General features: G+C 69.8%; 110 protein-coding genes and 3 pseudogenes (1 of these 113 only partly in view). 70 read left to right on the forward strand and 43 right to left on the reverse strand.

Annotated features, from left to right (window positions below):
- The coding region (locus ASC64_RS03145; RefSeq protein WP_235563496.1) for a FlgD immunoglobulin-like domain containing protein at positions 1-837 on the reverse strand (837 nt) is incomplete at its 3' end.
- 219 nt (positions 838-1,056) lie between these two features.
- Between ASC64_RS03145 and ASC64_RS03150 the strand changes: the two genes are divergently transcribed.
- The gene (locus tag ASC64_RS03150) at positions 1,057-1,683 is read left to right on the forward strand and encodes a hypothetical protein (RefSeq protein ID WP_056906027.1); all 627 of its coding nucleotides are present in this window, start codon (positions 1,057-1,059) and stop codon (positions 1,681-1,683) included.
- 6 nt (positions 1,684-1,689) lie between these two features.
- Here ASC64_RS03150 and ASC64_RS03155 read toward each other — a convergent pair whose 3' ends face one another.
- The 3 genes from ASC64_RS03155 to ASC64_RS03165 all read right to left on the reverse strand — a co-directional run bounded on the left by ASC64_RS03155 (position 1,690) and on the right by ASC64_RS03165 (position 4,893).
- Positions 1,690-2,787 (reverse strand): acyltransferase family protein, encoded by a 1,098-nt coding sequence (locus tag ASC64_RS03155; protein ID WP_056906028.1) that lies wholly within the window; start codon positions 2,785-2,787, stop codon positions 1,690-1,692.
- Positions 2,788-2,895: 108 nt separating this feature from the next.
- Positions 2,896-3,123 carry a hypothetical protein gene (locus ASC64_RS03160; protein ID WP_056906029.1) on the reverse strand — a complete coding sequence of 76 codons (228 nt, stop codon included), beginning with the start codon at positions 3,121-3,123 and terminating at the stop codon, positions 2,896-2,898.
- Positions 3,124-3,309: 186 nt separating this feature from the next.
- The gene (locus ASC64_RS03165; protein ID WP_056906030.1) at positions 3,310-4,893 is read right to left on the reverse strand and encodes a dolichyl-phosphate-mannose--protein mannosyltransferase; all 1,584 of its coding nucleotides are present in this window, start codon (positions 4,891-4,893) and stop codon (positions 3,310-3,312) included.
- Positions 4,894-4,947: 54 nt separating this feature from the next.
- On the opposite strand from ASC64_RS03165, the gene rsmI reads away from it, so the two are divergent.
- From rsmI to ASC64_RS03205, 8 genes are all read left to right on the forward strand, one after another.
- On the forward strand, positions 4,948-5,778 hold the full coding sequence (gene rsmI / locus ASC64_RS03170; protein WP_056906031.1) for a 16S rRNA (cytidine(1402)-2'-O)-methyltransferase: 831 nt from the start codon (positions 4,948-4,950) through the stop codon (positions 5,776-5,778).
- Positions 5,765-6,685, forward strand: a complete 921-nt coding sequence (locus ASC64_RS03175; protein ID WP_056906032.1) for a TatD family hydrolase — start codon at positions 5,765-5,767, stop codon at positions 6,683-6,685. Before rsmI ends, ASC64_RS03175 begins: the two co-directional genes overlap by 14 nt.
- A gap of 242 nt (positions 6,686-6,927) precedes the next feature.
- Positions 6,928-8,070 (forward strand): transglycosylase family protein, encoded by a 1,143-nt coding sequence (locus ASC64_RS23065; protein WP_308195186.1) that lies wholly within the window; start codon positions 6,928-6,930, stop codon positions 8,068-8,070.
- 149 nt (positions 8,071-8,219) lie between these two features.
- The gene (rsmA, locus tag ASC64_RS03185) at positions 8,220-9,089 is read left to right on the forward strand and encodes a 16S rRNA (adenine(1518)-N(6)/adenine(1519)-N(6))-dimethyltransferase RsmA (protein ID WP_056906034.1); all 870 of its coding nucleotides are present in this window, start codon (positions 8,220-8,222) and stop codon (positions 9,087-9,089) included.
- A complete protein-coding gene (locus ASC64_RS03190; RefSeq protein ID WP_056906035.1) occupies positions 9,086-9,970 on the forward strand; it encodes a 4-(cytidine 5'-diphospho)-2-C-methyl-D-erythritol kinase in 885 nt (294 codons plus the stop codon). The genes rsmA and ASC64_RS03190 overlap by 4 nt, the downstream gene beginning before the upstream one ends.
- Positions 9,971-10,076: 106 nt before the next feature.
- Entirely contained in the window at positions 10,077-10,574 is a 498-nt protein-coding gene (locus tag ASC64_RS03195; protein ID WP_056906036.1) for a hypothetical protein, read from the forward strand.
- A 53-nt stretch (positions 10,575-10,627) separates the two neighbouring features.
- Positions 10,628-12,178: a flotillin family protein gene (locus tag ASC64_RS03200; RefSeq protein WP_200937443.1), complete on the forward strand. Its 1,551-nt coding sequence runs from the start codon at positions 10,628-10,630 to the stop codon at positions 12,176-12,178.
- A gap of 64 nt (positions 12,179-12,242) precedes the next feature.
- Positions 12,243-14,051, forward strand: a complete 1,809-nt coding sequence (locus ASC64_RS03205; RefSeq protein ID WP_056906037.1) for an ABC-F family ATP-binding cassette domain-containing protein — start codon at positions 12,243-12,245, stop codon at positions 14,049-14,051.
- Positions 14,052-14,158: 107 nt separating this feature from the next.
- Here the strand turns inward: ASC64_RS03205 and ASC64_RS03210 are convergent, their stop codons facing one another.
- Positions 14,159-14,689: a MarR family winged helix-turn-helix transcriptional regulator gene (locus ASC64_RS03210; protein ID WP_283099888.1), complete on the reverse strand. Its 531-nt coding sequence runs from the start codon at positions 14,687-14,689 to the stop codon at positions 14,159-14,161.
- A gap of 164 nt (positions 14,690-14,853) precedes the next feature.
- On the opposite strand from ASC64_RS03210, the gene ASC64_RS03215 reads away from it, so the two are divergent.
- The 7 genes from ASC64_RS03215 to ASC64_RS03245 all read left to right on the forward strand — a co-directional run bounded on the left by ASC64_RS03215 (position 14,854) and on the right by ASC64_RS03245 (position 19,396).
- The gene (locus ASC64_RS03215; RefSeq protein ID WP_056906039.1) at positions 14,854-15,660 is read left to right on the forward strand and encodes a trans-aconitate 2-methyltransferase; all 807 of its coding nucleotides are present in this window, start codon (positions 14,854-14,856) and stop codon (positions 15,658-15,660) included.
- Positions 15,660-16,061: a VOC family protein gene (locus ASC64_RS03220; protein ID WP_056906040.1), complete on the forward strand. Its 402-nt coding sequence runs from the start codon at positions 15,660-15,662 to the stop codon at positions 16,059-16,061. Before ASC64_RS03215 ends, ASC64_RS03220 begins: the two co-directional genes overlap by 1 nt.
- 41 nt (positions 16,062-16,102) lie before the next feature.
- Positions 16,103-17,404, forward strand: a complete 1,302-nt coding sequence (sqr, locus tag ASC64_RS03225; protein WP_056906041.1) for a type III sulfide quinone reductase, selenoprotein subtype — start codon at positions 16,103-16,105, stop codon at positions 17,402-17,404.
- A 2-nt stretch (positions 17,405-17,406) separates the two neighbouring features.
- Positions 17,407-17,721 carry a TusE/DsrC/DsvC family sulfur relay protein gene (locus ASC64_RS03230; protein WP_056906042.1) on the forward strand — a complete coding sequence of 105 codons (315 nt, stop codon included), beginning with the start codon at positions 17,407-17,409 and terminating at the stop codon, positions 17,719-17,721.
- Position 17,722: 1 nt separating this feature from the next.
- Positions 17,723-18,277, forward strand: coding sequence for a DsrE/DsrF/DrsH-like family protein (locus ASC64_RS03235; RefSeq protein WP_056906043.1), 555 nt, complete (start codon positions 17,723-17,725; stop codon positions 18,275-18,277).
- 63 nt (positions 18,278-18,340) lie between these two features.
- Positions 18,341-18,916: an AAA family ATPase gene (locus tag ASC64_RS03240; protein ID WP_056906044.1), complete on the forward strand. Its 576-nt coding sequence runs from the start codon at positions 18,341-18,343 to the stop codon at positions 18,914-18,916.
- A gap of 9 nt (positions 18,917-18,925) precedes the next feature.
- Complete coding sequence (locus tag ASC64_RS03245) at positions 18,926-19,396, forward strand: hotdog fold domain-containing protein (protein WP_056906045.1); 471 nt, start codon at positions 18,926-18,928, stop codon at positions 19,394-19,396.
- Between the two features lie 71 nt (positions 19,397-19,467).
- Here the strand turns inward: ASC64_RS03245 and ASC64_RS03250 are convergent, their stop codons facing one another.
- From ASC64_RS03250 to ASC64_RS03275, 6 genes are all read right to left on the reverse strand, one after another.
- Positions 19,468-20,322 carry an amino acid ABC transporter permease gene (locus tag ASC64_RS03250; protein ID WP_056906046.1) on the reverse strand — a complete coding sequence of 285 codons (855 nt, stop codon included), beginning with the start codon at positions 20,320-20,322 and terminating at the stop codon, positions 19,468-19,470.
- Positions 20,319-21,008: an amino acid ABC transporter permease gene (locus ASC64_RS03255; protein WP_056906047.1), complete on the reverse strand. Its 690-nt coding sequence runs from the start codon at positions 21,006-21,008 to the stop codon at positions 20,319-20,321. The genes ASC64_RS03250 and ASC64_RS03255 overlap by 4 nt, the downstream gene beginning before the upstream one ends.
- Before the next feature lie 80 nt (positions 21,009-21,088).
- Positions 21,089-21,979, reverse strand: a complete 891-nt coding sequence (locus ASC64_RS03260; protein WP_056906048.1) for a glutamate ABC transporter substrate-binding protein — start codon at positions 21,977-21,979, stop codon at positions 21,089-21,091.
- Positions 21,980-22,061: 82 nt separating this feature from the next.
- Positions 22,062-22,838 carry an amino acid ABC transporter ATP-binding protein gene (locus tag ASC64_RS03265; RefSeq protein ID WP_056906049.1) on the reverse strand — a complete coding sequence of 259 codons (777 nt, stop codon included), beginning with the start codon at positions 22,836-22,838 and terminating at the stop codon, positions 22,062-22,064.
- A 100-nt stretch (positions 22,839-22,938) separates the two neighbouring features.
- A complete protein-coding gene (locus ASC64_RS03270) occupies positions 22,939-23,463 on the reverse strand; it encodes a 2'-5' RNA ligase family protein (RefSeq protein ID WP_056906050.1) in 525 nt (174 codons plus the stop codon).
- Positions 23,464-23,503: 40 nt separating this feature from the next.
- Complete coding sequence (locus ASC64_RS03275) at positions 23,504-24,754, reverse strand: glycoside hydrolase family 16 protein (protein WP_056906051.1); 1,251 nt, start codon at positions 24,752-24,754, stop codon at positions 23,504-23,506.
- Positions 24,755-25,034: 280 nt separating this feature from the next.
- Here ASC64_RS03275 and miaB point away from each other — a divergent pair, with 280 nt between their 5' ends.
- Positions 25,035-26,537: a tRNA (N6-isopentenyl adenosine(37)-C2)-methylthiotransferase MiaB gene (gene miaB / locus ASC64_RS03280; protein ID WP_056906052.1), complete on the forward strand. Its 1,503-nt coding sequence runs from the start codon at positions 25,035-25,037 to the stop codon at positions 26,535-26,537.
- Positions 26,538-26,612: 75 nt separating this feature from the next.
- Here miaB and ASC64_RS03285 read toward each other — a convergent pair whose 3' ends face one another.
- From ASC64_RS03285 to ASC64_RS03300, 4 genes are all read right to left on the reverse strand, one after another.
- Positions 26,613-27,575: a type IV toxin-antitoxin system AbiEi family antitoxin domain-containing protein gene (locus ASC64_RS03285; protein WP_056906053.1), complete on the reverse strand. Its 963-nt coding sequence runs from the start codon at positions 27,573-27,575 to the stop codon at positions 26,613-26,615.
- Positions 27,576-27,729: 154 nt separating this feature from the next.
- Entirely contained in the window at positions 27,730-28,020 is a 291-nt protein-coding gene (locus ASC64_RS03290; protein ID WP_056906054.1) for a hypothetical protein, read from the reverse strand.
- A 55-nt stretch (positions 28,021-28,075) separates the two neighbouring features.
- Positions 28,076-28,546, reverse strand: coding sequence for an NUDIX domain-containing protein (locus ASC64_RS03295; RefSeq protein ID WP_056906055.1), 471 nt, complete (start codon positions 28,544-28,546; stop codon positions 28,076-28,078).
- The gene (locus tag ASC64_RS03300; protein ID WP_056906056.1) at positions 28,543-28,773 is read right to left on the reverse strand and encodes an antitoxin; all 231 of its coding nucleotides are present in this window, start codon (positions 28,771-28,773) and stop codon (positions 28,543-28,545) included. Before ASC64_RS03300 ends, ASC64_RS03295 begins: the two co-directional genes overlap by 4 nt.
- An 86-nt stretch (positions 28,774-28,859) precedes the next feature.
- Between ASC64_RS03300 and miaA the strand changes: the two genes are divergently transcribed.
- The 11 genes from miaA (at position 28,860) to ASC64_RS03350 (ending at position 42,493) form a co-directional block, all read left to right on the forward strand.
- Positions 28,860-29,810 (forward strand): tRNA (adenosine(37)-N6)-dimethylallyltransferase MiaA, encoded by a 951-nt coding sequence (miaA, locus tag ASC64_RS03305; protein WP_056906057.1) that lies wholly within the window; start codon positions 28,860-28,862, stop codon positions 29,808-29,810.
- Positions 29,811-29,829: 19 nt separating this feature from the next.
- Entirely contained in the window at positions 29,830-30,345 is a 516-nt protein-coding gene (locus ASC64_RS03310; protein ID WP_056906058.1) for a dihydrofolate reductase family protein, read from the forward strand.
- 103 nt (positions 30,346-30,448) lie between these two features.
- Complete coding sequence (ggt, locus tag ASC64_RS03315) at positions 30,449-32,308, forward strand: gamma-glutamyltransferase (RefSeq protein ID WP_056906059.1); 1,860 nt, start codon at positions 30,449-30,451, stop codon at positions 32,306-32,308.
- 300 nt (positions 32,309-32,608) lie between these two features.
- Positions 32,609-33,394 carry a diaminopimelate epimerase gene (dapF, locus tag ASC64_RS03320; protein ID WP_056906060.1) on the forward strand — a complete coding sequence of 262 codons (786 nt, stop codon included), beginning with the start codon at positions 32,609-32,611 and terminating at the stop codon, positions 33,392-33,394.
- Between the two features lie 126 nt (positions 33,395-33,520).
- Positions 33,521-34,297, forward strand: coding sequence for an SDR family oxidoreductase (locus ASC64_RS03325; RefSeq protein ID WP_056906061.1), 777 nt, complete (start codon positions 33,521-33,523; stop codon positions 34,295-34,297).
- A gap of 140 nt (positions 34,298-34,437) precedes the next feature.
- Positions 34,438-35,304, forward strand: coding sequence for an NYN domain-containing protein (locus ASC64_RS03330; protein WP_056906062.1), 867 nt, complete (start codon positions 34,438-34,440; stop codon positions 35,302-35,304).
- Positions 35,305-35,356: 52 nt separating this feature from the next.
- Positions 35,357-36,130: a thrombospondin type 3 repeat-containing protein gene (locus tag ASC64_RS23125; protein ID WP_082550152.1), complete on the forward strand. Its 774-nt coding sequence runs from the start codon at positions 35,357-35,359 to the stop codon at positions 36,128-36,130.
- Positions 36,131-36,194: 64 nt separating this feature from the next.
- Entirely contained in the window at positions 36,195-37,760 is a 1,566-nt protein-coding gene (gene hflX / locus ASC64_RS03340) for a GTPase HflX (RefSeq protein WP_056906064.1), read from the forward strand.
- A 121-nt stretch (positions 37,761-37,881) separates the two neighbouring features.
- A complete protein-coding gene (gene secD / locus ASC64_RS03345) occupies positions 37,882-40,170 on the forward strand; it encodes a protein translocase subunit SecD (protein WP_056906065.1) in 2,289 nt (762 codons plus the stop codon).
- Between the two features lie 137 nt (positions 40,171-40,307).
- Positions 40,308-40,439 (forward strand): hypothetical protein, encoded by a 132-nt coding sequence (locus ASC64_RS22955; protein WP_268788221.1) that lies wholly within the window; start codon positions 40,308-40,310, stop codon positions 40,437-40,439.
- Positions 40,440-40,495: 56 nt separating this feature from the next.
- Positions 40,496-42,493, forward strand: a complete 1,998-nt coding sequence (locus ASC64_RS03350; RefSeq protein WP_439956788.1) for an ATP-dependent DNA helicase — start codon at positions 40,496-40,498, stop codon at positions 42,491-42,493.
- 15 nt (positions 42,494-42,508) lie between these two features.
- On the opposite strand, the gene ASC64_RS03355 is transcribed toward ASC64_RS03350, so the two are convergent.
- The 4 genes from ASC64_RS03355 to lexA all read right to left on the reverse strand — a co-directional run bounded on the left by ASC64_RS03355 (position 42,509) and on the right by lexA (position 45,805).
- Positions 42,509-42,943, reverse strand: a complete 435-nt coding sequence (locus tag ASC64_RS03355) for a DivIVA domain-containing protein (protein WP_056906067.1) — start codon at positions 42,941-42,943, stop codon at positions 42,509-42,511.
- Complete coding sequence (locus ASC64_RS03360; RefSeq protein WP_056906068.1) at positions 42,943-43,674, reverse strand: sulfotransferase family protein; 732 nt, start codon at positions 43,672-43,674, stop codon at positions 42,943-42,945. Before ASC64_RS03360 ends, ASC64_RS03355 begins: the two co-directional genes overlap by 1 nt.
- Positions 43,675-43,757: 83 nt before the next feature.
- The gene (locus tag ASC64_RS03365) at positions 43,758-44,975 is read right to left on the reverse strand and encodes an NAD(P)/FAD-dependent oxidoreductase (RefSeq protein ID WP_056906069.1); all 1,218 of its coding nucleotides are present in this window, start codon (positions 44,973-44,975) and stop codon (positions 43,758-43,760) included.
- A gap of 107 nt (positions 44,976-45,082) precedes the next feature.
- Complete coding sequence (lexA, locus tag ASC64_RS03370; RefSeq protein ID WP_056906070.1) at positions 45,083-45,805, reverse strand: transcriptional repressor LexA; 723 nt, start codon at positions 45,803-45,805, stop codon at positions 45,083-45,085.
- A 171-nt stretch (positions 45,806-45,976) separates the two neighbouring features.
- Here lexA and ASC64_RS03375 point away from each other — a divergent pair, with 171 nt between their 5' ends.
- The 4 genes from ASC64_RS03375 to ASC64_RS03390 all read left to right on the forward strand — a co-directional run bounded on the left by ASC64_RS03375 (position 45,977) and on the right by ASC64_RS03390 (position 48,961).
- Positions 45,977-46,759, forward strand: a complete 783-nt coding sequence (locus ASC64_RS03375; RefSeq protein ID WP_056906071.1) for an SDR family oxidoreductase — start codon at positions 45,977-45,979, stop codon at positions 46,757-46,759.
- Positions 46,760-46,983: 224 nt separating this feature from the next.
- Positions 46,984-47,337: a LysM peptidoglycan-binding domain-containing protein gene (locus ASC64_RS03380; RefSeq protein WP_056906072.1), complete on the forward strand. Its 354-nt coding sequence runs from the start codon at positions 46,984-46,986 to the stop codon at positions 47,335-47,337.
- Positions 47,338-47,648: 311 nt separating this feature from the next.
- Positions 47,649-48,197: a hypothetical protein gene (locus ASC64_RS03385; RefSeq protein WP_156384984.1), complete on the forward strand. Its 549-nt coding sequence runs from the start codon at positions 47,649-47,651 to the stop codon at positions 48,195-48,197.
- 251 nt (positions 48,198-48,448) lie between these two features.
- Positions 48,449-48,961 carry a PKD domain-containing protein gene (locus ASC64_RS03390; RefSeq protein ID WP_056906074.1) on the forward strand — a complete coding sequence of 171 codons (513 nt, stop codon included), beginning with the start codon at positions 48,449-48,451 and terminating at the stop codon, positions 48,959-48,961.
- A 104-nt stretch (positions 48,962-49,065) separates the two neighbouring features.
- On the opposite strand, the gene ASC64_RS03395 is transcribed toward ASC64_RS03390, so the two are convergent.
- Positions 49,066-49,407, reverse strand: coding sequence for a hypothetical protein (locus tag ASC64_RS03395; RefSeq protein ID WP_156384986.1), 342 nt, complete (start codon positions 49,405-49,407; stop codon positions 49,066-49,068).
- A gap of 347 nt (positions 49,408-49,754) precedes the next feature.
- On the opposite strand from ASC64_RS03395, the gene nrdR reads away from it, so the two are divergent.
- Together nrdR and ASC64_RS03405 are read left to right on the forward strand one after the other, a co-directional pair.
- Positions 49,755-50,219, forward strand: coding sequence for a transcriptional regulator NrdR (gene nrdR, locus ASC64_RS03400; protein WP_056906076.1), 465 nt, complete (start codon positions 49,755-49,757; stop codon positions 50,217-50,219).
- A gap of 111 nt (positions 50,220-50,330) precedes the next feature.
- Complete coding sequence (locus ASC64_RS03405; protein ID WP_056906077.1) at positions 50,331-53,225, forward strand: vitamin B12-dependent ribonucleotide reductase; 2,895 nt, start codon at positions 50,331-50,333, stop codon at positions 53,223-53,225.
- Between the two features lie 57 nt (positions 53,226-53,282).
- Here the strand turns inward: ASC64_RS03405 and ASC64_RS03410 are convergent, their stop codons facing one another.
- Positions 53,283-54,182, reverse strand: coding sequence for an HNH endonuclease (locus tag ASC64_RS03410; protein WP_056906078.1), 900 nt, complete (start codon positions 54,180-54,182; stop codon positions 53,283-53,285).
- Between the two features lie 120 nt (positions 54,183-54,302).
- On the opposite strand from ASC64_RS03410, the gene ASC64_RS03415 reads away from it, so the two are divergent.
- The 7 genes from ASC64_RS03415 to ASC64_RS03445 are packed head-to-tail and all read left to right on the forward strand — an operon-like array spanning position 54,303 to position 72,414.
- Positions 54,303-57,572 carry a helicase-related protein gene (locus ASC64_RS03415; RefSeq protein WP_056906079.1) on the forward strand — a complete coding sequence of 1,090 codons (3,270 nt, stop codon included), beginning with the start codon at positions 54,303-54,305 and terminating at the stop codon, positions 57,570-57,572.
- Positions 57,569-58,267 (forward strand): DUF4391 domain-containing protein, encoded by a 699-nt coding sequence (locus ASC64_RS03420; protein WP_056906080.1) that lies wholly within the window; start codon positions 57,569-57,571, stop codon positions 58,265-58,267. The genes ASC64_RS03415 and ASC64_RS03420 overlap by 4 nt, the downstream gene beginning before the upstream one ends.
- 7 nt (positions 58,268-58,274) lie before the next feature.
- Positions 58,275-60,161 carry a site-specific DNA-methyltransferase gene (locus ASC64_RS03425; protein ID WP_056906081.1) on the forward strand — a complete coding sequence of 629 codons (1,887 nt, stop codon included), beginning with the start codon at positions 58,275-58,277 and terminating at the stop codon, positions 60,159-60,161.
- Positions 60,162-60,165: 4 nt separating this feature from the next.
- Entirely contained in the window at positions 60,166-63,243 is a 3,078-nt protein-coding gene (locus tag ASC64_RS03430) for a type III restriction-modification system endonuclease (protein ID WP_056906082.1), read from the forward strand.
- Positions 63,244-63,256: 13 nt separating this feature from the next.
- Complete coding sequence (locus tag ASC64_RS03435) at positions 63,257-67,009, forward strand: AAA family ATPase (RefSeq protein WP_056906083.1); 3,753 nt, start codon at positions 63,257-63,259, stop codon at positions 67,007-67,009.
- Positions 67,006-70,353, forward strand: a complete 3,348-nt coding sequence (locus tag ASC64_RS03440; RefSeq protein WP_156384987.1) for a DEAD/DEAH box helicase — start codon at positions 67,006-67,008, stop codon at positions 70,351-70,353. Before ASC64_RS03435 ends, ASC64_RS03440 begins: the two co-directional genes overlap by 4 nt.
- A complete protein-coding gene (locus tag ASC64_RS03445) occupies positions 70,354-72,414 on the forward strand; it encodes a UvrD-helicase domain-containing protein (RefSeq protein WP_056906085.1) in 2,061 nt (686 codons plus the stop codon).
- 54 nt (positions 72,415-72,468) lie between these two features.
- Here the strand turns inward: ASC64_RS03445 and ASC64_RS22650 are convergent, their stop codons facing one another.
- The 5 genes and pseudogenes from ASC64_RS22650 to ASC64_RS23075 form a co-directional block, all read right to left on the reverse strand.
- Entirely contained in the window at positions 72,469-74,010 is a 1,542-nt protein-coding gene (locus ASC64_RS22650) for a hypothetical protein (protein ID WP_235563519.1), read from the reverse strand.
- Between the two features lie 766 nt (positions 74,011-74,776).
- Positions 74,777-75,274, reverse strand: a pseudogene (locus ASC64_RS22655) (DEAD/DEAH box helicase); the annotation flags it as partial.
- 125 nt (positions 75,275-75,399) lie between these two features.
- Complete coding sequence (locus ASC64_RS03455; RefSeq protein WP_056906086.1) at positions 75,400-75,648, reverse strand: hypothetical protein; 249 nt, start codon at positions 75,646-75,648, stop codon at positions 75,400-75,402.
- A gap of 150 nt (positions 75,649-75,798) precedes the next feature.
- Positions 75,799-76,056, reverse strand: a pseudogene (locus tag ASC64_RS23070) (DUF2249 domain-containing protein); the annotation flags it as partial.
- Between the two features lie 132 nt (positions 76,057-76,188).
- Positions 76,189-76,590: pseudogene (locus tag ASC64_RS23075) on the reverse strand (hemerythrin domain-containing protein); the annotation flags it as partial.
- A 52-nt stretch (positions 76,591-76,642) separates the two neighbouring features.
- On the opposite strand from ASC64_RS23075, the gene ASC64_RS21910 reads away from it, so the two are divergent.
- From ASC64_RS21910 to ASC64_RS03475, 3 genes are read left to right on the forward strand one after another with little or no spacing between them, the layout of a single operon-like run.
- On the forward strand, positions 76,643-77,275 hold the full coding sequence (locus tag ASC64_RS21910; RefSeq protein ID WP_162245766.1) for a helix-turn-helix transcriptional regulator: 633 nt from the start codon (positions 76,643-76,645) through the stop codon (positions 77,273-77,275).
- A complete protein-coding gene (locus ASC64_RS03470) occupies positions 77,272-78,396 on the forward strand; it encodes a hypothetical protein (RefSeq protein ID WP_056906089.1) in 1,125 nt (374 codons plus the stop codon). Before ASC64_RS21910 ends, ASC64_RS03470 begins: the two co-directional genes overlap by 4 nt.
- Positions 78,393-81,029: a multicopper oxidase domain-containing protein gene (locus ASC64_RS03475; protein WP_056906090.1), complete on the forward strand. Its 2,637-nt coding sequence runs from the start codon at positions 78,393-78,395 to the stop codon at positions 81,027-81,029. Before ASC64_RS03470 ends, ASC64_RS03475 begins: the two co-directional genes overlap by 4 nt.
- A gap of 22 nt (positions 81,030-81,051) precedes the next feature.
- Here the strand turns inward: ASC64_RS03475 and ASC64_RS03480 are convergent, their stop codons facing one another.
- A complete protein-coding gene (locus ASC64_RS03480; RefSeq protein ID WP_235563497.1) occupies positions 81,052-81,591 on the reverse strand; it encodes a Uma2 family endonuclease in 540 nt (179 codons plus the stop codon).
- A gap of 25 nt (positions 81,592-81,616) precedes the next feature.
- Positions 81,617-82,084, reverse strand: coding sequence for a hypothetical protein (locus ASC64_RS03485; protein WP_056906092.1), 468 nt, complete (start codon positions 82,082-82,084; stop codon positions 81,617-81,619).
- A gap of 128 nt (positions 82,085-82,212) precedes the next feature.
- On the opposite strand from ASC64_RS03485, the gene ASC64_RS03490 reads away from it, so the two are divergent.
- From ASC64_RS03490 to ASC64_RS03510, 5 genes are all read left to right on the forward strand, one after another.
- Positions 82,213-82,803 carry a hypothetical protein gene (locus ASC64_RS03490; RefSeq protein ID WP_056906093.1) on the forward strand — a complete coding sequence of 197 codons (591 nt, stop codon included), beginning with the start codon at positions 82,213-82,215 and terminating at the stop codon, positions 82,801-82,803.
- 139 nt (positions 82,804-82,942) lie between these two features.
- Positions 82,943-84,091 (forward strand): DUF2786 domain-containing protein, encoded by a 1,149-nt coding sequence (locus ASC64_RS03495; protein ID WP_156384989.1) that lies wholly within the window; start codon positions 82,943-82,945, stop codon positions 84,089-84,091.
- Positions 84,092-84,139: 48 nt separating this feature from the next.
- Positions 84,140-84,730 (forward strand): TetR/AcrR family transcriptional regulator, encoded by a 591-nt coding sequence (locus ASC64_RS03500; protein WP_056906095.1) that lies wholly within the window; start codon positions 84,140-84,142, stop codon positions 84,728-84,730.
- Complete coding sequence (locus ASC64_RS03505) at positions 84,727-85,356, forward strand: VC0807 family protein (protein ID WP_056906096.1); 630 nt, start codon at positions 84,727-84,729, stop codon at positions 85,354-85,356. The genes ASC64_RS03500 and ASC64_RS03505 overlap by 4 nt, the downstream gene beginning before the upstream one ends.
- Positions 85,357-85,473: 117 nt before the next feature.
- Positions 85,474-87,006 (forward strand): outer membrane protein assembly factor BamB family protein, encoded by a 1,533-nt coding sequence (locus ASC64_RS03510; RefSeq protein WP_156384990.1) that lies wholly within the window; start codon positions 85,474-85,476, stop codon positions 87,004-87,006.
- 14 nt (positions 87,007-87,020) lie between these two features.
- On the opposite strand, the gene ASC64_RS03515 is transcribed toward ASC64_RS03510, so the two are convergent.
- The gene (locus ASC64_RS03515) at positions 87,021-87,200 is read right to left on the reverse strand and encodes a hypothetical protein (protein WP_056906098.1); all 180 of its coding nucleotides are present in this window, start codon (positions 87,198-87,200) and stop codon (positions 87,021-87,023) included.
- A gap of 201 nt (positions 87,201-87,401) precedes the next feature.
- On the opposite strand from ASC64_RS03515, the gene ASC64_RS03520 reads away from it, so the two are divergent.
- The 5 genes from ASC64_RS03520 to ASC64_RS03540 all read left to right on the forward strand — a co-directional run bounded on the left by ASC64_RS03520 (position 87,402) and on the right by ASC64_RS03540 (position 90,782).
- Positions 87,402-88,379 carry an SPFH domain-containing protein gene (locus tag ASC64_RS03520; RefSeq protein WP_056906099.1) on the forward strand — a complete coding sequence of 326 codons (978 nt, stop codon included), beginning with the start codon at positions 87,402-87,404 and terminating at the stop codon, positions 88,377-88,379.
- 56 nt (positions 88,380-88,435) lie between these two features.
- Positions 88,436-88,621, forward strand: a complete 186-nt coding sequence (locus ASC64_RS03525; RefSeq protein ID WP_235563498.1) for a hypothetical protein — start codon at positions 88,436-88,438, stop codon at positions 88,619-88,621.
- Between the two features lie 32 nt (positions 88,622-88,653).
- Entirely contained in the window at positions 88,654-89,664 is a 1,011-nt protein-coding gene (locus ASC64_RS03530) for a DUF2804 domain-containing protein (protein WP_056906100.1), read from the forward strand.
- Positions 89,665-89,838: 174 nt separating this feature from the next.
- Positions 89,839-90,303, forward strand: coding sequence for an Ltp family lipoprotein (locus ASC64_RS03535; RefSeq protein WP_200937444.1), 465 nt, complete (start codon positions 89,839-89,841; stop codon positions 90,301-90,303).
- Between the two features lie 131 nt (positions 90,304-90,434).
- Positions 90,435-90,782 carry a DUF4234 domain-containing protein gene (locus ASC64_RS03540; protein WP_056906102.1) on the forward strand — a complete coding sequence of 116 codons (348 nt, stop codon included), beginning with the start codon at positions 90,435-90,437 and terminating at the stop codon, positions 90,780-90,782.
- Between the two features lie 210 nt (positions 90,783-90,992).
- Here ASC64_RS03540 and ASC64_RS03545 read toward each other — a convergent pair whose 3' ends face one another.
- Both ASC64_RS03545 and ASC64_RS03550 read right to left on the reverse strand, forming a co-directional pair.
- Positions 90,993-91,628 carry a nucleoside/nucleotide kinase family protein gene (locus ASC64_RS03545; protein WP_056906103.1) on the reverse strand — a complete coding sequence of 212 codons (636 nt, stop codon included), beginning with the start codon at positions 91,626-91,628 and terminating at the stop codon, positions 90,993-90,995.
- A 32-nt stretch (positions 91,629-91,660) separates the two neighbouring features.
- The gene (locus ASC64_RS03550) at positions 91,661-92,254 is read right to left on the reverse strand and encodes a hypothetical protein (protein ID WP_056906104.1); all 594 of its coding nucleotides are present in this window, start codon (positions 92,252-92,254) and stop codon (positions 91,661-91,663) included.
- A 128-nt stretch (positions 92,255-92,382) separates the two neighbouring features.
- On the opposite strand from ASC64_RS03550, the gene ASC64_RS03555 reads away from it, so the two are divergent.
- Together ASC64_RS03555 and ASC64_RS03560 are read left to right on the forward strand one after the other, a co-directional pair.
- On the forward strand, positions 92,383-92,925 hold the full coding sequence (locus ASC64_RS03555) for a DUF488 domain-containing protein (protein ID WP_056906105.1): 543 nt from the start codon (positions 92,383-92,385) through the stop codon (positions 92,923-92,925).
- 5 nt (positions 92,926-92,930) lie between these two features.
- Positions 92,931-93,215: an MGMT family protein gene (locus tag ASC64_RS03560; RefSeq protein WP_235563499.1), complete on the forward strand. Its 285-nt coding sequence runs from the start codon at positions 92,931-92,933 to the stop codon at positions 93,213-93,215.
- 2 nt (positions 93,216-93,217) lie between these two features.
- On the opposite strand, the gene ASC64_RS03565 is transcribed toward ASC64_RS03560, so the two are convergent.
- The gene (locus ASC64_RS03565) at positions 93,218-94,405 is read right to left on the reverse strand and encodes a zinc-dependent alcohol dehydrogenase (protein ID WP_056906106.1); all 1,188 of its coding nucleotides are present in this window, start codon (positions 94,403-94,405) and stop codon (positions 93,218-93,220) included.
- A 244-nt stretch (positions 94,406-94,649) separates the two neighbouring features.
- Here ASC64_RS03565 and ASC64_RS21530 point away from each other — a divergent pair, with 244 nt between their 5' ends.
- The 6 genes from ASC64_RS21530 to ASC64_RS03595 all read left to right on the forward strand — a co-directional run bounded on the left by ASC64_RS21530 (position 94,650) and on the right by ASC64_RS03595 (position 99,098).
- A complete protein-coding gene (locus ASC64_RS21530; protein WP_235563500.1) occupies positions 94,650-94,895 on the forward strand; it encodes a type II toxin-antitoxin system Phd/YefM family antitoxin in 246 nt (81 codons plus the stop codon).
- Positions 94,892-95,281: a type II toxin-antitoxin system VapC family toxin gene (locus ASC64_RS03575; protein ID WP_056906107.1), complete on the forward strand. Its 390-nt coding sequence runs from the start codon at positions 94,892-94,894 to the stop codon at positions 95,279-95,281. The genes ASC64_RS21530 and ASC64_RS03575 overlap by 4 nt, the downstream gene beginning before the upstream one ends.
- A gap of 190 nt (positions 95,282-95,471) precedes the next feature.
- Positions 95,472-96,410, forward strand: coding sequence for an ABC transporter ATP-binding protein (locus tag ASC64_RS03580; protein ID WP_056906108.1), 939 nt, complete (start codon positions 95,472-95,474; stop codon positions 96,408-96,410).
- A 9-nt stretch (positions 96,411-96,419) separates the two neighbouring features.
- Positions 96,420-97,595, forward strand: coding sequence for an ABC transporter permease (locus ASC64_RS03585; RefSeq protein ID WP_056906109.1), 1,176 nt, complete (start codon positions 96,420-96,422; stop codon positions 97,593-97,595).
- Entirely contained in the window at positions 97,592-98,755 is a 1,164-nt protein-coding gene (locus ASC64_RS03590; protein ID WP_056906110.1) for an ABC transporter permease, read from the forward strand. The genes ASC64_RS03585 and ASC64_RS03590 overlap by 4 nt, the downstream gene beginning before the upstream one ends.
- Before the next feature lie 103 nt (positions 98,756-98,858).
- Positions 98,859-99,098: a hypothetical protein gene (locus ASC64_RS03595; protein ID WP_056906111.1), complete on the forward strand. Its 240-nt coding sequence runs from the start codon at positions 98,859-98,861 to the stop codon at positions 99,096-99,098.
- Positions 99,099-99,127: 29 nt separating this feature from the next.
- On the opposite strand, the gene ASC64_RS03600 is transcribed toward ASC64_RS03595, so the two are convergent.
- A complete protein-coding gene (locus tag ASC64_RS03600) occupies positions 99,128-99,721 on the reverse strand; it encodes a TetR/AcrR family transcriptional regulator (RefSeq protein ID WP_056906112.1) in 594 nt (197 codons plus the stop codon).
- Positions 99,722-99,807: 86 nt separating this feature from the next.
- Between ASC64_RS03600 and ASC64_RS03605 the strand changes: the two genes are divergently transcribed.
- On the forward strand, positions 99,808-101,079 hold the full coding sequence (locus tag ASC64_RS03605) for a glycosyltransferase (RefSeq protein ID WP_056906113.1): 1,272 nt from the start codon (positions 99,808-99,810) through the stop codon (positions 101,077-101,079).
- A gap of 5 nt (positions 101,080-101,084) precedes the next feature.
- Here the strand turns inward: ASC64_RS03605 and ASC64_RS03610 are convergent, their stop codons facing one another.
- Together ASC64_RS03610 and ASC64_RS03615 are read right to left on the reverse strand one after the other, a co-directional pair.
- Complete coding sequence (locus ASC64_RS03610) at positions 101,085-101,801, reverse strand: phosphatase PAP2 family protein (protein ID WP_056906114.1); 717 nt, start codon at positions 101,799-101,801, stop codon at positions 101,085-101,087.
- Complete coding sequence (locus ASC64_RS03615; protein WP_156384992.1) at positions 101,798-102,685, reverse strand: 2-oxo acid dehydrogenase subunit E2; 888 nt, start codon at positions 102,683-102,685, stop codon at positions 101,798-101,800. Before ASC64_RS03615 ends, ASC64_RS03610 begins: the two co-directional genes overlap by 4 nt.
- Before the next feature lie 128 nt (positions 102,686-102,813).
- On the opposite strand from ASC64_RS03615, the gene ASC64_RS03620 reads away from it, so the two are divergent.
- From ASC64_RS03620 to ASC64_RS03635, 4 genes are all read left to right on the forward strand, one after another.
- Positions 102,814-103,311, forward strand: a complete 498-nt coding sequence (locus ASC64_RS03620) for a mycothiol transferase (protein ID WP_056906116.1) — start codon at positions 102,814-102,816, stop codon at positions 103,309-103,311.
- Between the two features lie 105 nt (positions 103,312-103,416).
- Positions 103,417-104,145, forward strand: a complete 729-nt coding sequence (locus tag ASC64_RS03625; RefSeq protein ID WP_056906117.1) for an MOSC domain-containing protein — start codon at positions 103,417-103,419, stop codon at positions 104,143-104,145.
- A gap of 42 nt (positions 104,146-104,187) precedes the next feature.
- On the forward strand, positions 104,188-104,433 hold the full coding sequence (locus tag ASC64_RS22305; protein WP_056906281.1) for a hypothetical protein: 246 nt from the start codon (positions 104,188-104,190) through the stop codon (positions 104,431-104,433).
- A gap of 61 nt (positions 104,434-104,494) precedes the next feature.
- On the forward strand, positions 104,495-104,716 hold the full coding sequence (locus ASC64_RS03635; protein ID WP_056906118.1) for a hypothetical protein: 222 nt from the start codon (positions 104,495-104,497) through the stop codon (positions 104,714-104,716).
- A 14-nt stretch (positions 104,717-104,730) separates the two neighbouring features.
- Here ASC64_RS03635 and ASC64_RS03640 read toward each other — a convergent pair whose 3' ends face one another.
- Both ASC64_RS03640 and ASC64_RS03645 read right to left on the reverse strand, forming a co-directional pair.
- Positions 104,731-105,120, reverse strand: coding sequence for a DUF2237 family protein (locus ASC64_RS03640; protein ID WP_056906119.1), 390 nt, complete (start codon positions 105,118-105,120; stop codon positions 104,731-104,733).
- A 17-nt stretch (positions 105,121-105,137) separates the two neighbouring features.
- Positions 105,138-106,067 (reverse strand): acyl-ACP desaturase, encoded by a 930-nt coding sequence (locus ASC64_RS03645; protein WP_056906120.1) that lies wholly within the window; start codon positions 106,065-106,067, stop codon positions 105,138-105,140.
- Positions 106,068-106,270: 203 nt separating this feature from the next.
- Between ASC64_RS03645 and ASC64_RS03650 the strand changes: the two genes are divergently transcribed.
- The 3 genes from ASC64_RS03650 (at position 106,271) to ASC64_RS03660 (ending at position 109,603) form a co-directional block, all read left to right on the forward strand.
- Positions 106,271-107,872, forward strand: coding sequence for a beta-1,3-glucanase family protein (locus tag ASC64_RS03650; RefSeq protein ID WP_056906121.1), 1,602 nt, complete (start codon positions 106,271-106,273; stop codon positions 107,870-107,872).
- Positions 107,873-107,935: 63 nt separating this feature from the next.
- A complete protein-coding gene (locus ASC64_RS03655) occupies positions 107,936-109,054 on the forward strand; it encodes a serine hydrolase domain-containing protein (protein ID WP_056906122.1) in 1,119 nt (372 codons plus the stop codon).
- A gap of 75 nt (positions 109,055-109,129) precedes the next feature.
- Entirely contained in the window at positions 109,130-109,603 is a 474-nt protein-coding gene (locus ASC64_RS03660; RefSeq protein ID WP_056906123.1) for a hypothetical protein, read from the forward strand.
- A 3-nt stretch (positions 109,604-109,606) separates the two neighbouring features.
- Here the strand turns inward: ASC64_RS03660 and ASC64_RS03665 are convergent, their stop codons facing one another.
- The 6 genes from ASC64_RS03665 to ASC64_RS03690 form a co-directional block, all read right to left on the reverse strand.
- Positions 109,607-109,936 (reverse strand): hypothetical protein, encoded by a 330-nt coding sequence (locus ASC64_RS03665; protein WP_056906124.1) that lies wholly within the window; start codon positions 109,934-109,936, stop codon positions 109,607-109,609.
- On the reverse strand, positions 109,933-110,268 hold the full coding sequence (locus ASC64_RS03670; protein WP_056906125.1) for a hypothetical protein: 336 nt from the start codon (positions 110,266-110,268) through the stop codon (positions 109,933-109,935). Before ASC64_RS03670 ends, ASC64_RS03665 begins: the two co-directional genes overlap by 4 nt.
- Positions 110,265-111,563, reverse strand: coding sequence for a hypothetical protein (locus ASC64_RS03675; RefSeq protein ID WP_056906126.1), 1,299 nt, complete (start codon positions 111,561-111,563; stop codon positions 110,265-110,267). Before ASC64_RS03675 ends, ASC64_RS03670 begins: the two co-directional genes overlap by 4 nt.
- Entirely contained in the window at positions 111,560-111,859 is a 300-nt protein-coding gene (locus ASC64_RS03680) for a WXG100 family type VII secretion target (RefSeq protein WP_056906127.1), read from the reverse strand. The genes ASC64_RS03675 and ASC64_RS03680 overlap by 4 nt, the downstream gene beginning before the upstream one ends.
- A complete protein-coding gene (locus ASC64_RS03685) occupies positions 111,856-112,173 on the reverse strand; it encodes a hypothetical protein (protein ID WP_056906128.1) in 318 nt (105 codons plus the stop codon). Before ASC64_RS03685 ends, ASC64_RS03680 begins: the two co-directional genes overlap by 4 nt.
- A 115-nt stretch (positions 112,174-112,288) precedes the next feature.
- Positions 112,289-112,682, reverse strand: the 3' portion of a protein-coding gene (locus ASC64_RS03690; RefSeq protein ID WP_056906129.1) for a TetR/AcrR family transcriptional regulator. It continues 260 nt past the right edge of the window; the window shows 394 of its 654 coding nt (coding positions 261-654); its start codon lies off the right edge, out of view; the stop codon is at positions 112,289-112,291.

Raw genomic sequence — 112,682 nt, forward strand, 5'->3', positions numbered from 1 at the left:
GTATGACGATGCCCAGGTGTCCGGGCTGGTCCGGTAGGACGTGATCGGCTCCGGCGCGGTCACTGCCGGCGCCACCGCATCCACCACTGTCACCGGCACTGCGCGGGTGGTCCCGACCTGTGGAGACCCGAGGGGATCGTTCCAGGACAGCTGTGCCCAGACCCTTCGCGGCCCTGCTCCGCACTCATCGATCAGCAGGTCCGCTCGGAAGATCCCGTCCGCGCCGGCGGACGCGGGACCGCTGTCCACGCAGTAGTCGTACGGAGCCGTTGCGCCGGCGCGGAAGCTCACGCCTGCGACGGGCAGGTTCCGTGGCGGGTCGATGGCGAGCGACACGGTTCCCGACAGCTCGGCGTCATCACCCACGCCGATGATGTCCGGCTTGCCGCGACGGTCGATTCCGGACGACAAGGTGACGACGGAGCTACTCGCATCGCTCGCAGTGGCGGCGATGTCGATGGTGTAGGCGCCGTCATCCACCGGTTGACCAGCCGAGTCGCGGAAATCCCATGCGTGGTGGCGATATCCGGGCGGCATCGAGACGCTCGAGAGCATCGTGCGCACCGCCTCACCGGTCGCATCTCGAACGGTGACGGTCACGTTCGCGGCACGGTTGAGGTAGAAGTCGTAGCCGATTGACTCATCAGTATCGGAGAGGACCGGATACACGTAGCGCGATGGAGTGGTGAGGCTGACCTGCATCGGCGGTTCTGCCGCGGAGCTGACGGTGAGGGTGCCCACCATCACCAAGAGGGCCGTGAGAACGACGTGAAGCGACCGCGTCCTCCGCACGAGTGAAAGGTGTCCGCGCGCCAAGGACTGCTGTCGTTCCCCCATGGCGAGGGATGCTAGGGCTGGCCTTCACGGTGGATGTGAGTTTTGACATCATCTGCGAGAAGACTTGAGACCCGCGCCGCCGCGCCCGTCTCGGGCGTCGAGCGCCCGTCGATCCCCCGTCTGGTATGCCGGGCGGCCTCAAGATGGCACGTGTCCTCGTGAAGCCGGTCCTGTCGTGCTGACGGTAGCCGCACGGCGCATGCCGCTACCGTCAGCGACGTGAGCGACCTCCAGCGCATCTTCGTCATCACGGAGCAGGCGGGCGGCGCCGAGCTCGCCGCGCTCCGCGCCCGGCTGGGGCGCAGCGTGGTCGTGCTGACGGCGCCGACGGCCGAGGCCAGGCGCGTGGTCGAGGGCCTGGGCGCGGGCCCGGGTGGGCACGAGACCGTCCCGGAGGTCCTGCTCGCGCCGGTGCGCTTCCCAGGCGTCGACCGCGGGCACCGCCTCGACGACCTCGTCCGCCGGCACGCCGTGGCGGACCGCTGGCGCGACATCGTGGTGGTGGCCGACCCGGCCACGGTGACGCTGCTCCTGCGCGTGCTCGCCCCCGACCAGCTGCCGACCGCCGGCCCGGTCACCGAGGTGGGACTGCCGCGCGGCACCCGTCCGGTGCCGCTCGCTCGCGCCCTGGTCGGAGGTGCCGCCCTCGCCCTGGTGGCGGGCCTGCTGGGCGCCGTCGTACCGGTGTGGGTGCTGCCGCTGCTCGTCGTCGTCGCCGGCCTGGCCCTCCTCGTCGTGCCAGGCAACCGGCACCACGGGCAGACGCTGCTCATCGCCGCCGGCGTGGCCGTCCTGCTGGGCGCCCTGGCGGTCGCCGGGTCGTCCCGGTTCCCCGGCGCCTGGTGAGGGCCGTCAGCCGACGGGTAGCGGTCGGCGACGCAGCAGGGCACGGGCTGCGCGCTGGCTCGGCTGCTCGACGAGCCGGTACGACACGTGGGCCGCGGCGAGTGAGGTGACGATCGCGAGCAGGGTGGCCGCCGAGCTCGGCACGTCGAGGCGGTGCAGGACGCCGAGGGTGGCGAAGCCGACCGGCATGTGGAGCAGGTAGAGCGAGTAGCTGATGTCGCCCAGGCGCGCGAAGGGGCGGGCCGCCCGGGACGGCGACCACCACAGCATGCCGACGAAGACGACCAGGGCCGTCAGGTAGGCGTAGACCGGCTCGCCCGCCGTGCCGGCCTTGCCCAGCAGGAAGCCCGGCGAGTAGACCTCCTGGAAGACCGCGACGAGGACTCCGACCACGGCCGCGAGGCCGATGCCGGGTGCGGGTGCGGTGAGTCGGGCGTGGACCAGGTAGATGCAGCGACCGACCAGCAGCACCCCGACGAGCATGAGGATGCCCGCTGCCTCGCGGGTCGGCGGAAGGCCGAAGGCCGACTCCACGACGAGCCAGCAGGCGAGGGCCCAGGCCACGGCCATCGTGCCCGTCGAGGCGAGCGGGCGGGTGCGCTGGACGGCGATCGCGGCGAGCACCATGGCGTAGAACAGCATCTCGCTCGCCAGGGTCCAGGTCACCGAGAGGACGTGGGTGCCCGGGGTCAGGAAGTCGACCAGCAGCAGCGACTGCACCCACCGGCTCGGCGTTCCTCCGGGGAAGACCGGCATGGGGACGCCCAGGGCCGGCATCAGGTGCATGAGCGACCACAGGACGGCGAGCGCGAGGGCGAGCGGCGGGAAGATCCGCAGCACCCGCTTGGTGACGAAGCTCGTGCCCGTCTCCGACAGGGAGGCATGGGTCACGATGTAGCCGCTGATCAGGAAGAACAGCACGACGCCGAGGTAGCCGCCGTCCTGGTGCACGTGCAACGGCTCGGCGACCGCCGTGCGCCAGAGGTCCTGGATGGCCGAGGTCTCGCCGACGGTGAACAGCCAGTACGCACTCAGGTGGGCCCACACGACGAGCAGCGCTGCCACTCCGCGCAGGACGTGGATGAAGGAGATCTGGCCGCGCACGCGGGTCAGGGTAGTGGCGTGGTCCAGGTCCGGCCCGATCGCCGAGAGACCCCGCCCGGGCTGGATCGGGCGGGGTCACGTGGTGGGGTGGCGCTCAGGCCACGGGGGTCAGCCCTTGCGCGGGCCGAAGAGGAGGGTGCCGACCGGGCCGCGCGGCTTGGGCAGCGGCGGGGCGACGAACCAGGACGGCGTGTAGCCGCCACCGCGGTTGAAGCCCTCGTGGAACACGTAGTTGAGACCGCACTCGCAGACCCAGCGGGTTCCGACCTCGAAGTCGGCTCCGGCATCCGGAGCACCCTCGGTCTCCCTGCAGATGTGCAGCAACGTCGAGCTCATCGCGACCCTCCCCAGGGGTTCGTGTCAGTGCCACCGGCGGCGGCTGGTGACCATCGTGGGGCCCGCCTGGCCCGAATGCACTAGGCGACGCGGAATTTCGGGTCATCTTGACGGAATCTGTGACATCCGGACCGGCTGGCCGCTACGTGGTCTGGGCCGGCGCCGCGGACCTCGGGTGACCGCGGGTCAGATCCAGCGACGGAACCAGATCCGCGCGTCCCACTCCGACTTGGTGAGCAGGGCGTCGGTCCAGATCGGCCAGAACCACGCGAAGGCGATCACGGCCAGCACGGTGTAGCTCCCCGCCACGACCACCCCGAACGTGCGCCGGGGACCGGGCAGGTCGGAGGTGCCGATCAGGTGACCCATGGCGAGGACGACCGAGAGCACGAGGAAGGGCAGGCTGGCGATCGCGTAGAAGAAGAAGATCGGCCGGTCGTCGTAGAGGAACCACGGCAGCCACGTGGTCGCCAGGCCGACGACCGCGACGCCGTGCCGCCAGTCGCGCGCACCGATCCACAGCAGCAGCGAGGCGACCATCGCCAGGCACCCGCCCCACCACACGACGGGGTTGCCGAGCAGCAGGATCTGGCGGATGCAGGTCGACCCGGTGGGGGCGCCGCACCCCTGCGCGCCGGGCTGGATGTCGGTCTGCGCGTCGACGCCCACCGGCCGCCCCATCACCAGCCAGGTCGACGGCTTGGAGGCGTAGACGTGCGTCGAGTCGTTGAGGAAGTGGCTGTGGAACGTGTAGACGTCGTGGTGGTAGTACCAGAGCGAGCGGAGCGACTGGGTGACCTCGCCGAGGCCCTCCGCGTCCGGCTCGCTCGCCGTCGGCCACGGCTTTCCGCCGTCGTACGTCGTGTACTGGGTGTTGCTGAAGGCCTGCTCGTAGGCGTCGGCGTGCATCAGCCAGCCGGTCCACGACGCGACGTAGGTGACCAGCGCGACGCCGACGAGCGCGAGGAACGCCGGCACGCCGTCCAGGACGATCGAGCGCAGCAGCGGCCGGCGCTGGCCGAACGCGCGACGCGCCCCGGCGCTCCACAGCCAGGCAAGCACGCCGAAGGCGGCCAGCGCGTAGACGGCCGACCACTTGGTGCCGCAGGCCAGGCCGAAGCTCAGCCCGCCGAGGAGCAACCACGGGCGCCACAGGCCGAACAGGCGGGGACGACGTGCTCCGGCGGCCAGGCGGTCGCGCAGCCACTGCCGGTCGGCGACGACGCAGTGCACGCCGCAGAGGATGAAGAAGGCCAGGAAGATGTCGAGCAGCGCCAGCCGCGAGAGCACGAGCTGGAGGCCGTCGATCGACAGCAGCAGGCCCGCCACGAGCCCGAGCACGGTGGAGCCCGTGACGCGCCGGACGAAGCGGCACATCAGGAGCACCATCACGGACCCGACGACGGCGGAGGCCATCCGCCAGCCGGCGGGATCCATCCCGAAGACCTTGATGCCGGCGGCGATCAGCCACTTGCCGACCTCCGGGTGCACGATCATCGACGGACCGTCCTGCCAGAGGTCCATGACGTTGCCGTTGAGGATCGTCTTGTCGGCGTCCTCGACGTAGGCCCGCACGTAGCCGAAGTTCAGCAGGGACCAGGCGTCCTTGGCGTAGTAGGTCTCGTCGAAGGAGAACTGGTGGGGCGTGCCCAGGTGCCAACGGCGCAGGAAGAAGGCCAGGCTCGCCAGGCAGATCGCGCCCACCCAGCCCAGGAGCGGGTCCTCCGACTTCCAGCGCGGGCGATTCCGCTCGGCGGCAGTCTGGGTCACGCGGGCACTCTAGCCAGACCGCGGGGCCGGACACGGGCCTGACATGATCGGGCCATGGCAGGCGTCCTGGTCCTCGCGGGCACCCCGATCGGTCAGGCGGGCGACGCCCCGCCGCGCCTGGCCGCCGAGCTCTCCGGCGCCGACGTGGTCGCCGCCGAGGACACCCGGCGGCTCAAGCGGCTGTGCGCCGACCTCGGGATCACCCTGTCGGGACGGGTCGTCTCCTACTTCGAGGGCAACGAGCAGGCCCGCACGCCGGTGCTCCTGGAGGCCCTGCTCGCCGGCGAGCGCGTCGTCCTGGTCACCGACGCGGGGATGCCCAGCGTGTCCGACCCCGGCTACCGGCTCGTCGCCGCGGCCGTGGAGAACGACGTCCGCGTGACCGCGGTGCCGGGCCCGAGTGCGGTGCTGACCGCGCTGGCGGTGAGTGGGCTCCCGGTCGACCGCTTCTGCTTCGAGGGCTTCCTACCGCGCAAGGCCGGTGAGCGGGGCCGTCGCCTGGCCGCGCTGGCCACCGAGGAGCGCACGATGGTCTTCTTCGAGGCGCCGCACCGGACCCAGGCGGCGCTGGCCGCGATGGCCGACGCGCTCGGCGAGGACCGTCCTGCCGCGGTGTGCCGCGAGCTGACCAAGACGCACGAGGAGGTACGCCGCGGTCCGCTGGGGTCGCTGGTGGCCTGGGCCGAGGACGGCGTGCGTGGCGAGGTGACGATCGTCGTCGAGGGGTCGAGCGGTGCGCCCGCCGTGGCCACCGACCCCGGCTCGCTGCGTGCCGCGGTCGCCGAGCTCGAGGCCTCGGGCTCGACGAAGAAGGAGGCGATCGTCGAGGTCGCCAGGCGCGCCGGGCTGCCCAAGCGGGAGGTGTACGACGTTGTCCACCGCTGAGCCGGGGGAGGGGCCGACCCGCTCGCGGGCGGCCACCGAGGAGGTCTCGGGTGCCCGCCGCGACCGGGCACGGCCGCCCGCACCGGAACCGCTCCCGCACCCGGTCGTGGACAACCACTGCCACCTCGACATCGCGGACGGCGACTGGACGACGACCGAGGACGCCCTCGCGGCCGCGGCCGCTGTCGGGGTGCCGCGGATCGTCCAGATCGGCTGCGACCTGCCGGGTGCGCGATGGGCCGTCACGGCCGCGGCAGAGCACGACGCGCTCGTGGCCGGGGTCGCCCTGCACCCCAACGAGGCGCCCCGGCTCGCGGCCACCGGCGACCTCGACCAGGCGATCGAGGAGATCGAGCGGCTCGCCGCCGCCCACGACAAGGTGCGCGCCGTCGGCGAGACCGGGCTCGACCGCTTCCGGCACGCCCAGAGCGGGACCGGCGACGAGGGCTGGGCGGCGCAGGAGGAGAGCTTCCGCCGCCACATCGACCTCGCCAAGCGGCTCGACAAGACGCTCGTCATCCACGACCGCGACGCCCACGACGACGTGCTGCGCATCCTCGACGACGAGGGCGCGCCGCAGCGCTGGGTGATGCACTGCTTCTCCGGCGACGACGCCTTCGCCCGCCGCTGCCTCGACCGTGGGGCGTACCTCAGCTTCGCCGGCACGGTGACCTTCAAGAACGCCGCGCCCCTGCGCGACGCGCTGGCGATCACGCCGCTCGACCGGGTCCTGGTGGAGACCGACGCGCCCTACCTGACTCCGACCCCCTACCGCGGCCGGCCCAACGCGTCCTACCTCGTCCCGCTCACCATGAGGGCGATGGCCGAGGTGCGGCAGGCCGACCTGGAGGAGCTCTGCCGGGCCGTCGACGCCACCACCGAGACCGCCTTCGGAGGCACCTGGTAGCCCGTCCCGTGACCGGAGTCTCGGGCAATTTTCGGCGTTCGAGTTTGCGTCAGGGGTCGGTTTCGTTATCGTCTTGTGATTGTTGGCCGGGATCGGGAGCGATATCCGGCAGCACCTGGAGCCGGATCGGGCCGGCTCTGCGAGACCCCCGCTCGCAACTCGTACGCCCTCACTGGGTGCTGCGCGCCGCACGTGGGGTGTGCTGCCGCCCGAGGCCCGGGTAGTACGACGTTCGGAGAATCGTGCGCTCTCGTCTCGCGCAGCTCAGCAGGTCCGCCCTCCACTCACGAGCAGTCCTGGCGACCCTCGTGGGTGTCATCGCAGCGGCCGTCGCAGGCACGACGGTCGGCTACGCAGCACTCAGCAAGGACGTGACCCTCAGCCTCGACGGCAGGACCACGCACGTGAGCGCCATCGGCGACACGGTCGGCGACGTCCTCTCGGCGGAGGGCATCGAGGTCACCGACAAGGACCTCGTGGCCCCCGCGATGGACGAGACCGTCTCCGACGGCACCGCGATCGCCGTGCAGTTCGGCCGCCCGCTCGAGCTGTCCGTCGACGGCGACTCGAAGACCTACTGGGTGAACTCGACCAACGTCGCGAGCGCGCTCGGCGAGATCGGCCGCCGCTTCGACGGCGCCGACCTGTCCGCCAGCCGCAGCTCCTCGATCGGGCGCAGCGGCCTCGCGCTCAAGGTCGTCACGCCCAAGGTCGTGCGCATCAAGCTCGGCGCGAAGGACCTGCGCACCCGCAAGGTGACCGCCCTGACCGTCGCCGACGTGCTCAAGACGATGGGCTTCGAGGTCGACCGGCACGACAAGGTCACCCCGTCCCTCGGCACCGAGATCACCGACGGCGACAAGGTCGTCGTCACGGACATCCGCCTGGCGACGAAGAAGGTCGCCCGCGAGGTCGTCGACGCGCCGGTCATCCAGCGCGAGGACGCCAGCATGACCAAGGGCGACGAGGAGGTCGTCCAGGCCGGCAAGGACGGCGTCCGTAGGGTCACCTACCGGCTGCGCTTCGTCAACGGCGAGCTCGTGACGCGCAAGATCGTCCGGGCCTCCTCGCTGGTCAAGGCCGTCCCGACGATCGTCAAGGTCGGCACCAAGGAGGAGCCCACCTCCAACTTCGCCGGCGGCAACACCGTGTGGGACGCGCTGGCGCAGTGCGAGTCCGGCGGCAACTGGGCGATCAACACCGGCAACGGCTACTACGGCGGCCTCCAGTTCAACGTCGGCACCTGGCGCGCCTACGGCGGCACCGGCCTGCCGAGCCAGGCCTCCCGCGAGACCCAGATCGCCATCGCGACCAAGCTCCGCGACGCCTCCGGCGGCTACGGCGCCTGGCCCGGGTGCGCCGCCAAGCTCGGCCTGCCCCGCTGACCCCTCCGCGGTAGTCCCCTACGTTCTGGCACACCGCCTCGCGGTAGTCCCCTACGTTCTGGCACACCACCGCCAGGTAGTCCCCTACGTTCTGCACCGCCGCACCGTCCAGAACGTAGGGGACTACCCCGGCACTAGGCTTGCCGACCATGACCACGAACCCGGCCGGCCCGAGGCTCCTCGGGCCGGCCGAGGTGCGTCGGCTCGCCGCCGAGCTCGACCTGCGCCCGACCAAGCAGCGCGGCCAGAACTTCGTCATCGACGCCAACACCGTGCGCCGGATCGTCCGCGAGTCCGGCATCGGGCCGGACGACGTCGTCGTCGAGGTCGGCCCCGGCCTCGGCTCACTGACGCTGGCCCTGCTCGAGGTCGCCCGGCGCGTCATCGCCATCGAGGTCGACCCGCTGCTCGCCGAGCGGCTGCCGGCCACCATCGCGTCGTACGCCCCCGACCAGGCCGACCGCTTCGAGGTGGTGCTCGCCGACGCGATGCGCGTCGAGGAGCTGCCCGGCCCGGCGCCGACCGCGCTCGTGGCCAACCTCCCCTACAACGTCTCGGTGCCGGTGCTGATCCACCTGCTCACGCTGCTGCCCTCGCTGGAGCGGGGGCTGGTGATGGTGCAGGCCGAGGTCGCCGACCGGCTGGCGGCCGGCCCCGGCTCGAAGACCTACGGAGTGCCGAGCGTGAAGGCCGCCTGGTTCGCCGACGTACGTCGTGCCGGTGCGATCGGGCGCAACGTGTTCTGGCCGGCGCCCAACGTCGACTCCGGCCTGGTGGCGTGGACCCGACGCGACCCGCCGCAGACGACCGCCACCCGCCAGGAGGTGTTCGCCGTCGTCGACGCCGCCTTCGCCCAGCGCCGCAAGCAGGTGCGGGCCGCGCTGCGCGGGCTCGCCGGCTCGGCCGAGGCCGCCTCCGCTGCCCTGGAGATCGCCGGTGTCGACCCGACCGCGCGTGGCGAGGTGCTCACCGTCGAGGACTTCGCCCGGATCGCCGAGGGACTGGCGGCGCAGGCATGAGCATCACGGTCCGGGCGGCCGCGAAGATCAACCTGCACCTCGGTGTCGGCCGGGTGCGCGACGACGGCTTCCACCCGCTCGACACGGTCTACCAGGCGATCTCGCTGCACGACGACGTCACGGTGGCCGAGGCCGACGAGGACGAGCTGTCGGTGGCCGGGGCCTCGCACCTCGACCTGGCCGGCGTCCCCACGGACGCCTCCAACATCGCCATGCGCGCCCTGGCTGAGGTGTCCTGCGGGCGCAGGCACCACGTGCGGATCGCCAAGGAGATCCCCGTCGCAGGCGGCATGGCGGGCGGCTCGGCCGACGGCGCCGCCGCCCTCTTGGCGCACGACCGGCTGCACGACCTCGTCCAGCCCGACGACGTGCTGCTCGCGCAGGCGGCCAGGCTCGGCAGCGATGTCCCGTTCTCCCTCGTCGGGGGTACGGCGCGGGGCCGGGGCCGCGGCGAGGTCGTCGAGCCGATCGAGGACCACGGCACGTGGTGGTGGGTCGCCGTCCCCTCCGCCGTCGGCCTGTCCACGCCCGAGGTCTACCGGCACTTCGACCGGCTGCGTCCCGACGCACCGGAGCGGCCTGCCGAGCCGACCGACCTGCTGGTGGCGCTGGCGAGCGGTGAGCCCGTACGCCTGGCCCGCGCCCTCCACAACGACCTCCAGGAGCCGGCGATCGATCTGCGCCCGGAGCTCGGCACGTTGATCGAGCGCGGCGAGGCCGAGGGTGCGCTGCGCGGCCTCGTGTCCGGCTCCGGCCCGACCTGCGTCTTCCTGTGCGACTCCCGCGACGGCGCGATGGCCGTCGTGGCCGGCCTGGCGGCGACGTACGACGTCGTGCTGCCCGCCGTGGGACCGGTGGCGGGGGCGCACGTCCTGGCCTGACCTCCCGCCGGGGCAGACCGGGAGGCATGAACGCACGCGGACGGGGAAGCATGCCGCTATGTTGTGCGCGGCAGTCACGCCGCGAGCAGGACCTGGGGGAGGCATCGTGACCGTGTTCTTGGTGGTGGGCGGCATCGGTGTCGTCCTGCTCCTCGTCGCACTGGTCGTCGGCGACGTCCTCGACGGCGCGTTCGAGGGCCTCAGCGCCGGCTTCTTCTCGACCGAGGCGCTCGCCGGCTTCCTCGGCGCCCTCGGCTTCGGCGGCGCCATCGCCCTGGCCGTGACCGGCTCGACCACGGCGGCGGTCGTCATCGGGCTCGTGCTCGGCGTGCTGCTCGGGTGGCTCGCCGCCCGGGCGTCACGGTTCCTCCACGACGACGGTGGCACCGGCACGGTCCGCACCTCCGACATGGTCGAGAAGATCGGCTCGGTCGTCAGCGCGATCCCCGAGGGCGGGTTCGGCGTCGTGTCGATCAGCGTGGGCGGGCACATCACCCGCCTCAACGCCCGCTCGAGCGTCCCGGTGCCGCCCGGCACGCAGGTCAGCGTCACCCAGGTCATTTCGCCCACGGCCGTCCAGGTCGAACCGCTCTTCCTCCCCTGAACTCCCTGAACTTCCCGAACTCTCTCGAACCCGTCACCTCGCTAGGAGCCCGCATGTTCGGTCTGTCCCCGGTCGTCACGTCAGTGATCGGCCTCGTCGTCCTCCTGGTGCTGCTCGCGCTGCTGGTCACCACGCGCTACAAGGTGGCCGGTCCCAACGAGTCGTTCATCATCACCGGGCGCAAGGGCAAGGGCGAGGTACGCAACCCGGAGACGGGCGAGATCTCCACCGACCTGTCCGGCCAGAAGGTCGTCATGGGCGGCGGCGTGTTCGTCATCCCGTTCGTGCAGCGGCTCGCGACGCTCGACCTGTCCTCGCGCCGCATCTCGGTGCAGATCCGGGGCGCGGTGTCCGGCCAGGGCATCAAGCTCAACCTCGACGGCGTCGCGCTCGTGAAGGTCGGCGGCAACGAGGACTCCATCCGGGCGGCCGGCCAGCGCTTCCTCAGCCAGCAGCAGGAGATCGAGACCTTCACCCAGGAGGTGCTCGCCGGTGCGCTGCGCTCCATCGTCGGCTCGATGTCGGTCGAGCAGATCATCCGTGACCGCGCCGCCTTCGCCCAGCGCGTCGCCGAGGAGTCGGAGTCCTCGCTGACCGGCCAGGGCCTGGTGCTCGACACCTTCCAGATCCAGGACATCACCGATGACGGCTCCTACCTCGCCGACCTCGGGCGTCCCGAGGCCGCCAAGCTCAACCAGCTCGCGTCGATCGCCGAGGCCAACGCCCGCCAGGCGGCCGAGCAGGCACGCATCGCCGCCGAGCAGGAGATCGCGATCACCCAGCGTGCCCTCGCCCTCAAGAGCGCGGAGATCAAGGCCGAGACCGACGCCGCCAACGCCCAGGCGTCGGCCGCCGGCCCGCTGGCGCAGGCCGACCGCGACCAGGCGATCCTGCTCGAGCAGGAGAAGGTCGCCGTGCGGCAGGCCGCGCTCAAGGAGCGCCAGCTCGACACCGAGGTCCGCAAGCCCGCCGACGCCGAGCGCTACCGCGTCGAGACCGAGGCCCAGGGTCGCCGCAACTCCCAGATCCTCGAGGCGGAGGCCCGCAAGGCGGCCTCGATCGCCAACGCCGAGGCCGAGGCCGAGAAGGCCCGCCTCACCGGTGAGGGCGAGAAGTCCCGTCGTTCGGCGCTCGCCGAGGCCGAGGCCATCGAGGGCGCCAAGCGCGGTGAGGCCGAGAAGGCCCGCCGTGTCGCCGAGGCCGACGCGACCCGGGCCGAGGGTGAGGCGTCGGCCGCCGCCATCCTGGCCGCCGGCCAGGCCGAGGCGGAGGCGATGGACAAGAAGGCCGCCGCGTTCGCGGGCTACAACGAGGCCGCGGTCCTGCAGATGCTCATCGAGGTGATGCCCAAGGTGGCCGCCGAGCTCGCGCGCCCGATGGCCGGGATCGACAAGCTGACGGTCATCTCGGCCGACGGCGCCGGCGAGCTGCCCCGCCAGGTCACCAACAACTTCGTCCAGACGATGGAGCTGCTGAAGTCCACCACCGGCCTCGACGTGGAGCAGCTGATCCAGAAGTACGCCGGCACCAACGGCTCCACGCCCACCCGCGCGGAGGTCGTTCCTGCCGCGTCGACGGACGCCGACCCGCAGCCGACCGCCTGACCGCACCCGCACGGCGTACGCCGCCACGGCCGGGCTGGGGCGCACCTGAGAGGATCGCCCGGTCATGGCGAACCTCATCAACCTCGAGCGTGTCTCGAAGTCCTACGGTGTCCGACCGCTGCTCGACAACGTCTCCCTCGGCATCTCGTTGGGGGAGCGGGTCGGCGTCGTCGGACGCAACGGCGACGGCAAGACCACGCTGCTCGAGGTGATGACCGGCATCGAGGAGCCCGACACCGGTCGCGTGTCGCGCACCCGCGGCGTCGAGATCGGCTACCTCCACCAGGGGGACGAGCTCGTCGACAGCCACACCGTGCGCGAGGCGGTGCTCGCCGGCCGGGCCGACCACGAGTGGGCCGCCGACCCCACCACCCGCCAGGTCGTCGAGGAGCTGCTCGCAGGCGTGGCGCTCGACCGTGCCGTCATCGGGCTCTCCGGCGGGGAGCGCCGACGGTGCGCCCTGGCCGCGCTGCTGCTGTCGCGCCACGACCTGGTCGTCCTCGACGAGCCGACCAACCACCTCGACGTCGAGGCGGTCGCCTGGCTCGCCTCGCACCTGGTCACCCTGCCCAGCGCGCTGATCGTGGTGACCCACGACCGCTGGTTCCTCGACGCGGTCTGCCAGACCACCTGGGAGGTCCACGACGGCGCGGTCGACTCCTACGAGGGCGGCTACGCGGCCTTCGTGCTGGCCAAGGCCGAGCGGACGCGCCAGGCGGCCGCGACCGAGACCCGGCGGCAGAACCTCGCCCGCAAGGAGCTCGCGTGGCTGCGGCGCGGCGCCCCCGCGCGTACGTCGAAGCCGAAGTTCCGCATCGACGCCGCCAACGCGCTGATCGACGACGTCCCGCCGCCGCGCGACCGGATGGAGCTCCAGCGCTTCGCCAGCCAGCGGCTCGGCAAGGACGTCATCGACATCGAGGACGTCGACCTCTCCCGCGGCGAGCGCAAGCTGCTCGACCACGCGACCTGGCGGATCGGCCCGGGCGACCGCGTCGGCATCGTCGGCGTCAACGGAGCCGGCAAGACCTCGCTGCTCTCGCTGGTCTCCGGGGCGCTGCTGCCCGACGTGGGTCGCGTCAAGCGGGGTCGGACGGTCGAGATGCAGCACCTCACCCAGGCCCTCGACGAGATCGACCCGCTGGCACGGGTGCTGCCGACCGTCGAGTCGATCCGTCGGGTGACCCGCACGCTCGACGGGCAGGAGATCTCGGCGACGTCGATGCTGGAGCGGTTCGGCTTCACGGGCGACCGCCTGACCGCGCGGCTCGGCGACCTGTCCGGTGGCGAGCGGCGCCGCTTCCAGCTGCTCAAGCTGCTGCTCAGCGAGCCCAACGTGCTGCTGCTCGACGAGCCGACCAACGACCTCGACATCGACACCCTCAACGTCCTCGAGGACTTCCTCGACTCCTGGCCCGGCACGCTGATCGTGGTCTCGCACGACCGCTACTTCCTCGAGCGCGTCACCGACTCGGTCTGGGCGCTGCTCGGCGACGGCCAGGTCTCGATGCTTCCCCGGGGCGTCGACGAGTACCTCGAGCGTCGGGCAGCCGACCACGCCCTCGAGCAGGCCGCCCTCGCGTCGGCCACCGCGGAGCCCGCCGCAGTCGTCCCCGACGCACCGGCCGGCGCCGCGGCGCCCAAGGCGCGAGCCGGCTCGGCCGAGGACCGCGCCGCCCGCAAGGTGCTGGCCCGGGTCGAGAAGCAGCTCGAGCGCATCGCCGTACGCGAGGCGGAGCTGCACGCGGAGATGGAGGCCGACCTCACCGACTACGACCTCCTCGCCCGCGTCGGCGCCCAGCTCGGCGAGCTCGCGGCCGAGAAGGAGGAGCTGGAGCTGGAGTGGCTCGAGGCCTCCGAGGTCGTCGAGTAGGTCCTCGGTGTACGGCTGGTCCGCGCCGATGTCCGGGGACCGCAGCGAGACCGTGGAGCCTGTGAGCCTCCCAGTGACTCGGGGACTCCGCGATGTGGTGCGAGCCGTCAGCTGAAGGGCGCGAGCAGCGAGCGCAGCAGCCCGGCGAGCTGGGTGCGCTGCTTGTCGTTGAGGTCGGCGAGGATGTCCGCCTCCGCGGCGAGCAGCGCCTCGAAGGCGCCGTCGACGGAGGCCTTGCCCTCGGCGGTGAGGCGCACCAGGACGCCGCGCCGGTCGCGCGGGTCGGGCAGCCGCTCCACCAGGCCACGGGCGGTGAGCCGGTCGACACGGTTGGTCATGGTCCCGCTGGTCACGAGGGTCTCGCGCAGCAGGCGGCCGGGCGAGAGCTCGTACGGCGCCCCGGCCCGGCGGAGCGCGGCGAGCACGTCGAACTCCCACGACTCGATGCCGTGCGCGGTGAACGCGTCGCGGCGGGCCAGGTCGAGGTGGCGCGCGAGCCGGCTGATCCGCGAGAACACCTCGACAGGAGCCAGGTCCAGGTCGCCGCGCTCGCGGCCCCAGGCCTCGACCAGGTCGTCCACCTCGTCACGCATGCCGACATCCTGCCAGACGGCCGATCCGGTCGAGAATCTTGACATCGAGATGGTTGCGGGACAGGGTAGGTATCTCGACATCAAGATACTTGCCGAGGTGGTCCCCTACGTTCTGCACCACCTCAGCGTGCAGAACGTAGGGGACTACCCACAATGGTGTTCAGAACGTAGGGGACCACCCCGAGCAGGAGCACCGGAGGAGGACGACCATGACCCACAGCTGGGACCCCGACCGCTACCTCGCGTACGCCGACGAGCGGGGCAGGCCGTTCGTCGACCTGCTCGCGCGCGTGCACGCCGAGACGCCGCGGACCGTGGTCGACCTCGGCTGCGGACCGGGCAACCTCACCGCCCTCCTCGCCGACCGGTGGCCCGGCGCGCAGGTCACCGGGATCGACAGCAGCCCGGAGATGATCGCCGCGGCGCAAGAGGTCGACGGGATCGCTTGGGAGGTCGCCGACCTGCGTGACTGGGCGCGCGCCGACCCGCTCGCGCTGCGCGTGCCCGTCGACGTGCTGGTCAGCAACGCCACGCTGCAGTGGCTGCCCGATCACCTCGAGCTGCTGCCCGCGCTGGTCGACCGGGTGGCACCGGGTGGCTGGTTCGCCTTCCAGGTCCCCGGCAACTTCGGCGAGCCCAGTCACACGATCCGCACCGACATCGCCGAGCGCGAGCCCTACGCCGAGCACGTCAGGGGGGTCGCGGTGCCGGCCAGCCACGAGCCGGACGACTACCTCCGCGTGCTGCTCGACCTCGGCTGCGAGGTCGACGCGTGGGAGACGACGTACCTCCACGTCCTGGCCGGGCCCGACCCGGTCTTCGACTGGGTCTCGGGCACCGGCGCGCGCCCAACGCTGCAGGCGCTGCCCGATGACCTCCGCCCGCTCTTCGAGGAGGAGTTCCGCGACCTGCTGCGCGAGGCGTACCCCGCCGACCCGTCGGGCCGCGTGGTGATGCCGTTCCGCCGGATCTTCGTCGTCGCGCGCAAGCCCGAGCTCGACCGGGTGACCGCGTGATGCGCCTCCACCACGTGCAGGTCGCCTGCCCGCCCGGCGGCGAGGGCGTCGCCCGGCGCTTCTACGCCGACGGGCTCGGGATGACGGAGGTCGACAAGCCGGCCGACCTGGTCGCGCGCGGCGGCGCCTGGTTCCGGGCGTACGACGACGCGGGTGCCGTGACGGCCGAGCTGCACGTCGGCGTCGAGGAGCCGTTCGCGCCCGCGCGCAAGGCGCACCCGGCCTTCGTCGGCGGCGACCTCGACGAGGTCGCGACCCGGCTGCGCGGCCTCGGCTTCGAGGTCGACGAGAGCCAGCGCGACACCTTCCCGGGGCACGTCCGGTTCCACGCCTCCGACGGGCACGGCAACCGCGTCGAGGTGCTCGCGCGGAAGCCGGATCCCGGCCGGGACGGGACCTAAGGCCCTGCCTCCACGCACACCCCCGGGGGTATATGTGGAGCATGACCACGAACACCTCGCCTCCCAGGCTCCTCGTGCTCGGCGGCGGCACCGCCGGCACGATGGTCGCCAACAAGGTCCACAAGGTCCTGCCCGACTGGGACGTGACGCTCGTCGATCGCGACGACGTCCACGACTACCAGCCCGGCTACCTCTTCATGCCGTTCGGGATGAACACGCCGGCCCAGGTCCGCCGCTCGAAGCGCCAGTTCATCGACCCCGCGACGCGGATCGTCACGGGCGAGGTGGACCGTGTCGACGCGGACGGTCGCCGGGTGGTGCTCGAGGACGGCACCGTCCTCGACTACGACTACCTCGTCATCGCGTCGGGCACCACGCCCCGCCCGGACCAGACGCCGGGCATGCTGGGCGAGGAGTGGCACCGGAGCGTGAACGAGTTCTACACGTTCGAGGGCTCGCTCGCGCTGCGCGACAACCTCGTCGCCTTCGAGGGCGGTCGCCTGGTCGTGCACATCACCGAGCTGCCCTTCAAGTGCCCCGTGGCGCCCCTGGAGTTCACCTTCCTCGCTGACGACTGGCTGCGCCAGCACGGGCTGCGCGAGCGCACCGAGCTCGTCTTCGTGACCCCGCTGGACGGAGCGTTCACCAAGCCCGTCGCCAGCCGCGAGCTGGGGCACGCGTTGGAGGAGCGGGACGTGACCGTCGAGACCGACTTCATGGTCGAGTCGGTCGACCAGGAGGCCAGGGTGCTGCGGTCCTACGACGAGCGCGAGGTGCCGTACGACCTGCTCGTGACCGTGCCGCTCAACATGGGCGCCGACTTCGTCGAGCGATCCGGGCTGGGCGACGAGCTCAACTACGTCACCGTCGACAAGCACACCTGCCAGTACCTCCCGCAGGGCGATCGTCACCCGCACCCGGAGATCTTCGCGCTGGGCGACGCCGCCAACCTGCCCACGTCCAAGGCCGGCTCGGTGGCCCACTTCTCGGTGGAGGTCTTCATCGACAACCTGGTCGAGCTCGCGCACGGACGCCCGATGACGCACTCCTTCGACGGCCACGCCAACTGCTTCGTGGAGTCCGGGCACGGCAAGGCCCTGCTGCTCGACTTCAACTACGAGACCGAGCCGCTCACCGGCACCTTCCCGGTCCCGGGTGTGGGCCCGCTGCGGCTGCTCAAGGAGAGCCGCTTCAACCACCTGTCCAAGCTGGCCTTTCGGCACATCTACTGGAACGCCCTGCTCCCCGGCCGCCCCCTGGGGCTCAAGCCGCAGATGTCCATGGCCGGCAAGCACCCCGAAGGCCCACCAGCCGCCGTGTCGGCGTCGATGAGAGAGGAATGAGCATGCCCACCACCACCATTTCCGGGCGCACGCTCGAGGTGAACGAGGAGGGCTTCCTCGTCCATCCCGAGGACTGGACCGAGGACCTGGGCGTCGAGCTGGCCCGGTTGATCGGCATCGAGATGACCGAGGCCCACTGGGAGCCCATCCGGTTCCTGCGGACCGACCACGCCGCCATGGGGGAGACGCCGACCCTGCGCCGGGTCAGCACCCAGACCGGCATCGACGTGAAGACCCTGTTCGGGCTCTTCCCCAAGAAGCCCGCCAAGAAGATGGCCTACGTGGCCGGCCTGCCCAAGCCGAAGGGATGTGTGTGACATGACCACCGACGTGCCCACTCGCGTGGACGAGGAGACCTCGTTCGTCCCGTCGTTCGACGACGAGGCGGAGTCCGGCCGCAAGCTGGCGATCATCTGCTCCAAGGGCAACCTCGACATGGCCTACCCGGCTCTCATCCTGGGCAACGCGGCCCTCGGCGAGGGCATCGAGGTGCACCTGTTCTTCACGTTCTGGGGCTTCGACATGATCAACAAGAAGACGCAGGGGGACCTGCAGTTCTCCTACCTCGGCAACACCGCCATGCACCCCCCGGGGATGTTCGGCGTGCACATGCCGCAGGGGATGGCCGGCCTGCCCGGCATGACGGCCGCGACGACGAAGATGATGAAGAAGCAGATCGCCGACCTCGACGTGCCCGAGGTACCGGAGTTCCTCGAGATCATCCACGCCTCCGGCGGCCACCTGTGGGCGTGCCGGATGAGCGCCGACATGATGAAGCTGCACGAGGAGGACCTCATCGACGAGGTCGAGGGCATCATCTCGGCGAGCGACTTCATGGAGCTCACCGACGGCGCCCAGCTGCTCTTCATCTGAGCGGACGCTCGCAGTGCCGCAACCCGGGTGCGCCCGCACCCGGGGATGCGGCACGATCGCCGGGTGCCCCTGCTGCTGATCCTCGGACCGCCCGCCGTCGGCAAGATGACGGTCGGCCGCGCCGTGGCCGACCGCTCGTCGTACCGGCTGTTCCACAACCACCACACCATCGAGCTGCTGCTGGACGTCTTCGACCACGGCACGCCGCCGTTCAACCGGCTCAACAGCGAGTTCCGGCGGCGCGTGGTCGAGGAGGCGGCCGCGTCGGGCACCGACCTGGTCTTCACCTTCGTCATCGACATGGACGAGGAGAGCGAGGCCACGTGGCTGCGCGACTTCGCGGCGCCGTACGGCGACCGGGTGGCCGCCGTCGAGCTGGTCGCCGACCTCGACACCCGGCTCGTCCGCAACCGCACCGAGCACCGGCTCGCGGAGAAGAAGTCCAAGCGCGACCTCGACTGGTCCGACGCCAACGTCCGCGGCATGGACGCCGACTACCGGATGACCTCGCAGCCGGGCCGGGACGCGCCGGGGGAGCGGCTGCTCGCGCAATGGCCGCACCTGGTCATCGACAACACCGACCTGTCCGCCGACGAGACGGCCGACCGCATACTGGCGTGGCTGGTTACTGACGAGTAATGTCGCGGCATGCCTGCTGTCCTCGACCTCTGGAAGAAGTCCTCCGCGCTGCCCCTCGGTGACCGGGTCTTCTCGCTCGCCTTCAGCCAGAAGGCCCCCTACTTCGCGACGATCCGGCCGCGCTTCACCGTGGTCGAGCCCGACCACGCCGAGCTCGTCATCCGCAAGCGCCGAGGCGTGCACAACCACATCAAGACGGTGCACGCCATCGCGCTCTGCAACGGCCTCGAGGCCGCCATGGGTGCACTGGCCGAGTCGACGATCCCGCGCGAGCGCCGCTGGATCCCCAAGGGCATGGAGGTCGCCTACACCGCCAAGGCCGACTCCGACATCACCTGCATCGCCGAGACCGACCCCGAGCAGTGGACCGCCGAGCTCGGTGACGGCTACGACCTGCCCGTGCGGGTGCGCGGCGTACGCACCGACGGCACGGTCGTGGTCGAGGGCGAGATCCGGCTCTGGGTGACCGAGAAGTCCTGAGCGCAGTGAGGGACTTCGACGTCTCGAGCGCGTCCGAGCCTGCGAGGACGCGACCGCTTCGCGCGAAGGTCCTAGACCGCTCGCCCCGACTGCATGTCGCCGACCATCGGCACGGCGAGCGCCTTCTTCTCGCCGACGAACCGTCTCTGCGCGACGGTCGCGATCCAGGTGAGGATCAGGTTGACCCCCACGTAGAGCCCGGTGATCACGATGGCGGTGGGCACCTGGTTGCCGAACTCGAGGTAGATGGGCTTGCCGACGGCAGTGAGGCCGGGCGCGGTGATGTAGTAGCCGAGGCTGGTGTCCTTCAGGGCGACCACCATCTGGCTGATGATCGAGGGCAGCATGATCTTGACGCCCTGCGGCAGCAGGACCGTGCCCATCACCTGCGACTTGCGCATGCCGATGGCGTACGCCGCTTCGGATTGACCCTTCGGGACGGCGTTGATGCCGGCGCGGAAGACCTCGGCCAGCACGGACCCGTTGTAGAGGGTCAACGCGATGACCACGCACCAGAACGGGCTCAGCGGACCGTTGCCGATCGCGAGCAGGTAGAACGCGTAGACCATCAGCAGCAGGACCGGTGCGGCGCGGAAGAACTCCACGACGAGCCAGGCGGGCCAGCGGATCCAGCGGCGGTCGGAGAGCTTGGCGATGCCGAGCACCAGGCCGATGACGACGGCGAAGACGACGGAGAAGAGGGCCATCTTGAGGGTCTGGAGGAGTCCGTCGACGAGGATGAACTCGAGGTACTTGGGAGTGACGAACGGCTCCCACAGGGCGTACTCGAGCTGGCCGCGGTCGTAGAGCCGCCAGACCGCGAAGGCGACCATCGCCGCCAGCGCGACGATGCTGACGACGGTGTAGAGGCGGTGCCGGGCGACGGTCTTCGGGCCGGGGGCGTCGAAGAGGACGGACGCGCTCATCGGGCCACCCGGACCTTGCGCTCGACGGCGTAGGAGGCCAGCGCGACCACCTCGACGATGATGATGTAGCCGACCGCGAAGGCCAGGAAGATGCCCGTCCGCTGGTCGGCGTTGTTGTTGGTCAAGGCCTTCATCGTGGCGACCGCCTCGGCCATGCCGAAGGCTGCCGCGACGGACGTGTTCTTGATGAGGGCGATGAGCACACTGGTCATCGGCGGGATGATCGCGCGCGCGGCCTGGGGCAGCACCACCAGCTGCATCGACTGGGCGAAGGTGAGCCCGATGGCGCGCCCGGCCTCGGCCTGCCCGAGCGGGACGGCGTTGACGCCGGAGCGCATCGCCTCGCACACGAAGGCGGAGGTGTAGAGCGTGAGCGCGATGCAGGAGCGGAAGAAGAAGGCCGAGACGTTGTAACCGCCGATCTCGACGTCCTCGACGAACTTGAAGTTGTAGCCCAGCACCGGCATGGCGATCGCCATGAAGATGAAGATCATCAGCAGCGGGGTGTTGCGGAAGAGCGTGACGTAGAGGGCCGCCGCCTTGTTGAGGATCGAGATCGGACCGACGCGGAGGACCGCGAGGATCGTGCCCCAGACCAGCGAGGCGATGCCGGCGACGACGAACAGGCCGATGGTCAGGCCGAAGGCCTTGAGGTAGTCGTCGAAGTTCGAGAACACCGCATCCATGTGCGGCGGCTCCTCTCTGTGAGGTGCCGGCGGGCGTCTCCGCCCGCCGGCACCTGATCAGGTGATCGGGTCGAGCAAGGTCAGGCGGCCGGGCACTCGTCCATGGCCGGCGGCTCGGGCGTGTCGACGCCCGACTGCCCGAGGGTGGCCTCGAACGCGGCGTCCCAGTCGCCGTCGTCCTCGGCCTTCTTGATGGTGTCGACGATCCACTGGCACATCTCGGGCTTGTCCTTGCTGTAGCCCACGCCGTAGCGCTCCTCGGAGAACGGGTCCACGACGACCTTGAGGTCGTCGGGGTGCTCCGCCGCGTACCCGAGGAGGATCGCGCCGTCGGTGGTCATCGCGTCCACCGTGCCGCTGAGGACCTGGTCGACGCACTCGGAGTAGGTGTCGAAGCCGCGCGGCTTCGCACCCTCGGCCTTGATGTTCTCCAGCGAGGTCGAGCCCGTCACCGAGCAGACCTCCTTGCCCTTCACGTCGTCGAGGCTGGCGATGTCACTGTCGGTGCCGACCAGGAGCTGCTGGCCCGTGACGTAGTAGGGGCCGGCCTGGCCGACGACCTGGCGACGCTCGTCGGTGATGGAGTACGACGCGATGACGAGGTCGACCTCGCCCTCCTGCAGGAAGGGCTCGCGGTTGTCCGAGATCGTCTCCTTCCAGGTGATGTCCTCCGGGGCGATGCCCAGCGAGGCGGCGAGGATCTTGCCGATCTCGGGGTCGAAGCCCTTCGGCATGTCGTCGGCGGCACCCTTGAAGCCGATGCCGGGCTGGTCGAACTTCACGCCGATGGTGATCTTGCCGGAGTCGGCGAAGTCCTTCATCGCCGTGCCGTCGTCGAACGCGTCGGCGGCGTTCTCCTGGACGTCGACCTCGGTGGCGTTGCCACCGTCGTCGCCCGCGTCACCGCAGGCGGCCAGCGACAGGGCCAACCCCGCCGTGGCGATGATCGCCTTGGTCCTGATGAATCTCATCCTTGCTCTCCTTCGGTTGGCGGCCCGAGGCCGTCTGCGGTTTCTGGGGATGGCGTGCTGGGCTCCCGAGAGTGGTGGGTCCTCAGTGCTTGAGGATCTTGCCGAGGAAGTCCTTGGCACGGTCGGAGGTCGGGTTGGTGAAGAACTCCTCGGGGGTGTTCTCCTCGATGATCGCGCCGTCGGCCATGAACACGACGCGGTCGGCGGCGGTGCGGGCGAAGCCCATCTCGTGGGTCACCACGACCATGGTCATGCCCTGCTGGGCGAGGTCGACCATGACGTCGAGGACCTCCTTGATCATCTCCGGGTCGAGCGCGGAGGTGGGCTCGTCGAAGAGCATCACCTTCGGCTCCATGGCGAGGGCGCGGGCGATGGCCACGCGCTGCTGCTGGCCGCCGGAGAGCTGCGCCGGGTACTTCTCGGCCTGGTGCCCGACGCCGACCCGGTCGAGGAGCTCGCGGGCCTGCTTCTCCGCCTCCTCCTTCTTCATCCCGCGGACCTTGATCGGTCCGAGGGTGACGTTCTCGAGGATCGTCTTGTGGGCGAAGAGGTTGAAGCTCTGGAACACCATCCCGACCTCGGCGCGCAGCGCAGCGAGGGCCTTGCCCTCCTGCGGCAGCGGCTGGCCGTCGAGGGTGATGGTGCCCTCGTCGATCGTCTCGAGACGGTTGATCGCGCGGCACAACGTCGACTTGCCCGAGCCGGACGGCCCGATCACCACCACGACCTCGCCGCGCGCGACGGAGAGCTCGATGTCCTTGAGGGCGTGCAGCTGCCCGAAGTGCTTCTGGACTCCGCTCAGCACGACCAGGGGCTCGCCCCGGCCGGCGCTGACAGGGGTCGATTCCTGCGCGGTCATAGGCGAAACCTATCTGCACGTGGACCGATAGGGCCATCAGCCCTGACCCGTTCGGGCCATCACGAAGTGGTGACGATTCCGCTCGCGGTGCCCTGTCCGCTCAGCGCGGGGGTGGTGACGCCGGCCCTGCGAGGGTCCGTACGACGTCCGCGTCGGGGTCCCAGCGGCGCAGCGTGTCCAGCCGCAGCACGACGTCCGGGTGCCTGAGCACGGCCAGCGCGGCAGGCACCTCGGCCCGCGGGATCCGGCGGCCCAGGGTGACGTGGGCGAGCCACCCGGGGTGCTGCGTGTCAGTGACCTCGTGGCGCAGGTCGAGCACGGCCCGGGCCAGCGGGTCGGGCACGTCGACCAGCCGGGCGACGGTGACGCGCGAGCCGCCGAGCAGCGCGATGCCGGCGACGCGGACCTCGACGGGCAGCAGCGGTGCCAGCAGGGCGAGCGCCCGCTCGTCGTCGGCCGGACCCAGCGCAGGCGCCGCCACGAGGGTCAGGTGCGGGCCGTTGGTGGTGCCGCGGTGGTCGAGCTGGGAGGGGAGCCCGGCGTCGCGCAGCGCCTGCCAGTCACGGCGTACGGACTCCTCGCCCGCAGCGTCCGGGAGCAGCTCGTAGGCGTGCAGGCGCGGCATGCCGCGAGCCTAGGTGGACGCCGGCGGAAGCGTGAGCGGCTCAGGCGGACTTGCGGCCGCGGGTGACCCGGGCGGACTCGCGCGAGGTGGCGTCGAAGACCCGGACCCAGTCGACCTGCGCGGTGTCGCTGAGCTCGTCGGCGGTGAGCTCGCCGAGCTCGTAGTCCGAGGTCAGGTTGGAGAGCACGAGGTACTGCATGGACTGCGACACCGCCTGGGTCTCGCGGTAGTACTCGCGGCCGTCGACGCGGAAGATGTACTCCTTCGGCGTCCACTCCACCGAGAACACGTGGAACTCGTCCCACCAGTTGCGACGGCTGCTGGTCAGCGCGTTGCGGGTGGCGCGGAAGAAGTTGCCGTAGCTGATCTTGTCCCAGTTGGCCTCGTAGTAGTGGACGTGCGAGCCGATGGTCTCGGTGCCGCGCCCGGTCTCGCCGAAGAACTCCATGATGTCGATCTCGGTGCCGGCGGCCGGCACGCCGTCGGTGTACTTCGTGCCGCTGGGGAGCAGCCAGAAGCCGGAGTGCATGCCCTTGGCGCGCTGCGGCTTGATGCGGGCCGCGACGATGCCGTGCTGGAAGAAGCGGGTGTACTCCGTGGCGACCTGGCTGTTCAGCAGGTACGGGCTGGTGCCCGAGCCGCGCGCCGTCGTGTAGCTGCACGGCTGGCCGAGGCGGGCGGGGTCGGCGGCGACGCCGAGGCGGAGGACGCCGTCACCGACGCGGCGGGCGGCGGGGTCGACGCGGGCGCAGGTCCGCGGGGCGTACACGCTCTCGTGCTCGCGCTTCTGGTCGTTCCAGACCGAGGGGTCGAGCGTGGTGCCCGAGAAGGTGTCCTCGAACTCGGGCGACCAGCGGGCGGTGGTCACCGAGCCCGAGGTCCAGGTGCGCCCGCCCGAGGTGGAGGACGCGCGGTAGGTGCCGGAGCCGGGGGTGAAGGCGGCCGAGCCCCAGGCGTCCTCGGTGGCCGTCGCGACGACCTTCCAGCCGTTGCGTGCGCGCTTCTCGAGGGTGACCTTCTCGCCCGGGCTGGCCGGTGCGAAGGTCGCGACCAGGGTGCCGTCGTCGGATGGCGCTGCGGGGGAGGTGCCGGGCTGCACGATCGGCGGCAGGGAGGCGAGCGTCGCAGTGACGGTGGCGCGCTTGGCGCGCTTCTTGGCGTGCACGGAGCCGGCGGCGTGGGCATCGGTCGGCAGCACCATCAGCAACAGTGCGGTAACAACGACGGTGAGGGCGGCGATCCGGGCGCGCCGGAGGACCTCTGCTCGGTCGATCCTGGTCTGAAGCTGCATCCGTGCACTCCCCGCCGTGAGCGGTGACACAGCCGAGACCCACATCCGTGTGGAACGGTGTTACCGCTTTGTTGACTTCTGCAGCGATCTTGGGTGCCGGGACAGGAGAAATGTAAGGATTTCGAGCAGTAATCCTCCTAATGGCCTAGTGGTCTAGTCATATCGGACTAGGCCGGACGCCCTCGGCGGGGTCCGATGCTCGTAGGGTCCGGCTCTGCGTCCGGCGCCTCCGATGCTCGATTGCCGGGGCCCCCGGCGGCCGCCGTACGCTTGAACGGTCATGAGCGCACTCCCTGAAGCCCCCGCCCGCACCTACGAGGTCAAGACCCACGGGTGCCAGATGAACGTCCACGACTCCGAGCGGCTCAGCGGCCTGCTGGAGGACGCCGGCTACGTCCGGGCGCACGACGGGGAGCAGGCGGACGTCGTCGTCTTCAACACCTGCGCGGTGCGGGAGAACGCCGACAACAAGCTCTACGGCAACCTCGGCCACCTCGCGCCCGTCAAGGCCGCGACGCCCGGCATGCAGATCGCCGTCGGCGGCTGCCTGGCCCAGAAGGACCGCGACACCATCACCACGCGCGCGCCGTGGGTCGACGTCGTCTTCGGCACCCACAACATCGGCTCGCTGCCGGTGCTGCTCGAGCGCGCGCGGGTGCAGGAGGAGGCCCAGGTCGAGATCCTGGAGTCGCTCTCGGTCTTCCCCTCGACGCTGCCGACCAAGCGCGAGTCGGCGTACGCCGCCTGGGTCTCGATCTCGGTCGGGTGCAACAACACGTGCACGTTCTGCATCGTCCCCGCGCTGCGTGGCAAGGAGAAGGACCGCCGGCCCGGCGAGATCCTGGCCGAGGTCTCCGCCCTCGTCGAGGAGGGCGTCACCGAGATCACGCTCCTCGGCCAGAACGTCAACGCCTACGGCGTCGAGTTCGGCGACCGCCAGGCGTTCTCCAAGCTGCTGCGCGCGTGTGGCGAGATCGAGGGCCTCGAGCGCGTGCGCTTCACCTCGCCGCACCCCGCGGAGTTCACCGACGACGTCATCGAGGCGATGGCGTCCACCCCGAACGTCATGCCCTCGCTGCACATGCCGCTGCAGTCGGGGTCGGACAAGGTGCTGCGCGACATGCGACGGTCCTACCGCCAGTCGAAGTACCTCGGGATCATCGAGCGCGTGCGCGCCGCCATCCCTGACGCGGCGATCACGACCGACATCATCGTCGGCTTCCCGGGCGAGACGGAGGAGGACTTCCAGGCCACCCTCGACGTCGTGCGCGCGGCGCGGTTCTCGGCCGCGTTCACCTTCCAGTACTCCAAGCGCCCGGGCACCCCGGCCGCCACGTTGCCCGACCAGATCTCCCCGGAGGTCGTCAAGGACCGCTACCAGCGCCTCGTCGCGGTCGTCGAGGAGGTGGCCTGGTCGGAGAACCAGGCGCTCGTCGGGCGCACCGTGGAGCTGATGGTGGCCGAGGGCGAGGGGCGCAAGGACGCCGCCACCCACCGCCTCTCGGGCCGGGCGCATGACAACCGGCTCGTGCACTTCGCCGCCGACTTCTCCGCCGTCGCCGACGACTCGGTGCGTCCCGGGGACATGGTCACGGTCGAGATCACCTACGCCGCACCCCACCACCTCGTCGCCGACGGCGCCATCCGGTCCGTGCGCCGCACCCGCGCCGGCGACGCCTGGGAGCGGCGTACGTCCGCCCCCGCCCCCGCCTCCTCCGTCGGGCTTGGGATGCCCGCCGTCGGGGTGCCCGCACCCCTCCCTCCCGCCCCCGCCTGCGGCTGAGGGTCCTCGCGGGGACTCCAGGCCGAGTGTGGTCGTGGTGACGCGACATGTGCGTCACCAGGACCGCGTTGACCATCAGCCCGTCAGTCGCAACCCCTGGGGGCAGTCGGGGCAGCGAGTGGTCTGCCCCGTCCAGCCACGCGCCTGGAGAAGTACGGCGATCCGCGCCGCCGTCGCACACGGTCGCGCGAACACCTGGCCCCACCCGACCCGGACGGTGTTGAGGCGGTCGACCGCGGCGTCGAGGTCGCGATCGAGGTCGGCGTCCCGGGCGGAGGCGTTGTCGTGCCAGAGCCGTCCGTCGATCTCGACCACCTGGTCGAAGCCGACGTAGACGACGTCGCGATAGACCGGTCCGCCGGCCGAGTCGCGCAGCTGCCTCCTGGCCGACGGGAGGCCGTGCGGCTGCTCGACCCTGGTGAGGTAGCCGTGCTCGAGCACCGAGCACGTGCCGAGGTGGAGGTCGGTCAGCACGCCGCGCATCAGGTCGCGTCGGCGCACCCGCGGCCGAGCGTCGAGTCGGTCGCGGATCCGCATTGGAGTCGTACGTCGTGCCTGGATCGCATCGGCGAACAGCGCGATCACTGCGAAGTCGTCCGGCGCCCGCGATGCCACGTCGATCAGCGCCTCCTCCGTCCGGACCCGAGGTGGGCTGGTGTTCCAGCTGACCTGCAGGTGCAGCCGCGACACCCGGTGAAGTCGATATCCCGACGGCAGCACCACCTTGCGGTCGCGACTCACCGCTACGTGGACCACGTCGTCGTCACGTCCCGCCCTGCCCGGTCCGTCGGCGGCGCGCAGCGCGCTGTCGCCAGCGAGCGCGGCCGGCCAGGCGATGAGCACGCCGATCCACGCGCGCTGCAACCACGTCGGCGTACCGGTGTGGTCGATGAAGACGCCGTCGTGCACTCGGACGAGGTCGCGCCGCCGCAACAACCGCTCCAGCTCGTGGGGAGGCACTCCTCTCCGGGTGAGCTGGCGCCTGGCGATCACCCCGGACTGGAGGGACAGCAGGTCGGCGTACGAGCTATTGGGCATGCTCGATCGTGGCCACTGCGGGTGCTCGACCGCCAGCGGTCAGAGGAGACCTGTGGAGGAGCACCGTGCGGTCGTGGCGACGTGCCTGGCGCGACACGAGGACCACACAGCCTCGGGAGCCCCGGTTGTCCGGAGACTCCTGAGGCGCAAGCGATCAGGCGGGGGGCTCCGGCGACCCGTCCTCGGCCTCCTGGCCGGCCGCGGCGCTGTCCCGCGTGGTGTCGGCCTCCTGGTCCCCGGAGTCGTCGGGCTCCTGCTGCTTGTCGTCCGGCTGGGCGATCTCGTCGGGGACGGTGTCGTCGACAGCCGGGTTGTCGTCGGTGCTGAGGTCGCGGGGCAGGCCGTTGTCGGCCGGGTCGTCCTCGATCGCGTCCACGCCGCCGGGGACGAGCTGGGGCTCCTCGGCGTAGGGCGTCGGCATCGGGCTCAGGTCGTCGTCGTTCATGTGTTCCCTCCCTGGGTCGAAGTGTCCGATCGTGCCCAAGCGTGCCAAGCCCGGGCTACCCCCGTTCGGGGGGCCAGCCGAAGGTCAGGTAGCCGACGCCGGAGGACAGGTGCGCCAGGGCGTGCGCCTCGTGCGGCACGGTCGGCTCCGGCAGGGCGGTCAGCGGGAACCAGCCCAGCGCGTCCGCCTTCTCGGTCTCGACGATCCGCGGCTCACCGCTCCAGGACCGGGCGGTGAAGAAGAAGTCGACCCGCTCCTCGATCGGCGGCCCGAACTGGCTGCGCTGCATCGTGAACGCGAAGTCCAGCTCGAGGTCGGTGATCGCGAGCTCCTCGACGGCCTCGCGGCGCGCAGCGTCGTACGCCGTCTCGCCCGGCTCGACGTGCCCGGCGGCCGCGGCGGCCCAGTGGCCCGGCATGTAGGGGACGGGCCCCCGCTGCTGGAGCAGGACCTCGGTCCCCGACGCGCCGTCGCGCAGCAGGTAGACGTACGAGGCGGGGACGAGGGCGAAGGCCGGACCCGTCACGCCTGGCCGGCAGGCGGAGTGGTCGGCGGGATGTCGTCGTTCTTGCCGTCGAGCGAGTCGAGGGCGTCGCGCGCCTTGCCGGTGGCCTTGTCGATCTTGTCGGCGTGCTTGCCGCCGGTCTTCTCGTTGACCAGGTTGCCGGCCTTGTCGATGCCCTGCGCGATCTTGTCGCCGTGCTCGTCGACCGCCTTGGTGAGCTTGTCCTTGGCCTTGTCCAGGAAAGACATGGGTTCCTCCTCAGGGGGACCGGGCCCACCCCGACGGGTGGTGACTCCGGCGTCCGCGAGCCTAGCCCTGCTGGGACAATGCGGGCATGCCCCAGCCCATCGTCGCCCTCGTCGGCGCGACCGCGTCGGGCAAGACCGGGCTGAGCCTCGACCTCGCCGAGCGGCTCGGCGGGGAGGTGGTCAACACCGACGCGATGCAGGTCTACCGCGGCATGGACGTCGGCACCGCCAAGCTCCCCGCGCTCGAGCGGCGCGGCATCACCCACCACCTCCTCGACCTCCTCGACGTCACCGAGCCGGCCACCGTCGCGCTCTTCCAGGGCTGGGCCCGCGAGGCGATCGCCGACATCCGCGGCCGCGACGCCGTGCCGGTCCTCGTCGGCGGCTCGGCGCTCTACACGCGCGCGATCGTCGACCGCTTCGAGTTCCCGGGGACCGACGACTCGCTGCGCCGTGAGCTCGAGGTCGAGCTCGAGCGGGTCGGCAGCCCGGCGCTGCACGCACGCCTTGCCGGCGTCGACCCGGAGGCGGCCGCGCAGATCCTGCCCGACAACGGGCGCCGGGTCGTCCGCGCGCTGGAGGTCATCGCACTCACCGGTCGACCGTTCAGCGCCAGCCTGCCCCGCCTCGAGTACGTCGACCCGCTGACCGTGCAGGTGGGTGTCGACATCGACCGGCCGACCCTCGACGACCGCATCGCCCGCCGGGTCGACGAGATGTTCGCGGCAGGGTTCGTGGCCGAGGTCGAGGCCCTGCTCGCGCAGGGGCTGGGGGAGGGCCGCACCGCGAACCGCGCCATCGGCTACCGCGAGGTGATGGGCTTCCTCGCGGGCGACCGCACGCTCGCCGAGGCCGTCGAGCAGACCAAGGTGGCCACCCGCCGCTTCGCCCGGCGCCAGGACTCGTGGTTCCGCAAGGACCCCCGCATCGTTTGGGTCGCCCACGACGACCCCGACCGCGTCGAGAAGGCCGTCGCGGCGGTGGAGGCAGTGGTGGCGACGGCGGCTGCGGAGGACGATCAAGCCGACTGTCGGTGAGCGGTGCCATGGTGGACCGATGGCGACCATCTACTACACCGGCTGCTCCCTCGACGGCTTCATCGCGACGCCCGACCACTCCCTCGACTGGCTGACCTCGCGCGACATCGACCTGGAGGGGCCGATGGCCTATCCGGCGTTCAGCGAGCGCACGGGCGCCTGCGTCATGGGTGCCAACACCTGGCAGTGGATCCTCGACCACGACGAGGACCCGTGGGGCCCGAAGCCCACGTGGGTGGTCACGCATCGCGAGTTCGCGCCCTCGCAGCAGGTCCGCTTCACCGACGCCGACGTGCGCGACGTCCACGCCCAGATGACCGAGGTCGCCGACGGCAAGGACCTCTGGATCGTCGGGGGCGGTGAGCTCGTCGGACAGTTCCACGACGCAGGGCTGCTCGACGAGGTCTGGATCCAGTACGCCCCCTGCACCCTCGGCGGCGGCGCTCCCGTGCTGCCACGGGCCGTGGAGCTCAAGCTGGAGGAGGTGGCGCGCAACCGCGACTTCGTGTGCGCGCGGCACACCGTCGTGCGGTGACCCGCTCCGCGAGAGCACGACACGCCGCCCCACCCTGCGGGCGTGGACACGGCCCCGGGCGGCAGGCAAGGTAAAGACACTCCCCGTCTCGGAAGGCTTCCCCATGCACCAGCTCGCCCGGCCCGCCGTCGCCACCCTCGCGACGGCCGGCCTCCTCCTCGCGCCCCTCGTCGCCGGAGCCGCGCAGGCACGCCCCGGCTCCAGCGGGCAGGCGGCCCCCTCCGCCCCCGACCTCCGCCCCACCGCCAAGGACCCGACCGCCATCGGCAAGGGCGGTGCCATCACCACCGTCGACCCGGAGGCGAGCGCAGCCGGGCTGAAGGTGCTCAAGAAGGGCGGCAACGCCGTCGACGCCGCCGTGGCGGCCGCGGCGACCCTCGGCGTGACCGAGCCCTACAGCGCCGGCATCGGCGGCGGCGGCTACTTCGTCTACTACAACGCCAAGTCCGGCAAGGTCCGCACGCTCGACGGCCGCGAGACCGCACCCAGCAAGATGCCGCAGGACGCGTTCGTCGACCCCGCCACCGGCAAGCCCTACAACTTCACCCCCGAGCTCGTCACCAGCGGCGTGAGCGTCGGCACCCCCGGCACGCTCGCCACCTGGGACAAGGCGCTGGCCAACTGGGGGACGCTGTCGCTCGCCGACGCGCTCGCCCCCGCCACGAAGGTCGCCACCCGCGGCTTCAAGGTCGACGAGACCTTCCGCCAGCAGACGCTCGACAACGAGGAGCGGTTCGCCGCATTCAAGGACACCAAGAAGCTGTTCCTCCCCAAGGGCGACGCCCCGGCGGTCGGCTCGGTGTTCCGCAACCCCGAGCTCGCCGCCACCTACGACCTCATCGCCGACAAGGGCATCTCCGCGTTCTACCGCGGCCCGCTCGCGCGCCTGATGTCCGACGTCGTGCGCAAGCCCCGCACCACCAAGAACACCAAGCTGCCGGTGCCGAAGGGCTACCTCACGCCCCGCGACCTGCGCGACTACCGGGTCCGTTCGCAGCGCGCCACTCGCACCTCCTACCGCGGCCACGACGTCTACGGCATGGCGCCCTCCTCGTCCGGTGGCACGACGGTCGGCGAGGCGCTCAACATCCTCGAGCGCTACGACCTCTCCGCGATGACCACCGAGCAGGCGCTGCACCACTACCTCGAGGCCAGCGCGCTGGCGTTCGCCGACCGTGGCGCCTACGTCGGCGACGCCGCCTACGTCGACGTCCCGGTGAAGCGCCTCCTCGACGACAAGTACGCCGCCGAGCGCGCCTGCTCGCTCAGCCCGACCAAGGCCGCCACCAAGCCCGTCGCCGCGGGCACCGTGACGTCGTACGACGGCGTGTGCTCGCCCACGACGGCCAAGGGCGAGACCGACGCCGACACCGAGAACATCTCGACCACCAACCTCACCGTCGCCGACAGGTGGGGCAACGTCGTCGAGTACACCCTCACCATCGAGCAGACCGGTGGCTCCGGCATCACCGTGCCCGGCCACGGCTTCCTGCTCAACAACGAGCTGACCGACTTCTCGACGACCTACGACGCCGCCGACCCCAACCGGATCCAGCCGGGCAAGCGGCCGCGCAGCTCCATGTCGCCGACGATCGTGCTCAAGGACGGCAAGCCGTTCCTGGCCCTCGGCTCGCCGGGCGGCTCGACGATCATCACCACGGTCCTGCAGATGCTGGTCAACCGGATCGACCTCGGGATGAGCATCGAGGAGGCGATCGCGGCCCCGCGCGCCACGCAGCGCAACACCGCGAACGTGACCGCGGAGCCGGCGTTCATCGCGGCCTACGGGACGGCGCTCACCTCGCTCGGCCACACCCTGGTGCCCGCCGGTGACGCGTTCACCAGCGCCGCCGAGATCGGCGCGGCGACGGCGATCGAGTTCGGGTCGAGGTCACGCCTCACGGCGGTGGCCGAGCCGAGCCGTCGCGGCAAGGGCTCGGCCCGGGTCGTCGACCCGCGCTAGCCGCAACCCCTCGCACCTCTCGGTGGTTGAGGTGCGAGGGCGCACCGCGCCCGAGCCTCGAAACCTCCGAGCCCTGCAGTCGTGGTTTCGAGGCTCGCTGCGCTCGCACCTCAACCACCGAGGGCTGTGGTCGACCCACGCTAGGTGCGCCCCCTCACACCTCAACCACCGAGGGCTGTGGTCGACCCCCGCTAGCCGCAACCCCTCGCACCTCTCGGTGGTTGAGGTGCGAGGGCGCCCCGCGCCCGAGCCTCGAAACCTCCGACCGTGGAGGCGGTCCGCGCCTGTCACACTGGAGGGGTGAGCTACCCCTTCCTCAAGGGCCACGGCACCGAGAACGACTTCGTGGTCCTGCCCGACCGCGACGGGTCGGTCCACGGTGAGCTGAGCCCCGAGCGGGTGCGCTCCCTGTGCGACCGCCGAGCCGGCATCGGCGGCGACGGCGTGCTCCGCGCGGTGCGGGACGGGGACGGCTGGTTCATGGACTACCGCAACGCCGACGGCACGGTCGGCGAGATGTGCGGCAACGGTGTCCGGGTCTTCGCCCGCTACCTCCACGAGCGTGAGGGCGAGCCGTTCCCGATGGACATCGGCACCCGTTCGGGCGTGAAGCGCCTCGAGCAGGCCGGCGACGACTACACCGCCGACATGGGCGCCCCTGAGGTCCTCGGCGAGACCACGGTGGCGGTGGGCGACCGCACCTGGGTGGCGCTGCACGTCTCGATGGGCAACCCGCACGCGGTCGCCTTCGTGGACGACCTGGCCGATGCCGGGCACCTCCTCGACCCGCCCGAGCACGACCCGGCCGTCTACCCCGACGGCGTCAACGTCGAGTTCGTGGTGCGCCGCGGCGAGCACCACGTCGCGATGCGCGTCCACGAGCGCGGCTCCGGCGAGACACGCTCGTGCGGCACCGGCGCTTGCGCGGTCGCCGTCGCGACCGCCCTGGCCGACGGCGCGCCCCGCGGGACGACGTACCGGGTCGACGTCCCCGGCGGCACCCTCCGCATCGTGTGGACCGACGACGATCGGGTGCTGATGACCGGCCCCGCCGTGCTGGTGGCCGAGGGGCGGACCGACCTCTGAGTCGGGCCGGTCTCGCCACGGCCTTGCGCGACGTCGTTCCTCAGCCGCTCGGCCACTCGACCTGGCCGGCCCCACGCGCCGACCTCGTGCCTCGGTCGTCACTGGCCGTCTCATAGCATCCGAGCCATGGACATCACCGGATCCACCGCCATCGTCACCGGCGGCGCCAGCGGCATCGGTGCCGCGGTCGCCCGAGCCCTCGCCGCGAAGGGCGCCGTGGTCGTCGTCGCCGACCTCAACGCCGAGAAGGGCGAGGCCCTGGCGCAGGAGATCGGCGGCGTGTTCGCCTCGGTCGACGTCACGAACACCGACCAGGTCGCCGCCGCCGTCGAGGCGGCCGCCGAGATCGCCCCGCTGCGTGCGTGCGTGAACTCCGCCGGCATCGGCTGGGCCCAGCGCACCATCGGCCGTGACGGCCTGCTGGAGTCCGCCCACGACCTCGACGCCTTCCGCAAGGTCGTGGAGATCAACCTGATCGGCACCTTCGACATGACCCGGCAGGCCGCCACGGTGATGAGCCGCAACGAGCCGGACGCCGACGGCCAGCGCGGTGCGATCGTCAACCTCGCCTCGGTGGCTGCGTTCGACGGCCAGATCGGGCAGGCGTCGTACTCCGCCTCGAAGGGCGGCGTCGTGGGCATGACCCTCCCGGTCGCACGCGACCTGTCGGCGGCCGGCATCCGGCTCAACACCGTCGCGCCGGGCCTGATCGACACCCCGATCTACGACGCGTTCCCCAACCCCGACGAGTTCAAGGCCAACCTCGGCCAGAACGTGCTCTTCCCCAAGCGCCTCGGCCACGCCGAGGAGCTGGCCAGCATGGTCGTGGAGTGCCTGACCAACTCCTACATGAACGGTGAGACGATCCGCGTCGACGGCGGCATCCGCATGCCTCCCAAGTGACCCCACCGCGGATTCCACTGGTCCAGACCGAACGTCCACATTTCGTGCAAACGGCGGACGGCTCCCGCGCCACGGGGTGATCGTCGATCCCTGTGGGGGATCGATCGATCCACTTCATCGAAGTCCGTGGGGGGCACGAGATGACCAACCTGGTGGAGCCGCGACGCGCGGCAGGCACGGAGAACGACGCGGGCCTGGGCTCGCTCGGCGACGGCGAGCTGACCACGCTCGTACGTCGCTGGATGGCGGCCGGCACGAAGGTGCAGGAGCGCGTGCGCCGCGAGAGCGTCGTCCGTCCGGGGCCGGAGCCCGAGCCCGCGTCCGAGGCACCGACCGAGACCGAGCCAGAGGCGTTCGGGGCAGAGACCGAGACCGAACCCCAGGCTGCCGGGGGAGAGACCGAGAGCGTCGAGGCTGAGGCCGAGACCGCGGGAGAGGAAGAGGCAGTCGCCGGGCGCGACACCGCCGACACGACCGGCGTCGCCCCTGAGCCCGAGCTGCTCGCGGTGGCGCGCCTGCCGCACCGCCCGACGCCCACCGACGTCGAGCAGGCGACCCGGGTCGCCGTGCTGATCGACGCCCGCCGCGTGCCCGAGGACGTCGCCACCGCGCTGCTCGCCCGCCTGGCCGAGCGCGGCGCGGTGAACGTGTGCCGGGCCTATGCGGACTGGACCCGCGCCGACCTCGGCGACTGGGTGGCGCGGATGCGGCTCCAGGGCCTGCACTCCTTCCACCAGTTCTCCGACGACGACGAGCAGGCGCTGGTGGCGCTTGCGATCGACGCCGTCGACATCGCCCGCGACGCCGCGGTCGACGAGGTGGTCGTCGCCGGTGACATGACCTCGCTGCTGCCGCTGGTCCACCGCCTGCACGCGGCCGGGGTCCGCGTGGTCGTGGTGGGACCGGGCCACACCCCGCACGACGTACGCGCTGCCTGCGACGAGTTCTGGGACTCCGAGTCGATCGGGGCCGACGAGCTGGCACCCGCCGGACGGCACCGCGCCTGAGCTTGGTCCAGACCGGGGTTTGGCGGGGCTGTCGCAGGGGAACAGCCCCGCCATGGGAGAGCGTCTCGGGAGCAGGATCCTCGTCGGTGTGGTGCTGGTCGTCGTGGCGGCGCTGGGGATGACCCAGCCGGGGGCCTCGGCAGAGTCCGATCCCGACGCGTTGCCGCAGGTGCTGCCGACGACCGCCTGCCCGGCTCCCCAGGCCGGGGTGGGCGTGGCGCCCACCGACTGCGAGCCGCCCGACCCGTGCGAGCGCGACGCCGACGGCGACGGCGTGCCGAACTGCGAGGACAACTGCCGTACGACGTTCAACCCGATGCAGGAGGACAGCGACGCCGACGGCATCGGCGACGCGTGCGACCCGACGCCGTACCCGCCCACGACCTCGCCGACGACGAACCCGCCGACCGTGACGCCGACCCCGACCCCGACCCCGACGCCCACCTCCACGCCCACCTCCACGCCCACCTCCACGGTTGCTCCGACGTCGACCCCCACGACCACCGCCACCGCGGGCCCCGTCCTCCCCGGCTGCCAGTCCTCGTGCGCCTACCCGCGCCAGGTCGTCCTCCGCGTCGCCGGCACGAAGCTGCGCGGCACCGTGTCCTCCACCGCGCAGGGGTGCCGCGCGTCAGCCCCGGTCACGCTCTGGCGCCAGAGGCCGGGCGCCGACAGCCGCCTCGTGGTGCTGTCCAGCCGCGCGTCGGGCCGGTTCTCGACCAAGCGGCCGGCTCGCCCGGGGCGCTACTACGTCACGGTCGCCTCGCCCGAGCAGCCCCTCTGCGGCACAGCGACCTCGCCGACGGTCAAGGTCCGGCGCGGCTGAGCCCCAGGAGTGTCGTCAAACTCATTCGCGCAGGTCAGGCCCGGCGACCTACCCTTGGAGTCATATGACGAACGCACCTGACTTCAACCTGCGCGACGCCCTCGACGCGACCCGCGCCTGGGACGACGAGACGATCGAGCTCGACGACCAGCTCCTCGCCGAGGACGAGGTCGACACCGACGACCTCGACGACGCCGACGACTTCGAGTCCGGCTACGCCGACGACACGTCCTACGCCGACTACGACGAGGACGACCCCGAGGAGCTCACCATCGGTGCGCAGGAGCTCGCCGAGCGGCACGCCCTGCGCCGCGTCGCCAGCCTCCGCACCGAGCTCGAGGACATCACCGAGGTCGAGTACCGCCAGCTGCGCCTCGAGCGGGTCGTGCTCGTCGGCGTGTGGACCGGCGGCACCGTCACCGACGCCGAGAACTCGATGGCCGAGCTGGCCGCGCTCGCCGAGACCGCCGGCTCCGAGGTCCTCGAGGCCGTCTTCCAGCGCCGCCAGTCGCCCGACCCGGCGACCTTCATCGGTCGCGGCAAGGTCGAGGCGATCCGCGAGATCGTCCAGGCGACCGGCGCCGACACCGTCATCTGCGACGGCGAGCTCGCGCCCAGCCAGCTGCGCAACCTCGAGGACAAGATCAAGGTCAAGGTCGTCGACCGCACCGCCCTGATCCTCGACATCTTCGCCCAGCACGCGAAGAGCAAGGAGGGCCAGGCCCAGGTCGAGCTGGCGCAGCTGCAATACATGAAGCAGCGCCTCCGCGGCTGGGGCGGCAACCTCTCCCGCCAGGCCGGTGGCCGTGCCGCCGGCGGTGAGGGCATCGGTGGTCGCGGTCCCGGTGAGACGAAGATCGAGACCGACCGCCGCCGGATCAACACCAAGATCGCCAAGCTGCGCCGCGAGCTCAAGGAGATGCGGGGCACGCGCGAGGTCAAGCGCCAGTCGCGCCGTCGCAACCACATCCCCAGCGTCGCGATCGCCGGCTACACCAACGCCGGCAAGTCCTCGCTGCTCAACCGGCTGACCGACGCCGGAGTGCTGGTCGAGGACGCGCTCTTCGCGACCCTCGACCCCACCACGCGGCGTACGACGACCGCCGACGGCCGCGTCTACACGATGTCCGACACCGTCGGCTTCGTCCGCCACCTGCCGCACGACCTCGTCGAGGCGTTCCGCTCCACGCTGGAGGAGGTCGCCGACTCCGACCTGCTGCTCCACGTGGTCGACGGCTCGCACCCCGACCCCGAGGGCCAGATCGCCGCGGTGCGCCAGGTGCTCGCCGAGATCGACGCGACCAAGGTCCCCGAGATCATCGTGATCAACAAGGCCGACGCGGCCGACCCGCTCGTGATCAGCCGGCTGCTGGCCCGTGAGCCGCACAGCGTCGTGGTCAGCGCGAAGACCGGCGAGGGCGTCGACGACGCCCTGCGGATGATCGAGTCGGAGCTGCCGCGCCCGCAGGTCGAGTTCGACGTGCTGCTGCCCTACGAGCGCGGCGACCTGGTCAACCGGATCCACCAGGAGGCCGAGATCGGCACCCTCGAGCACACCGGCGACGGCACGCTCGTCGTGGGTCGCGCCAACGCCGACCTCGCGAGCGAGCTGACGGCGTACTCCCGCTGACCGCGCCCGTGCAGTGATCCCGGGCTGACCGGGGACCGGCGGAACCTTCGGGTCGTGCCACCCGTTGACGATCCCGGGCCCGGATTCGGGCGATCTCGTCGAGTAGTAGAGGATGTCGCGCATGTCACGTGGTGTCTGGGTCCGCTTCATCCTCGTGCTCGGCCTCCTGGTCGGGTGCGCGGCGCTCGCCGTCAACGTCAAGCCGAACCTGGGTCTCGACCTCAAGGGCGGCGCGCAGTTCGTGTTCCAGGCGGAGGGCACCGAGCAGACCCCGGCGACCGCGGAGAACGTCGACAAGACGCTGAGCGTGCTCAACCAGCGCGTCAACGCGCTCGGCGTCGCCGAGTCCAACGTGATCCGCCAGGGCGAGGACCGCATCCTGGTCGAGCTGCCGGGCGTCACCTCCGACAAGGAGGCCCAGGACGCCGAGGACAAGATCGGCACCACGGCCAAGCTCACGATCCACGAGGTGATCGCCTCGGCTGCGTCCCTCGACGCCAAGCCCACCAAGAAGGACGACACCGTCATCGCCGACGAGGACGGCGCCCCCCTCGAGATCGGCCCGACGGTCATCCAGGGCGACGCGGTCACCGGCGCGAGCGCCGTCCAGCGCCAGAACAGCGTCGAGTGGGTCGTCGCCATCGACTTCGACGGCAAGGGTGGCGACACCTGGGCCGACATCACCGGCAAGGCCGCCTGCAACCCCTCCGGCGACCCCAAGCGCCGCATCGCGATCGTCCTCGACGGCGAGGTCATCTCCTCGCCCCAGGTCAACGAGGGCGTCGGCTGCGACGTCGGCATCCGCGGCGGCTCGACCGACATCACCGGCAGCTTCGCCCCCACCGAGGCCAAGGACCTGGCCGCGCTGATCGAGGGCGGCTCGCTGCCCCTGGAGCTCACGGCCATCTCCGACCGCCTCGTCGGTCCCTCGCTGGGTGCCGCGGCGATCGACGCCTCCATCGAGGCGGGCATCATCGGCCTGATCCTCACGGGCCTGTTCATCATCGTGGTCTACCGGCTCGTCGGGTTCGCGGCGACCCTCGCGCTGGCGTCGTACGCCCTCCTGGCCTACGCGATGCTCGTCGGCCTCGGGTCGACGCTGACCCTGCCCGGCCTCGCCGGATTCGTGCTGGCGATCGGCATGGCGATCGACGCCAACGTGCTCGTCTTCGAGAGAGCCCGGGAGGAGTACGCCGCCTACCCCTCGGCCGGCCTGAGGCGGGCGCTCGCGGTCGGCTTCAACAAGGCGTGGAGCGCGATCATCGACTCCAACGTCACCACGCTGCTCGCCGCCGGGCTTCTCTTCTTCCTCGGTTCCGGCCCGATCAAGGGCTTCGGTGTCACGCTGACCATCGGTGTCGTGGCCTCCATGATCTCCGCGCTGATCATCGCCCGCGTGCTGTGCGACCTCGCGGTCGCCAACAAGCCGGTCGCCGAGCGTCCGGGGCTGAGCGGCCTGGGCCATCTCGGCAAGGTGCGCACCTGGCTCGACCGCAAGAGCCCGCAGATCGTGCAGAAGCGCAAGGTCTGGCTCAGCATCTCGGCGGCGGCCCTGGTCCTCGCCGTCACCGGCATCGCGACCCAGGGTCTCCAGCTCGGTGTCGAGTTCACCGGCGGTCGCCAGCTCGACTACTCGGTGAGCAAGGACATCAGCGTCGACACCGCCCGCGAGGCAGTCGCCGCCGCCGGCTTCCCCGAGGCCGTCGTGCAGACCGCCGACACCGCCGACTTCACCGTCCGCGTCGGCCAGATCAGCAACGACGAGGAGCAGCAGATCGAGGACGAGCTGTCCAAGGTCGGCGGCGACGTCAGCAAGGTCGACGACCAGACGATCGGCTCCTCGCTCGGCAAGGAGCTGCGCAACAACGCGCTCATCGCCTTCGGTGTGGCCTTCCTCGCCCAGCTGCTCTACCTCGCCATCCGCTTCAAGTGGACCTTCGGCGTCTCGGCCGTGGTGGCGATGGCGCACGACGTGATCCTGGTCGTCGGCCTCTTCGCATGGCTCCAGAAGCCGATCGACGGCATCTTCCTGGCCGCGGTGATGACCATCATCGGTCTGTCCGTCAACGACACGGTCGTCGTCTTCGACCGCATCCGTGAGCGCTGGTGGGCCTCCAAGCCCGACGACGAGTTCATGGACATCGCCAACACGGCCAACGTCGAGACCATCCCGCGCACGGTCAACACCGGCCTCGGCTCCATGTTCATCCTCGGAGCGCTCGCCCTGCTCGGCGGCGACTCGCTCCAGGACTTCGCCATCGCGCTCCTCGTCGGCCTCGTGGTCGGCACGTTCTCCTCCGTCTTCGTGGCCACCCCGCTGCTGACCTACATGCAGCCGAAGTGGCCGATGAGCCGGGTCAAGAAGGAGAAGGTCGAGCGTGCCCCGGAGGACTCCGGCGCGGTCGTCTGACCGGGCGGGTCCTGTCTCAGGAGTCCCCGGATATCCGGTGACCGCCCTGCTTCGCTACCCAGATCTCCACCTGTAAGCACGCAACTCGGGTGCGAAGTCCCGCGGCAGGTGTTGCGGCCGCCGCGTAGGCTCAGCGCATGTTGTGGGTGCTGCTCATCATCGTGCTCGGCGTCGTGGCCTACCGCTACCGCGTCAAGATCCTGGCCAAGCTCCTCGGCCAGCCCGAGCGGCGCATCGAGCGCCAGATCGGCCGCAAGAAGGGGTACTGACCCGGCCCGTTGTGGATGGCGTACGACGAGGTGTCGGCGCCGCCCCGTAAGGTGCTCTGGTGCCCGAGACGACCGCCACTGCCGCCCCGGTCACGCAGGTGCTGGCCACGGCCGTCTCCGCCCTCGGGGGGCAGCAGCGTGACGGCCAGGTGCAGATGGCCTCCGAGGTCGCCGAGGCGATGGAGGAGGGCCGCCACCTCCTCGTGCAGGCGGGCACCGGCACCGGCAAGTCGCTGGGCTACCTCGTGCCGGCGATGCTCCACGACAAGCGGGTCGTGGTCGCCACCGCGACGCTCGCCCTCCAGCACCAGCTCGTCGAGCGCGACCTGCCCCGGCTGGTCGAGGCGGTCAAGGACGTCCCGGGCGTCGACACGTCCTACGCCGTGCTCAAGGGCCGCTCCAACTACGCCTGCCTCCACCGCATCCGCGCGGGCGTCCCCGACGACCAGGGCACCCTCGTCGACGTGCCGACCGGGTCGATGGCCGAGAAGGTCCTCGAGCTGCGGGCGTGGGCCGAGGAAGAGACCGAGCAGGGCGGCAGCGGCGAGCGCGACAACGCGCCGCGCCACACCGACCGCGAGTGGCGCCAGGTCTCGGTCAACCACCGCGAGTGCCTCGGCGGCACGAAGTGCCCGTTCGGGGCGGAGTGCTTCGCCGAGCTGGCGCGCGAGAAGGCGCAGCGCAGCCACCTGATCGTCACCAACCACTCGCTCCTCGCGATCGACGCGATCGAGGACGTCCCGATGATCCCCGACTACGACACCGTGGTGATCGACGAGGCCCACGAGCTCACCGCCCGCGTGACGCAGGCGGCCACCGACGAGCTCGGCGCCAACGACATCGAGCGCGCCGCCCGTCGTGCGGGCCGCTGGACCGCGGAGACCGAGGGAGACCCGGCCGGCGACCTCGAGGACGCCGCCGGCCAGCTGGCCGAGGCCTTCGAGGCGATGCCCCCGGGACGGATCGACCAGGTCCCGCAGCAGCTCTCCGACGCGCTCGTCGCCGTGCGCGACGCGGCGCGCGCGTGCCTGTCGGCCTTCCCGCGCGAGTCGCCAGGGCAGGGCGAGGCCGATGCCGGGCGCACCCAGGCCAAGGGCATGGTGCAGGAGATCTTCGTCAACGCCGAGAGGATGGCCGCCGGCTCCGACCGCGACGTGCTGTGGCTCGGCGAGGCGCGCGACCGGTTCCCCGCCCGGCTGCACGTGGCGCCCCTCCAGGTCTGGGGACCGATGCGCGACAAGCTGCTCACCGACAAGACCGTCGTCTTCACCAGCGCGACGCTGATGCTCGGCGGCGAGTTCGGTGCGGTGGCCACCACGCTCGGCCTCAAGCCCACCGAGCGAGTGGGGTCCCTGGTCGCGCCCAGCGACCCCGACACCGCGCTGCCGTGGAAGGGCCTAGACGTCGGCTCGCCCTTCGACTACGGCCAGCAGTCGATCCTCTACGTCGCCCGCCACCTGCCGCAGCCCGGGCGCGACGGCCTCGGCCCGGCCCAGCTCGACGAGATCTGCGACCTGGTCGACGCCCTCGACGGTCGCACGTTGGGCCTGTTCTCCTCGCGGCGCGCGGCGGAGACGGCGGCCGAGGCGGTCCGCACCCGGCTGCCGCACCTGACCACCCTCGCGCAGGGCGACGCCCAGCTCCCCGAGCTCGCCAAGCAGTTCGTCGAGGACCCGCACACGGTCCTGTTCGGCACGCTCTCGCTGTGGCAGGGCCTCGACGTCCCCGGCGACACCTGCCAGCTCGTGATCATCGACCGGATCCCCTTCCCGCGCCCCGACGACCCGCTCATGTCCGCGCGTGCCAAGGCCGCCGACGCGGAGGGCCGCAACGGCTTCATGGAGGTCTCCGCGACCCACGCCGCGCTGCTGCTCGCGCAGGGCGCCGGCCGCCTGATCCGCACCACCTCCGACCGCGGCATCGTGGCGGTCCTCGACCCGCGCCTGGAGACTGCCCGCTACGGCCGCTTCCTCAAGGCGTCGCTGCCGCCCATGTGGTCGACGACCGACCCGGCCCTCGTGCGTCAGGCGCTCAAGCGGCTCGGCGGCGCCTGACCTCAGGCAAGGCCCTCAGGCAACGAGCACGTAGGCCAGCACGCCGACGACCACGACGATCGCCAGCACGAGCACGTAGAGCCCGGGGCCACCGGCCTTGACCTCGGTGATCGCGGCCTCCGTCGTGGGCGCGTACGACGTCGGGGCGGGCGCGGGTGCCGCAGCCGGGGTCGGCGCTGGCGCCGTCTGCTGCTCGGGCTCGAGCCCGCCTGCGCTGCGGCGCGCGGTCTCCGTGGCGGCCAGGTCGAGCCAGGCGTCGACCTCGCCCATGTCGTACCCCTGCTGCATCCGCACCGGCGTGAAGCGGAGGACGGTGATCTGGTCGGCACCGAAGCGCAGCTCGGGCAGGGCGAGGTTGTCGAGGATGAGCTCGACGGCCCGGTCGACCTCGCCGGTGTCGTAGCCCTCGCGGATCGAGGTGGTGCTGAAGGTGGGGCGATCGAGTGTCATCAGATGGGCTCCTGGTAGCCGAAGAGCTGGTAGTCGCGTCGGTACATCTGCGCCACCAGCGTGCGCAGCTCGTCGGAGACCTGGCGGTCGCGGCCCCCGGGAGCGGTCTGGTTCTTCGGGGCTGCCGGCACGGCCGGAGCCCCGATCCGCTCGCAGACCTCGGCGAAGTCGCGGTCGAACGTCTCGAGCCGGCCCACGAAGTCCACCCGGTTGAGGTCGATCATCCGGCTCTGCAGCGTCAGGTGCTGGTCGGTGCCCGGCACCGCCGACAGGTCCTGCGCCGCCGTCCAGCGGGCGAACTCCTCGACCGTCTGCATCCGCGCATGGGTGGCCGGGTCGAAGTCGTAGTAGTTGTGGTCGACGACCTTGTCGTGCCAGGCCGAGACGAAGCGGTCCAGCGGGTCGCGCACGAAGGCGAACGTGAAGTAGTCGGCGAACGTCGTCAGCGGGTAGCGGATCCGCATCGCGTGGTCGACGTCCAGGCTCACGTCGTGGCTCTCGCAGTGGTGGCGGATCGTCCGCGTCGCGACCTTGGCGACCCGGAACCACACGAACCGGTGGCTGTGGCTGATCGTCAGGTTGTACGCCAGTGGGCTGAGCCAGCCCGACTCCTCGCCCGCGAGCGCCAGCCGGCCGAGCTCGGCCTGGGCCGCCGCGGTCAGCCGCCGCCGGTTGCCCGGACGGGTGCGGAACACCTCGGGGGAGGGCGCAGCAGCGGTGGGCTCGGACATCGCCGCGAGGCTACCGGACCCCCTACCGGACCCCCACCACCGTCGGTCGAGGAAGGCGCCCTGGCGCCTGTCACGAGACCCGGTCAGCCGAGCGGGATCCGCCCCCGCAGCGAGTCCAGGTCCTCGACCGGCGCGTCGGCCGTCTGCTTGATCAGCTCGCGCGCCTTGTCCACGCTGTCCCAGACGTTCCACAGCAGCACGCCGCGGACCTGGCCGGACCTCAGGTAGTAGACGACGCCGGTGCCGAGCTGGCCGTCCTTCCAGTCCTCGACCATGTCGTTGCGGCTGGTGACCTCGCCGACCGCCTCGTAGCCGTAGTCGAGGATGTCGGACCAGAAGAACGGCGTGTAGTCGTAGGCCTCGTCCGCGCCGGCCATCGCCTTGCCGGCCGCCTCCCCGGACTTCTCGGCGTGGTCGACGTGCTCGACGCGGCGGCGCCCCAGGAGGGTGTCGGGGTACGACGCCACGTCGCCCGCGGCGTACACGTCCGGAGCGCTCGTGCGCAGGTGGTCGTCGACGACGATGCCGTTGTCGACCTCGATGCCGGCCGCCTCGGCGAGCCCGGTGCGCGGGATGACGCCGACGCCGATGACGGCCGCGTCGGCGGTGATCTCGGTGCCGTCGTCGAGCGTGACGCTGACGCCGCCGTCGGTCTCGCCACCGCTGGCGACGGTGCCGTGCACGACGGTGACGCCGCGCTCGGTGAAGGCCTTCGTCAGGCTGGCGGCGAGAGCGCGCGGGAACATCTGCTCCTGGACGTCCTCGAGGTCGAGCACCAGCGTGACCCGGACGTCGTTCTGCACGAGCGCGGAGGCGAGCTCGGAGCCGATGTAGCCACCGCCCACCACGACGACGTGGCTACCGGCGCCCACCGCCGCGCGGAGGCGCTGGTAGTCGGCGGCGGTGCGGTAGTAGACGACCTTCGGCCCGGGCGCGACCTCGAGCACCCGCGGCTCGGCGCCGGTGGCCAGCAGCAGCTTGCCGTAGCCGACGCTGCTGCCGTCGGCGAGGCGTACGGCGTGCGCCTCGGGGTCGATCGCGGTCACGGTCGTGTCGAGCACGAGGTCGACCTTGTCGTCGGACTCGAGGTCGCCGGCCAGCGAGGAGTCGTCGAGGCTCTTGTCGTCCTCGAGCCAGAGCGTCTTGGACAGGTCGGGGCGGTAGACCGGCGGGTCGGGCTCGGACCCCAGCACGCCGATCGTGCCGGACCCGTCCTGCGACCGGATGCCCTTCACGGCGCTGGCCGCGGCGACACCTCCGCCGACGATGACGTAGTCGTAGGACTCTGCGACGTTGCTCATGGAGCCATCGTGTCCCGTGGTCGTGGAACTTTCAACGTCTCGACCATCTCTCGGTGGTCGAGGTGCGAGGAGCGCCAGCGACGAGCCTCGAAACCACGCGGGATGAATCAGAGGCTGCGCAGCACCGCCGTCACGACCCCGAGGATCGTGGCGTTGTCGCCGGGGATCGGGTCGTAGGCGTCGTTGTGGGGGAGCAGCCAGACGTGGCCGTCCTTGCGCTGGAAGGTCTTCACGGTCGCCTCGCCGTCGATCATGGCGGCGACGATCTGGCCGTTGTCGGCCGTCTGCTCCTGGCGGATGACGACGTAGTCGCCGTTGCAGATCGCCGCGTCGACCATCGAGTCGCCGGAGACCTCGAGGAGGAAGAGGGTGCCGTCGCCGACGAGCTGCTTGGGCAGCGGGAAGACGTCGGTGACCTGCTCCTCGGCGAGGATCGGGCCACCGGCGGCGATCCGGCCGACGACGGGGATGTTGATCGCGGTGGGGGCGACGTCGCCGATGCCGGTCTCGTCGACGCTCGACTCCTCGCCGTGCGAGATCGAGCGGCGGGCCGCCATCACCTCGGGCAGGAACACCTCGAGGGCGCGGGGCCGGTTGGGGTCGCGCTTGAGGAAGCCCTTGGTCTCGAGCACGCGCAGCTGGTGGGCCACGCTGGACGACGAGGTCAGGCCGACGGCCTGGCCGATCTCACGCATCGACGGCGGGTAGCCCTTGGACTCGATCGAGTCCTTGATCGTCGCGAGCACGCGCTGCTGGCGCGGGGTCAGGCCGGTCGCGTCCGGGGGTCCGTCGGGCATCTCGATGACGTTCTTGTCGTCCTGCTTGGCCATCTGCGGGCTCCTCCTGGTGCGATTGCCACCCGCCTGGCTCGGTCCCGGCTGCTCGCCGGCCGGTCGTCGGCCGGTCACTGGGGGTCGTGGCGGGTGGTGTCGCCACCGTAGACCCCACCGGACCCCGGGATCAAACACCTGTTCGAACCCGCGTGTCGCTAGCGTGCGTCCATGGAGACCTCGTGCGTGGTGACCGGAGCAGCCCGCGGCATCGGCCGCAGCATCGCGGAGCTGATGGTCGCGCGCGGCCACCACGTGCTGGTGAGCGACGTCGACGGGGCGGCGGCCGTCGAGACCGCCGATCTGATCGGGGCCGCGGCCGGGATGCACCACGACGTACGCAACCCGGATGCGCACCGCGAGGCCGCGGCGTTCGCCTCGGAGCTGGGCGTGCTCACCGCGTGGTTCAACAACGCAGGCGTCGGGGACGACGGCACGCTGGTGTCGCTGACGGACGAGCAGGTACGCCGCCTGGTCGAGGTCAACCTGCTCGGCACCATGTGGGGCACCCGCGCGGCCGTCGAGGCGTTCGGGCCGGCCGGGGGAGACGTGGTCAACATCGCCTCGCTCGCGGGGCTCGGGCCGGTGCCGGGCTACAGCGTGTACGCCGCCACCAAGGCCGGCGTCGTCTCGCTGTCGTCGTCGGTCAACGGCGAGTCGCCGCGGCGCGTGCGCGTCCACGCGTTGTGCCCGGACGGCGCGGACACCGCGATGCTGGCAGCCCAGGACCCCGACGGGCTGGGGTCGCAGCTGGTCTTCTCCGGGGGCCGCATCCTGTCCGCGGAGGAGGTCGCCCAGGCCGCGGTGGCGCTCGTGGGGTCGCGGCGCGTGGTGCGCGCCCTGCCGACGTGGCGGGGCGGGGTCGTCCGCGGGTCCGCGCTCGCTCCGGGCGTGATGCAGCACGCGGCCGGCCTCTTCGCCGCGCAGGGGCGTCGGGCGATGAAGCGGCGCTGACCACGCCGGTCGGGGCAGCCGCACCCGGCCGTGCTGGGCCTCATGCGGAGGGTCGACACGCCGTCGAACATTTGTTCGGCCGGGTGCTTGTGTCGTTCGAACAGGTGCTCTATCGTCGTACACATGTTCGATCGAACGTCTGATCGACACAGACCCACTGTCGGTGGTCGTCACTAGACATTCCTCCGACAGACACACCGGCTGATCTTCCCCAGGAGGCCATCATGAGCACCCTCAGCCTTGCCCCCGTTTTCGCCCCGGCTCCGACCCGCGCCCGCTCCACCGTGCGGCTGACGCGACGCGGCCGGCTCGTGGTCTTCGTGACCTCGCTGTTCCTGGTCCTGACCGTCGCGTTCATGCTCGCCGGCAACGCCGTCGGCACCGACGAGCCCGGCCAGCAGATCCCGACCGAGATCGTCCAGGTCACCCCCGGCGACACCCTCTGGGGCATCGCCAGCGACATCGCGACCGACGGCGACGTCCGGTCGATGATGCAGCAGATCGAGCGGCTCAACGCCCTCGAGTCCGCCGGCCTCCAGTCCGGCCAGAAGCTCCGCGTCCCGGTCACCACCGAGTAAGACGCAGAGGCCTCCATCAGCCGCTTCGACCCCGGCTGGTGGACCAAGGGGAAGGCGAGGGGCGGGCCCAGCGGCCCGCCCCTCGGCGCATTTCCGTCCGTGGTCGACTTCCGGAGGTGGTCGAGTAGCCCAGCCCTCCCATCGGCGGTCGAGTAGCCCGTGAGGAACGAGCGGGCGTATCGAGACCCGGAACTCCCCGGACATCGTGGAGCCCTCGTGCCACCTGGTGGCTCCGTGGCTCCACGATCTTCGTCGTCCACAGGCTTTGCCTTCGGGGTGGTTCCACGCCGCCCGGAATGGGTAGTTTCAGCGTGCTGACGTTGTTCTCGGGAAGGCACCTCATGCACGTACGCCGCTTGCTCGCGCTGTCCCTCGCGGTCCCGCTCCTCCTGGCCGGCTGCTCCGACGAGCCCAAGCCGACGCCGAAGATGCCGGAGTCCACGAGCTCGTCGCCGACGACCGAGCCGACGGAGGCCGAGACGCCCGAGGCGGAGAGTCCAGAGGACTTCATTCGGCGGTGGCAGGCGGCAGCGTTGTCCGCGCAGAACCAAGGAGACACGTCGGAGTACCGCGCCCTTGGCCCCCGGTGCAAGCCGTGTTCCGACTTCGCCGATCAGGTCGACCGGATCTACGACGAGGGCGGCTCGGTTGTGTTGACGAGCCTCGACGTGATCAGCGTCGCGCCAGCTCCGGGTGCCGAACAGTTCAGGCTTACGCGTGTCCTTGGTAAGACGAAAGTCCTCGACTCTCAGGGCGAGCAGCAGCAAGCGTTCGCGGGTGGCCGCGAAGTTCTCAACGTGTTCCTGGAGCAAGTACGCGGGAAGTGGCGGGTCCAGAACTTTCTTCGGACCAAGGCATGAAGTTTGCGGTAGCGCTCGTCCTGGCCGCGGGGTGCGTACTTCTTCCAGTCCCCTCCGCGTTCGCTGCCGGGCCGTGCGCGGTTGCCGGAGGGTTGGACTCGGCTAGCGCCACCTGCCAGTGGGTGTACGTCGACTACACGCAGGCAGCGTCCTCTGGTGATGGCCACACCTGGGTGGTGAGCATTCAGTGCGGTAACGGCGGGATATGCAGCGAGCACGTCGAGTGTGTCGAGGGGGCAGAAGCGGGCTTCATGCACGACGTCTTCATGGACGGCACCGACATCGGTGACGTCTGCGTCCCCGAGAGCGAAGTCAACGAGACGAACATCGCCCAGCTGATCATCCGGCGGTTCAAGAACATCGCCTGGCCGGACTCGAACCTCGTCGTCCAACCGCCCAAGGGGAGGACGCTGGTGAACTTCGAGACCAACTTCTACACGCTCGACAGCGTCCCGATCGACCAAACGGTGACGGTCGCGAACCGGCAGGTGGTCATCCGCGCCGTCCCGGCGACGTACACCTTCGACTTCGGCGACGGAGCGGTGACCACGACGGCGAGCCCGGGCCACCCGCACCCCGACCTCGACGTCACGCATGTCTACGAGCGCGTCGGGAAGGTCGAGGTCAGGCTCGACACGACGTACAGCGGTGAGTACCGCATCGGCAATGGCGACTGGGTGGCCATCCCGGACACCCTGACGGTGGCGGGCGAGTCCCAGGACCTCCAGATCCTCGAGGCCCTCCCGCAGCTCGTCATCCGATGATCGTGGAGTCCTGAAGCCACCAGGTGACCTCAGGGCTCCACGATCTCCAGCGCCGCGCGCCAACGCGGTCGTGGTGACGTGGATACCGCGTCACCAGCACCGCGCTAGCGCGCCGCGCGCTTCCCGCCCGCGGGCCGTGCGGCCTCGTCGGGCGAGGAGGGCGGCGGGGGCGAGGTGATCCCCAGCGCCCGCATCAGCCGAGCCACCAGTAGCAGGCCGACGAAGAGGCAGGCGATGGCGCCGAGGCAGGCGAGGGCCATGAAGAGCCAGGCCGAGCTGCCGGAGCCCCCGCGCGCCGCCGTACCGAAGTCGATGGCGGCGTAGACGAGGTAGCCCCAGGCCACGATGCAGACCGTGATCGCGGCCCCGATGAGCAGCGCTGCCCGGTTCAGCTTCCGGGGTGCCGGAGCCGCTCTGCGCGAGCCTGCTCTCTTCCCCGTGGACACGGAGACCATTGTGGCCGATGTGACCTGAGTGGGGCAGCCGAACCGGCCAACCCGAGCCCCCGACACGCCGCCCGTGAGACGACTGGGAGACGCCCGGAACGCCACTGACCTGCGGTTTTACCGGGGCTGGGAAAAACCTCCGACGAAGTCCGTCGTTCGCTTGTCAGATCTGGTGGGCGGGGCGTACGGTTACCACTACATCTAGTAGTTACACCGCTGTAGTTATCCACATCTGGTGCACAGGCCAGAGGGCGTACCGCACAGCTACAGGCTAGTTGTCCACAGGAACATCCCCAACCCGCACCCCGTTATGAGGGTGTATGAGGCGCGCCCGAGAGGAGGACCGCATGCACTGTCCCTACTGCAAGAACGAGGACACCAAGGTCCTCGACTCCCGGGTCGCCGACGACGGCGGTTCGATCCGCCGCCGCCGCACCTGCAGCGCCTGTGACCGCCGGTTCACCACGGTCGAGAAGATGCAGCTGACGGTGCTCAAGCGCTCGGGCGCCACGGAGCCGTTCAACCGCGACAAGGCGATCGCCGGCGTCCGCAAGGCATGCAAGGGCCGACCGGTCACCGACGCCCAGCTCGCCTGCCTCGGCCAGGAGGTCGAGGACGCCCTGCGCCTCAGCGGTCAGGCCGAGTTCGACGCCAACGACGTCGGGCTCGCGATCCTGTCGCCGCTGCGGGCGCTCGACGAGGTGGCGTACCTCCGGTTCGCCTCCGTCTATCGCGCGTTCGAGTCCGCCGAGGACTTCGAGAACGAGATCGCGATGCTGCGCCTCGAGCGCGAGACAGCCCAGACGGGCTGACCCCCAGACGGCCCGGCAGGTAGTGGGGAAGCTGCCTGCCGGGCTCACCAACCCCGCGGACGAGATCCGCAAGAAGTCACCACCCATCAACACGAGGGATCGAGGAACTCCATGACCGAGACGGTGAGCACCCGCAGGGGCGCCAAGGGCAAGGGCCTGAAGCTGGAGCGCGTCTTCAGCACCGAGGGCACGCACCCCTACGACGCCATCACGTGGGAGCGTCGTGACGTCGTCCAGCAGAACTGGAAGACCGGCGAGACCGTCTTCGAGCAGCGCGGCGTGGAGTTCCCCGACTTCTGGTCGGTCAACGCCTCCACCATCGTCACCACCAAGTACTTCCGTGGCGCGGTCGGCACCGACGCCCGCGAGTGGAGCCTCAAGCAGCTCATCGACCGGGTCGTGAAGACGTACACCCAGGCCGGCATCGACAACGGCTACTTCGCCGCGGATGCCGACGCCGAGATCTTCGAGCACGAGCTCACCTGGCTGCTGGTCAACCAGTACTTCTCCTTCAACAGCCCCGTGTGGTTCAACGTCGGCACCGCCTCGCCGCAGCAGGTCTCGGCCTGCTTCATCCTGAGCGTCGACGACTCGATGGACTCGATCCTCAACTGGTACAAGGAGGAGGGCTTCATCTTCAAGGGCGGCTCCGGTGCCGGCCTCAACCTCTCCCGCATCCGCTCGTCCAAGGAGCTGCTTTCCAGCGGCGGTACGGCGTCGGGTCCGGTCTCCTTCATGCGCGGCGCCGACGCGTCCGCGGGCACCATCAAGTCGGGCGGCGCGACGCGTCGTGCGGCCAAGATGGTCGTCCTCGACGTCGACCACCCGGACATCGAGGAGTTCGTGATGACGAAGGCGCGCGAGGAGGACAAGATCCGCGCGCTGCGCGACGCCGGCTTCGACATGGACCTCGGTGGCGCCGACATCACGTCCGTCCAGTACCAGAACGCCAACAACTCCGTCCGCGTCAGCGACGAGTTCATGCGCGCGGTCGAGGACGGCTCCGAGTTCGGCCTGCGCTCGCGCTCCACCGGCGAGGTCATCGAGACCGTCGATGCCCGCGACCTGTTCCGCAAGATCAGCCAGGCCGCGTGGGAGTGCGCCGACCCGGGCCTGCAGTACGACGACACCATCAACGACTGGCACACCAACCCCGAGACCGGCCGCATCACCGCGTCCAACCCGTGCTCGGAGTACATGTCGCTGGACAACTCGTCCTGCAACCTGGCGTCGCTCAACCTGCTGAAGTTCCTCAAGGACGACGACACCTTCGACGCCGAGCTGTTCGCGAAGGCCGTCGAGTTCATCATCACCGCGATGGACATCTCGATCTGCTTCGCCGACTTCCCGACCGAGTCCATCGGCAAGACCACCGTCGACTACCGCCAGCTCGGCATCGGCTACGCCAACCTCGGCGCGCTGCTCATGGCCATGGGCCTGGGCTACGACTCCGAGGGTGGCCGCTCGATGGCTGCCGCGATCACGAGCCTCATGACCGGTACGTCGTACAAGCGCAGCGCCGAGCTCGCCGGCATCGTCGGCCCCTACGCCGGCTACGCCCGCAACGCCGACGCCCACAAGCGCGTGATGCGCAAGCACCAGGCGGCCAACGACGTCGTCCGCGTGCTGCACACCGAGGACGGCCGCGTGCACAAGCTGGCCACCAAGGCGTGGGCCGACGTGATCAAGGTCGGTGAGAAGAACGGCTTCCGCAACGCGCAGGCCTCGGTCCTCGCGCCCACCGGCACCATCGGCTTCATGATGGACTGCGACACCACCGGCATCGAGCCCGATTTCTCGCTGGTGAAGTTCAAGAAGCTCGTCGGCGGCGGCTCGATGCAGATCGTCAACCAGACGATCCCGCGGGCCCTGAAGAAGATGGGCTACCAGCAGGAGCAGATCGAGGCGATCGTCGCCTACATCGCCGAGCACGGCCACGTGGTCGACGCCCCGGGCCTGAAGACCGAGCACTACGAGATCTTCGACACCGCCATGGGCGCCCGCTCGCTCAAGCCGATGGGCCACGTGCGGATGATGGCGGCCGCGCAGCCGTTCCTCTCCGGCGCGATCTCCAAGACGGTCAACCTGCCCGAGGACGCCACGGTCGAGGAGATCGAGGACGTCTACCTGCAGTCCTGGAAGCTCGGCCTCAAGGCGACCGCGGTCTACCGCGACAACTGCAAGGTCGGCCAGCCCCTGTCCGACGGCGGCGGCAAGGCCAAGAAGGACGAGGCCGACAAGGCCGCCGCCTCGGCCCAGGTCGAGACCAAGGTCGTGGAGAAGGTCGTCTACGCCCCGGTCCGCAAGCGCCTGCCGAAGTCGCGCGTCTCCCGCACCACGTCGTTCACCGTGGGCGGTGCCGAGGGTTACATGACCTCCGGCGCCCACGAGGACGGCCAGCTCGGCGAGGTCTTCCTCAAGCTCGGCAAGCAGGGCTCGACCCTGGCCGGCGTGATGGACGCCTTCTCGATCGCGGTGTCGATCGGCCTGCAGTACGGCGTCCCGCTGGAGACCTACGTCTCGAAGTTCACCAACCTGCGCTTCGAGCCCGCCGGCCTCACCGACGACCCGGACGTGCGGATGTCGCAGTCGATCATGGACTACATCTTCCGCCGCCTCGCCCTGGACTACCTGTCCTTCGAGGAGCGCTCGATGCTCGGCATCTACTCCGCCGAGGAGCGCCAGCGCCACCTCGAGACCGGCTCCTACGAGCCGCTCGTGGAGGAGACGGGCTCGGCGTCCGAGCTCACCTCGCCGGCGTCGTCTGCCGCGGTCGAGGTCGTCGAGGCCGAGGAGGTCGAGACCAAGGACACCCACGGCTCCGAGGCCCGCGAGGTCCCGGCCAAGGTGACCACGGGCGAGGCCAAGACCACCGCCGAGCTCTTCGAGAAGCTCACCGGCACCGCGGTCGACTCCCCGCTCTGCATGACCTGCGGCACGAAGATGCGGCCGGCTGGCTCGTGCTACGTGTGCGAGGGCTGCGGGAGCACCAGCGGCTGCAGCTGACCTGACGCAGCGAAACGCGGTGTGCCTTGACAACAAGGCACACCGCGTTTTCGCTGCCTATCCCGCGAGAAACTCGGCGTACCGCTCCTCCAGTCGTTCAGGGTCCGGGCGAGCTGCCTTGGACTTCGGCACGATCTCCAGAGACTTGTTGTGGATCTCCTGGATGCCGCCCTTAAGCATCCACCCGTCCACTTCTTCAAGCACGTCTGGCCTCACGTGCAGCGAGAGGTCCGGCCTGATGCCGAGAATCTTGTGGTCGAAAGCTGCGTGGTGGATCTTGCACAGTGAAAGCCCGTTAGGAACGACTGGCTGTCCGTTGGGCTGACCGTCCGCAATGATGTGCGCTGCATCGAGTAGCTCTGCATGCTTGAGCCGGCAGATGCTGCACTTCCCGCCGTATGCGAGCAGCACCCGCGCGCGGAATGCACGCTGGTGAAGCCTCACCTTGGTGAGCGACAGCGCATACGAACGCACGTCGACCGGCGCGGCGTCGCCTGTCGGCAGGAACCTTTGGGCCGGATCAACGGCCAGAACGAACCGATGAAGCGCGGGCTCTTCCCCGATGACCCACACGGGGTAGATCGGCTCGTACGCGCCGCGCTCGACAGCCACGAACCAGATGACGGGGAGGCCGAGCTCCATGGCACGACGGAGCGCGACATTCTCGGAATGCTGTGGGTCGGTGCCTCGGTAGTTGTATCGCTGAAGGCCGTCGGTCCCGATCAAGTCGTCGTAGGGCGGGGTTCCTCCGGGAGGCGTGAAGGTGGTGCTGATCGACAGCGCTCCCTCCATGCCGGACGGATGCCGAATGCCCCGGCTCCAGTCTTTGAGGGGGATGCGAGTTCCATGGAACTCGAACGAGGCAAGATACGAGTAGTCGACCTTGGTCGTCGGTGGCCTGGCATCCAGCCAGGTCATGGCGGCGTCACGGACGGCGCGCTCGGCGTTTGTATCCACGCGCCTGAGCTTGCCACGGAGATGCCAGTCAGAGGCTGGTCATGAATGTGTGGTCAGGTTCGGTTTGACAAGCGAGTTCTGCTGACAGCGCAACCGCTGCTGAGTAAAGATGACGCTGCCATGAGGATCATCGACAACGTCAGCGAGCTCCTTGGCGACGACCTCAAGGGCGAGATCACGTCTGCCTCGAAGGTTCGCATCGCGGCCTCGACGTTCTCGATCTTCGCGTTCGAGGCACTGCGCAAGGAACTGGAGCAGGTCAGCGAGCTGCAGTTCATCTTCACCCAGCCCGCGTTCACCGCAACAGCCGCCACAGACAGGGTCCGCAAGCAGCGCAGGGAGTTCTTCATCCCGAGCGCCGCGCGAGGTGAGGCGAGCCTGTCGGGCTCCGAGTTCGAGATCCGCCTACGCAACAAGTTGACCCAGCGCGCCATCGCTCGCGAGTGCGCCGAATGGGTCCGCCGCAAGGTCACGTTCCGGTCGAACTCCACCGGCAACCCGATGCAGCAGTTCGCCGTCGTCGACGACACAGCGGCGTACATGCCGCTACAGGGCTTCACCACCGCCGATCTCGGCTACGAGCGCGGCAACGCCGTTTCAAACATGGTGCACCGCATCGACGACGCCCCGATGGCGGCGCAATACGTTGCTCTGTTCGACCAGATCTGGAACAACCCGGCCCAGCTCGACGACGTCACCGACGCGGTCTATGAGCACATTGCGAGCGTCTATGCAGAGAACTCCCCAGCACGCATCTACTTCTTGATCCTCTACAACCTCTTCGCCGATTTCCTCGAAGACATCAACGAGGACGTCCTGCCCAACGACCGCACGGGCTACCAGGAAACCCAGGTCTGGAAGAGCCTCTACAACTTCCAACGAGACGCAGCCACCGGCATCATCAACAAGCTCGAGACCTACAACGGCTGCATCCTCGCCGACAGCGTCGGACTCGGTAAGACCTTCACCGCGCTTGCCGTCATCAAGTACTACGAGCTCCGCAACAAGGCGGTGCTGGTCCTGGCACCGAAGAAGCTCTCGGAGAACTGGACCAACTACAACGCCAACCTCACTACCAACATCTTCGCGAGTGACAGGTTCAACTACGACGTCCTCGCCCACACGGACCTCTCCCGGACACGCGGCGAGTCCCTGGGCCTTCGCCTTGACCGGATCAATTGGGGCAATTACGACCTCGTCGTCATTGACGAGTCCCACAACTTCCGCAACGCGGACTACGCCGAGGAGAAGGAGTCGCGCTACCAGCGGCTCATGCGACAGGTCATCCGCGAGGGCGTGAAGACCAAGGTCCTCATGCTGTCCGCGACTCCCGTCAACAACCGCTTCAACGACCTGAGGAACCAGCTCCAGCTCGCCTACGAAGGCGAGTCAGAGAATCTGGCCAAGCACCTCAGCCTCTCGACCACCATCGAGAAGGTCTTCAAGCAGGCCCAGACGGTGTTCAACGAGTGGTCCAAGCTCGACCCAGAGGACCGCACCACTGATCGCATCCTCAAGATGCTCGACTTCGACTTCTTCGAGCTGCTCGACTCGGTGACCATCGCCCGTTCCCGCAAGCACATCCAGGCCTTCTACGACACCAGCGAGATCGGGGCCTTTCCCGATCGCCTGCCGCCCGTATCGATCCGCGAACCGCTGACTGACCTGCCGGGCGTCGCGACCTTCAACGAGATCTTTGAGCAGATTCAGGCACTCACACTCGCTGTCTACACCCCGCTCACGTACGTGTTCCCCAGCCGCCTCAGCAAGTACGAGGAGCTGTACGACGTCAAGGGCGGGACCGCTCGGTCCAACCTGGGGCAGCGCGGCCGTGAGCAGGGACTCAAGAAGCTCATGACCGTCAACCTGCTCAAGCGCCTGGAAAGCTCCATCGAGGCATTCCGCCTCACCCTGGCCAAGATCGAAGCGGGCGTCGATCACACGCTCGGTCGGCTCGAGTCGCATGCAGGCGCGGTCAGCGAGCTCACAGTGGACTTCCAGAACTTCGACCTCGATGTCGACGACGAAGACGACGCGAACGTCGAAGCCCTCACCTTCGGCGAGAAGATCAGGATCGACCTCGAAGACATCGACGTCGAGTCCTGGCAACGAGACTTATGGCATGACCGCGAGACCCTGCGCGAGCTCCTGGAAGAGATGCAGAAGGTTACGCCAGACAGTGATGTCAAGCTTCAGCGACTGAAGCAGCTCGTCACGGACAAGGCGGCACACCCGATCAATCCTGGCAACCGCAAAGTCCTCATCTTCTCCGCGTTCGCCGACACCGCCGAGTACATCTACAAGCAACTCGCCCCCGCCTTCAGCAAGGCCGGACTGGAGAGCGCGATCATCACCGGCGGCGCGCATGCGCCTAAGACCACGCTCGGTACCGGGCAGGACTTCCAGCAAATCCTGACGCTGTTCTCTCCAAAGTCCAAGCAGCGTCACCTGACGATGCCGAAGGAGACGGCCGAGCTCGACGTCCTGATCGGCACCGACGTCATCAGCGAGGGCCAGAACCTCCAGGACTGTGACTACCTCGTCAACTACGACATCCACTGGAACCCGGTCCGGATCATCCAGCGGTTCGGTCGGGTCGACCGCATCGGATCGACCAACGCCCAGATACAGCTGGTCAACTTCTGGCCGGACATCTCGCTCGACGAGTACATCAACCTCAAGGAGCGCGTCGAGAACCGCATGGTCATCGCCGACCTGGCTGCGGTCGGCGACGACAACATCCTCGACCCCTCGAGCGCCGACGCTGCGTACCGCAAGGAGCAACTGCGGAAGCTCCAGGACGAAGTCATCGAGCTCGAGGACGTCCGCTCCGGTGTCTCGATCACAGACCTTGGGCTCAACGACTTCCGCATGGACCTGTTGGGTTACATCAAGGAGCACGGCCAGCTTGACGCTCTGCCCAAGGGGCTTCACGCGGTGGTGCCCGCAGATCCGACGAAGGGCCTCCATCCCGGCGCCATCTTCGCCCTCCGCAACATCGGCGCGGACGAGAACATCAACCGAGGAAACAGGCTGCACCCGCACTACCTCGTCTACCTTGCCGACGACGGCCGTGTCGTCGCCGACCACACTGAGGTCAAGAGCCTGCTCGACATGATCCGCGCTGGATGTCGCCCGCACGACGAGCCCGTCGCCGCGGTCACACGGATCTTCAACGCAGCGACCAGCGAGGGCGCGGAGATGGGCATGTACTCCGAGCTCCTTACCGCTGCTATCCGCTCGATGGTGGACGTCACCGACGAACGAGACCTCGACAGCCTCTTCACCGACGGCGGGACGACCGCGCTCACCCAGACGATCGGCGGCCTCGACGACTTCGAGCTCATCGCCTTCATCGCGGTGGTGGAGTCCGAGGAGCACTCTGTATGACGGCCCTCCTCTATCGCTGGCCGCAGGCGGCCAAGTTCGAACGCACGGTGCCGAAGGCGAAGTTTTACGAGCACGCGACCCTCGCCGCGACCGTGAAGGACAAGTTCGTCTCCGACGTTCGCGGGATCACCTGGGCCTACAAGCTGGCCGAGTCCACGATCAACCTTCCGGGCAGCGCCGAGGTGCCAGAGATTCAGGTCTTCGAAATCGAATCCAAGGCAGACGATGTCTCCGAGGGGGTGCTTGCCGCGATCGACAAGGCTGTCCGGACGCCGATCATCTTCGAGATCAGTCGACGGGACGGCGGCGACTACGCAATCCGCATGGTCGCTGCCCACAAGCAACTCGGGACAGGTGCTCCGAAGATGGGTCCGTACTTCAGCACCCCGTGGATGCCCGCCTCGAGCGAGCGAGCCGCGCTTCCGACGTCGATCGATCTGCTGAGCTTGTACACGGCCCTGCTGCAGCCGCTCACGCCAGTCGCCTCGCGTCCGAGTGAGAAACTGTCGGACGTCGTTGGCAGATTGATGGCCGTTCGGGCACTCGAACGAGAAGTCGCAGCTCTCCAGAGGAAGCTTCGCAACGAACCTCAGCTCAACCGAAAGGTTGAGCTGCGCCGAACGTTGAGAGCGAAACAGGCCGATCTCGCCGAGCTCACCAGCACCAACAACCCTGCCGCCGGCAACACGAACTGAGGATCGCGTGGAGAAGCTTCGAATGACGTCGCCGGACCTGACAGCAAGCAACGTCGCCAAGATCGCCGAGCTCTTCCCCGGCGTGATCACCGAGTCCGTCGACGCTGACGGTAAACCGGTGACGGCTGTGGACTTCGACCTTCTCCGTCAGGAGTTGTCCGATCACGTCGTAGATGGCCCGCAGGAGCGCTACCAGCTCGATTGGCCAGGCAAGCGCGCAGCGGCATTTGCGGCCAACGCTCCCATCGCTAAGACGCTGCGGTCCGTCCGAGACGAATCGGTTGACTTCGATACGACGAAGAATCTCTTCATCGAAGGCGACAATCTTGATGCCCTTAAACTCCTCCAGGAGTCGTACCTCGGCAAGGTCAAACTAATCTACATCGACCCGCCGTATAACACGGGCCACGACTTTGTGTACAACGACGATTTTGGCCAAACGACGGCCGAATATCTGGCCCGCTCGGGCCAGTCGGACACGACCGGTTCGCGGCTTGTCGCGAATCTCGAGACAAGCGGTCGTTTCCATTCGGACTGGCTCACGTTTATGTATCCCAGGCTCAAGTTGGCCAGAAACCTGCTAAGCGACGACGGAGTCTTCTTCGCCAGTATCAGCGAGCACGAAGTTGACAATCTCCGAAAACTCATGGATTCAGTGTTTGGGGAAGGCAACTTTATTGGCCAAGTTGCCGTTTCAAAGGGCACGACAACCGGTCAGGACGCCAGTCACATCGGCAGCAGCATCGATTTCCTTCTCGTGGCCGCACGTGACCGCAACTCCTACGTCCCCAACGGGCTCCCGCTTGATGCGAGAGACATCGCCCGATTCCGGGACGAGGACTCTCGAGGTCGCTTCAGCACGCTTCAGTTCCGAAAGACCGGGAACAGCGATCGGCGGGCTGATCGCCCCTCGATGTATTACGCGGTGAAAGCGCCTGACGGTACCGATGTCTACCCGATTGGGCCGAGCGGTTACGAAAGCCGTTGGCGGGCCGGTCGTGACCAGTTCGACCGATGGGCCGCGGAAGACATGATCGTCTGGCAGCAGGACAATGCAGGCGCCTGGAAGCCATACGTGAAGTACTACCTCGAGGGGCGCACCAAGCAGGTCTCCAACTACTGGGACGACATCGAGGGGAACAAGAAAGCCACCCTGGTTGTAAAGGAGCTGCTCGGAGCCGGAATCTTTTCGAATCCCAAGCCGGTTGGACTGCTCCGGAAGATACTGCACATCGCGACGGATCCTGAGTCGATCGTGCTTGACTTCTTCGCGGGGTCAGGAACAACCGCCCACGCAGTCATGGAACTGAATGCCGAAGACGGCGGACGGCGTAAGTTCATCCAGGTTCAACTGGCTGAACGGGTCCCGGAGGGCTCCGCCGCAGCGAAGGCTGGGTACGCCGACATCGCTCAAATCGCGCGCGAGCGAATCCGCCGTGCCGGCGCAAGGGTTATCGAAAGCGCGGGAATGGTTGGCGGCGACCTAGACAACGGTTTCCGCGCGTTACGGGTCGACACGACCAACATGTCCGATGTGCTCCGCACTCCTGACGCGACAAGGCAGCACGAACTAACGGGGCTTGAGAACAGCGTGAAGCCGGGACGCACTGGCGAAGACCTACTCTTCCAGGTTCTTCTCGATTGGGGCCTCGATCTGGCGCTGCCGATCTCAATCGAAACGATTGAGGGGCGGGAAAGTTTCGTAATCGACGAGGGCGCCTTGGTCGCGTGTTTCGACGACGACGTAACTCCTGAACTCATTCGTGCGCTTGCCAGGCAGAAGCCGCTGCGAGCTGTTTTCCGCGACTCCGGCTTCGCATCCGACGATGCGCGGATCAACGCGGAGCAGGTCTTCAAGGAGCTCTCGCCCACAACCGACATCAAGGTCATCTGACCTGATGAAACTTCAGTTCAAGAACCAGCAGTACCAGACCGAAGCAGTCGGCGCCGTCGTCGACGTCTTCGCTGGGCAGCCGCGCCGTACCGGTATCTCCTATCGAATCGACCCCGGGAGGGTGAAGTCGAGCGCGGCACCTGCACTGTTCGAGACCAGCACGAGCCCTGACTCCGGCCTGCGTAACGCCGAGATTGAGCTCTCGGCGACCCAGCTGCTCGACAACCTGCACCAGGTACAAAAGTCCCGCAACCTGCCACTGGCCCCGAAGATCGTTGATAGCAAGGCAGCGCCTGACGCTCCGAATCTAGATATCGAGATGGAGACCGGCACCGGCAAGACCTACGTCTACATCAAAACGATCATGGAGTTGAACAAGCGCTACGGGTGGTCGAAGTTCATCATCGTCGTGCCGTCGGTGGCGATCCGCGAGGGCGTGAAAAAGTCGTTCGACGTCACGGCCGAGCACTTCCAACAGACCTACGGGACGAAGCCGCGTTCGTTCATCTACAACTCGTCGCAGCTCCACGAGATCGAGCGGTTCAGCTCGGACGCTGGCGTTCAGGTCATGATCATCAACATCCAGGCCTTCAACGCCACCGGCAAGGACAACCGACGCATCTACGACGTCCTCGACGACTTCCAGTCGCGCAAGCCGATCGACATGATCAGCGCCAACCGGCCGATCGTCATCATCGACGAGCCTCAGAAGATTGGAGCGCCCAGGTCGCTTGAGGCGCTCTCACGCTTCAACGCCCTGATGGTGCTCCGCTACTCGGCCACCCACAAGGTCGAGCACACCAAGGTGCACCGGCTCGACGCTCTTGACGCGTACAACCAGAAGCTCGTCAAGAAGATCGCCGTCCGTGGCATCACGGTCAAGGGGTTGGCTGGCTCAACGGCCTACCTCTACCTCGATGCGATCGAAGTCAAGAAGGGTCAGCCTCCCACGGCCCGCGTCGAGATCGAAGTCCAGACCAAGGGCGGACCGATCAAGCGTCAGCCCAAGCGCGTCACCAAGGGAACCCGGCTGCACGACCTGGCCAACGGGATCGAGGCGTACAAGGACCTCGTCGTCACCGACGTCAACGCCATTGACGACACCATCACGCTGAGCAATGGCGACGTGGTCGTGGCTGGACAGCTCGCGGACCGCGACGTCACGGAGGAGACCAAGCGTCGCATCCAGATCCGTGAGGTCATCCGCGCGCACATTGACAAGGAGCGGGAGCTCTTCAGCCAGGACGTCAAGGTTCTCTCGCTGTTCTTCATCGATGAGGTCGCGAAGTATCGCGACTACGACCGAGAGGACACTCTCGGTGACTACGCCCGACTGTTCGAGGAGGAGTACGCCGCCCTCGTCGACGAAGTCCTGAGCGAACTCGAGCTTGACGGCGCGACCGCGGCGTACCAGCAGTATCTACGCCGCGACCAGACCAGGGATGTGCATCAGGGCTACTTCTCGATCGACAAGAAGTCCAAGCGGCTCGTTGACGGCGACATGCACAAGACAGGTGACGAGAAGGGTCAGTCGAAGGACGTCGCGGCGTACGACCTGATCCTCAAGGACAAGGAGCGCCTGCTGTCATTCGAGGAGCCGGTGCGCTTCCTATTTTCCCACTCGGCCCTGCGTGAAGGCTGGGACAACCCCAACGTGTTCGTCATGGGCATGCTCAAGAAGAGCGACAACACCATCTCCCGCCGGCAGGAGATCGGTCGCGGCCTTCGCCTGGCCGTCGACCAACGCGGCGAGCGGATGGACAACCCGGTCACCGTCCACGACATCAACGAGCTGACCGTCGTGACCGACGAGTCCTACACCGACTTCGTCGCTGGACTCCAGAAGGAGATCGCTGAGTCGTTGGCCGCACGCCCGCGCAAGGCCAGCGTCAAGTTCTTCACCGGCAAGACGATCCAGACTCAAGATGGCGAGTCCGTGGTCGAGGAGGCGTTGGCGCAGGCGCTGTACAAGTACCTGATCAAGAACGACTACCTCAACGACGACGACACCATCTCGGAAACGTACGTCGCCGCCAAGGCAGATGGCACTCTGGCCGAACCGACCGCAGAGATCCTCAAGGCCGTGATCGACTTCGTTTGGCCCCTGGTGGACGCGCTCTACATCGACATCCCGGTCCCCGCGAACGATCGCAAGCCCAAGAAGATCCCGCTCAACGAGGCGAACTTCAAGAAGAAGGAGTTCCAAGAACTCTGGAGTCGCATCAACCACAAGGCCGTCTACCAGGTCGAGTTCGACTCCGATGAGCTCGTTGGCAAGTGCGTCACCGCTCTCGACACGCACCTCAACGTCGCAGCGATGCAGTACGTCATCCAAGCCGGCAAGCAGCGTGAGTCGCTGGATGCCGACGACCTCGCGACAGGCGCGGGATTCGACGTCTCGACGACGAGCACCCAGACCGAGACGGTATCGGCTGGCTCCCAGGTGAGGTACGACCTCCTCGGCGAGATCACCGAGAAGACACAGCTCACCCGGCGGACGACGGCGGCCATCCTCGGTCGGATCAATCCGAACACCTTCGGAAAGTTCCGCCTCAACCCCGAGCAGTTCATCACGGAGGCCGCGCGGTTGATCAACGAGCAGAAGGCGACCGTCATCGTCGAGCACCTGACGTACGACGCGCTCGAGGACAGGTTTGACTCCGCGATCTTCACTGAGAACCAGAGCGCACAGGACTTCTCGAAGGCGGGGGAGAAGCTCAAGAAGCACGTGTACGACTTCGTCGTCACGGACTCGAAGGTCGAGCGGGAGTTCGTCACCGAGCTGGACACAAGCACCGAGGTTGCCGTTTACGCCAAGCTGCCACGAGGGTTCTTCATCCCGACGCCGGTCGGTGACTACAACCCAGACTGGGCAATCGCGTTCACCGAAGGCTCCGTGAAGCACGTCTACTTCGTCGCCGAGACCAAGGGCTCTCTCTCGACACTCCAGCTGAAGGGCATGGAGGAGGCGAAGATCGAATGCGCACGAAAGTTCTTCGCCTCGCTTTCTGATGGAGGTGCAGGAAACGTGCGCTACGACGTAGTCACCGACTACTCCGAACTGATGAGTCTGGTGAAGTAGCCGAGGAGGCGACATGACCCTTGTCAAACACATCTCGATGCGAGTGCCGTGGCGTGACCAGCCGTGGGACGACAAGGTGTGTCGCGCTCCCCTGGACAACAGCTCGTGTCTGCTGCTCAAGAACATCGGTGACAAGCGCGACGACCCCTGGGAGCTGGAGGTTGCCGGAACATCCATCGCCGACCTGCACTCGCCGGAGCGCTTGCCGTGTCTCAGCGAGCGGGGCAGTTTCATGTCTTCACACGGTTACACGGTGACCAAGGAACACCCGTACCGCGTCAACCGAGCCCTCAAGGGGCACTTGCATCCGACCACGGTGACGGTTCCGCCGTACGCCTTCGAGGGTGTGCCATTTCGCTGGCTCAGCAGGGAGACCGTCGACGAAGAACTGTGGCGGGAGGTGGATGACTACCGCCCGGAGCGCGAAGACCACGCTCACAGCGTGCTCAAGTTCACCCCGGGTTGGTTGATGGATGGGCACAATCAGCGAGCCCTGATCTCGAGGTTCTTCGCCGACGTCGTCCCGGATGCCAGTCTTGTGCTGGTCTACCTGAAGCACTCCCCACTGCAGGAAGAGTCGACCCAGCGGCTGCTTGTTGGAGCTGCCCTCGTCACCTCTGTGACCGCCCCTGCGATGTGGAATCAGTCGGGCGACCAACCGTTCGATTCGTCCATGTGGGAAACGCTCGTCGGCCACAGCCTGCGGCCGGACCAGAAGCAGGGCATCCTCCTTCCCTACCAAGAACTGGTTCCCCTGCTGGACAGCGGTGTGGACGTGAGCAGCGCGCTCGCGTGGGCCCCAGCGGACTCCACACATGAGTTCTCGTATGTCACGGAACACCTTTCGGACGACACAGCCATCGCGGCGCTGAAGGCAGTTCGGGCAGCCGCAGACGGGATGGAGAGCCTCGGAATCAGTGTTCCTCGATCCGCGCTGGCATGGGTTGACGAGCAGATCGACAGGCTGTGGCAACTGCGAGGGCCGGCCCCCGGCCTTGCCGCCGTCCTTCGCTACCTCGGGGCGGAGTCAGCGCACCAGGTGATCAGACGATTGATGGAGGACGCAGATTGGCGGCAGGACCCTTGGTCAGTCGTCGAGCGGGCGCTTGATCCGGCTCAGGAGCTGGGCAAGGAACTAACGGCAGCTTTGCCTCCGTCTGTCGGGGGCACGTGGCGCGGACTTGAAGGTGATGAACGAGCGGCGCTGAGAGTGCTGTCAGCCATGGACGTTGATGCAGCACAGGTGTCCGACCTCATGGATGGACGATCCACGGTAGGGGTGACGGCCGCGGAGCTCGTGGAGAACCCGTACTTCGCCTCAACATGCACCTATCGATCTCTCAATCCGATCGCGTTCGCCACCGTCGACCAGGCCTGCTTCCCCGCGACCAACGTCGATTGGGCGAACCTCATCGCTGACCTGACCGGGATGACTGATCCCGGGGACGATCGCCGCGTGGAAGCGCTCCTCGTCGAGGTTCTTGAGCGTCTCGCCGACGAAGGCGACACCATCGCGGGGCAGGACCAAGTCCTGTCCTTGGCCGCCGAAGTCACGGTGACAAGACCATGCCCCGTGTCCAAGGCCCTGCTCAAGTCACACCACCTCGACGCTGCAAGCCTCGTTGACTATCCGCGCTGGACGCCGCTGGTGGGCGCGGAGTTCGAGGGCGGGCTCCCGGCGTACAAGCTGGTGCACCTCCACGAGGTTGGCCTCGACATCTCCGACCACATGCGGGAGCGTCGCGCTGCGGGTCGATTCGCAGTGACTTTCGATGCTCGTCAGCGGATCGACCACAAGTTCGGCAACCAGGACCCGAGTGATATCCAAGAGGAGTTGGCCCGGTCCGAGAAAGCAGTCGGCCTGGAGGAGTTGTTCGCCTCTCGACTCACAGTGCTGGTGGGTCCAGCGGGTACCGGAAAGACGTCGGTCCTCGAGGCCCTGGTTCAAGAGCCCAGCATCCAGGCGGACGGTGTCCTGCTTCTCGCGCCAACCGGAAAAGCGCGTGTTCAACTGCAGTCCAAGGTCGGACATCCTGCCCGGACGCTGGCCAGCTTCCTCGTCAACAAGGGTGGTTATGACTCAGACACCGGGCGCTATGTCGCGGTAGACCCGGCCAAGAGGGAGCAGTTTGGACTCGTCGTCATCGATGAATCATCGATGCTCACCGAGGAGATGCTGGCTGCGACCCTCAGTGCACTCAAGGGCGTGAAGCGCCTCGTGCTTGTGGGGGACCACCGCCAGCTGCCTCCGATTGGGGCCGGGCGACCGTTCGTCGACATCGTCGAATGGCTCAAGCCCGAGACGTTCCCCGCTGACCACCGCGTCGCCCCAGGTTACGTCGAGCTCACAGTCTTTCGACGTCAGAAAGGCAAGGACGCCGAGCGTGACGATCTTGCGCTTGCACGCTGGTTCGGCGGGGGAGACCTGCCGCCAGCAGCGGATGCGATTTGGCAGAAGCTGCGCTTGGGCGAGAAGTCACCCACCCTGGAGTGCCGGCAGTGGGGTGACGAGGGAGTGGTCGGGACTCTGATCGACGCGATCGAATCGGAGTTCTTCCTGGTTGATCATCCTGAGCCAGAGAAGGCGTTCAAACTGACCTATGGTGGGCATCTGTCGCCGGACGGCAAGTGGGTCAATTGGAAGGTTGGTCCTGACCAGGGCGACATGCCCGGCGCCGGACAGAACTGCGAGGCCTGGCAGATCCTCTCCCCGACCCGATCTCGCGTCTTCGGCACGGTCGAGCTGAACCGCCTGATCAAGCACCGCTATCGCGCAGGGGATCTCGCCTGGGCCCAACATCCGTGGGGGCACCGCCCACCCAAGCCGTTGGGTCCCGAGCAGATCGTTCTCGGGGACAAGGTCATGCAGACCCGTAACGATGGTCGTGCCAAGGCCTACCCGGACGGAGCGGGTCTGAACTACGTCGCCAATGGAGAGATCGGCGTGGTGGTCGGGCGGGCCAGCAAGTCGCCGACCTTCGCGAACGTTGAGTTCTCCTCCCAGGTCGGCGCCACCTATGGCTATCGTCCATCGGCCACGGACGATCCCCCACTCGAGCTCGCCTGGGCTGTCACGGTGCACAAGTCGCAGGGGTCGGAGTTCGGTACGACGTTCTTGGTTCTACCGTCACGGGTCGCCGTCAGTCGCGAGCTGCTCTACACAGCCCTGACGCGGCAGACCGAGAAGGTCGTCATCCTCCACGAGGGGTCCATCGACGACATCTTCGCCCTGACCTCGCCGGCGCTCTCGGAGACCGCCCGGCGCATGACGGACCTGTTCAAGCCACCCTCCCCGCGAGACATCACCGTGGGGGACGGGCTCCGCAGGTTCGACAGCAACCTCATTCACGTTGCGCCTGGCAATGTGATGGTGCGCAGCAAGAACGAGGTCATCGTCGCCTCAATACTCGAGGACCTCGCACCCGATCGCTGGTCGTACGAGCAGCCGTTGACGATGGAAGGGGTCACCAAGTACCCCGACTTCACCATCGAAACCGCATCGGGTGACACCGTCATATGGGAGCACCTCGGCATGATGGGCAACCCCAAGTACGCCGCCGACTGGGCCGCCAAGAAAACTTGGTACCTCGCGCACGGCTTCCGTCCCTTCGACGAGCCTGACGCGGAAGGCGCCCAAGGCGTTCTGATGTGGAGTGACGATCGCGGCGGAGTCGACCACCCCAGATGGGTGCAGATGGCCACCGAGGTACTCGGTGCGCCGGCGCCCCGCCGTGCGGCTAAGAAGGCACCGGGGCGCCCACGGTGAGTTCCGCCCCAGAACCGTCGACGATCACCTCGACCCACGGCTACCACCCGGTCACCACCGACCTAGAAGAGATCCTCCGAACCGGGCATTTCGTGCAACTCCTCGTTTTCGGACCAGGAGTTCCCGATGTGATCGACCTCGTGTCGGAAGCACGCATCGCTCCCGCTCCACCTGTGCAGCTTCCACAAGGCGTGTATTGGTTCTCGGGTGTAAACCCCACCGTCGCGCTGGCTGTGACCAGCGGGGTTTCGCCGGGCGCGAGCACAGCAGCAGAGCCCGACCGTATCCAGGAGGGCTCGTCGCTGGATAACGCGCTTGGATGGGTGGACTCCGCCTGGGACGACGCGGCGCCTGTTGACAGACCAGCCTTCTCCGTGGGCGAGGACGTTATCGTCACCGCAGACGGAAAAGACGGAGTAGTCCGCCCCAATCGTCGTTATGTCGCCGGGGGTTGGTTGTACCAGGTGTTCTCCGGCGGGCAAGTTCTGCGACGCTCCGAGGCAGACCTTCGACCTCGTCCGATGGTCGACGATGCCGCGGCGTGGGTAAGCGGCCCTCCCGTGTCGCCTGCACGATTTGCCGCGACCCTTACGCGGGCCAAACTAGAGGGCAACTTCACGGACACCATGTTCTCGTTCAGGGCTACGAGAACGATTTTCCGGCCCTATCAGTTCAAACCTGTCCAGAAGTTGCTTGATACCGGCACCCTGCGCCTCCTCATCGCTGACGAGGTCGGCCTGGGCAAAACGATCGAAGCAGGTCTCGTCTGGACGGAGATGGAGGCCAGACGACAAGCGGACCGGGTACTTGTGGTGTGTCCGAGCGCGCTGGTGCAGAAGTGGAAGCGCGAGATGGAGGAGCGATTCGGATTCCTTCTGGTCGAACTCGACAATCCGGGACTCGCAGACCTGCTCGAGCGCTTGGAGACGGATCGCGTCCCGCGTCGTGTCGCATACGTCAGCAGCATTGAACGGCTCAGGGTTTGGGACGGCAATGAGCGCGCCAGTGAACTCGGACTGCAGTTCGACCTGTCAATCATTGACGAGGCTCACGCTTTCCGAAACTCTGACACGAAGAGCTACGAGCTTGGCGAGAACATCCAGGAGTGGACAGACGCTCTGGTCATGCTGTCGGCAACACCCGTGAACCTCAAGAATCGTGACCTCTTCAATCTCTTGTCGCTTCTTGTGCCCGGTGAGTTCGATGATGTTGAGTCGCTGGAAGCCCGCATCGCGCCGAATCGCGTTCTCAACAAGCTGACCAAGTCACTCACGGACCCGTCCGTCACGAACGCCGACCGGCGCGCGTGGCTGAGGGAGTTGGAACAGGACGTTTTCGGTCGGATTCTCGCCTCAAGACCAGACTTCAAGGTCCTACAAAGCATCCTCGCGATGGACACGTTGGATGTCGCTTCGGCCGTAGCGCTCAAGCGCCTGTGCGCGGAACTTCACGGTTTGTCAGCGCAAATCACGCGAACACGCAAGGTTGATGTTCAGGAGGAGAAGCCTCTGCGGGAGCCCCATCCCATCAAGGTCACCTTCGATGAGGCCGAAGCCAGCTTCTACGGGGCCTATTACGAGTGGTGCGTTGATCGCGCTGATCTTGCAGGCTCAGCAATCAACTTCGCGATGCAGATGCCACTACGTCTGGCGGGCAGTTGCCTCCCAGAGGCTGCTAGATACGTGCTGGAGTGGGGTCGCTCGTCGGATCTTGAGATCGAGGACCCTGCTGATGCGCCAGCCATCAAGTCGTCCGAGCTCGCGCCGAGCGCTCGGTTGGTGAAGTTGGCCCGCGAATTGCGAACGGACTCGAAGTACGACCAGTTTGTGATGGCAGTCGGGGACCTTATCCGGCAGCGGAAGCAAGCCATCGTCTTCACGTTCTCCCGGCGGACGCTGCGCTATCTGGAGCATCGGCTGGGGCCCGATTTTCGTGTTGGCCTACTCCACGGCGGTGTGCCGAAACAACGGCGTGAACGAGTCATGGCTGACTTCCGGGCCGGTCGCTTCGACCTCCTCCTCGCCAGTAAGGTTGCCAGCGAAGGTCTCGACTTTGAGTTTTGTTCGGCTGTGGTCAACTACGACCTCCCGTGGAACCCGATGGAAGTCGAGCAACGCATCGGTCGAATCGACCGGATCGGGCAGGTTGAGAAGAAGATCGGTGTTCTGAACTTTCACACCCCCGGCACGATCGAATCCGACATCATCGAACGGGTAATGGATCGAATCCAAGTCTTTGAGCACTCAATCGGCGAGCTCGAACCCATCCTTGAGTCGGAGTGGAAGCACGTCGAAAAGTTGCTCTTCGACTTCACGCTTACGCTGGAACAACGCAGGCTGCGAGCAGACCAGATGATCCAGGCGCTCGAGATGCAGGCTCGGGATCGTGAATTCGTTGAGTCGGCGGCCCCGATGCTCATCAGTAGCGATGGCGCCGAGATCGACGGGCTGGAACGAGACCTTCTTGCCAGTGGCCGCTACGTTGGCCAGGAAGAGTTGGGCCTGCTGGTGAAGGATTGGGCAGAGACCTTCGGCGGCAGTGTCGAGCGGGACAAGACCATCTTCCGAGTTCGCGGGAACGAAGAACTCGCAGATCATGTGCAGGCACTGGCCCGGACGGGTGAGAGGAGCGCTGTCGAAATCCAGGAGGTGGCATACCTCCTCCGTGATGGCCAGAACCTTGTTGTTTCACTGGATCAGGAGCAGTCCCGGACTACCGACCTTCCTTTGCTTACTGCGACGCATCCACTCACGCGAGCGGCGGTGGCGACCCCGGGACATCGGCACGGTCGGTTCACGCGCCTGCGGATGTCCCCGACGGACGCAGGCGTGACGGCCGGCGTCTATTTTTCCCTTCTTGCCGTCCTTCACTGGGATGGCATCCGACCAATCCATGAGGTCTGGTCTTCGAGTATCGACCTCAGGACCCTGTCGGAGGTAGGTGATTCGCTTGGCTCGGCCATCATGAAGGAACTGGCCACGGCGTCTCATCGGGCCGGCCCTCTTCGAGATCACCCGAATCTCATTGAAGCCGTAGATCTTGCGACGATGAATCTGGAGGCAAGGGTGGCGATCAGACGCGGAGAGCTGGCACAAGAGAACGATGCCTTCCTGGAAACTCGACGAGCTTCGTTCAGAGATGTTCACGAACGCCGGCTCAAGAGCATCGATGGTCGGATTCAGACATTGATTGATCGAGGCCGTTCTAAGATGCTGCCCGCGGCAGAGGGGAAGCGCCGTAAGGAACTTGCTCGATACGAGGGGCAACTGAGTGGTTTGGCAGCAAAGTCAGCGCCGTCTCTGACCACCAATGATCTCGCGGTGTGCGTTGTGGAGGTGTTCTGAGTGGCGGCGCATCCGGACTTGCCTTTCGAGCAGGCTAAGAACAAGGAGTACTTGGTCAAGCTGCAGAAGAAGCTCCAGCGGAACCCGCTCCAAGCTGTCGCACGCAACGTCCTATGGATCGACCATGTCGACTACCAGATCAAGGCGGCCGGGTATCACCACCCTCTCCTGGGTCGAGTGGGATGCGAAACCGACGAAGAGGATCTACGCGACTTCTACATTGGTTCTCGCTACATCGATGATGGCGACATTCGTGTCTACAGTTGGGCTGCGCCTATCGCTCGGCTCTTCTTTCAGCCTGACTCTGATGGGTCGGACACAGTCGTCGTACGGCGAACGTTCGCCCACAAGAACACCGAGGTCAGCGATGTCGACGACGACTGGGCGCGCGAGGACGCGCCGTCGCCGTTCGTTCGCAGGGGACTGAACATCCCCGCGCCCGCACCGACGACGACACGTCGCCGTACGGCCGCTCCGAGGGAGCCTGTGCAACCTTCTCCCACGCCGAGCGACGCCGGAACGAATACAGGTGCACCCGTGCGGCACACGGTTGCAACGGCGGCGCCCGATGCGAGGACGGCCCGTGCGCGCAAGCTTCAAGACATCAGCGAGGGGATGCGGGCCAAGAACGCCGTGATCAAGCGCCTCGCTGCGCCACGGGAGGAGCGGTTGCTTTCGGTCCTCGCCTTGCTTCAGCCTGACCAGCACGAGCTGACCTCGTGGCCCGCAGACCGGGATCTGGTCGTTCAGGGACATCCGGGGACCGGCAAGACCGTCGTTGCGGCCTATCGTGCCGCGTATCTGGTCAATCCCGCACTTTACGAATCGGGCGCCGTCTTCGAGTCACGCGCTGATCGGCCGCTCAGGGTGTTGGTGGTTGGGCCGACCCCAGGGTACGTGAACCACGTCCGGGGTCTCATCGAACCATTGGCTCCAGCCAATCAGGTCAAGGTCACAAGCATCACGGAACTGCTTATCGAGACCACCGGCATGAAGGGGCCATTGAGTGGCGCCCTTGCCGGAAACTATGACGACGTCGACGGGGTGGCAGCAAACCTGGCCGAAATGGCCGCTCGCATGCTGCCTGCCTCCAGATCCCAGCAGCAGGTCCAGGTGGCGTCATCTGTCCTCCGCAGGTCGGGCAAGTCTGCCAAGCACGCCCCCCGTGACGACATCAAGTCGCTCTACGAGCTTCTCCGGAGCAACGGCGCCAAGGGGAATCCCCTGTCGACCGACCGCGAGGAGATCGATTGGATGCGCCGGCTTCCCCCTTTCGATACAGCAAACCAACAGCGTCGCTACCTTCCGCTGCTGGCGCAGTGCAACCTCGCTGCCAAGCCAATTCGTGAGGCCGAGCGGTTCGATCACATCATTGTCGACGAGGCACAGGACGTGTCGCCAATCGAGTGGACGGTTCTGCGTAAGTACATGCGCGGAGGCGGCCGTTGGACCTTAGTTGGTGACATGAACCAGCGTCGATCGGACGTGACGTACTCATCGTGGAGGCAGATCGCCGACCATTTGTTCTTCACTGACCCCACTGACGCCGAGCCACGCGTGATGGTTCGCGGCTATCGATCCACAGGCGCCATCCTGAGGTTTGCCGATCGGCTGCTGCCTGCCAAAGAGCGTGGGAACCAGACAGTCCAAGAAGACGGTGAGCCTGTCGGTGCGCGCCGCATCACCAAAGCGGCCGACCTCGCCGGGGGCGCGGTTGAAAAGGCCGAGGGTTTGGCCAAGAAGCACTCAAGCGGGTCAACCGCGATCATTACGGTGGCACCCCAAGAGCTGATGAGGGAATTGGGGCGGCACGGTTGGCGTCGTCCAGGGGCAAGCCAGCAACTGTGGAAGAAGGGCGGCATGATGCTCCATCTTCACGTTCCCGAAAGTGCTCGTGGCCTTGAGTTCGACGCCGTGTTGGTAGTCGAGCCAGGCGCATTCCCAACCAATCTCGGCCGCACTGGACCTCTCTACACCAGCCTCACCCGGGCTAACAGAGAACTCGCGGTGGTTTGGCATCGCGAGCCGCCGGAGGGCCTCAAGAGGGCACTTCGGTCCTGAACGGTGGCGGCGATGAGCGTCATCAGTCGGGAGAAGGTGGTGGTTTCGCGTTTGTCAGGACCAGGTGCGCCGCACGACCGTGGTCGCGCCGAACGGGTCCTCACCGGAGACGGCGGCCACGACGCCGGCGCCCTCGGGCTTGGCGGCCGCCAACAACCGGCCGTCGCCGACCCAGGTGCGCCAGGCGGCGAGGTAGTGGCCCGCGAGGGTGGCGTTGCGGCCGACGACGGTGGGGACCGGGTGCCAGACCTCGCCCGTGGCGCGAGCCGCGCGCAACGCGGCACGGGCACCCCGACGCGTACGGATCGGACCGTCAGGCAGTGACGCGTCGGTGTAGCGGGAGACGACGTAGCGCGGGGCGCCGACGGGGCCGATCGCCTCGTCGAAGGCGGTCGCGAAGACCGCGGCGTCGGTTTCGGTGCCGACGAGGCGGAAGCGGTACTCGCCGCCCGGGTGCACGTCGACGGCTAGCGCGGGAGACCCGACCGAGGTCAGTCCGGCGGCCAGGAGGCCGTCCGCGACCGCGGCGGCCACCGCCTCCAAAGGCGGCGTGCATGAGGTGAGCGCGACCTGCGCCCGGACCCACTCGGTGAGGACGGATGTGTGGTCGCGTCGCGTGACCACCGCCTGGCCGAGGGTCGCTAGTGCGCCGAGGCCACCGGCGGCCGCGAGCGCCCACGGTCCTGCTGCCGTCGCCGCGGCGGAGGCGCCGACCGCACCCGCGGCGAGCGCCATCGGCGTACGCCAGCTCGTGTCAGGCAAGGGCACGGACGTCGCGAGACCCTCCGGTCCCAGCCGCCAGGTCGGCGCGACGGGGACGACCGTCACGACCTCGTCGACCGGGACGAGTGCGGGAGTCACCAGTCGGACCCGGAGCGACGCGAGCGTGACGTCGTCGTACGGCTCACCGACCCGCCAGGCCTCACGGATCGCGTCGCGGTCGGCGGCGGTGACGAGCATCTGTGCGTTGAGCGCGTCGAAGGACGCGACCGGAGGAGGGGCGAAGGGGGAGAAAGAGGCGTCGATGTGCGCGACGCCGTCGACGATGTCTCCGTCGGCGTCGATGCCGTGGAAGCCCTGGTGCTTGCGCACGAGCCGCGACCAGTCGTTGTCGCCCTTGGGGTGCGCCTCGGAGACGCACACGACCGTCCAGTTGGTGGCGACCTTGTCGGGCCAGGTCGGGTCGGTCCGCAGCGCCCGCCCGCGCGTCTGGACGACGGCCGTCAGCGTGGTCGCCGTGGTGAGGTCGATGAGCGTGGAGACGCCGCGGGCGTTCCAGCCCTCGCCGAGCAGGCCGCGGGTGCCGACGAGCACCTGGGTGCGGCCGGCCTCGAGGTACGCCGTGACGTGGGCGACCCACGTCCGCGAGGTCCAACCCGAGGAGCAGGTGGCGACCGACGAGCCGGCCTCGACGCGCAGCCGCGCAGCCAGCTCGGCGTCCCGGGAAGCGACGAAGGCGACGAGGTCCTGCAATGTCGACTCGGCCCCGGCGACGACGGAGCCCGTGACCAGCATCGGGTGGAGGACGGCGGTGCTCGGGTCGGTCAGCAGCACCTCGAGCGCCGCGAGCGCCGAGCCCGCCTCCGCGTCCTGCACCCCAGAGCGTCACCGGCACGGTCGCCGACGCGCGCTCGTGGTCGCACAGCACCAGCACCCGTGCGCGGTCGCCGAGGGCGGCGTGCTCGGCGGCGATGATCTGGGCGGCGGCGCCGGGCTTGGCGTACGACCGGGCGAGCACGCGGTCGACGGTTGAGCGCCCACGGCGTACGCCGCGCCGCGTCCACTGGTAGCCGACCGACGGCAGCGCCGCCTTGACGGTGGCGAGGACATCGACGTCGACAGGGTCGTCGGACTCCGCGACGTGGTGGAGCAGCCAGTCGCCGAGCAGCCGGACCCAGTCGTCGGCGGACGGGGCGTGGCGGTGCTCCTCGCGCAGACGGGCGCCGCCAGGCAGGGCGAGCAGGCCGGCGTGGTGCATGCGGAGCGCGGCGTCGCACAGCTCGGGCTCGCGCTCGGCGAGCGCCGCCCACGTGGTGGTGGCGGGAACGGGCTCGATGAAGCGGGCGGTGAGCCAGGTGTAGAAGCCGACCGTGCCGAAGCCGGGGGTGGTGAGCAGCGTGGTGAGCTCGGTGAACCGGAGCGCCTCCGTGGTGAGCCAGTCCTCCTCGGTCGGCGTCGGCGTGGTCAACCAGACGAGCTCGTCGAAGGGCGCGAGGTGCCCCTCCTTGACCACCGCCGGCACCGAGACGCGGTAGCGGATCGCCCCGAACAGACGGTCAACGAGCGCGCGTTGCTCGCCGGCGAGGCTCTCGGGTGGGGTCGCGGTGAGGGCCAGGACGTGGGCGCGGTCGACGGCCTCGAGCAGCTCGGCGAGCAGCCGCCCCCACACCTCCAACAGGTGGTGGCACTCGTCGAGCACGAGCACCAGCCGGTCCTGCGACCGAATCCGCTCGAAGAGGGCGACGCCGTTGGGGTGCAGCCGGTCGACGACCGACTGCACCGAGTCGTCGTCGTCCGCGGCCTCGGAGTCGAAGACGGCGAGGGACTGGTAGGTCAGGCAGGTGAGGCTGCTGGTCAGCGCCTTGTCGTCGCTCGCGTCCAGCCCCGTCGCCCGCGCCTCGGCGATCCACTGGGACTGGATGGCGGTGTTGGGCGCGAGCACGACCGCGCGGGTGTCGGGGTGCTCACGGACCTCGGCGGCAACGGCCTCGATGCCGACGCGGGTCTTGCCCGCGCCAGGCGGCAGCACCACCCACGCCCGCGGGGTGCCGGCACCTCGCCACGCGCTCGCGAGGGCCTCGAGGGCCTCGCGCTGGTGGACACGCAGGGGCGGTACGACGGACGCGTCCGGGTCGGGCACCGTCGACGCCTCCTGGTCGGCTCGGGGCAGTCACCTGGCGAGCCGCCGTGCGCCGCAGGTGTGTCGGTGCATGGTGTCACGGGCCAGGCGCGTCGACGACGGCATCGACCTCGACGCACGTGCGCTCACTCCGTGCTGCTGGTGCGGCCTCCCAGGTAGCCGTGCAGGACGGTGGTGCGCGGGCCGCTGACGGCGCTCATCTGCTCGGAGCCGTCACAGCTGAACAGGCCGAAGTTGATCCAGTCGTGGCCGGAGCTCAAGACCTTCCAGTGGCCGCCTGAGTCCTCCCAGCGGGTAAGGACCTCGACGAGGCCGCCGGGCGGTCCCACCTCCGGCCGACCGTGCCCCTCGCCGTGCGTGCTTCTGGTCGTCATCGCGCGTCCTGACCTGGTCGTCCATGCATCGCCTGGGCTTCGTCGGCGCGCCCGCTGCATCCGTCCAGGCACGACAGGTGGGGCGCGCCGTCGAGGAGCGGCTCGTCGGGGAGGCGCGAGCCGAGCAGTGATCGCCGCCGCGGCATCGGGTCAGCTCCTGCTCAGCTCGAGGCGCCAGACCTCCGGGCCCGACTCGCGGTAGGACACGGCGAAGGCGCCGCGGGCACGCTGCTCGAGCTGGGCGAGGAGCGGCAGCGGGTTGTGGTCGGCGACCAGGAGCAGGCCGGCACCCGGGCGCAGGCCGTCGAGCGCACCGAAGATCGTCGCGTGGCGGATCGCGTGCGGGATGACGCGTACGTCGAGCTCGGGCAGGCCTGCGTCGTCGTGGCCTCCGCACGCGCACTGGTGCCCGCCATGGCCGGCCTCGGTGGCTGCCGCGTCGCCAGCGTGGTCGTGGTCGTCGTGGCCGCCGAGCAGCTCGTGCATGCCGGTCAGCATCTCGGCCACCGAGTAGCTCGGTGAGGCGACGAGGGTCGGGATCAGCTGGTCGTTCTCCTTGGCGAGGTGGCTGCCGAACAGCGTCTCGAGAGCCCGGGCGAATCCGGCCGCCTCCACCGGGTCCTCGGCGCGCTCGAGGTCGGCCACCAGTCGGTGGATGAGCACGTGCTCCTCCAGCATGGCCTCGACCAGCAGGCGGGCCTCGGCGATCTGGGCGGCGGCGGGGTAGAGGGTCTTCTCCTCCGCGGCCGCGTGCGGCACGAGCTCGTCGCGCAGCCAGGACAGCAGGGCCTGCCGCGCGGTCTCGGCGCGGTCCGTGCGTGCCGTGCGCAGGACGTCGCCGGTGAGCAGCGCGAGCCGGCCGGCCATCTGGGCATGGTGCTCCTCGACCTTCTCGGCTGCCTCGGCGTCTGCGTGGGTGCTGGCGATCGTGACGGTGGACATGGGTGCCTCCTCGGGTGGGCATCGGGTTCATCAATAACATACAATGAATCCCGTGGAAATAAATGAGCAGGGCGTCACCGCCGCCCAGGCACGTGTGCTGGCCACGCTCCGCGACGCGGGGCGCGCCCTGACGCTGAGCGAGCTCCAGGACCGCACCGGCCTGCACCCCAACACCTTGAGAGGCCACCTCGACACGATCGTGGCGGGAGGCAACGCGAGCCGCATCGCCAGCCGGAGCGGTGGTCGTGGTCGCCCGGCGTGGAGCTACCTCGCCCGCGAGCCGGAGTACGCCGCGCTCGCGATGGCGCTCGCCTCCGGCCTGGACCGGGGAGCGGCACCGGGCTCGAGCGCGGACGCCCACCCGGGCGCGGGACAGGACGGCACCCTCGATCCCGCGGCCACGCGCGGCGGCCTGGCCTGGGGTGAGCGGCTCCGATCCCAGCTCGGGGCGGTCGAGGACGGCCGCGACCGCGTCCTGCTGGCCCTCGCCCACACCGGCTTCGCGCCCCACGACACTGGCGACCAGGTCACGCTGCATGCCTGCCCCATCCTGGAGGCGGCACGCTCGCACCCCGCGGTCGTGTGCGCTGTCCACCTCGGGCTCATCGAGGGCGTGCTCGGCCAGGACGGAGCGGGGCTCCGGCCGCGCCCGGACACCCTGGGCTGCGTGGTGACCCTCCCGTGAGCGCGCGGCGGGTGCCCGCGCCGCGCGCGCTGCTGGCGGTCCCGGCCGGGGTCGCGATGGTGGTCGGCGTCGACGCCGGCCTCACGCTGCTCGGCGTGTGGGCACCGGTCCACTCGGGGCGTCTCAGTGAGGCCCACGGGCTGCTGATGGTGCTCGGCTTCGTGGGCACGCTCGTGGCGCTCGAGCGCGCGGTGGCACTCGGCTCACCGTGGGGCTACGCGGCCCCCGCGCTCCTCGGATCCGGCGCCCTGCTCCTGCTCGCACCAGGTGTGGACCGGCTCGGACACCCGCTCCTGGTGGCCGGCACGGCAGGGCTGTGCCTTCTCTACGTACCCCTGTGGCGGCGCCAGCGCGACGACGCAGTCCTGGTCTCCGCGCTCGGCGCGGTCCTCGCCCTCGGCGGAGCCGTCCTCGCGCTCGGCGGGGCCGACCTGCCCCTCGCGCTGCCGTGGCTCGCCGGATTCGTGGTGCTGACGATCGCGGGCGAGCGGCTCGAGCTGGCCCGGCTGGCGATGCCACCGGGAGCCGGGACCTCGCTCGTGCTGCTGGGTCTCGCAGTCACGGTCGGGGTGCCGGCAGCGACGATGTGGCCCCGTGCCGGAGCCGGCGCCCTGGGCCTGGTGGTCCTCCTGCTGGCGGCCTGGCTGGCGTCGTACGACGTCGCGCGGCGGACCGTCCGCGGCTCCGGTCTGCCCCGCTTCGCGGCCGCCTGCATGCTGGCCGGCCAGGGCTGGCTGGCCGTCGCGGGGAGCGTCTGGCTCATCGCCGGGCAGCCGGCTGACGGAGCGGCGTACGACGCGCTGGTGCACGCGGTCTTCCTGGGCTTCGCGATCTCGATGATCATGGCGCACGCCTCCTCCATCCTGCCGGCGGTGACCCGGGTGCCGCTGCCCTACCGGCCGGCCATGTGGGCTCCGTGGCTGCTGCTGCAGGTCTCCCTCGTGCTGCGCCTCTGGGGCGGCGACGCCCTCGGCAACGACCTCGCGCGCGAGGTCGGCGGGGCCGGCAACGCGGTGGCGCTGCTGCTGTTCTTCGTCGTCGCGGCCGCGAGCACCGCGATGGGGCCGCCCGGACCCCGCCCCGTCGTGGCCGCCGCTCGCGAGCCGGAGGTCGCGCGATGACGACACTGCAGTCGCCCTCCGCGACCCGTCCCGACGGGCCGACGGCCGGCACCCGCGGCTTCTGGCCGCTCCGCGACCTCCCGGTCGTGGGCTGGCTGATGGCGGCCGTCGTCGTGGCGCTCGTGCACCAGTGGGTACCCGAGCCGCGTTGGCTGCTGCTGCACCTGCTGCTGCTCGGCGCCGCCGGCCACTCGATCCTCGTGTGGAGCCGCTACTTCGCCGACACGCTCCTGCGTGGCCCGGCGACACCCCGGCGCGAGCAGTCGATCCGCCTGGCGGTCTTCGACCTCGGCGCCGTCGCGGTCACCGTGGGGGTCGGCTCCGATGTCTGGCTCCTCGTCCTGGTCGGCGCCACCGGAGTGGCGCTGGCCGTCGTGGGTCACGTGGTGTCGTTGGCCCGGGGACTGCGCGGCAGGTTCCGCTCCCGCTTCGCACCGACGGTGCACTACTACCTGGCCGCGGGTGCCCTCCTCCCCGTCGGCGCCACGCTCGGCGTGTGGCTCGCCCGCGGGCTGTCCGACCCGCTGGACGCGCGCGTGCGGATCGCGCACGCCGGCATCAACGTCCTCGGCTGGGTGGGCCTCACGGTGCTGGGCACGCTCGTCACCCTGTGGCCCACCATGCTGCGCACCCGGCTGGCCGAGGGTGCCGAGAAGGCCTCGCGGGTGGCGCTGCCGGTGCTGGTCACCGGGATCGGCCTCGTCGCGGCCGCCGCGTGGGCGGACCAGCCCCGCGCGGTGGCGGTCGGGCTGGTGACCTACCTCGTCGGGGTGTCGGTCCTCGTCCGACCGATGGTGGCCGCCGCGCGGGCGAAGCCGCCCGCCAGCTTCCCCACGTGGTCGGTGGGCGCGGGCGTGCTGTGGATCGTGGTGATGCTCGCGGTGGTCGCCGTGCGGGTCGCGGTCGGCGGCGGATGGGACGACGTGTCCCGCGCGCTGCACGAGGCCGCGCCCTACCTGGCAGCCGGGTTCGTCGCCCAGGTGCTGCTGGGCGCCCTCTCCTACCTCGTGCCCGTGGTGCTCGGCGGCGGACCCGTCGCCGTGCGTGCCGCCAACGGCGCGCTCGACTCGGCCGGGGCGCTGCGGGTGGCGCTGGCCAACGTCGGGCTGGTGTGGTGCCTGCTGCCGGTGCCCAGCGTCGTCCGCGTCGTGGCGTCGGTGCTCGTGCTCGGTGCGCTCGCGAGCTTCGTGCCGCTGCTCCTGCTCGCCGTGCGTCTGCGGCACCGGGGCACGGCCGGCTCGGCACCCGTCGTACGACCCCGTGGGCAGAACACCGGTCTCGCCGCCGTGGGCGTCGCCCTCGCCGTGCTGGCCGTGGCGGTCGGCGGCGCCGTCGACCCCGCGGCCCTCGGCCGGACGAGCTCCGCCGACGCCGGGGTCGCGCCCACCGGCCACACCGTGGAGGTCGAGGTGGTGGCCAAGGAGATGCGGTTCACCCCCGACCGTGTCGAGGTGGCGGCGGGCGACCGGCTGGTCATCACCTTGCGCAACGAGAGCTCCGGGGACGTCCACGACCTCGTCCTCGAGACCGGCGCCGACACCGGTCGCATCGCCCCCGGGGAGGAGGCGGTGCTGGACGTCGGTGTGGTCGGCCGTGACCTCGACGGCTGGTGCTCGGTCGTGGGGCACCGCCAGATGGGCATGGTGTTCGCGGTCGACGTCACCGGGGGCAACTCGGCCTCGTCGGCCCAGCCCGCCCAGCCGGCCGAGCCCGAAGGGCACGAGCACCACGGCCACGACGCCTCGGGCGCGCCGCTGAACGCGCCGGGCGACCCGGGGCCCGGCTTCTCGGCGTACGACCCGGTCCTGCCGCCACTCGCGCCGGGGCGGGTCCACCGCTACACCTTCCGGGTCACCGAGCAGCAGGCCGAGGTCGCGCCGGGCGTGACGCAGGAGGTGTGGACCTTCAACGGCACCGCGCCCGGCCCGGTGCTGCACGGACGCGTCGGCGACCGGTTCGTCATCACCCTCGTCAACGACGGGACGATGGGGCACTCGATCGACTTCCACGCCGGGGTGCGCGCGCCCGACGAGGTGATGCGCACGATCCCCCCGGGCGAGTCGCTGACCTACCGCTTCACCGCCCGACGCGCCGGGGTGTGGATGTACCACTGCTCCACGATGCCGATGACCGCCCACATCGCCAACGGGCTGTTCGGCGCCGTGGTGATCGACCCGCCCGGGCTGCCCCCCGTCGACCGTGAGTACGTGCTCGTCCAGTCCGAGCAGTACCACGGCGCCGATGGTGCGGTCGCCGACCTGGACAAGGTCGCGGCCGAGGACCCCGACGCCGTGGTGTTCAACGGCTACCCCGACCAGTACGCCCACCGGCCCCTGCGCGCCCGCACCGGCGACCGGGTCCGGATCTGGGTGCTCGACGCGGGACCGAGCCGCGCCTCGTCCTTCCACGTCGTCGGCGGGCAGTTCGACACCGTCTACTCCGAGGGTGCCTGGCAGCTCGGCAGCCGTTCCGGGCCGGCGCGCGACGCCGGCGCGCAGGTGCTGCCCCTGGTGCCGGCGCAAGGTGGGTTCGTCGAGCTGGAGCTGGACGAGCCCGGTGACTACCCGTTCGTCAGCCACGTCATGGTCGACGCCGAGCGCGGGGCACGGGGGGTGCTGCAGGTCCGCCGTTGACGTGGCCCCGCCCGCCGATCGATCAGTCGACGAGGTCCCGGGGCGCGAGCGCGATCGGGAACGGGTGCGCCGCGGCGAACCGCTCGCCGCCGGCGACGGAGGCGACCTCGACGTACGCCCCGTCGCGCAGGTCCCAGGCAGTGATGGCCGGCGCCTCCGGGTCGACGACCCAGTAGGACGGACAGCCGGCCGCCTCGTAGCGGGCTCGCTTGAGGTTGAGGTCCACCAGGCGCGTCGAGGGCGAGAGCACCTCGACCGCGAGGAGGGGCGCGGCGGGCAGGTTGCGCTGCGTCAGGTCGCTCACGCGACAGACGAGCACATCGGGCTGGAGGACGGTGTCGTCGGCCAGGCGTACGTCGAAGGGCGCGGCAAGCACCTCGAGATGTCCGTCAGCAGCGTCCATGAGCGCCCTCAGGAGCCTGGCCACCGCGCGCTGATGGCGCCAGGACGGGGCCGGAGTCACGATGAGCGTGCCGTCGATGAGCTCGTAGCGGTGCCCGTCATCGGGAAGGGCGCTGAGGTCGTCGGCGGTCAGCGGCCGGCTCTGCGGCAGGACGGTCACGCTCACAAGGGTGCCCCATGCCGCCTCACCCGACCACCATCGCCGGCTCGTGGCCACCATCGTGGGACCACAGCGAGCACCAGCCGTGCTCGGTGACCACGATGATGTCGTGGTCGAACGCGGCGGAGTTGTGGTTGCTATAGCGCCATCCCTTGGCCCACCGCTTCTCCTCCTCTCCCCACCCGTTGATCCCGGACCGCACGATCACCGTGACGAGGATCGAAGCGGAGTCGTCGGAGCGGGGCGGTATCGCGAGCTTCCAGACGCGGTCGTAGAGCAGGTCCGACCGGCCGCGGTGTCCCTCGTCGATGTCGACGGGCAAGGGCGTCAGCTCTTCCAGTGCGAGAAGCCGTTGCGTGGTGGTGGGCTGGTGGACGAGCGCGAGGTACACGCGGCCCTCCGTGAGGGCGACCGCTGCTGCGATCTCGTCGAGCAGCTGTTGCGGGTCGCGCAGCTCGTAGCGGGCCAGGACGTCGTCGATGTTTGTGGTCATGCCGCGAGCGTCGCGCGTCGGCAGGTCGGGCGCACCCAGTCATCCACAGACGGGCCCAATGGCGTGTTCTCCACAGGTCGAGGCGGCTGCCGTGGCGGTGAACGACGTGCGCAGCCTTTGCTGTGGGCATGGGATACACGACGGACTTCATCGGACACATCGACATCTCGCCGAGCCTCAACGAGGCCGAGCAGGCCTACCTGTCTGCCTTCAGCCTGACGCGGCACTACGACCGGGAGGAGGGTCCCTACTACGTCTCGCCGAACCCGTACGCCGACCAAGGCTCCGACGATCCGGAGCGCAGCAACCACCTGGCGCCGGGTCACCCGCAGATCTGGTGCAGGTGGGTGCCGTGCTGGGAGGGCTGCTGCATCGCGCTCGACGGCGAGGAGAAGATCTACCAGCCCACTCGATGGCTCGACTACCTCGTCCGGCACTTCCTGGCGCCCGGCGCGGAGGCGTCGACGTCGGGGCTCGAGGTCTTCGAGGGCTTCACCTTCGACCACCACCTCGACGGTCTCGTCGTCGGCTGTCGCCGCGACAACAAGGAGCTCTTCGAGATCAGGGTCGAGGACAACGTCATCAGTCAGCAGGTCCTGAGAAGGGCCGATCCCCGCTACCTCGACTACCCGCCGCTGCCCTACGAGGAGGTCATCGACCGCGACCGTCGACGGTCGTCCCGAAGCCGGTCCGGCAGCCGTCGGCTGAGGACCGTGTGAGCCCCGAGGGCAAGGCGCAGAAGCGGTGGGCGTGAACAACAGGAAACGCAGGGCTGCGAGGGAGAGGAAGCAGGCTCGGGACCGTGCGACGGCCGGGTCCTCGCAGGCCCGCGCCGGTGATGCCTCGGCCTGGGGTGCTGTGCAGGCCATCGAGCTGGTCGAGGCGAAGGTCCATGCGACCGTACGCCGACTGGGCGCGCGCACGCTCGATGACGGCGTGCTGGCGGCGTCGGCCGAGCACCTCGTGCGATCGGTCGCGCCGTACCCGACGCACGTGGTGCACGCGGTCGTGGCCGACCTTCTGGTCGGCGTGACGCACGGCGTGACCTCGGCGGGCTGGCCGCCCGGAGACCTGGCGGAGCTCGTCCCACGCCACCTCGGGGAGCGGCACCTGTCGACACTCGCCGCCGCCTTGCACGAGGAGGGCCGCGAACGTCAGCGCCGCGACCATGCGTGGGTCGCGGCGGTGAACGCCGTCGGTGCGGAGCGGCCGCTGGTCGTGGACGCGGCCGACGTCCTCGCATCGGCCCTCGGCCTCGCCGCTCTGTTGTCCCACGCGCCGCTGCTCGCCGACGCCGTCGATGCCGGCAGCCGGTTCGCTGGAGGGACGGAGCACCCCAAGCTCGCGCAGGTCCGCGCGCTGCTGGCCAAGGCCGAGTCCACCGACTCCGAGCATGAGGCGGAGGCGCTCTACGCCAAGGCCCAGGAGCTGATCACCCGTCATGCACTGGGACGACTGCTGGGTGCGGAAGGAGTGTCGACGGACGCCCGTGCTCCGCGCGTGCGGCGGGTGTGGCTGGACGCTCCGTACGTCGCCGCGAAGGCGAGTCTCGTGGCTGCCGTCGCTTCTGCCAACCGCTGCCGCACTGCCTTCGCGCAGCGACAGGCCTTCATCGTCCTGGTAGGCGCGACAGGCGACCTCGACGCCGTCGAGCTGTTGGCCACCTCGCTCCTGGTCCAGGCGGACATGGCGATGGCGCGTCAGGGCAGCCGGAACACCGTGGGCGGAGTGTCTCGGACGAGGTCGTTCCGGCAGTCTTTCCTCGCCGCCTACGCGTCCCGCATCGGGGAGCGTCTGCGCGAAGCCAGCGATGCGACGGCTTGCGCCGGCGGTCACCTGCCTGTGCTGCGCTCGCAGGAGGAGCGGGTGGCGGAGGAGTTCGATCGGCTCGTGCCCCACACCCGGGGCCGGGCAGTGAGCGTGAGCAATGGCGAGGGATGGCGCGCCGGACGCGTCGCCGCGGATCTCGCACAGCTCGACGCTCACCGAGGACTCGGGACGGGCTGAGGCGGATACGCGTTGCGCTGAGTTACTCGACCGACGTAATCTTTACTCATGCAGGTAACCGAGCGGTCGGTCGCATCGACGGCCCGGCGAGCCCAGATCCTCGACGCGACGATCGAGGTCATCGCTCGCGAGGGCTTCGCCAGCGCCTCCTTCAAGCGGATCGCCGAGCGCGCAGGTCTCTCCAGCACCCGTCTCATCAGCTACCACTTCGCCGGCAAGGACGAGCTGATGTCCGCGCTGGTCGAGCACGTCGTCGCCGGCATCGGCGAGCACGTCGGCGCGATGGTCATGGCGGAGGGGACGCCGCGAGGACGGCTCAGGGCCTACATCGACGGTGTCGTCAGCTATTCCGACACCCACCGCAAGCCGATGGCCGCCCTGCTGCAGGTCGTGATGGCGGGCGCCGGGGGTGCGACGACACAGGAGCCCAGCGACCTCAGCCACCTCGAGCGGATCCTCGAGGACGGCCAGGCGCAGGGGGAGATGCGCGCCTTCGACGTCCGCGTGATGGCGGCGACGGTGCAGCGAGCCGTCGAGACCGTGCCCTTCCAGCTGCAGTCCGACTCCGACCTCGACTGCGCGGCGTACGCGCGAGAACTGGTCGAGCTGTTCGACCGCGCCACGAGGGCGGACGCATGACGCTCCTCCGGCCGGTCATCGGCGTCCTCGGATCGACGGCGCTGTACTACCTGATGCGCCACGTCGGCGTCAGCGTCTACGCCGCCCTCGTCGTCGGCGCGGTGCTGTCGCTGGTGCCCGCGTGTGTCTCACTGCTGCGCGGCAATCGGCCGAGCGGGCTCGAGGCGTTCTTCACGGTGCTGCTGTTCGCGAGCTTCGCGATCTCGCTGCTGCCCGGCGACGAGCGGTTCCTGCTCGCCAAGGACGCGCTGGTCACCAGTGGTGTCGGCTTCTGGTTCCTCGCGAGCCTGTGGTGGGCCGACCGCCCGCTGGCGTACCAGTTCGCCAAGCCGATGATCGAGGGCCGGGGCGGCTGGGTAGGTGACTGGGAGCGTCGCTGGCGGGAGGACGCGTGGTTCCGCCGGATGTGGCGTACGTCGAGCGCGCTCTGGGCGGCGGGCACGCTGCTCGACGCGGTGGCGCGGGTGGTGCTGGCGTACACGCTGCCGGCCGATGTGGTGCCCGGGCTCAACCTGGCGATGTACGTCGCCACGGCGGTCGTGCTCAACGTGGTGACCACCGTGGTCTACGTGCGCGCCGGCGCGATCCGCGGGCGACGGCGGGAGCGGGCGGCGAGCCAGGCGTAGTCGCTCACGCGGTGGGCGCCAGGGCGTCGAGCTCGTCCGGTGGGATCGGACGGCCGGTCATCCACAGATTGCACGTCGGGGGCTGTGCCGAGCGGCTCGCGTCCCTAGCGTCGAAGGGTGAAAGCTCTCGGGATCCTCGTCGTGCTCGCGCTCTTGTCCGGCTGCTCCGGCGGCGCCAGCGGTCGTGGCGGTGGCGCACCGACGCCGACTGCCGGCACGACTGCCACCACACCAGCAGCCGTGCTCGATGCAGCGCCGACTGCCGCGACTCCGGTCTGGAAGACGCGCCTCGACGTCCTCCAAGAGCCGATCGCCGCCGGTGACGTCGTGGTCACCGTCGTCGCCGCACGGGGCGACGAGATCGACGTGGTCGCACTCGATCGCGCGGACGGCGCCATCCTGTGGCGGCGGCCGCTCATGGTGGTGGACGCCAGCGTCGGGGCGTACGTCGGAGACCTCGTCCACGAGTCCGCGGACGGCGAGACGTATGTCGTCATGCAGCAGGCGGGGACCAGTCGCCGGCTGCGCCCGGGCGCCCCGCTGCCGTACCTCGCCCTCGATCCGAGGACCGGCAAGGTGCTCGCCCGTACCCGTCCGGTGGTCGCGCAGTTCGGCGCCCCGGCCTGTCACGACGGCCTCGACGCGTGCCTGCGGATCTCCGCGGACGACCGGTTCGAGGAGACGCGGTGGGTCCTGGGGTCGTGGGAGCTGCGACCCGAGAGGGACCGCCTCCCCGCCGGCACCAACTCCCTCGTCCCGGACTCCGACGTCTACACCGTCTACGGCCCGGTGGGGCAGTACGCCGTCGCCCAGGCGGTCGGTCGGATGGGGAAGTCCTCCTGGCGCGTGCCTCATGGCCGCATCACGGGGAGTCGCCGATGGCTGGTCGACGACGAGTCGGGCTTCGTGGACGAGGAAGCAGGAGTGGCCGTCGTCCAGCTCCTCCCGACCACCGAGGACGCGGTCGTCGACCGGTACGAACGGGGCGAGGTGGTCCGCTTCGACCTCAGGCAGCGGCGTACGGCGGGGCTCGACCTCGAGACGGGCACGGTGCTGTGGCGCCATGAGGGCGCCGACATCCGCTGCCTCGAGCTCACCCGCACCGAGGTGCCCGTGAGGTGCGCGTTCTCGGGCCAGCGCTCCTACCAGGAGGATCGCGACCCGCGGCTGGTGTCGGCGCAGGGATGGCTCGAGGGCTACGACCCGCGCACGGGCGAGACCGCGTGGCGCGAGGAGCTCGGCGCCCGGGCGGTGCACACGCTCGTGCTCGACATCCTCCGCATGGACGCCCGGGTCGACCGGGTGGTCGACGCCGACGACGTCGCCATCGTCCCGACCCCCGACGGCGCGCGGCTGCTGTCGCTCGTCGACGGGTCGTCCCGTGCGATCGACCCCGCGGAGCCGGTGCTCTGCTCGGCGACGGCCTCCTTCCGCCACCGGTTCGACACTGCCGGGTCGGGGCTCGGCGGGTTCGGCGAGACCCGTGCGCGGCGCTTCGTCGAGCCGTGCGTCGCCACCGGGAAGTCGCTGGACCGCTCGGCAATAGATCGGCTCGGGCCGGCCGGGCTGCTCACGGGCGCCGTCGACGTCGGGGAGGGGATGCGGGTCCTCGCGACTCGTCACGCCGTCTCGGCGTACCGGCTCTCCTAGTGATCGTGGCGGCGTCAGGCGTTCAGTGCCTCGAGCCCGTGGTAGACGGCGAACGCCGGCCACACGATGCCCTCGAGGATGGCGAGGACGTACTGCCAGAAGCCGTCGGCCTGCATCCAGAAGTAGACCCAGGCGCCGAAGATGCCGAGGCCGTAGATCGCGTTGCCGGCCTGGCCCGTGCTGCTGTTGCTCATGGTGGTGCTCCCTTCGGCTTCCACGCTAGGACCGTGAGCGGTGCCGCGGCAGGGCCGTTCGGGCACCTCCGGGTGGGAGGTTCGGCAGGGCTGGGGGGCCTCCTCGTGACGGTCGCTGCGCGACCTCCTCGACCAACGGAGTGTCTGCTTGCGGAATGTGATATCTATTTGTCATCACATTCTGACGAGGGGCTGGGGAACATGGGCGGGGAGCGGGACGTGCAGCACGGGGAGACCGGCGAGTCGGAGGGTGGCGCGCCTGCGGGGCACCCGGTGGGCCACGAGGGCACCCGCGTGGACGTCACGGAGCGGGTGGCGTGGTCGGTCGACGGGTTCGCCGGGCTGGCGGTGGCGCTGGTGCTCCTCGGCCTCGGCGGCTGGCTCGCGGTCCTCGGGATCATCGCCGCGGACGCCGGTGAGGGCGGCATCGGCCGCATCGTCGGCGGCCTGGCGATCATGGTCCTGGGCCTGCTGCTCTCCGCCTCGCTGGCGGTCGTGGCGCCCGGTCAGACGCGAGTCGTGCAGTTCTTCGGCCGTTACGTCGGCACCGTCCGGAAGCAGGGGCTGCGGATGGTCGTCCCGCTCTCGACCCGGCGCAACGTCTCCGTGCGGGTGCACAACTTCGAGACCAACGAGCTCAAGGTCAACGACGCCGACGGCAACCCGGTCAACATCGCGGCCATCGTCGTGTGGCAGGTCGCCGACACCGCCCGGGCGAAGTTCGCGGTCGAGGACTACGAGGACTTCGTCGCCGTGCAGGCCGAGTCGGCGCTGCGGCACGTGGCGATGAGCCACCCCTACGACAACGCCGCCACCGAGGTCACCCTGCGCGGCGACACCGAGGTGATCTCGGGCGAGCTCGCCGCCGAGGTCGCGGAGCGGATCGCGCTGGCCGGGCTCGAGGTCATCGAGGTGCGGATCTCGGCGCTGGCGTACGCCCCCGAGATCGCCCAGGCGATGCTGCAGCGCCAGCAGGCCTCGGCCGTCGTCGCCGCTCGGGAGACGATCGTCGAGGGTGCGGTCGGCATGGTCGAGAGCGCGCTCGCCCAGCTGGAGCAGAAGGACATCGTCGAGCTCGACTCCGAACGCAAGGCCGCGATGGTGTCCAACCTGCTCACCGTCCTCTGCTCCGAACGCGGCACGACGCCCGTCGTCAACACCGGCTCGCTCTACACCTGATCGTGGACGAGCAGGCGGGGGACTCGGCCCCCAAGCGAGGCGCAGAGCGAAAGTCCGTGCTGCTGCGCCTCGACCCTGCCGTCCACACCGCCCTCCAGCGTTGGGCTGCGGACGACCTCCGCAGCGTCAACGCCCAGATCGAGCTGCTGCTGCGTGACGCGCTCCGGGCAGCCGGGCGGGCGCCGCGCGACGCGGGGCCGGTGCCCAGGCGCGGGCGGCCGCCGAAGGAGCGCGAGGACTGATCGTCGGGGCTGGGTGTCAGTAGGGTCCCGGCGTGACCCTCTCCGAGCGCGAGATCAGCTCGCCCGTCTCCCTCACGCAGCCCGACGGCCGGCTCAACCGTGACTCGGTCGGGTGGACGCGGACGCCGCTGATCACGACCGACGGCATCGGTCGTGGGTGGCGGGGACGCGGGCGCAACAAGCGGTGGGAGTACTGGGGCGTGACGACGCCGACCCACGTGGTCGCGCTGGTGCTCTCCGACATCGACTACGCCGCCGTGCACAGCATCTGGGTGCTCGACCGGCGGACCGGCGAGGAGGTCGCCCACGACGCGATCGGCGTCCTCGGGCGCAGCGCCACCCTGCCGGGCACCTTGGGCGCTGGGCCGGCGCGCGCTCGCACCAAGAAGGTCCGGATCGACCTCGACGAGGTCGAGGGCGGCACGCGGCTCCGCGCCGAAGGAGCGCGGGTGCGCGTCGACGTCATCGCGGAGCGGCCGCCGGACCACGAGTTCCTCGGCGTCGTCGTGCCGTGGAGCGACCGGCTCTTCCAGTACACCGTCAAGGACGTCGCCCGCCCGGCCGTCGGCACGCTGTGGGTCGACGGGGTGGAGTACGACGTACCGCCGGGGGAGTCGTGGGCCGTCCTCGACCACGGCCGCGGCCGCTGGCCGTACGCGATGCACTGGAACTGGGGCGCCGGCTCCGGTCGCACCGACGGGCGCGTCGTCGGGATCCAGGTCGGCGGGAAGTGGACCGACGGCACCGGGGCGACCGAGAACGCGCTGCTGGTGGACGGGCACCTGACCAAGGTCAGCGAGGAGCTCGACTGGACCTACGACACCGACGACTGGCTCGCGCCGTGGCGGGTGACGGGCGAGGGAGTCGAGCTCACCTTCACGCCCTTCCACCTCAAGCGCTCGGTCATCGACCTCAAGGTGTTCGCGTCGCGCACCCACCAGTGCTTCGGCCACTGGTCGGGGCGGGTGCGCGACGACGCGGGTGAGTGGGTGCGGCTCGAGGGGATCGTCGGGTGGGCGGAGGACGTGCGCAACCGCTGGTGAGGCGGATATTCCCTGAGTTCCCGTGGAAATTCGTGAATCGGCCACGCGTGCGCTCCAACCGACCTATGTTCGAGACGAGGTCAAGCTCGACTTGACTCGGGGATGTCCGTGAGGGCGACCCCAACGCCCGGACGTGGGGTCCGGGCGTCACCGCCGAACACGGGGATGCACACCATGAAGAAGAAGCTCGGGGCGCTGATGCTCGCGTCCGTCCTGTCCGTGTCGGTCAGCGCGTGCGAGATCCCTGAGGATTCCGGCACTGCTGCCGACCGCGCCGACGTGAACAACAAGCCCGCCAAGGGCGAGAAGGGCGACAAGGCCGCGGCCAAGAAGGACTCCAAGCCGAAGGAGTCCGTGTCCCAGGCCAATGCTCGTGAGGCCGCGGCGAACTACCTCGACTACAGCGCCTTCTCGCGCACCGGACTGATCAAGCAGCTGAAGTTCGAGGGCTACTCGGAGAAAGACGCTGTCTACGGCGTCGACGCACAGAAGGCCGACTGGATGAAGCAGGCCGCGGCTTCGGGTGAGAACTACCTGGAGATGAGCTCGTTCTCGCGCCAGGGCCTCATCGACCAGCTCAAGTTCGAGGGCTTCACCCCCGAGCAGGCTGCGTTCGGGGCGAAGAAGAACGGTCTCTAACAGCTCCGGCGACTGTCCAGGCGCTGGAAGTCTGTTCGGCGGTAGAACCATTGAGCTGTCGAACGAGGTGTGCTCGGGGGTACGCGCCGCCGACGCCATACGGCACCTTCGACCCCAGCCAGCTCGGTCAGGTGCGGAGCACCGGCACCTGCATCGCCTTGTGCATCGTGACCCTTGGCTTCTACTCGCTCTACTGGTTCTACAAGACGCACGAAGAGATGAAGCGCCACACCAACTCCGGCCTCGGTGGGGGCGTCGCTCTTCTCATCGGCCTCTTCGCCAGCTTCGTGATGTGGTTCCTCACTCCCAGCGAGATCGCAGGGATGTACGAGCGCCGCGGGATGCGCTCCCCCGTCAGCGGTGCGACCGGACTGTGGGCGCTCCTGCTCGGATGGGCGTTCGGGCTCGGTCTGATCATCTGGTTCGTGAAGGTGAACGGTGCACTGAACGCCTATTGGCGTTCGCAGGGCGTGCGCTGACCCCAGCGGACAGACAGTGGACGGCCGCCGGGCGACTCCCCGACGGCCGTCTGTCGATGTGGTTTCGAGGCTCGCTGCGCTCGCACCTCAACCACCGAGGAGTGGGTGCGCTCGCACCTCAACCACCGAGGAGTGGGTGCGCTCGCACCTCAACCACCGAGGAGTGGGTGCGCTCGCACCTCGACCAACGGTCGTGGGTGAGTGTGCGCGTCATTCGATGACGAGGTCGGCGCGCTCCCGGGTCGCGCGGACGAGCTCGGCGTTCGGCTCGTCGACCCGGTCGACCCAGGCGCGAGCGCCCTCGGGCGACTTGCCGAACTGCTCGTGGCGACGGACCAGGCGCTCTCGGCGTACGTCGTCGTCCACGTCCACGAACCAGGCCTCGGTCAGGAGGGGGCGGACCCGCTCCCAGCCGCGGTCGGGCAGCAGGAGGTAGTTGCCCTCCGTGACGACGAGCCGGGCGGAGGCCGGGACGGCGATGGCGGCGGCGATGGGCTGCTCGAGGTCGCGCTCGAAGCCCGGGGCATAGACCGTGTGGCCGGGCTCGTCGTGCAGCCGGCTCAGGATGGCGACGTAACCGTCGATGTCGAACGTCTCGGGTGCGCCCTTGCGGTCACGCAGGCCGAGGCGGTCGAGCTGGACGTCGGCGAGGTGGAAGCCGTCCATGGGCAGGTGGCCCACGTCGTCGGGTCCGAGGTCCGCGCGCAGTCCTGCCACCAGCGCCTCGGCGAGCGTCGACTTGCCGGCGCCGGGCGCGCCGGTGATGCCGAGGACGACGCGGCCGGGCGAGGAGAGCAGCGCCGCGGCGCGGTCCACCAGCGCGGACAGGGCTGCAGGGGCGCGCATGCCGTGAGGGTAGTGGGACGCGTCGCTGCCCCTCAGCGGCGATGTGTCTCAGGAACGCCGTCGAGCGGCCCCATCGCCGACTCGCGGATCAGTCCGGCGACGAGCTTCTGTCCCGACGCGATGGCATCGCTGAGGCGTTGGTGCGCGACGTCGTGCCGCTCGGCCTCCAGTGCCCACTTGGCCGCCGCCATGCCCTGGAGGAGCGAGTCGTTGATCTCGACGGCCTGCCGGTGGAGGAGCTCGCGCTCGGTCTGCTCGACGTGGGCCCGCTCGGCGCGGCGCAGCCGGTCGGAGGCGTCGCCGAGGAGCAGTCCGACGAGCACGAGCGGCACCACGCGCGCCGACCAGCCGAGCACGGTGAGGTCCACGTCGGCCGCCAGCACCCACAGGGCAAGGAGGACCAGCGCGGCCGCCGAGGCGATCATCCCGGCGACGCGCCCCCAGGCGAGGGCGGCGAGGCTGATCGGCACGACGTAGAGCAACGTGATGGCCACCGAGGCGTCGTTGCCCAGGGCGAACCGGGCCACAGTGATGGACACGAACATCGCGAGCACCCCGGCGAGCGCCAGTCGCGCCCGTCGGCTGAACCAGGGCACGTACGCCGTGGGGGTCGAGATCGGGGTCATTGGGTGAGTCTGGCCTGCCGCGTCGCGACGAAGACAGGGCCTTTCGTCCCGGCCGCGGGCCCCAAGGTCCCGCCGCACAGGAGGCACGGGGCCACTGCCCGTTTCGAGGGATGGGGTTGGCTGGAGGCATGGGACGGCTGCTCACCGTCGGGCACGGGACGCTCGACCGCGACGCGCTCGGGACGCTGCTGGCGGACGCGGGCACTGACCTGCTCGTCGACATCCGGCGTTTCCCGGGCAGCCGGCACAACCCCGGCGTGAGCAAGGACTCGCTCACCGAGTGGCTGCCGGAGGTGGGCATCGGCTACCGGTGGGAGGAGCGTCTCGGCGGCCGCCGACGACGCGACAAGGACGCGGACCCCGACGCCGACAGCTGGTGGCGGGTCGAGGCGTTCCGGGCGTACGCCGCCCACACCAGGACGCCCGACTTCCTCGCGGCGCTGGACGAGCTGGGCGAGCAGGTGGCGACGAACGGCACGACGGTCGTGATGTGCAGCGAGGCCGTGTGGTGGCGCTGCCACCGCCGGCTGGTCGCCGACGCCGCGCTCCTGCTGCGGGACCTCGACGTCGCCCACCTGGCGCACAACGGCCGGACCACGCCCCACGAGCCGTCGGCCGGCGCGCGGGTGGTCGACGGCCTGCTGCACTACGACGTACCTGCCGAGGGCTGAGCCGCGTGGACGAGGACTACGTCGAGGCGGTGCTGGCGCTGGTCGAGCAGGTGCCGGTCGGGCGGGTGACGACGTACGGCGCGCTGGCCAGGGAGGTCGGCAGGGCGGGGCCGCGGCAGGTCGGCCGGGTGATGGCGCTGCACGGCGACGCGGTGCCGTGGTGGCGCGTCGTGCACGCCGACGGCCGCCCCGCCACGTGTCATGGCGGGACGGCCGTCGAGCGGCTGCGGGAGGACGGGGTGCCGCTCACGAGCCGGGGGTGGGTGGAGAGGTCGGCGCTCCAAGGTTGAGGTCAGGGCTGGAAGACCACCTTGACCATGCCCTCCTCCTTCTTCTGGAAGTGCTCGTAAGCGTCGGGGGCCTCGGAGAGGGGGAGGTGGTGGGTGGCGAAGGCATCGACGCCGAACGGGTCGTCCTCGACGAGCATCGCCAGCAGCTCGTCGGTCCAGCGCCGCACGTTGGCCTGGCCCATCCGGATCTGGATCTGCTTGTCGAACATCTGCATCATCGGCATCGGGTCGGCCATGCCGCCGTAGACGCCGGAGATCGAGATCGTGCCGCCGCGGCGTACGGCGTCGATGGCCGTGTGCAGTGCGGCGAGGCGGTCGAGGCCGGCCTTCTTCATCATCGGCTCGGCGATGGCGTCGGGCAGCAGGCCGGTCATCTTCTGCACGAGCTGCGCCCCGCCGGAGCCGTGGGCCTCCATGCCGACGGCGTCGATCACCGCGTCAGGGCCGCGGCCGCCGGTGGCCTCGCGGATCACGTCGCCGACGCTGCCGACCTCGTTGGCCTCGTCGAAGTTCAGCGGCTCGGCGCCGAACGCCGCGACGCGCTCGAGGCGCTCGGGCACGTGGTCGACGGAGAAGACCCGGTGGCCCGCGCGGACGCCCATCCGGGCGGCCATGTCGCCGATCGGGCCGGCGCCGAGGACCAGGAGCGTGCCGCCGTCGGGCACGTCGGCGTACTGCAGCCCCTGCCACGCGGTGGGGAGGACGTCGGAGAGGAAGAGGAAGCGGTCGTCGGCGTGCTCGTGCGGCACCTTGACGGGCAGGAAGTTGGCGAAGGGGACCCGGAGGTACTCCGCCTGTCCGCCGGGGACCTGGCCGTAGAGCTTGCTGTAGCCGAAGAAGCTCGCGCCGGTGCCGTGCTCGTGGTTCTGCGTGGTCTCGCACTGGCTGTAGAGGCCCTGGTCGCACATCCAGCACGAGCCGCAGCACACGTTGAACGGCACGACGACGCGGTCGCCCACCTTCAGGTTGGTGACCTCCGAGCCGACCTCCTCGACGATGCCCATCGGCTCGTGGCCGACGATGTCCCCGGCCTCCATGAACGGGGCGAGGGTCTCGTAGAGGTGGAGGTCGGAGCCGCACAGGCCGGTGGAGGTGATCTTGATGATCGCGTCCGTCGGCTCCTCGATGCGCGGGTCGGGTACGTCGGTGACCTGCATGTCGTGGACGCCTTGCCAGGTGACTGCCTTCATCGTGCTGAACCGCCTTAGGTCGAGGGTGTCGAACGACCTCCGTACCCGTGAGGCTGTCGGGCATGCGAGGGGTCAGTGCGGGGTGCGCCCTCCCGGGCAGGTGTTGTCCACAGATGTGCGGGAAGTACTCGCGTCGATGCCGTTGAGGGCCATTGACTGTGCACGTGCCTCGATCTCGGAACCGTCACCAGCATGGTCCTTCGGTGGCGTGATCGAGGTGCTACGAAGTGCTACTTTCGTGGACGTGCGATCGATCAGTCAGCGCGAGCTGCGCAACGACAACGCCGAGATCATCCGTGCGGTCGAGGCGGGGGAGTCGTTCACCGTCACCAGGCGCGGCGTCCCGGTCGCGCGGCTCACCCCCGTGCCCGACACCGACCTGCGCCGCGTCAGGGCGGCAACGCCCGGCCATGACGTCACCGCTCTGCCTCGTGTCGAGGGCGCACGACCGACGAGCGAGCACCTCGACGACCTCCGAGGCGACCGGTGAGCCGCTGCTACCTCGACACGTCGGCGGCAGCCAAGCTCCTGGTGCAGGAGTCGGAGTCCGAGGCGCTGGCGGTCGAGCTCCGGAGGCGGAAGCCCGACCTGGTGGCCTGCCTCCTCCTCGAGACCGAGCTCCGCCGCCTCGTGGCGCGCGAACCCGCCCTGAGCCAGAAGGCAGTCAGCGACCTGCTCCGCGGTGTCGATCTCCACGAGCTTCCGCCGCCGCTGTTCGCGGAAGCCGGGCTGCTGCCCGGGGCGGGCCTCAGATCCCTCGACGCCCTCCACCTGGCCGCAGCGATCCGGCTTGGGGTGGATGCGGTGATCACATACGACAGCCGGATGGCCGACGCGGCACACTCCCTCGGCCTCGAGGTCCTGGCGCCCGGCTGACGGGGCGGCATCCCCGGTCTCGATACGCCCGCTCGTTCCTCGCGGGCTACTCGACCACCTCGGAGAGGTGGTTTCGAGGCTCGCTGCGCTCGCACCTCAACCAGCGAGCAGGGCTGCGCTGAAGTCGTGACTTTCGTCCCTGCCCTCGGCCAGGACGCTCTGGGAGCGTGGAGGTGACGGGAGGGGCGGCATGGCAGACGTGCTGGTGGTGGACTCGCTGGTCCGGAGGTTCGGGGACCTGACGGCCGTGGACGGGGTGTCGTTCCGCATCGCACCGGGGGAGACGTACGGCCTGCTGGGGCCCAACGGGGCCGGCAAGACGACGACGATCTCGATGGTCGCCGGGCTGATGGCGGCCGACGCCGGCACCGTCACCGTGGCCGGGGAGGCGATGACGCCGCGGACCACCGAGCCCAAGCGGCACGTCGGGCTGGTGCCGCAGGAGCTGGCGATCTACCCGGACCTGAGCGGCCGGGAGAACCTCGCACTCTTCGGCAGGCTCCAGGGCCTGCGCGGCAGCGAGCTCAAGGTCAGGGTCGAGGAGGTGCTCGAGCTGATCGGCCTCGCGGATCGCGCGAAGGACCGCAGCAAGGAGTACTCCGGCGGCATGAAGCGCCGGCTCAACATCGGCATCGGGCTGCTCCACCAGCCGACCCTGCTGATCCTCGACGAGCCGACGGTGGGCGTGGACCCGCAGTCGCGCCACGCGATCCTCGAGTCGGTCGAGGCGCTGTCCGGCGAGGGCATGGCGGTGCTCTACACGACCCACTACATGGAGGAGGCCGAGCGGCTCTGCGACCGCATCGGCATCATCGACTCCGGCCGCCTGCAGGCCGAGGGCACCCGAGACGAGCTGATCAGGCTCATCGGGGGCGTCGACACGATCAGGCTCGGCGGGACCGGCGACCTCGCCGGCGCCGCCGAGGAGCTGCGGCTGATCCCGGGCGTCGAGCGCGTCGACACCGAGCGCCGCGCTGCGACGCTGACGGTCAAGGACGCGCCCGCCCTCGTCGCCCAGGTGGTCGGCACCGCGACGTCGTACGGCGTCACGCTGTTCGACGTCGAGATCTCGAGACCGGACCTCGAGTCGGTCTTCCTCCACCTGACCGGCAAGGGCCTGAGGGACTAGGCGCGGACGATGCGCCAGCTCCTCGCCCTCACGGCCGCCGACCTGCTCCAGCGGGTCCGCGACAAGACGGTCGTCATCTTTGCGCTCGTCGTGCCGATGGCGCTGATGACCGTCTTCAACCTCGTCTTCAGCGCGACCGACGGCCTCGACCTCGCGCCGGTCACCGTCGCGATCAGCGCACCAGCGGGGGACGACATGGCGCAGGTGCTGACCTCGGTCGTGAGCGACCTCGACGGCACCGGTGAGCTCGACGTCACGGTCCACGAGGTCGACGAGGCCGCCGGCCGGAAGCAGGTCGAGGACGGGGACGCCGCGATCGCGCTGCTCGTGCCCACCGGTTTCGGGCAGGCCGCGCAGCAGGGTGAGGCCGTCACGGTCGAGGCCGTCCGCGGTGACGAGGCCGGCATCGAGGCCGACATCGTGCTCTCGGTCGTGGACGGCGTCCTCGGCCAGTTCGCCTCCGGTGCGGTCACCGTCCGGGCCGCGCTGGCCGAGGGTGTCGCGCCGACCGAGCTGGCGGCCCTGGTCGAGCAGGCGACGTCCGGCGGACCGGCGTACGACCTCAGGCAGGGGCGGGCGGCCGACGAGCAGCTCGACTCGGGTGCCGCGCTGGTGGCGGGGCAGGCCGGGCTGTTCCTGCTCTTCACGGTCAGCTTCGGCGTCACCGGCCTGCTGGTGGACCGCGAGTCCGGGACGCTGTCGCGGCTGCGGTCGATGCCGATCCCGGCCTGGCTCATCATCGCGTCGAAGGCGCTGGTCAGCTTTGTCCTCGGTGTGGTGGCGACGGGGGTGCTGCTGACGCTGGGCAGCTACCTCTTCGACGCCGACTTCGGCTCGCTGCCCGCCGTCGCCGTGCTCGTGGTCTGCGCGACGGCGGCCGGGACCTCGGTGATGTTCCTGATCGTGCGGGTCGCCCGCTCCAGCGAGCAGGCCGGCATCGCGACCTCGATCGTGGCGCTGGTGCTCGGCATCGGAGGCGGTGCCTTCTTCCCGGTCAGCTCGACCGGCCCGTTCACGTGGGTGCTCGACCTCAACCCGGTCGCGGCGCTGCTCCGCGGGCTGGGTACGACGTCCGGGGGCGGCGGGATCGCCGACATCGGGGTACCGGTCGCGATCATGCTCGGCTTCGGTGCGGTCATGCTCGCGGTCTCGCGGCTGGTCCCCGACCACGGGGTGCTGTCATGACGAACGCCCTGTCCGTCGCCGGGGTCGAGCTCAGGCTCTTCCTCCGCGACCGCTCCAACCTCTTCTTCGTCTTCGTCTTCCCGCTGCTGCTGGTGCTGATGATCGGCCTGCAGTTCGGCGAGGGCGCCCGAGCCGGCCGGGTGGCAGTGAGCGGCTCGGACTCGACGCTGCAGTCCGCGCTCGTCCAGCAGCTCGAGCACGACGACGTCGTGGTGTCCGGCCCTGCGTGGTCGGACGCCCTCGACCTGCTGGCGCGGGGACGGCTCGACGTCGCGGTGCGGGTCGACGGCGCGGCCGCGACGGCGTACGACGACGGGGCAGCGCTGACGCTCGAAGTGGTGCGCGGCCCGTCGGGCAACGCCCAGGTGGTCGAGCAGGACGTGCGTGTCGCCGTCGACGCCGTGCGCGCCGACCGCAACCGGCTCCTCGCCGTGACCGGTCACGGCGTCGCGGCCGACGACGCCGCGGCGGCGCTGGACGTGGCCGGCCGCGACGTGGCGGCGCCGGCGCTGGAGGTGCACTACGTCGACGCGCTGAGCAAGGAGTTCGCCGGGCTCGGCCAGTTCGACTTCGGGGCGTCGGGACAGCTGCTGCTGTTCGTCTTCCTCAGCTGCCTGGCGGGGTCGGCGACCCTCATCCAGGCACGTCGCCTCGGCGTCGTGGCGCGCATGCTCGCGGGGCCGATGACCGCGGGCGAGCTGGTGGCGGGCCAGATCCTCGGGCGATGGGCGATCGGGCTCTTCCAGGGCGGCTACCTCATGGTCGCCACCAGCGTGCTGTTCGGCGTGCGCTGGGGGAGCCTGCCGCTGGCACTGCTGATCCTGCTGCTCTTCAGCCTGGTCGCGTCCGGTGCGGCGATCCTGCTCGGCACGCTGCTCACCAACGAGGGGGCGGCCAGCGGCGCGGGTGTCGGGGTCGGCCTGGTGCTGGCGGCACTCGGCGGCTCGATGCTGCCGCTCGAGCTCTTTCCCGACGCCATCCGGCGGATCGCCGACGTCACGCCGCACGCGTGGGCGTACACGGCGTTCGCCGAGGTGCAGCGGCGCGACGGCACGTTGGCCGACATCGTCCCCAACCTGGCGGTGCTCGCCGGGATGGCGGCGGTGGTGGCGGCGCTGGGTGCGTGGGCGCTGCGGCGCAGCCTGTCGCGCGCGATGTGAGTCAGGGTGAGCCGGGGTGAGCCGGGGTGAGCCGGGGTGGGCCGGGGTGGGCCCACCCTCTGGGGCGGTTGTGGCCCGCCGCGCGCTGGTTACGTTGGAACGCATGAGCGACGACGTGAACCAGGCAGCGACCGAGGCGGCACAGCGGGTGGTCGACGAGGTCAGCTCGTGGCAGTACAGCGCCGAGGACCGGATGATCGCCGACGAGCTCGACCGCGGGCTGGCGGAGGCGAAGGTCGCGCTGAGCGACGACGAGCGCTCGCGGGTGCTGGCCGAGATCGACGGCATGAAGGACGAGCACTCGACCGCGCCGCAGGTGCGGTCGGCGACGCCGGCGGAGTAGGTCAGCCCCGCCCGGGCCAGCTCGACCCCCTACGGTCGCGCGGTGGCCAGCACGCCCTCGACGAGGCACCGCAGGTGCACTCCGGTCTCGGTCCGGTCGAGCCGCTGGTCGCGGCGGAGCGCCTTCCACGTCAGCACGTCGAGGGTGGTCGCGAGCAGCACCACGGTGCGCTCGCGCCGCTTGCCGCGCAGGCCCGTGAGCTGCGGCGCGAAGACGTGCTCGATCCAGGCCCGGTGCGCCTGGCGGCCGCCCTCGACGACCTGCTCCAGCTCGGGGACGCGCTCGGCGAGGCCGACGATGCGGAAGGTCGCGTCGCCCGAGGTCTCGTAGTCGGTGAGCGCCGTCTCGACGATGGATGCGACGTCGCCGGGCACGGCGCGGGACCGCAGCTCGGCCAGGACCGGGGCGACGCGTTCGGAGACGCCGGCGAGGTAGAGGCCGATCTTGCTGCCGAAGTGGTTGACCACCGTCTGCTGCGAGACGCCTGCCGCGCGCGCGACGTCGGCGAGGGTGACCTCGTCGAACCATGCCGGCGTGAAGAGCTCGACCGCGGCGTCGAGGATCGACTCGCGGGTGCGCTGCATCGCGGCGGCCCGGCCGGCCATCTCGTAACGGCGTGCCATGTCTGGACCACCCTTCAATTTGTGCTTGACACAAATCAATATAGCGGGACACTAATCAAAACGCCAGTCGATCCAGGAGTCCACCGATGTCCCGCTTCCTCGCCTACGTCTCACCAGCCGTCGGCCACACCCTGCCCCTGGTGCCCGGGCTGCTCGAGCTGCAGCGCCGCGGCCACCACGTGCACGTCCGCACGCTGCCGTCCCTCGTCCCGGTCCTCCACGAGGCCGGTGTCGACGCGTCGCCGGTCGCGGACGAGGTCATGGCGGTGCCGATCACCGACTATCAGGCGACCTCCGACTCGGACCGCCTCCACGCCGGTCAGGTCGACCTGATCGGCCGCGGCCGCCACGACGGCCCGGACTTCCTCTTGGCCGTCGAGTCGTTCCGGCCCGATGTCGTCCTCGTCGACGTCAACGCCTACGGCGCCCAGCTCCAGGCCGAGCGGCTCGACCTGCCGCGCGCGGTCCTCATGCCGACCGTCGTACCCGTGCCGGGGAAGAGGATCCCGGCCTACGGGATCGGGATGAGGCCGGCGCGCGGGCCGCTCGGCTCAGTGCGCGATGCCGTGATGTGGCGCCTCGTCGAGCGGATGTTCGCGAAGGCGATGCTGCCCGGGCTCAACGCCCTGCGGCGCGAGCTCGGGTTGCACGAGCTGAGCACGCCGCTGGAGAACTGGCGCCCACCGAACACGATCCTGGCGCTGACCTCCGAGCCGCTGGAGTACCCCCGCCCCGACCTGCCGGACAACATCCACCTGGTCGGGAGCCAGCCGTGGGAGCCACCCGCCGCCCGGCCGTCGTACCTCGACGAGCCCGGCGACCCATGGGTCCTCGTCACCTGCTCGACCGACTACCAGGGCGACGAGCAGCTCGCCCGGGTCGCCGCTGAGGCGCTGCGCGACGAGCCCGTCCGCGTCCTGATCACCCTCGCGGACGCCTACGCCCAGGCCGAGGTGGCCACCTCGGGGAACGTCCGGGTGGAGCGCTTCGTGCCGCACGGTCACGTGCTGCCGCACGCAGCCGCGGTCGTGTGCCACGGAGGCATGGGGATCGTCGCAAAGGCGGCGTCCGCCGGCGTGCCCACGGTGGTGGTTCCCTTCGGGCGGGACCAACCCGAGATCGCGAGGCGAGTGACCGAGGCCGGTGCCGGTGTCTCGCTGAAGCCGTCGCGGCTCACCCCCGAGCGGCTGCGCGACGCCGTACGCCGGGCGATGGGCATGACCGCTCAGGCGCAGGCCGTGGCGCGGCGGCTCGACCCCGCCGGAGCACCGGCTCGCTTCGCCGACGCCGCGCTCGCGCTGGTCCGCTCGGACGTGGCGGAGCCGGCCGACCAGGAGGGCGAACCAGCGCGGTCCTGAGTCCGTCAGCCCGTGCCGGCCCGCTGCTCGATCCACCCCGCCACCGCGAGGCCGACCAGCGCGAGCGCCAGCCCGGCCGGCAGGTCGAGCACCCAGTGGTTGCCGGTGGCGACCACGACCCAGCACATGACCAGCGGTTGCAGCAGGCACCACGCACGCACCCACCACCTGCGGGTCAGCCGCCACACGACGACCGAGACCACCACCAGGTAGCCGACGTGGAAGCTCGGCATCGCGCCGATCTCGTTGGCGACGTCGGTCGGTCGGGCGAGGCCGTCGACGACGCTGCTGCGGACGGTGTCGGCGTACCCCAGGTCGGTGAGGCGCGGAGGCGCGACCGGGTAGAGGGCGTAGACGGGCAGGCCCACGATCCCGCCGACCAGCAGCGCGTTGCGCAGGCGGGCGTAGTCGTGGGGCCACCGGACGAACAGCACCACCAGGGCCGCGCCGACGACGGGCAGGTAGCCCCAGACGTACCACCACGAGGCGATCGTCCCCAGCCATGGCAGGCCGTCGATGCTGCGCTGGGCGGCGTGCTCCCAGTCCAGGCCCCACCTCTCCTGGAGGGCGAGCAGCGAGTGGGCGTTGGCCGTCGCGGCCGGGAGGTCGTCCAGAGTGAGGCGGCGGACCAGGAGGTTGGCCAGCAGCGCGAGCGCGACGACGCCGGCCTCGACGCCGACACCGCGCCAGCCGGGAGCGCGGCGGAGGAGCAGCGAGGTCATGGCCGGGGCGGCCAGGTCGGGACGATCTCCTCCACGGTCACGGTCGGGTCGGCGAGGAGGTCGGGCTCGGAGACGAGCCGCCGGATCACCTCGGCGGTCTTGGCGAAGTAGAAGCCGTCGGTCGCCCGCTCGTCGAGCGTGTAGGCGACGTCGACGCACCGGCGCGCGACCACAGCGCCCGAGTCGTCCACCACGGGCTGCGGCGCGACCCTGCCGATGGCCACGAAGGCGCTCGCGGTGCCGAGCTCGTAGAGGTGGTGCAACGGCGGATCGATGCCGATCGAGCCCGCGTGCACGACGTAGACGCTGGTGTAGAGCGGGATGGCGCCGACCAGCCGGCCGGGCAGCAGGTTGTGGTAGTCCAGCCAGCGCACACCGCGCGCCACCCCGTTGAGCACCGGCCTCGGCCACGCCGCGAAGAAGTGGACGAGGCGGTCGTCACCGCCCTCCTCGACGCCGGCGCGCTCCACGCGGACGACGCCGTCCACGACGTGGCGTACGTCGTCCACCAGCTCCGTGCCGGTCAGCACCACGCGCGCCTCGGACTCCTCGGCGTCCTCGGCCATCCCCTGGCGGACCACGAAGGAGATGCTGATCTCGTCGTGCTGGTAGGTCCGTCGCCCGGCCACGAAGCGGTTGGTCTCGGGACGCAGCCGCACGGTGCGTCCGATCGCGGTGAGGAAGACGTGGAACAGGCTCACGCGGTCCGCGCGCGCTCGCGCAGCGTTGGTGGCCTCCATCCACGCGAGGAGGCCCTCGACCTCGATGCGCTGCTGGAAGTAGACGAGCGACTCGGTGCGCGTCGGCATCACGAAAGGGATGATCCGGCGCAGCGGCGGGACGTCACCGACGTACGTCGCGTCCGGGCGCCGCCTGAGGACCATGGTCCGACGGTAGCGCCACGCGACGCCGCAGGTCGGTGGCGGAGCGAACTCCCCCATGCGGGGTACGGCCGCGACAGCCCACCCGGACGGACGTGGTGCCGCGCGGCGCCCCGGTTACGTTGGACGGCATGGACGTACGCGGACTGCTGACCGAGGGCTTCGGCCGGATCACCGAGCTGTACGACGACCTCGCCGAGGGGTTGGACGAGGCGAGCCTGCACCACCGGCCGGGCGGCACCGGCAACCCGATCGGCTGGCTGCTGTGGCACCTCGCGCGGGTGCAGGACGACCACGTCGCCGACCTCGCCGGCACCTCCCAGGTGTGGGAGGAGTTCCAGGACCGCTTCGGGCTTCCCAATGGCACGGACGACATCGGCTACGGCCACACCAGCGAGCAGGTCGACGCGGTGCGCATCACCGACCCGCAGCTGCTCGTCGACTACCACCACGAGGTCACCCTCGCGACCGCGCGCTACCTGCAGACCGTCGACGAGAAGGAGCTCGAGCGGGAGGTCGACCAGCGGTGGGACCCGCCGGTCACCGCCGGCGTCCGGCTCGTGAGCATCCAGGGCGACTGCCTGCAGCACCTCGGGCAGGCGGCGTACGTCAAGGGGCTGCTGGCCTGATCGGGCCTTCCTCGACCGCCGGACCGCCCGGGGTCCATCGCGAATTGAATTGTCGTCAAGTCAATCCTCAGCATGGGGCGCCTGGACGACTGCCAGACTGGCCGCATGTCCGAGCTCGTCGTCCGCGCCGCGGGCTTCTCCCCGGTCAAGGGCGTGCGCCACCTCGCGCTGCCGTCCGTCGAGCTCGACGCGCTCGGGGCGCTCGGTGACAGGTCGTGGTGCCTGGTCGACGTCGCCGCTCGTCGGGTGTTGCGCACGGTGCAGCACCCCTCGCTGGTCAGCGTGGTGGCGCGGGCCGAGGGCGATGAGCTCTCGCTGACGCTGCCGTCCGGGGAGCCGGTCGTCGCGCCCGCACCGCCGACGGGGGAGACGATCACGTGCGACTACTGGGGTCGCGCCGTGTCGCTCGCGCTGGTCGACGGGCCGCACGCGTCGCTGGCGTCCGACTTCCTGGGCCGGGACGTACGGCTCGCTGCCGCACCGCGCGGAGGCGTCGTCTTCGCCGCTCCGGTGACGATCGTGGGGACGGCGTCGCTCGACGCGGTCGACGCCGAGGCGGCCCGCTTTCGGGCCACCCTCGTCGCGGAGACCGACGCGCCGTGGGCGGAGGACTCCTGGCTCGGTACGACGTTCCGCGTCGGCGACGCCGAGCTCCGGATCGGCGGTCCGGTCCCGCGCTGTGCGGTCATCGACCACCACCCCGAGACCGGTGTCAAGGACGTGCGCCTGCTCAAGGAGCTGGTCCGCTCGCGGCCGACCAACGCGGCCGGCGAGCCGATGTTCGGGGTCTACGCCGAGGTCGTGCGGCCCGGCACTGTCGGTCCGCGCGCGTAGCCTCGGAGGAGGCCGCGCGGAGCGGCCCGGAGCGGGGTGACGATGGAACCACCTGACCTTCCTCGCGAGGCGCGTGTCCTCGAGCCCGAGGAGCCCTACGACGCCGTGCGCGGGACGTGCCCGCGCTGTGGGTCCGCCGACGTCCTCCACCTCGTCATCGGGATGCCGGCCGCCCGCGACGACGTCGGCGGTGGCCCGGACTGGGTGCGCTGGGTCGGGTGCGTGCACCCCGGGCACGACCGCGAGTGTCGCTCGTGCGGCGCGCACTGGGTGGCTGCGCGCGGGTGAGACCTCGCCCATTCGCACGATCAAAGAGATTTCCGCCCAGGGTGGGCGCATACTGGAGGTGATGACTACGTCGCGCGGCTCACGGCCGAAGCACCTTCCCTCCAGCCCGTTCAAGCCGGCTGTGGAGCCGGTCGTCGAGGTGTTCGAGATCGACGACCGCGTCACCCACGACCTCCACGGCCTGGGCCGGGTGACGGCGATCGATGCCCACGCGGTGACCGTCGACTTCGGCTCGAAGGTCCTCCGGGTGCCGCACCCCTACCCGAAGCTGCACCACCTGTAGGTCGCTGTAGGCCGTCACTCCCAGGCGCTCAGGTCCGGCGGCACGTCCACCGAGTGCTCCCGCAGCACCGCGAGCGGTACGACGTCGAGCGCGCGCTCCGACGTGGCGGCGAGCACGACCGGCGCGGCCACGCCTGCGTCGTACGCCTGGAGCCAGCGCGCTGCGACGACGCACCAGCGGTCGCCCGGCACCAGGCCGGGGAAGCCCCACTCGGGCCGCGGCGTCGACAGGTCGTTGCCCACCACGCGCTGGTGGGCGAGGAACTCCTCGGTCATCACCGCGCACACCGCGTGCAGCCCCACGTCGTGCGGGCCGACCGCGCAGGTGCCGTCGCGGTGGAAGCCGGTGACCGGGTCGGTGCCGCAGGACTCCAGCTCGCCGCCCAGGACGTTGCGCTCGGTCATGGGGCGATGATGCCCGGTCAGGCGCGAGCCGCCCGCTTCGCCTCCGCCTCCGCGCGGCGCTCGACGAACCGGGTGGCCTCCTCGTCGAGGGCGGCGACGGCGGCCGCCAGCTCCTCACGTGCCTTCTCGCCGTCCGCATCGAGCCCCTCGAGGTCCCACACGCCCCACTGCCGCAGGAGCGGGGTGACGATGTCGTCGTGGTGGATGCGCAGGTCGTAGATGCCGGCCTTCGCCATCACCACGGCCTTGCGGGAGAAGCCGGGGATGACGCTGCCGGGCATCTGGAAGTCGATGACCTCCTCGGTGATCGCGCGCATCGTCTGGCTCGGCGTCAGCTCGAGGGCCGCGGCGACGAGGTTGCGGTAGAAGATCATGTGGAGGTTCTCGTCCTTGGCGACCCGCGTCAGCAGCTTCTCCGCGATCGGCTCGTCGGTGTAACGGCCGGTGTTGCGGTGCGAGATCCGCGTCGCGAGCTCCTGGAAGGAGACGTAGGCGCAGACGTTGAGAAGTGACTTGTCGAGCGCCTCGTAGCCGGTCTCCATCGTCTCCATCCGCGCCCGCTCGAGCTCGTCGGGGTCGACGCCGCGGGTGACGAGGAGGTAGTCGCGGATGCAGAACGCGTGGCGGCCCTCCTCGGCCGTCCAGCGGTTGACCCACGTGCCCCACGCGCTGTCGCGCCCGAACGCCCGGTCGATCTCGCGGTGGTAGCTCGGCAGGTTGTCCTCGGTGAGCAGGTTGACCTCGAGCGCCGTCCGCGCGACCGACGACAGCTGCGACTGCTCGACCGACCACGGCTCGCCGCCGAGGTCCTTGAAGTCGCGTCCGAGGCTCCACGGGACGTACTCGTGCGGCATCCACTCGTCGGCCAGCCCGAGGTGACGGTTGAGGTTGTCCTCCACCGTGCTCTCGAGCTCGGTGAGCAGCTGCGCGGTGTCGAGAGCGGCCATGATCCATCTCCTCGAGGGGACGCGAGGGCGCGGTGTCCTCGCGCTCATGCCTACACCCGCGACGACGGGTTCGACCAGGCCGGACCACTTCCGGAAGTGGTCCGCGGACCAGTCCGTCACCGGATCCGACGGCCCTTGACAAGCAGTGGAAGCGCTCCCATAACGTGACCGCCGTCACACCTCTCTCGGGAAGAAGGTCCACCATGCGCATCCGTCGCGCGCTCGTCGCCCTGGCCGCCCTCGCGGCTACGCTCACGCTCGCCGGTCCACCCCCGGCTGCCCTCGCTGTCGGTCCGGACCGGCTGCCGTTCACCATCACGAACCAGTCGCAGCGGGGCGAGGACGTCTACCTCTACGTCGTCGGTGTCAACCTCGCCACCGGGCGCCTGGGGTACGTCAACCAGGCCGGGACGTTCAGCCCGTGGCCGGCGGGGAGCAACCCGCCGAGCCCGGTGCCCGACGTCTCGACCCGGATGGGCGGCACCGGCTCGAGCACCACGCTCAACGTGCCGCGCGGCTTCTCCGGCCGGATCTACATGTCCTTCGGCGAGCGGCTGCCCTTCCGGCTCACGCCGGACGGGCTCGTGCAGCCGGCACCCTGGGCACCCGGCGACCCGAGCGAGAACATCCTCTTCGACTGGAGTGAGCTCACCTACAACGACGCCGGCCTGTGGCTGAACAGCTCACAGGTCGACATGTTCGCCGTGCCGCACGCCGTCTCGGTGACCGGGGCCGACGGCACCACGCGCACGACCGGCCGCCTCGTCGACGACGGTCGCAACAAGGTCATCAACGGCGTACGCAACCAGGCCGGCTGGGCGGGGCTCGTCCGCACCCGCGCCGACGGCACGGTGCTGCGGGTCCTCGCGCCGGGCAAGGCGGCGGACGCCGGCTACTTCGACCGCAACTACCTCGACCCCTACATCGCCAGCGCATGGAACGCCTATGCCTCGAGGACGCTGACCGTGGTGCCGTTCGGCGACCGGCCCGACGTGCGCTACTTCGGGCGTACGTCCGGCACGACGATGACCTTCACCAACGGCGCCGGCCAGCAGGTCGCGGCGTTCCAGCGACCGAGCACCGGCAACGTCTGGGGCTGTGACGGTTCCCTCGGCGCTCCCAACGACCAGGTCGTCGGACCGATCGCCCGCACGCTCTGCGCGGCACTGCACCGCTCGACCCTCGGCCGGCTCGACACGCAGCCGAGCGGCACGGCAGCGGACTTCTACCAGGGCTCCATCACCAACCACTACTCGCGGCTGGTGCACCAGAACATGGTCGACGGCCGGGCCTACGGCTTCGCCTTCGACGACGTGCAGGCGCAGGAGTCGCTGGTCCACAGCGGCGACCCGCGCTCGGCCGGCATCACGCTGACGCCCTTCGGTCCGGGCGGCGCGACCACTCCGCCGCCGCCGACCGGGACCGGCAGCACCCTGGTCAGCCAGCTCAACGGCAAGTGCATCGACGTGCCGAGCTGGAGCTTCGCCGACGGCCAGCGGCTGGTCATGTGGGACTGCCACGGCGGCACCAACCAGCGCTGGGAGCGGGTGAGCGGCACGCTCCGCACGCAGAGCGGGATGTGCATGGACGTGGCGGGCGGCGGCACTGCTGACGGTACGCCGATCCAGATCGCCCGTTGCAGCGGCAACCCGGCGCAGCAGTTCGTGCTGAGCGGCGCGGGCGACCTCGTCAACCCGCAGGCGAACAAGTGCGTGGACATCAAGGACGTCAACGCGGCCAACGGCGCCGCCCTGCAGCTCTGGACGTGCGCCGGCACCGCCAACCAGAAGTGGCGCCTGGGGTGAGCGGGCGGGGGAGGCAGGTTCGGGCCGCCTCCCCCGTCGCGCCCCGCGGGTAGGTTGCCGGCCATGGACCTGCGCGCCGCGCTGTCGCCGTACGTCGAGTCGGGGGAGGTCCCCGGCCTCGTCGCCGTGGTCGCGCGCGGGGACGACGTGCAGGTGGAGGTGCTCGGGCAGCAAGGGCCCGACGGCGTCGCGATGCGCCGCGACTCCCTCTTCCGTGCCGCGTCGATCACCAAGCCGCTGACCGCGGCGCTGGCGATGGGGCTCGTCGAGGACGGCCTGCTCGACGTCGACGCGCCGGTGTCCGTCCTGCTGCCGGAGCTCGCGTCGCCGCAGGTGCTGCGCACGCCGACCGGCCCGCTGGACGAGACCGTGCCGTGCGCGCGGCCGATCACCGCGCGCCACCTGCTCGGGTGCACCTCGGGTCTGGGCTTCACGACGGTGGACTCGCCGGTCGTGCCGCTGCTGGGGGAGCGGCTGCACCAGGGCTCGATGCAGGTCGGCGACGTGCCCGCGCCCGACGTGTGGCTGCGACGCCTCGCCGGGATCCCGCTGATCCATCAACCCGGCGAGGGGTGGACCTACAACCTGTCCTACGACCTGCTGGGCGTGCTGCTCGCGCGGGCCGCGGGCGCCTCGTTGGCGGACCTCATGGCCGATCGGCTCCTGGAGCCGCTGGGCATGGTCGACACCGGGTTCCACGTGCCCGCGGCCGATGTGGGTCGGTTCACCGCGCTCCTCGGGCGCCGGGAGGGGGCACTGGTGGTCACCGACCCATCCCACGGCGCCTTCGTGTCCCCTCCCGCGTTCGCGTCGGGAGCAGGAGGCCTCGTGACCACTGCCGACGACTGGCTGGCCTTCGGGCGGATGCTGCTCGCCGACGGAGGGTCGCTGCTCAGCCCGGCATCGGTGCGGCTGCTGACCACCGACCACACCACGCCCCAGCAGCGGGAGATGGCCGGCTTCTTCCTCGACGGGCAGGGCTGGGGGTTCGGCGGCGGGGTCGACACCTCGCTCCGCGAGCCGTGGAACGAGATCGGCCGCTACGGCTGGATCGGCGGCACCGGCACGTCCGCCTACGTCCATCCGGACCGTGGGACCGTCGCCGTCCTGCTGACCCAGGTCGAGCTGGGTGCGCCTGGCATCGAGGACCTGCTGAAGACGTTCTGGACGGCTGTCGTCTAGACCTTGCGCGCTCCGCTCTGTCCACAGATTCGCTGGTGCCTGTTTCCGGCCCCGTGGCCCGGGCAGGTGTCCGGCATGCACGAGCTCACCGGCTGCCTCCGGATCCGTCCTGCCCTCAACGAGGCCGAGCGCGCCTACCTCCATGCGGTGGCCGACTCCGGCAGGACCCTGCGCGGTACGACGACAGGGCGGGGCGACACGACCGTGCCGTTCGCCTACCTCGCATGGGAGGTGTGCCGCGACGGCTGCTGCCTCACGTGGGATGCGACCTCCGAGCGACCATCGATGATGCTCCCGTCGTTGCGGTTCGTGATCGACCACCTGCTCCGGGACGGTGCGAAGGGCGAGGGCAATCCCCAGCTTGCCGGGTTCACGTTCGACCACGTCCTCGACGGCATCGTGACGGGTGCGGGCCGAGTGGTGGAGGCCAGGGCCAACCGGGTGTCCGAGCGGACGCTCACCCCGTCGTGCGCGCGGACGAAGCCGTCGCGGAGCCGAGCGAGGAAGCTCCCGGAGAACGTGGTCGAGCTCCGGCCGCGTCGGGCGTGAGGTTCAGGCCTCGGTGCCGTCGACGAGGACGAGGAGAGGCGTGTCCGGCGACGAGTCCGGGTCGAGGATGAAGTCGAGCTCGGTGCCCGGGTCGGCCCGTCGGGCGAGCTCCGGCTCCATGCCGGGCCAGGTGATCCACCCCAGCCACGCCTCGGGATGGCGCTGGACGAAGACTGCGTATGCCTCGCGGGCCCGGGCGACGATGAGGTCGCGCTCGTCCGGCCTGCTGCCGATCTGTTGCCACCACGTGAAGTGGTACAGGCCCATGATCCCGCAGGTTTCGAACTCCTCCTCGAGGTCCCCGATCAGCTGGGTCAGCCAGGGTTCGGTCACGGCGTCGGCAGGTCCTGCGGGGCGACCAGGAACAGGATCGGCGCGTCCGCATCGGTTCTCGGATCCAGGTCGACCTCGGCGTCGTCCTCGGCGAAGGCGGGTGTGGCTGTCGCCAGCAGGTCCGGCCAGGTGCCACGCGCCAGGACGAGATCCGGGTGCTGCGCGCGGAACCTGACGTAGGCCTCGCGGGCGAGCGGCGCGAACGTCGGATCGCTGCGGTCGAGGCCGAGGCCCGCCAGGTTCCAGCTCACCTCGTACAGAGCCAGGAACCCTCCGGTGGCGTACTCCTCATCGAGATCGGGCAGGAGGAGCTCGAGCAGCTCGGTCTTCACAGGAGCGGGTTCCCTTCGAGTGGGATCTTGATGGCTTGGTGGCCCTGCGAGACGACAACATACGGACCGTGCGTGAGGGCGTCGGGCCTGTTGCCCGGGTAGCCGTCCATGATGCGGATCTTCCGAGAGCCGATCCGAGGATCGCTGAACCGCAGTCCCTCACCGGATCGCACCGGCGACACGTCCCAGTGCTCCAGCATCCGCCGGAGCTCGGCGGGGTCCATCCCGCGGAGGTCCTGGGGGTCGAAGAGCTCCGGGTCGTCGATCGTGCGGCGGACGCGGGTGTAGCGCGGGCCCCACCAGCCGCCGGGGTTGCGCATCGAACCGCGCTCGTCGCGCAGCGCCGCCTTGGCGTAGCGGTCGAACCGCGCTCGGAGGCCGCGCAGCGACTCGCGGGCGGTCCGCAGGCGCGCGCTGCCCGAGGCGACCGTGGCGCGGAGGGCGACGAGGAGGGCGTGGAAGCGGGGTGCCTGGGCGCGGACCCGCGCCGCTGCGGCGGCCGCTGCCGCGGAACCACCGAGGCCGCCCGTCAGCCCGCCGATGACCACCGACAGCACCGCGCCCTCGACCACCATCGAGCCGATCTCGGAGAGGAGGGCGCGGGTGCGGGCGTGCACGTCCTCGACGGCATCGGCGTAGTTCTCGCACGCGGTGCCCAGGGCGAGCAGCTCGGACGCGGTGTCGGTGACGAGGGACCGGACGTCGGCGAGGCAGGCGAGCGCGGTCCCGATCTCGGGCGATCGCTGGTGCCCGACGAGGTCGCGCGCGATGTCGAGGTGGTCGACGAGGGCCGCGACGGACTCGGCCGTGCGCGTCCAGGCGTGCGCGGCCTCGCGCAGCAACCCGACGTCGGCGCCGGGCCACACGAACCCCTCGACCTGGTCGAGGATCCACCGGTCGACGGCACCGAGGGACGGTTCCTGCGCACCCAGGCTGGACGGGGGAGGCTCGGGGGCGACCCGGACGAACGCGTCGGCGAGCGACGAGCCGTCGTAGGCCGCCACCCGTCCGGCCGCGGCGGCCTCGGCGGCCTCGTGGTTGGCGCCGGTCGCCGCCAGGAGGCGGCCGAGCCCGATGAAGGAGTGCGTCAGGTCAGCGAGCGAGCCGACCGCCTCGCGTGCAGCCGCGTCGTAGGCCGTCGCGAAGTCGGCGCTCGTGGCGTCGTTGCCGGCCATCCCGCCGAGGCCGGCGAGCTTGCCGGCCAGCGCCTCCGTGAGCAGCGCGGCGGTCTGGTTGGCGGTGCGACACGTGCCGGCCGCGGAGACGAGCCCGCCGCACTCGACGCTGATCCTCATGGCGCGACCTGCCGCCAGAGCTCGACGTTGGTCGCGACTGCGCGTGAGTAGTGGGCGTCGGCCGCCGCCGCGACGCCCCGCAGCGCCGCCAGGGCGGTGACCATGGCAGCGCACTCGTCGCGCCAGGCGTCGTACGACGTCGCCTGCGCGTCGCTCGCGCGCCCGGTCCAGCCGGCCCGCAGCCCGGCCTGCGCGGCCTCGACCTCACCGGCCAGCTCGATGAGGTCGCGCTGGCAGCCGGCCAGCTCGACCAGCACGTCACGGACCTCGGCCAGGTCGACGTCGTAGGTGGTCATCCCAGCCGTCCGAGCAGGTGCGTGGACGACTCGCCGCTCGCCGCATCGGCGACCACGGCCTCGGCGCGGCACCGGTCGAGGGCCGCGATGCCGTGGGCGAGCTGCTCCACGACGAGTGCGGCGCCGCGGTCCCAGTCCTCCCAGCGCGAGCGGAACCGGTCGGCGGCCTCACCGTGCCAGCTCGCCAGCACGCGCTCGACCGCGGTGCCGGTCGTGCGGCGCCGGAGCTCGAGGTCGGCCAGCCGCGTCCGCAGCATGTCGGTGCAGGCGGCGTGGTGGGCTGGGTCGAGGGCGAGCGTTCCCGAGAAGATCATGCGTCGATGCTGGGCCGCCGGCAGGTGTCGGCAACACCCGTCCGACGCGATCTGTGGACAACCGGCGGGGGACGAAGCGCCCGGTCAGCGTCCGGGACGGGGACGAAGCGCCCGGTCAGTGCGTGAGGAGCGTGGGCATCAGCGTGTTGACGCGCTCGCTGAACACCTCGAGCACCTCGTCGCGCTCCTCCGCGGGCCCCGTCGCCCAGGCCAGCAGCGCCTGGTGGAAGAGGCCGTCGAGCATCCCGTAGCAGGACGTCGAGTCGATCGTGGGCTCGAGCCCGGCGAGCTCGGCATAGCGGGCGACCACCCGCCAGACCATCTGCTCGAGCTGGCCGTCGATGTCGATGATCACGTCGTGCAGCGCGGGCTCGAACATCGACTGGTTGCGGAGGTCGTACCAGAGCTGGTGCATCGGGGCCTCCTCACGGATGGTCTCGGCCAGCTTGTCGGCGAAGGCCTCACGCAGCCCCGGCGCGGTGGTCGCCTGCTCGACGACCTCGTCGTAG

Source organism: Nocardioides sp. Root122 (genome assembly GCF_001425025.1).
GTDB lineage: Bacteria > Actinomycetota > Actinomycetes > Propionibacteriales > Nocardioidaceae > Nocardioides.

Bases quoted from the DNA above. Each gene is read 5' to 3' on its own strand.
- ASC64_RS03500 (WP_056906095.1), top strand. From the start codon at position 84,140: ATGCAGGTAACCGAGCGGTCGGTCGCATCGACGGCCCGGCGAGCCCAG.
- ASC64_RS03580 (WP_056906108.1), top strand. From the start codon at position 95,472: ATGGCAGACGTGCTGGTGGTGGACTCGCTGGTCCGGAGGTTCGGGGAC.
- miaB (WP_056906052.1), top strand. From the start codon at position 25,035: ATGAGCGCACTCCCTGAAGCCCCCGCCCGCACCTACGAGGTCAAGACC.
- ASC64_RS03635 (WP_056906118.1), top strand. From the start codon at position 104,495: ATGACTACGTCGCGCGGCTCACGGCCGAAGCACCTTCCCTCCAGCCCG.
- ASC64_RS03650 (WP_056906121.1), top strand. From the start codon at position 106,271: ATGCGCATCCGTCGCGCGCTCGTCGCCCTGGCCGCCCTCGCGGCTACG.
- ASC64_RS03235 (WP_056906043.1), top strand. From the start codon at position 17,723: ATGACCACCGACGTGCCCACTCGCGTGGACGAGGAGACCTCGTTCGTC.
- ASC64_RS03595 (WP_056906111.1), top strand. From the start codon at position 98,859: ATGAGCGACGACGTGAACCAGGCAGCGACCGAGGCGGCACAGCGGGTG.
- ASC64_RS03275 (WP_056906051.1), bottom strand. From the start codon at position 24,754: ATGCAGCTTCAGACCAGGATCGACCGAGCAGAGGTCCTCCGGCGCGCC.
- ASC64_RS03515 (WP_056906098.1), bottom strand. From the start codon at position 87,200: ATGAGCAACAGCAGCACGGGCCAGGCCGGCAACGCGATCTACGGCCTC.
- ASC64_RS03205 (WP_056906037.1), top strand. From the start codon at position 12,243: ATGGCGAACCTCATCAACCTCGAGCGTGTCTCGAAGTCCTACGGTGTC.
- ASC64_RS03420 (WP_056906080.1), top strand. From the start codon at position 57,569: ATGACGGCCCTCCTCTATCGCTGGCCGCAGGCGGCCAAGTTCGAACGC.
- ASC64_RS03455 (WP_056906086.1), bottom strand. From the start codon at position 75,648: ATGACGACCAGAAGCACGCACGGCGAGGGGCACGGTCGGCCGGAGGTG.
- ASC64_RS03675 (WP_056906126.1), bottom strand. From the start codon at position 111,563: ATGAGGATCAGCGTCGAGTGCGGCGGGCTCGTCTCCGCGGCCGGCACG.
- ASC64_RS03405 (WP_056906077.1), top strand. From the start codon at position 50,331: ATGACCGAGACGGTGAGCACCCGCAGGGGCGCCAAGGGCAAGGGCCTG.
- ASC64_RS03435 (WP_056906083.1), top strand. From the start codon at position 63,257: ATGACCCTTGTCAAACACATCTCGATGCGAGTGCCGTGGCGTGACCAG.
- ASC64_RS03200 (WP_200937443.1), top strand. From the start codon at position 10,628: ATGTTCGGTCTGTCCCCGGTCGTCACGTCAGTGATCGGCCTCGTCGTC.
- ASC64_RS03490 (WP_056906093.1), top strand. From the start codon at position 82,213: ATGGGATACACGACGGACTTCATCGGACACATCGACATCTCGCCGAGC.
- ASC64_RS03265 (WP_056906049.1), bottom strand. From the start codon at position 22,838: ATGACCGCGCAGGAATCGACCCCTGTCAGCGCCGGCCGGGGCGAGCCC.
- ASC64_RS03505 (WP_056906096.1), top strand. From the start codon at position 84,727: ATGACGCTCCTCCGGCCGGTCATCGGCGTCCTCGGATCGACGGCGCTG.
- ASC64_RS03685 (WP_056906128.1), bottom strand. From the start codon at position 112,173: ATGATCTTCTCGGGAACGCTCGCCCTCGACCCAGCCCACCACGCCGCC.
- ASC64_RS03475 (WP_056906090.1), top strand. From the start codon at position 78,393: ATGACGACACTGCAGTCGCCCTCCGCGACCCGTCCCGACGGGCCGACG.
- ASC64_RS03220 (WP_056906040.1), top strand. From the start codon at position 15,660: ATGCGCCTCCACCACGTGCAGGTCGCCTGCCCGCCCGGCGGCGAGGGC.
- ASC64_RS22305 (WP_056906281.1), top strand. From the start codon at position 104,188: ATGGAACCACCTGACCTTCCTCGCGAGGCGCGTGTCCTCGAGCCCGAG.
- ASC64_RS03620 (WP_056906116.1), top strand. From the start codon at position 102,814: ATGGACGTACGCGGACTGCTGACCGAGGGCTTCGGCCGGATCACCGAG.
- ASC64_RS03680 (WP_056906127.1), bottom strand. From the start codon at position 111,859: ATGACCACCTACGACGTCGACCTGGCCGAGGTCCGTGACGTGCTGGTC.
- lexA (WP_056906070.1), bottom strand. From the start codon at position 45,805: ATGGCCAAGCAGGACGACAAGAACGTCATCGAGATGCCCGACGGACCC.
- ASC64_RS03300 (WP_056906056.1), bottom strand. From the start codon at position 28,773: ATGTCTTTCCTGGACAAGGCCAAGGACAAGCTCACCAAGGCGGTCGAC.
- miaA (WP_056906057.1), top strand. From the start codon at position 28,860: ATGCCCCAGCCCATCGTCGCCCTCGTCGGCGCGACCGCGTCGGGCAAG.
- ASC64_RS03160 (WP_056906029.1), bottom strand. From the start codon at position 3,123: ATGAGCTCGACGTTGCTGCACATCTGCAGGGAGACCGAGGGTGCTCCG.
- secD (WP_056906065.1), top strand. From the start codon at position 37,882: ATGTCACGTGGTGTCTGGGTCCGCTTCATCCTCGTGCTCGGCCTCCTG.
- sqr (WP_056906041.1), top strand. From the start codon at position 16,103: ATGACCACGAACACCTCGCCTCCCAGGCTCCTCGTGCTCGGCGGCGGC.
- ASC64_RS03230 (WP_056906042.1), top strand. From the start codon at position 17,407: ATGCCCACCACCACCATTTCCGGGCGCACGCTCGAGGTGAACGAGGAG.
- ASC64_RS03585 (WP_056906109.1), top strand. From the start codon at position 96,420: ATGCGCCAGCTCCTCGCCCTCACGGCCGCCGACCTGCTCCAGCGGGTC.
- ASC64_RS03325 (WP_056906061.1), top strand. From the start codon at position 33,521: ATGGACATCACCGGATCCACCGCCATCGTCACCGGCGGCGCCAGCGGC.
- ASC64_RS03260 (WP_056906048.1), bottom strand. From the start codon at position 21,979: ATGAGATTCATCAGGACCAAGGCGATCATCGCCACGGCGGGGTTGGCC.
- ASC64_RS03215 (WP_056906039.1), top strand. From the start codon at position 14,854: ATGACCCACAGCTGGGACCCCGACCGCTACCTCGCGTACGCCGACGAG.
- ASC64_RS03360 (WP_056906068.1), bottom strand. From the start codon at position 43,674: ATGTCCGAGCCCACCGCTGCTGCGCCCTCCCCCGAGGTGTTCCGCACC.
- ASC64_RS03520 (WP_056906099.1), top strand. From the start codon at position 87,402: ATGGGCGGGGAGCGGGACGTGCAGCACGGGGAGACCGGCGAGTCGGAG.
- ASC64_RS03330 (WP_056906062.1), top strand. From the start codon at position 34,438: ATGACCAACCTGGTGGAGCCGCGACGCGCGGCAGGCACGGAGAACGAC.
- ASC64_RS03415 (WP_056906079.1), top strand. From the start codon at position 54,303: ATGAGGATCATCGACAACGTCAGCGAGCTCCTTGGCGACGACCTCAAG.
- ASC64_RS03645 (WP_056906120.1), bottom strand. From the start codon at position 106,067: ATGGCCGCTCTCGACACCGCGCAGCTGCTCACCGAGCTCGAGAGCACG.
- ASC64_RS03565 (WP_056906106.1), bottom strand. From the start codon at position 94,405: ATGAAGGCAGTCACCTGGCAAGGCGTCCACGACATGCAGGTCACCGAC.
- ASC64_RS03245 (WP_056906045.1), top strand. From the start codon at position 18,926: ATGCCTGCTGTCCTCGACCTCTGGAAGAAGTCCTCCGCGCTGCCCCTC.
- ASC64_RS03190 (WP_056906035.1), top strand. From the start codon at position 9,086: ATGAGCATCACGGTCCGGGCGGCCGCGAAGATCAACCTGCACCTCGGT.
- ASC64_RS03605 (WP_056906113.1), top strand. From the start codon at position 99,808: ATGTCCCGCTTCCTCGCCTACGTCTCACCAGCCGTCGGCCACACCCTG.
- ASC64_RS03615 (WP_156384992.1), bottom strand. From the start codon at position 102,685: ATGGTCCTCAGGCGGCGCCCGGACGCGACGTACGTCGGTGACGTCCCG.
- ASC64_RS23125 (WP_082550152.1), top strand. From the start codon at position 35,357: ATGGGAGAGCGTCTCGGGAGCAGGATCCTCGTCGGTGTGGTGCTGGTC.
- ASC64_RS03535 (WP_200937444.1), top strand. From the start codon at position 89,839: ATGAAGAAGAAGCTCGGGGCGCTGATGCTCGCGTCCGTCCTGTCCGTG.
- rsmA (WP_056906034.1), top strand. From the start codon at position 8,220: ATGACCACGAACCCGGCCGGCCCGAGGCTCCTCGGGCCGGCCGAGGTG.
- ASC64_RS03355 (WP_056906067.1), bottom strand. From the start codon at position 42,943: ATGACACTCGATCGCCCCACCTTCAGCACCACCTCGATCCGCGAGGGC.
- ASC64_RS03380 (WP_056906072.1), top strand. From the start codon at position 46,984: ATGAGCACCCTCAGCCTTGCCCCCGTTTTCGCCCCGGCTCCGACCCGC.
- ASC64_RS03250 (WP_056906046.1), bottom strand. From the start codon at position 20,322: ATGAGCGCGTCCGTCCTCTTCGACGCCCCCGGCCCGAAGACCGTCGCC.
- ASC64_RS03270 (WP_056906050.1), bottom strand. From the start codon at position 23,463: ATGCCGCGCCTGCACGCCTACGAGCTGCTCCCGGACGCTGCGGGCGAG.
- ASC64_RS03550 (WP_056906104.1), bottom strand. From the start codon at position 92,254: ATGACCCCGATCTCGACCCCCACGGCGTACGTGCCCTGGTTCAGCCGA.
- ggt (WP_056906059.1), top strand. From the start codon at position 30,449: ATGCACCAGCTCGCCCGGCCCGCCGTCGCCACCCTCGCGACGGCCGGC.
- ASC64_RS03285 (WP_056906053.1), bottom strand. From the start codon at position 27,575: ATGCCCAATAGCTCGTACGCCGACCTGCTGTCCCTCCAGTCCGGGGTG.
- ASC64_RS03660 (WP_056906123.1), top strand. From the start codon at position 109,130: ATGCACGAGCTCACCGGCTGCCTCCGGATCCGTCCTGCCCTCAACGAG.
- ASC64_RS03290 (WP_056906054.1), bottom strand. From the start codon at position 28,020: ATGAACGACGACGACCTGAGCCCGATGCCGACGCCCTACGCCGAGGAG.
- ASC64_RS03310 (WP_056906058.1), top strand. From the start codon at position 29,830: ATGGCGACCATCTACTACACCGGCTGCTCCCTCGACGGCTTCATCGCG.
- ASC64_RS03590 (WP_056906110.1), top strand. From the start codon at position 97,592: ATGACGAACGCCCTGTCCGTCGCCGGGGTCGAGCTCAGGCTCTTCCTC.
- nrdR (WP_056906076.1), top strand. From the start codon at position 49,755: ATGCACTGTCCCTACTGCAAGAACGAGGACACCAAGGTCCTCGACTCC.
- ASC64_RS03545 (WP_056906103.1), bottom strand. From the start codon at position 91,628: ATGCGCGCCCCTGCAGCCCTGTCCGCGCTGGTGGACCGCGCCGCGGCG.
- ASC64_RS03255 (WP_056906047.1), bottom strand. From the start codon at position 21,008: ATGGATGCGGTGTTCTCGAACTTCGACGACTACCTCAAGGCCTTCGGC.
- ASC64_RS03600 (WP_056906112.1), bottom strand. From the start codon at position 99,721: ATGGCACGCCGTTACGAGATGGCCGGCCGGGCCGCCGCGATGCAGCGC.
- ASC64_RS03430 (WP_056906082.1), top strand. From the start codon at position 60,166: ATGAAACTTCAGTTCAAGAACCAGCAGTACCAGACCGAAGCAGTCGGC.
- ASC64_RS03485 (WP_056906092.1), bottom strand. From the start codon at position 82,084: ATGACCACAAACATCGACGACGTCCTGGCCCGCTACGAGCTGCGCGAC.
- ASC64_RS03375 (WP_056906071.1), top strand. From the start codon at position 45,977: ATGGAGACCTCGTGCGTGGTGACCGGAGCAGCCCGCGGCATCGGCCGC.
- ASC64_RS03610 (WP_056906114.1), bottom strand. From the start codon at position 101,801: ATGACCTCGCTGCTCCTCCGCCGCGCTCCCGGCTGGCGCGGTGTCGGC.
- ASC64_RS22955 (WP_268788221.1), top strand. From the start codon at position 40,308: ATGTTGTGGGTGCTGCTCATCATCGTGCTCGGCGTCGTGGCCTACCGC.
- ASC64_RS03390 (WP_056906074.1), top strand. From the start codon at position 48,449: ATGCACGACGTCTTCATGGACGGCACCGACATCGGTGACGTCTGCGTC.
- ASC64_RS03640 (WP_056906119.1), bottom strand. From the start codon at position 105,120: ATGACCGAGCGCAACGTCCTGGGCGGCGAGCTGGAGTCCTGCGGCACC.
- hflX (WP_056906064.1), top strand. From the start codon at position 36,195: ATGACGAACGCACCTGACTTCAACCTGCGCGACGCCCTCGACGCGACC.
- ASC64_RS03365 (WP_056906069.1), bottom strand. From the start codon at position 44,975: ATGAGCAACGTCGCAGAGTCCTACGACTACGTCATCGTCGGCGGAGGT.
- ASC64_RS03625 (WP_056906117.1), top strand. From the start codon at position 103,417: ATGTCCGAGCTCGTCGTCCGCGCCGCGGGCTTCTCCCCGGTCAAGGGC.
- ASC64_RS03655 (WP_056906122.1), top strand. From the start codon at position 107,936: ATGGACCTGCGCGCCGCGCTGTCGCCGTACGTCGAGTCGGGGGAGGTC.
- ASC64_RS03555 (WP_056906105.1), top strand. From the start codon at position 92,383: ATGGGACGGCTGCTCACCGTCGGGCACGGGACGCTCGACCGCGACGCG.
- ASC64_RS03210 (WP_283099888.1), bottom strand. From the start codon at position 14,689: ATGTCAAGATTCTCGACCGGATCGGCCGTCTGGCAGGATGTCGGCATG.
- rsmI (WP_056906031.1), top strand. From the start codon at position 4,948: ATGGCAGGCGTCCTGGTCCTCGCGGGCACCCCGATCGGTCAGGCGGGC.